This is a genomic window from Streptomyces sp. NBC_01515 (assembly GCF_045040345.1).
In the GTDB taxonomy this organism is placed as follows: domain Bacteria; phylum Actinomycetota; class Actinomycetes; order Streptomycetales; family Streptomycetaceae; genus Streptomyces.
Map to the genome: position 1 here is coordinate 8788551 of NZ_CP109416.1, position 113383 is coordinate 8901933.

Sequence of the window (113383 nt, forward strand, 5' to 3'; positions counted from 1 at the left end):
CGGCGCGGTTCGGGGTCGGGGAGCAGGCGTTGGTGCTGGTGGCGATGGCCACCGGGGCCCGGGCCACGCCGGGGGCGCATCGGGCCGCCGCCGAGGCCTGTGACTGGATCGCGCGGGCCGTGGGGCGGAGTCACGCACGGCTCTCCGAGGACATAAGGGCTGCCCGGCGCGGGGACCTGAAGTCGGGGCTGCACCGGCTCACCGACCGCAGCCTCGGCAAGCTCCGCGCCAGCGCCGCCGAACAGGGCATCGATCCGGAGGAGTACTCGGCCGGCCTGCGGTGCCTTCTCCTCCCCGCGCACCCGGAGTGCCGTACCCGCGTCTTCTTCGGGGTCGGGCCCGGTGGGCTGTTTCGGCTGCGCGACGGCGAGTGGCAGGACATCGAGCCCACCGTCGGAGACCTGAGCGGTGAGGCCGTCGTCGGGTTCGGGTCGCAGCCCGCCGAGACGCCCGAGGGGGACCGGCTCACCATGGATCTTGGGATTCCGACGCCTCCGAGCCCGTACGAACCCGCCCCCGAGCCGCCCCGCGAACCCTTCCGCTTCCGGGCCTCCGTCGCCCGCCCGGGGGACACGCTTCTCATGTGCACCGGCGGGCTGGCGGAGCCCCTGCGTGGCGAGCCCGAGTTGTCCGCCCATCTGGCGGGGCGGTGGTCCGGGTCCACCCCGCCCGGTCTCGCCGCCTTCCTCGCCGACACCCAAGTGCGGGTCAAGGGTTATGCCGACGACCGCACGGCGGCCGCCGTTTGGGAGGCGTGAGCGCCCGGGCTGTGAATTCATGGAACCCAGAGGGATCCGTAGGACACAGGAAACCGAAGGGCACGCGAGAACCATGGCCAAGCAGAACGTTGCCGAACAGTTCGTCGACATCCTCGTCCGCGCCGGAGTCAAGCGCCTCTACGGCGTCGTCGGCGACAGCCTCAACCCGGTCGTCGACGCCATCCGCCGCAACTCCGCGATCGACTGGATCCACGTACGGCACGAGGAGACCGCCGCCTTTGCCGCCGGCGCCGAAGCACAGATAACCGGGAAGCTCGCGGCCTGCGCCGGCTCCTGCGGCCCCGGGAACCTGCACCTCATCAACGGCCTCTACGACGCCCACCGTTCCATGGCCCCGGTCCTCGCCCTCGCCTCGCAGATCCCGTCCAGCGAGATCGGCCTCGGGTACTTCCAGGAGACCCACCCCGACCGGCTCTTCCAGGAGTGCAGTCACTACAGCGAACTCATCTCCAACCCGAAGCAGATGCCCCGGCTCCTCCAGACCGCGATCCAGCACGCGGTCGGGCAGAGTGGCGTGAGTGTCGTCTCGCTTCCCGGCGACATCGCCTCCGAGCCCGCCCCGGACAAGGCCGCCGAGACCGCCCTCGTCACCTCCCGGCCCTCTGTCCGCCCGGGTGACGCCGAGATCGAGAAGCTCGTCGAGATGATCGACGCGGCCGAGAAGGTCACCCTGTTCTGCGGCAGCGGCACCGCCGGCGCGCACGCCGAGGTGATGGAGTTCGCCGGGAAGATCAAGTCCCCGATCGGACACGCCCTGCGGGGCAAGGAATGGATTCAGTACGACAACCCGTACGACGTGGGGATGAGCGGTCTGCTCGGTTACGGCGCCGCCTACGAAGCCACCCACGAGTGCGACCTGCTCATCCTCATCGGCACCGACTTCCCGTACAACGCCTTCCTCCCCGACGACGTGAAGATCGCCCAGATCGACGTACGGCCCGAACACCTCGGCCGGCGCTCGAAGTTGGACCTCGCGGTGTGGGGCGACGCGAAGGAGACGCTGCGCTGTCTCACCCCGCGGGTGAAGCCGAAGGGGGACCGGAAGTTCCTCGACCGGATGCTCAAGAAGCACGCCGACGCGCTGGAAGGTGTCGTCAAGGCGTACACGCGGAAGGTCGAGAAGCACGTTCCGATCCATCCGGAGTATGTGGCGGCCGTGGTCGACGAACTCGCCGACGAGGACGCTGTGTTCACCGTCGACACGGGCATGTGCAATGTGTGGGCCGCGCGCTACATCACGCCCAACGGCCGCCGCCGCATCATCGGTTCGTTCTCCCACGGCTCGATGGCGAACGCGCTGCCGATGGCGATCGGCGCCCAGTTCACCGACACCGAGCGGCAGGTCGTGTCGATGTCCGGTGACGGCGGATTCTCCATGCTGATGGGCGACTTCCTCACCCTCGTCCAGTACGACCTGCCGGTGAAGGTCGTCCTGTTCAACAACTCCTCCCTGGGCATGGTCGAGTTGGAGATGCTGGTCGCCGGTCTCCCGTCGTACGGCACCACCAACAAGAACCCCGACTTCGCCGCCGTGGCCCGCGCGTGCGGTGCCTACGGTGTGCGGGTCGAGAAGCCCAAGGACCTCGAAGGCGCCCTGAAGGCAGCCTTCAAGCACAACGGCCCGGCCCTCGTCGACGTCGTCACCGACCCCAACGCCCTGTCCATCCCGCCGAAGATCAGCGCCGAAATGGTCACCGGGTTCGCGCTGTCGGCCTCAAAGATCGTGCTGGACGGGGGAGTTGGGCGGATGCTCCAGATGGCCCGGTCCAACATCCGCAACATGCCCCGGCCCTAACTGTCGTACGGGGCCCAGCCGTTCGACGAGTACCAGAGGTGCCGCAAGCCCTTGATGCCGCTCGTGCGGAACGGCTTGCCGTGGTCGTCGATGCGGAGGGTGCCGGTGCGGCCCTGGGAGGACCAGTCGAGTTCGAGGTACCAGCGGCAGTCGCAGGTCCCGGTGCGGGCCTTGACCAGCAGGACCTCCGGGTCCGTGGCCGAGACCCGGTACGGCAGGTGCGCCGCCGGGACCGTCCTGCCCATGTCGCCGCCCGGCTCCGGGCGGACCAGGGGGCGGTGGGCGTCCAGGTTCACGCCGAAGTAGCGTGGGGAGATGTCCCCGCCGCAGCCCTGGGCCATCGAGTAGGCGGTCCCCGGGGCGGGTGCCGTACGGCCGACGACCCGGACCCGAAGTGCCTCCAGGACCACGGCCGTTGAGGTCCTGCCCTGCACCGAGATCTCCACGTTGGTCTGCCCGCCGTGCACCGCGTGCTGGGTCGCCGCCCAGACCGCGGCGTCCTGCTGGACCGGGGGCGGCGGCACGTCCTTCGGTGCCTTGTCGATGACGTAGTCGTGGTCGCAGCCGATCTCCCAGACCTGGGAGTCGGCGGTCCAGGTGAGGGGGGCGGGGAGGGCGGAAGGGCCGGCCTTTGCCGTGGCGCCGGTCTTGGACCTGGCCGTGTCGTGGGTGGACACCGCCGACAGGCTGCCCCACACCGCGAGCACCGCGCACACCGCGGCGGCCGTCAGCGTGAGCCGTCGCCGGTACCAGGGCGATCGGGCGGCGGGCTCAGGAGCCGCGTCCGGTGCCGGAACGGGAACGGGAACGGAAACCGGGACCTGAACCGGGTGAACCGGAACCGGACTCGCCACCGGCGGCTGCGCATCCCGCCTCCGCTGTCGTGCCGCCACCGCCAGGATCCAGTACCGGTGCAGCTCCAGCCGTTCCTCCGGTGTCGCCCCGCACAGTGCCGCGAAGCGTTCCACGGGGGCGAAGTCGAGGGGGACCGCCTCGCCCACGCAGTAGCGGTGCAGGGTCGAGGCGTTCATGTTCAGGCGGCGGGCCAGCTGGCTGTAGCTGCGGTCCGTGCGTGCCTTCAGGCGCCGTAGCAGCGCCGCGAACTCCTCGACGTCCTTGTCGTCGGCCTCGCCCGCCACCCTTGCTCCCGTGTGTGTCGCGTCCCAGGACGGCATCCCAGGGACTCCCTATATCAGGAGGTCAGACGGGGTGGGACGGTTCCACCGTTGCGAGGTCGGTGTCGGTCATTGCGGTCGCCGCCGCCGTACGCCGAAGCTCGGTCCGACCACAGCACGGCACCGACCCGAACGGGGAAACACACGTGAACAGCAAGAAGGCCACGCGCCGCACTGCCCTCGCCGCCGGCCTCGCCCTCGCCCTCGGGCTGGGTGTGGCGGCCCAGGCCTCCGCCGGCGGCCCGCGCACCGTGAGCGGCTCGCCGGACGACAACATCACCCGCATCGCCGACTTCTACGGCGCCTACATCGACGCCGAGAGCGACCTGGACAGCGGCGGCGGCAAGCTGGCCACGGAGCTGCGCAGCTACTACCTCACCCCGGCCTACCTGAAGGAGCTGAAGGCCTGGGAGGCGAAGAACCACGCGGACGGTGTCCTCCAGGCGCAGAACACGCCCATGAGCTGGAAGGTCACCGACAACGGCACCGCCGACTACACCGAGGCCACCGTCACCCTCACCTGGGGCGGCGGCGACACCACCAAGCTGGTCGTCGACATGACCCGCACGACCCACAAGATCATCCACATCGGCACCAAGGGAATCGGCGGCAAGTAGGCCCCGTAGAGGAGCCGTTCGCGGTTCCTGAGCGGCTGATTCCGGCCAGTTTCGCGGAGCGTGGGTCTCGGGGGAGGTCCGGGGGGACCAACTGCCCCACGCCTTCGCGGACTACGGCCGGATCGGCAGCCGCGCATCGGCAGTCGGTTCGATCGCCGGTGGTCAGGACGGCACGGGGTGTCTGGTCCCGGCGCCGGGAGCCACGGCAACCCGGAGGGGAACGCCCCGACCGCCCCGCCCGCGCCGCATGCTCCGTACGGTGGCCGTTCGACCGTACGGACAGCATCGCCCCCGAATCCTCCGCCCCGCCGGACCCGGCGCGACTGTGGCCGAACACCCGGTCGTTGACGATGCGACATGACTGCGCTGTTCCCGACGAGGGCATGGATCCCCGTGAACATGTTCGAGCAGGAGGGAACCGGAAACCGGCGTGCAGGCGGGGGTCATGAAAAGGCAAGCACGAGGGGGCGGTCCCATGGCGATCGGGGCCTCCTCGGCGAAAGCGGCGGAGGACAAGGCCGACAGCGCCACGGAACCGGCGCAGCCGCCTCAACTGAGGCGCAGACTCGGACGCGCGGACCTGCGGGCGGTGCCCGAGGCGCGCAGAGCGTTGCGTGAACTGCTACGGCACTGGGGGAGGCCGGGACGATCGGAGATAGCGGAGCTGCTCACGAGTGAACTCGTCACCAACGCGCTGATCCACACCGACCACGACGCCGTGCTCACGGCGACCGTCGGACCCCGTGGACTGCGCGTGGAGGTACGGGACTTCGTGGCCCGCAGGCCCCGACTGCGCGTACCGGACGCCGACGACGGTACGCACGGGCGGGGCCTGGTCCTGGTGCAGTCCCTCGCGGACGCCTGGGGAGTGTCGGCCCACGGGGTGGGCAAGTCCGTCTGGTTCGAGCTGGATTCGGACGCCGCGTGAGCGACGGGACGGGTCCGGCATGAGCAACGGGACGGGGGCGGTGTCCAGTTGGACTCCGCCCCCGTCCCGATGTCGCCCGGTCCCGGATCAGGTACTCAGCCCTCGGCTCAGCCGAACTGCTGCTCCAGGTCCTTGAGCTTGCGCTCCAGGGAGTCGAGGCGCGGCAGGGCCATCGTGTCGTCCTCGGCGGTGAGGTCGACGGTTATCGGGTCAGATGCCCCGCGGACTGGCTGGAGTGAGGGACGCGTGCGAACCGGCAGTTGTTCCGGCGTCGATAGAGCAGGCTCCGCGGATGCTTGTCCGGAGCCGCCACGCTCCAGGGCCTGCGGTTCCGGCGACCGGCCGTTGCCCCGTCCGATGAGGCCGCGCTGGCCCCGGCTTATGGCCTTGAGCTGGGCCCGCTCGATGCGCTGCTGGTCGCGGCGGCGCAGTCGGGTCTCCTCCTTCTTGGCCTTGTCCTCGCGCACCTCGTCGACCGCCTCGTCCAGGCTGCGCACGTTCTCCAGGAGCATCAGCGACCAGGCGCTGTAGGTCTCCCTGGGGGCCCGCAGCCAGCGGACGATACGGATCTGCGGCAGCGGACGCGGCACCAGACCCTGCTCGCGCAGCGCGGCCCGGCGGGTCTGCTTCAGCGCGCGGTCGAAGAGGACCGCGGCCGACAGCGACATGCCGGAGAAGAATTGCGGAGCGCCCGCGTGGTCGACACCCCTGGGCGCGTGCACCCAGTTGAACCAGGCGGCCGCCGCCGCGAACGTCCACACGAGTATGCGGGAGCCGAGGGCCGCGTCACCGTGGCTGGCCTCACGCACGGCGAGGACGGAGCAGAACATGGCCGCGCCGTCGAGGCCGAACGGGACGAGGTACTCCCAGCCGTCGGTGAGGCCGAGGTTCTCCTGGCCGAAGCCGACCAGTCCGTGGAAGGAGAGTGCCGCGGCGACCGCCGCACAGCAGAACAGGAGGACGTAGGAGGCGATGCCGTATATGGCCTCCTTGCGCCTGCGGCGCTCCTCCGTGCGCTCCCACGAGTCGTCTTTCGCGTGCTCCCCGCCGGACCGCTTGCTCCGCGCGAGCACCGCAACCGCCGCCAGCATGCCCAGGAGCAGTACGGCGCCGGGAAGCAGCCAGTTAAGCGATATGTCGGTCAGTCTCATCTGGGGTCCCTTGCATTGGGATAGGGCGTAACGCCCGCCATAGTGGCCCAATCCCAACGGCCCTCAGGCGTTTTCGGGGCAAGAGGCCGCCAAGGAGGTGCAAGGGGATGCCCAGGACGGCTTTCTGCTCGAACTGCCGCTTGAGGGGCGGGAGTTGAGTTCGAATAAGACTACCCGTACGGGTGGTTCCACGGAAAGTTCCTGCGGCAAGTGAGGAAGTTGTGAAGCACCTGTAACCGGATGGACGCCTTGTTCGCGGCTGATCCTAGCGGGCCCCGAGTGGGGCGTGTGACTGAGGGTCCCTCAACTCACCGCCGCGGCCAGCAGCTTGGTGACCCGCTCCCTCTCGCAGGTGCGCGGACAGGTCGCGCACGCGTCCTCGGCGTCCAGCGTGTAGTACATACAGCAACTGGCCCGGTCCCGGGTGGACAGCGGCTCGCCGTTCGGCCCCGTCACCTCACGGAACGCGGCCGAACCGACGTAGGGCTTGGTCGCGCCCGGCAGCAGCCGCTCCAACTCCCGTACGGCCCGCGGCTGTTCGCCGAGGAGGTCGGCGACGTACCAGATGCCCTCCACGAGCTCGTCGGTCGCCATGCCCCACAGGGCGCGGCCCCGCCGGCGCATCCGCGGGCCGAAGCCGGCCAGGACGGGTTCCATGTGCTCGGCGACCGCGGCCCGCACCTCGGCCCGCAGCGCCTCCTCGTCGGCGACCACCCGGGCGCCGGGCAGCGGTGCGGCCGGGTCGCCGGGCAGGCAGGCGAAGGAGTCGGTACGGACGGCCAGTCGGCCCATGTCGAAGCCCTCGGCCGTGCGGTCGTAGGAGACGTGGGTCACGGGGAGGCGGGGGACGCGGCGGTGCAGGAACCACGGGACGGTGAACAGGAGGACGACCGGCCAGGCGTAGCGGTGCAGGCCGAAGGTGGCTATCACGTCCGGGCGGCCCCGGCGGCCGTGGTCGCGCAGGACCTGGGCGTCGTCGCGGGCGAGGAACGCCTCCAGGCCTTCGCCGCCCTCCGCCAGTGCGGCTGCCGAGATCCAGCCGCCGCCGGTCGGGGTCGGCCGGTCCGGGGTGAGTTCGGTGATCGCGAGCCCGGGGATGACCTCGGTGAGGCGGGCGTACGAGTCCGCTACGGCCGAAGAGGGCAGGGGCATGCCGGGACCACCGATTCGCCGTTGGTTTAGAGGTAAGGCTTACCTTACCCAACCCTCCCGATATTTGAACTAGTCCGATCTGCGCCTAAGGTGCTTGACGGACGAGTAACAAGACGCCGTAATGACCCCAAGTACCGACACGTCCGGAGGAGGACCCGTGAAGCAGGGCACGCAGGGCTCCGCCGGGACCGGCATTCCGGACGCGCCCGCCCGGGGGTCCCGGGTGCCGCCGCAGCAGCGCGCCGCCGACGTGGACCGGGATCGGGGCCGGGGCCTCACGGACGGCACCGGTGACGTGCGCGGTGAGCACACGCACAGCGAGACGCCGATCCCGCGTCCCCGTCAGGTCCTTCAGCGGCCTTCCGTGCGCGGTCAGATACTGGACGCGTTGCGCACCGCGCTCGTCGGCGGGGAGCTGACCCCCGGCGAGGTCTACTCCGCGCCCGCGCTCGGCGACCGGTTCGGCGTCTCCGCGACCCCCGTGCGCGAGGCCATGCAGCAGCTCGCCACCGAGGGTGCCGTCGAGGTCGTACCGAACCGGGGCTTCCGGGTGATCGAGCGGGGCGCCCGCGAACTCGCCGAACTGGCCGAGATCCGCGCCCTGATCGAGGTGCCGGTGATGCTCCGGCTCGCCCGTACCGTGCCCGCCGCCCGCTGGGCCGACCTGCGTCCGCTGGCCGAGGGGGCCGTCCGCGCGGCGTCCTCCGGGTGCCGGGCGACGTATGCCGAGTCCGACCGGGCCTTCCACCGCGCGGTGCTCGCCCTCGCCGGCAACGAACAGCTCGTCCAGATCGCCGAGGACCTGCACCGGCGCGCCCAGTGGCCGCTGGTCGGCGGTCCCGTCAAGCGCGGGCGGGCCGACCTGGTCGCGGACGCGGCCGAACATCTCGCACTCCTCGACGCGTTGGCCGCGGGGGAGTGGGACGTGGTGCGGTCCCTGGTGCAGGAGCACTTCGCGGGATCGGCGTGATGTCGAATATGTGACTCCGGTCACGAGCGGGTCCGGGTCCGGCGACCGTGGCCCGCACCGGGAACCCGCCCGGCCGCCGGTGACGTGCCCCACGGAGAGAGCCGACCGATCCGCGGGGGAGAACGCCGATGTTTCCGAATCCGGGCCAGCAGGCCGCACAGCGCGGCGCCGAGCAGTCGGCCCGACAGGCGGCACAGGACGGCATGCGTGCCGCCCAGATGGGCGCCCGCCGCGCCCACTCCGGCCGCGGCGGCAGCCTCCTGTCCTTCCTCCTGCTCGTCGCCGTCGGGGTGTTGGTCGCCCGCGACCCCGAACTCCGGTCATCCGTCCTGCAGTTCGTCCACCACGTCGTGAACGTCGTCCAGAGCCGGACCGACGGCTCCTGACCTACGCGGTGGCCGCCCCCGGTGCCGGCACCGCCAACTGCCGTGCCAGCCAGGTCGGTACGCCTCCGAGTAGCCGGAACAGCCGCCGCGCCTCCTCGCGCAGCCGGGACGCCTCCGGCTCGGCCTCCGCGTCCGCGAGCGACACCAGGGCCGGGGCCGTACCGACGAGGTAGCCCAACTCCTCGCGGATGCGCAGGGATTCGGCGAAGCCGTGGCGGGCCTCCGCCAACTCGCCGTCGCGCAGGGCGAGTCCGGCCAGGTGGCGGTGGGTGAAGGAGAGGAGCAGGGGGTCGGCCTGGTCGGCGGCGGCCGCGTGCGCACGCCGGTACGCGGCCCGCGCGGCCTGCGGCGAACGCGCCAGGTTCTCCGCGACCAGCCCTCGCCGGAAGTCCAGCAGTGCCCGCCCCGCACCGTCCGGCGGGATCAGCGCCGCCGCCCGCCCGAGCGCGGCCCGCGCCTCGTCGGCCCGGTCGCGCACCGAGTGCAGCGTGGCCGCGTAGGCGAGGTACCCGCGCTCGCAGGCCGCCGCGCCCCGCTCGTCGTCGCTGTGGGCCAGCGCCTCCGCCGTACGCAGCGCGTCGTCGGCGTCCTCCCAGCCCTGCTCGGTGTAGAGACACCGCTCCACGAGCAGCGCGGTCCGCTGGAGAGCCGGTGCCGCGGTGTCGGGCCGCAACAGCGCCGCCGCGTCGACCCAGCAGGCCCGCGAGCGCAGCCGCCACACCGCGGTCTGGAGGGGATCGTCACCTTCGGTCGTTCCGTGTCCAGACATGGCGGAATGCGCCACGTTGCCCTCCCCGAGCACACCATTGAGCTGTTGAGTGGTGGCCGCATCTCAGCACGGATCGGGCGGCCCGGCCAAGAGGGTGGGTGAAAGAATTCACAAAGTCGTGGGATCTTCGGGTCAGCTCATCCGCAGTGCAAGGAAGAAATCCAGCTTGTCCTCAAGGCGCGAGAGGTCACGACTCGTCAACTGCTCGATCCTGCCGACCCGGTAGCGCAACGTGTTGACGTGCAGGTGCAGCCGGGTCGCGCAGCGCGTCCAGGAACCGTCGCACTCCAGGAACGCCTCCAGCGTCGGGATCAGCTCCGCGCGGTGCCGGCGGTCGTAGTCCCGCAACGGGTCGAGGAGACGTGCGGTGAAGGCCCGCCGTACGTCGTCCGGCACGAAGGGGAGGAGGAGGACGTGCGAGGCCAGCTCCTGGTGGCCCGCCGCGCACACCCGGCCCGGCCTGGCGGCGGCGACCCGCCGCGCGTGCCGCGCCTCCTCCAGCGCCCCGCGCAGCCCCTCCGCGGAGTGCACCGCCGCGCTCACCCCGAGCGTGACCCGCCCGTCGCCGTCGAGCCCGGCCGACAGCGGATCCCGTACGGCCTCCAGGAGCACGTCCGCGTGGATGCCGGACTCGGAGCCGTCGTGCTCCGCCGACACCGCGGGCAGCGGTACGAGCGCGATCGCCTCGTCGCCCGTATGGGCCACGGCGATGCGGTCGGAGGGCTCGGGGCCCGTCGTCAGCGGGTCGACCAGGATCTCCTCCAGGAGCGATTGCGCGACCGGGCCCGCCTCGATGTCCGAGCCCTCCCACTCGACCCGGGCCACGACCACCTGCCAGTGCGGGGCCGCCCCGAGCCCGGGCAGCAGCACGGGAGCGGCGACCCGCAGGCGCGCGGCGATCTCGGCCGGCGCGGCACCCGTCTGCACCAGCTCCAGGACCTCCTGCGCGAGCCGTCTGCGGACCGTGCGCGCCGCGTCCCGCCGGTCCCGCTCGACCGCGATCAACTGCGTCACGCCCTGCAACAGGTCCAGGCGCTCGTCCGGCCAGTCCCCGGCGTCCGCCTCGACCGCGAGCAGCCAGTCCGACAGCACCGTCTCGCGCACGTCCCGCGAACCCTGCGCGGACCGCCCGCCGCCACGGATCGGGAAGAGGGAGTACGTCGAGCCGCCCAGCGCCAGCCGGTGCGGCCCCCGGCGGCCCGTGCGGGCGGCGGTCAGCTGCTCGGCGGCCAGCTTCGCGCACACGTCGACGGGCAGCGCCGGCCCCGACACCTTCGAACCCGCGATGAGCCGCCCGGTCGGCGACAGCACCCACGCCCGCAGATCCAGGTCGGAGCCGAGCAGGTCCAGGACCACGTCCGGGCCGCCCCCTGCGGGACCCGAGGTCATCATCCGGCGATGCCGGTCCACCACGGCCGCGAGATCACCGGCCCGCTCACCCGACACCTGCCGTACGACGTGCTCGGTGATCGTCGCGAACGCCACCGACTCGTTGACCGCGAACAGCGGCAGCCGGTGCCGTGCGCAGGCGGCTATCAGGTCGTCCGGGACGGCGCCCAGCTCGGCCTCGCCGGCGGCCAGCGCGGCCACCCCGGCGGACACCAGGAGCCGTACGAACGGCTCGGTGTCGGAGGCGTTCCGGCGCCAGGCCAGGCCGGTCAGGACCAGCTCGCCGCCCGAGAGGTAGCGGCTGGGGTCGCGCAGGTCGGTGGTCATCACCCCGCGGACCGTGCGGTCCAGCTCGTCCTCGCCGCCGAGCAGCCGCAGCCCCAGCGCATCGGTGTCCAGAAGTGCGCGCAGCCGCATCGCCGTCGCCGCCGTTCTTTGTCTAGAAAACTACGATGAACCAAGAGGTGCTGTGGGTGCGGGGCTGTTTCCCACGTTTCCACAGGGAATCGGAGGGGTTACTGATGACCTCTGTTCATATGAATCTACAAGATGCCCGCGCTGGCCAGCCAACTCCTTCATGGTTTCCGTGACTGACCCGCTCCGCGCACGGCGCTGTGTACTGACCTCACGCTGCATTAACAGCGCATGAACGAGCCGGACCCGCCGCACACGAACTGGCTTGATCCGTACGACCCACGAGACGAAGAAGAGAGCCGGTCATGGACTTCCTTCGCCCCGCCAGCTGGGAGGAGGCGCTCGCCGCCAAGGCTGAGCACCCCACCGCAGTACCGATCGCGGGCGGCACCGATGTGATGGTCGAGATCAACTTCGACCACCGCAGGCCCGAGTACCTGCTCGACCTGAACCGCATCGGCGACCTCTACGACTGGGAGGTCGGCGCCGACAGCGTGCGGCTCGGGGCCTCGGTCCCGTACACCCGGATCATGGAGAACCTGCGCGGCGAACTGCCGGGCCTCTCCCTCGCCTCGCACACGGTCGCCTCCCCGCAGATCCGCAACCGCGGCGGCGTCGGCGGCAACCTCGGCACCGCCTCCCCGGCCGGCGACGCCCACCCCGCGCTCCTCGCGGCCGGCGCCGAGGTCGAGGCCGAGTCGGTGCGCGGCACGCGGCTCATCCCGATCGACGAGTTCTACACCGGCGTGAAGCGCAACGCGCTCGCCCCCGACGAGCTGATCAGGGCCGTCCACATCAAGAAGGCGGACGGCCCGCAGCAGTACTCCAAGGTGGGCACCCGCAACGCCATGGTGATTGCCGTGTGCGCCTTCGGCCTCGCCCTGCACCCGGCCACCCGCACGGTCCGCACCGGCATCGGATCGGCCGCGCCGACCCCCGTACGGGCGAAGGCCGCCGAGGAGTTCCTGAACGCGGCGCTCGACGAGGGCGGCTTCTGGGAGAACGGGAAGATCATCACGCCGTCGGTCGCCAAGCAGTTCGCGGACCTGTGCTCCGCCGCCTGCAACCCGATCGACGACGTCCGGGGCACGGCCAGCTACCGCCGGCACGCGGTCGGCATCATGGCCCGCCGCACCCTGACCTGGACCTGGGAGTCGTACCGCGGCACTGACGGCCGCTCCATCGAGAAGGGGAGTGCCGCCTGATGCGCGTCAATTTCACGGTCAACGGCCGCCCGCAGGAAGCGGACGACGTGTGGGAGGGCGAGTCCCTGCTGTACGTGCTGCGCGAGCGGATGGGCCTCCCCGGTTCGAAGAACGCCTGCGAGCAGGGCGAGTGCGGCTCCTGCACCGTCCGGCTCGACGGCATCCCGGTGTGTTCCTGTCTCGTCGCCGCCGGCCAGGTCGAGGGCCGCGAGGTCGTCACGGTCGAGGGGCTCGCGGAGTACGCCCGGCAGCGGGCATGTGGTCCTGAGAAATGTGACACTTCGGCGCCGAGTGTCACATTGCTTCCGGATGGGTCTCCCACCTGGCAGGCCAAGCCGACCGACTCCCAGACCGGCGAGGGCACCCGACTCGCCCCGATCCAGCAGGCGTTCATCGACGCCGGCGCCGTCCAGTGCGGCTTCTGCACCCCCGGGCTCCTCGTCGCCGCCGACGAGATGCTGGAGCACAACCCGACCCCGACCGACGCGGACATCCGCGAGGCGCTCTCGGGCAACCTGTGCCGCTGCACCGGCTACGAGAAGATCATGGACGCGGTCCGCCTGGCGGCCGCCCGGCAGGGAGAGGCGGTCTGACGATGGGCACCACCGGCACCCCCACGAACCTCACCCAGCGCTCCAAGACCAGGGGCGGCATCGGCGAGTCCACACTCCGCCCGGACGGCACCCTCAAGGTCACCGGCGAGTTCGCGTACTCCTCCGACATGTGGCACGAGGACATGCTCTGGGGCCAGATCCTGCGCTCCACGACCGCGCACGCCGAGATCGTCTCCATCGACACCGTCGAGGCGCTCAAGACCCCCGGCGTCTACGCCGTCATGACCTACGACGACCTGCCGACCGACGTGAAGAACTACGGCCTGGAGATCCAGGACACCCCGGTCCTCGCGCACGGCAAGGTCCGCCATCACGGCGAGCCGGTCGCGATCGTCGCCGCCGACCACCCGGAGACCGCCCGCCGCGCCGCCGCGAAGATCAAGGTCGAGTACCGCGAACTCCCGGTCATCACCGACGAGTTGTCCGCGACCGCGCCAGACGCGATCCTCATCCACGAGGGCCGCGACGACCACCACATCGGCCACGTCCCGCACCCGAACATCGTCCACCGCCAGCCGATCGTGCGCGGCGACGTCGCGGCAGCCCGGGAGCGCGCCGACTTCATCGTCGAGGGCGAGTACACCTTCGGCATGCAGGACCAGGCGTTCCTCGGCCCGGAGTCCGGACTCGCGGTCCCCTCCGAGGACGGCGGCGTCGACCTCTACATCGCCACCCAGTGGCTGCACTCGGACCTCAAGCAGATCGCGCCCGTGCTCGGCCTGCCCGAGGACAAGGTCCGCATGACGCTGTCCGGTGTCGGCGGCGCGTTCGGCGGGCGCGAGGACCTGTCGATGCAGATCCACGCCTGCCTGCTCGCCCTGCGCACCGGCAAACCCGTGAAGATCGTCTACAACCGCTTCGAGTCCTTTTTCGGTCACGTCCACCGCCACCCCGCCAAGCTCTACTACGAGCACGGCGCGACGAAGGACGGCAAGCTCACCCACCTCAAGGCCCGGATCGTCCTGGACGGCGGCGCCTACGCGTCGGCCTCCCCGGCGGTCGTAGGAAACGCTTCCTCGCTCGGCGCCGGACCGTACGTCATCGACGACGTCGACATCGAGGCCATCGCCCTCTACACCAACAACCCGCCCTGCGGCGCGATGCGCGGCTTCGGCGCGGTCCAGGCGTGCTTCGCCTACGAGGCCCAGATGGACAGGCTGGCCGACAAGGTGGGCATGGACCGGGTCGCGTTCCGTCAGCTCAACGCGATGGAGCAGGGCACGATCATGCCGACCGGGCAGCCGGTCGACTCCCCGGCGCCGGTCGCCGAACTCCTGCGCCGCGTCAAGGCGATGCCCATGCCGCCCGAGCAGCAGTGGCTCGCGGCCGGAGAGGCCGCCGACGTACGGCAGTTGCCCGGCGGCCTGTCCAACACCACGCACGGCGAAGGTGTCGTACGGGGCGTCGGCTACGCGGTGGGCATCAAGAACGTCGGCTTCTCCGAGGGGTTCGACGACTACTCAACGGCCAAGGTCCGCCTGGAAGTTGTGGGTGGTGAGCCCGTCGCCGTCGTGCACACCGCGATGGCGGAGGTCGGCCAGGGCGGAGTCACCGTCCACGCGCAGATCGCCCGCACCGAGCTGGGCGTCACGCAGGTGACGATCCACCCGGCGGACACGCAGGTGGGCAGCGCCGGTTCGACCTCCGCGTCCCGGCAGACGTACGTCACCGGCGGCGCCGTGAAGAACTCCTGCGAGCTGGTCCGCGAGAAGGTCCTGGAGATGGGCCGCCGCAAGCTCGGCACCTACCACCCGGCCTGGGCCACCGCCGAACTCCTCCTGGAGGGCGGCAAGGTGGTCACCGACGCCGGTGAGGTCCTCGCCGATCTGGCCGACGTCCTCGAAGGCGAGACCGTCGAGATCGAGGCCGAGTGGCGGCACCGGGCGACCGAGCCCTTCGACCTCCGCACCGGACAGGGCTTCGGGCACGTCCAGTACACCTTCGCCGCGCACCGCGCCGTCGTCGAGGTCGACACCGAACTCGGCCTGGTCAAGGTCATCGAACTGGCCTGCGCGCAGGACGTCGGCAAGGCGCTCAACCCGCTGTCCGTCATCGGCCAGATCCAGGGCGGTACGACCCAGGGTCTCGGCGTAGCGGTCATGGAGGAGATCATCGTCGACCCCAAGACCGCGAAGGTCAGGAACCCCTCCTTCACGGACTACCTCATCCCCACGATCCTCGACACCCCGACCATTCCGGTCGATGTGCTCGAACTCGCCGACGAGCACGCCCCGTACGGGCTGCGCGGCATCGGCGAGGCCCCCACCCTGTCGTCGACTCCGGCCGTCCTGGCGGCCATTCGGAACGCGACCGGGCTGGAACTGAACAGGACACCGGTACGCCCGGAGCACCTGACAGGAACCGCGTAACAACGGCACCCCGACGCCGGGCACCTGCGAATCGAGGTGCCCGGGCTCAGTAAATCTTGTTCGTCTCGGGCCGTCCCCCGGGTCGTGTACATCCCAAATCCCGCTGATCGTAAAGGCGTTCGCGGGTGCACCTTTGAACCTTGGGAGACGGCACCATGACCCAGCAGTCCCTTGAGCCCAGGGCCACAGCCGAAGACGCGGGCGAAGGAACCCGCGTCCCGGCCGGCCGGTCCTGGCTCGACCGGTACTTCCACATATCCCGGCGGGGATCGACCGTCGCGCGTGAGGTGCGCGGCGGAGTCACCACCTTCATGGCGATGGCGTACATCCTGCTGCTCAACCCCCTGATCCTGTCCGGCAAGGACGTCGCGGGAGACACGCTCGGCCAGAAAGGGCTGATCACCGCGACCGCGTTCGCGGCGGCCTTCACCACCCTCCTGATGGGCTTCGTCGGCAAGGTGCCCCTCGCGCTCGCCGCCGGCCTCTCCGTCTCCGGTGTGCTCTCCTCGCAGGTCGCCCCGCAGATGACCTGGCCGCAGGCGATGGGCATGTGCGTGATGTACGGCGTGGTGATCATGCTGCTCGTCGTCACCGGCCTGCGCGAGATGATCATGAACGCGATCCCGCTCGCGCTGAAACACGGCATCACGATGGGCATCGGCCTGTTCATCGCGCTCATCGGCTTCTACAAATCCGGCTTCGTGCACCAGGGCAAGGCGACCCCGCTCACCCTCGGCCCGGCGGGTGAACTCGTGGGCTGGCCCGTCCTGTTGTTCGCCGGCACCCTGCTCCTCATCTTCATGCTCCAGGCCCGCAACATGCCCGGCGCCATCCTCATCGGCATCATCACCGGCACGGTCGTCGCCTCGATCCTGAACGCCGCCGGGGTCATCGCCCCCAAGCAGTGGGCCAGTGGCGCGGCCCCCGAACTGCACGGCAGCGCGGTCTCGATGCCGGACTTCTCGCTCTTCGGCCATGTGGAGTTCGGGGGGTGGGGCAAGGTCGGCGCGATGACGGTCGGCATGATCGTGTTCACGCTCGTGCTGGCCGGCTTCTTCGACGCGATGGCCACCATCATCGGTGTCGGCACGGAGGCCGAACTCGCCGACGCCAAGGGCCGGATGCCGGGTCTGTCGAAGGCGCTGTTCATCGACGGCGCCGGCGGCGCGATCGGCGGCGTGGCGGGCGGCTCCGGCCAGACCGTCTTCATCGAGTCGGCGACGGGGGTCGGCGAGGGTGCCCGAACGGGCCTCGCCTCCGTCGTCACCGGCCTGTTCTTCGCAGCCTGTCTCTTCTTCACCCCGGTCACCGCGATCGTCCCGCAGGAGGTCGCGTCCGCCGCCCTGGTCGTCATCGGCTCGATGATGCTGATGAACGCCCGCCACGTGGACTGGGCCGACCGGGCCACCGCAATCCCCGTGTTCCTGACGGTGGTTGTGATGCCGTTCACGTACAGCATCACCGCGGGTGTCTCGGCGGGAGTCATCTCCTACGTCGCCATCAAGGCCGCCCAGGGCAAGGCGCGGGAGATCGGCGCCTTCATGTGGGGGCTGACGGTCATCTTCCTCGTGTACTTCGCCCTCAACCCGGTCGAGAGCTGGCTGGGCGTGCACTGACAGATCTTGGAAAGCCTTTCCCCACCACCCCGTTAGGAGACCGAGAGATGCTGGACATCGCCGAAGAGCTGCACCGGTGGGTCGAGCAGGGCCGCGACTTCGCCGTCGCCACCGTGGTGGCCGTCGGCGGCAGCGCACCCCGCCAGCCCGGCGCCGCCCTCGCGGTGGACACCGACGGCACGGCGATCGGCTCGGTCTCCGGGGGCTGTGTGGAAGGCGCGGTCTACGACCTGTGCCAACAGGCGCTGGCGGACGGCGAAACCGTCCTGGAGCGCTTCGGCTACAGCGACGAGGACGCCTTCGCCGTCGGCCTGACCTGCGGCGGAGTCATCGACATCCTCGTCACACCGGTACGGGTCGGCGACCCCGCCCGCCCGGTGATCACCGCCGCCCTCTCGACCGCGACGCGCGGCGGGGCGGCGGCCCTGGCCCGGATCGTCTCGGGCCCAACTCACCTGCGGGGCCGCGCGCTTGTCGTCCACCCCGACGGTTCCTACGACGGCGGGTTCGGCGCCCACCCCGAACTGGACCGTACGGTCGCCGCCGAGGCCGGCGCCTACCTGGACGCGGGACGCACCGGCACGGTCGAGATCGGCGAGCAGGGCTCCCGCTGCGGGGCCCCGCTCACCGTCCTGGTCGAGTCCTCGGTCCCGCCGCCCCGGATGATCGTGTTCGGCGCGATCGACTTCGCCTCCGCACTCGTCCGCATCGGCAAGTTCCTCGGCTACCGGGTGACGGTGTGCGACGCCCGCCCCGTCTTCGCCACCCGGACCCGCTTCCCCGACGCCGACGAGATCGTCGTCGAGTGGCCCCACAAGTACCTCGACCGCACGGACGTCGACGCGCGTACCGTCCTGTGCGTCCTCACCCACGACGCCAAGTTCGACGTACCCCTGCTCCAGCTCGCCCTGCGCCTCCCGGTGGCGTACGTCGGCGCGATGGGGTCCCGGCGCACCCACCTCGACCGCAACGAGCGGCTGCGCGAAGTCGGCGTCACCGAAATGGAGTTGGCGCGGCTGAGGTCCCCGATCGGGCTCGACCTCGGCGCGCGTACGCCCGAGGAGACGGCCCTGTCGATCGCCGCGGAGATCGTCGCCAACCGGCTTGGCGGCAGCGGCATTTCACTCACCGGCGCGCACACCCCGATCCACCACGACGCGACCTCGCTGCCCGCCCGACGGATCGGGTCGGTGGCCTGAACGGAGCGGCTCAGCGCGTCGCGGGCGGTCGTACGGAGAAGGCCGTGTCGCCCGCCACGGCCACGAGCGCGTCCTTGACGAGCAGGACGTACGGCGTGGTGTCGTCCGTCGAGTCACCGGCGTTCGCCAGTGCGGACGTACTCCACTCGACGGCGCCGGTGCTCCGGTCCAGGGCCAGCAGACGGCCGAACTGGTTCGAGAAGTAGAGCCTGTTGAACTTCGCCGAGTACACCGGCGTCGACAGGTTCTCGGTGTCCGTCTCCCGCTGCCAGAGCCGCCTGCCGTCGGCCGCGCGGACGGCGGTGACCGTGCCGTTCGGCCGGACGAGGTAGATCACGTCCTTGACCAGAGTGGCCGTGCCGCGGGTACCCGCCGGCAGGGCGATCCGCTGGATCGCGCCGGTGCTCGGGTTCACCCGGTCCAGGGCGGTGTACAGCTGGTCCGGGCCGCTGCCGAAGACCTCCGGCGCCAGCTTCGGCGCCAGGAACAGCACCCGGCCGTTGTCGACGCCCAACGGCCAAGCCCCCGTGGGGAGTTCGGCGAGCTTCCGCTGCGCGCCGGTGGCGGGATCGAGGTGTACCAGGACGAAATCGCCCTGGGAGGGATCGTCCTCGACCGTGCAGAGGGCGTACGGGGCGCCGCCCAGCGCCGTCGGAGTGCAGGAGTTCCCGAGGTTCGACCAGATGGGTGCGCTCCACAGCCGACGGCCCGACGCGTCGTAGGCCACGAACTTCGTCGCGTCCACGTCCATCGCCAGGATCCCGCCGTCGAACAGGACGGGGTCCGTGTCGTCCCTGATCGGATGGATCCACAGCCGGGTGCCGGTCTTCGCGTCCAGGGCGACCAGGCGCCGGGTGATGAAGGTGTCGTCCGAGTCGGGCTTGACGTAGGTGTAGACGCGCCCGTCCCGGACGCCGATGGGGAGCGCGGTCTCGGGGCTGGTGCCCGACCGCCAGCGGACCCGGCCCGAGGCGGTGTCCAGCGCGGTGACCGTGGCGCCCGTACCGGCGCAGTACACGGTGGTGCTGCCGCTCGTCCGGCAGCCGGACTGGGTGTAGTCGAGGGGATCCCCGGTCTGGGAGGTGAGCAGGCTTGTCCGCCAGGACTTCCAGCCGACGGGCAGAGCCACGGTGGCCGGGGGCACGGAGGGTGTGGACGCGGTGGGTGTGCCCGAGCCCGTGTCGTGCTCCGACACCTGGTGCAGGGTCGTCAGGCCGAGTCCGGTGACGGCGAGCGCGGTGGCGAGGGCGATGGCGAGTCGCCGTCCCCGGCGTGGGCGGTGTCCGTCGTCCGGGACGGTCGTGGTGGTGCCCGGGCGGGGCCGTGCCGTTCCGGGAAGGTCCATGACCGTGGTGGACTCGGACAGGGTCAGGAACATCCCGTGCAGCTCGGCCAGTTGGGGACGGTTCGCCGCGTCCTTGTCGAGGCAGCGTTCGGCAATGGTCCGCAGCGGCTCCGGCACTCCGTCCAACCTGGGCTGCTCGTGCAGGACTTGATAGCCCGTCAGGTACGGGCTGGCGCCGTCGAAGGGCCGGTTGCCGGTGGCCGCGTACACCAGCAGCGAGCCGAGCGAGAAGACGTCGGAGGCGGCGGTGACGTCCCGGGGCGCGGCGAACTGTTCCGGGGACATGAAGGGCGGAGTTCCGATCAACCGGCCGGTCACGGTGAGGACTTGGTTGTCGGCGGCGCGGGAGATGCCGAAGTCGATGACGCGCGGGCCGTCCTCGGCGAGCAGGACGTTGCTGGGTTTCAGGTCCCGGTGCACCACACCGGCCTGGTGGATGTCCCGCAGCGCCTCGACCAGCCCCAACGCCAGGGCGCGCAGGGCCTGCCCGTCCAACGGGCCGTCTTTCTCGATGACTTCGGCCAGGGTTCGGCCGGGTACGTAGAGCGTGGCCATCCAGGGGACCTCGGCGTCCGGATCGGCGTCCACGACGGGAGCGGTGAACGCTCCGCTCACCCGGCGGACGGCCGCGATCTCCTGCCGGAACCGGGCCCGGAACTCCTCGTCCTGCGCGTACTGCGCGTGGACGACCTTGACGGCGACCTGTCGTCCCGAGGCGGACCGTGCGAGATACACGACGCCCATCCCGCCGCTGCCCAGCCGGTCGACCAGCGCGTAGCCGCCAATGGACTCCGTATCCCCGGGGCGAAGCGACATTCGCCGGTCACCTTTCCTGATTCCCGTGCCCGCAAAGGGCGTTCAGGTCCATCACCCTAGAGCGTGCGCGGCGGCCTGCGGGCATCGACGTCGCCTCGACGCCGGGCGAGCGGGAAATGGGTTGCGAGCCCGGGCGGTCCCGCCTTCCATGGCCCCATGGTGTCCACCGACCGACTGCTCGCCTTCGCGGCCCTGTCCTTCCTGCTGATCATCGTCCCCGGCCCCAGCGTGCTGTTCGTGATCGGGCGGGCGCTGGCCCACGGCCGCCGGGCCGCGCTGACCACCGTCGTCGGCAACACGCTCGGCGCCTATCTGCTCGTCGTGGCGGTCGCGCTCGGCGTCGGTTCGCTGGTGGAACGCTCGGTGCTCGTCTTCACGGCACTGAAGCTCGCCGGCGCCGCCTACCTGGTGTACCTCGGGGTGAAGGCGTGGCGCCAACGCGGTTCGCTGCGAGCCGCGTTCGCCGGTGAGGAGACGGCTCCGCACAGCGGCCTGCGCACGCTGTGGGAGGGGTTCGCCGTCGGGGTGGCCAACCCCAAGACGATCGTGTTCTTCGCCGCCGTACTGCCCCAGTTCGTGGACCGCGAACAGGGCCATGTGACAGGGCAGATGCTGCTCCTCGGCCTCGTCTTCAACCTCATCGCCGTGGCCTCGGACAGCGTGTGGGGGCTGGTCGCGTCCACGGCCAGGGACTGGTTCGCCCGCTCGCCCCGCCGACTGTCCGCGGTGGGCGGGGTCGGCGGGCTCACGATGATCGGCCTGGGCGTGACGGTCGCGGTGACCGGCCGCAAGGACTGACTCCGCAAGGACTCAAGGACTTGAAGGACTTGAAGGACTGACTTCGTAAGGACCGACCGCGCTACGCCCGTCTCAACAGCCCGTTCACCGCCCGCCCGAACATCGACCGCGCGGCCCACCGCAGCGGCCGGTCGAAGAGCCGCGGCAGGAAGCGCACCGCCAGCTCCTCCTCCCACACCACGCGGCTACGGCCGCCCGGCCCGGGCCGGACCTCGATCTCCGCCCAGCCGGTGACGAACCGCCCCCGCTTCTCCAGGCGGACCAGACCCGGCTCGTCCTCCGTCGGCGGGCGCCACACGGTGACCTCCATGCGGTCGTCGAAGCCGAGCGGGCCGAGCCCGGAGCGGGCCACGAAGACCGTGCCCTCACCGGTCGGCGGAGGGGTGACCACGGTGACCCTGGTCAGCGGGACGACGTCGGCGTGGCGTGGCCACTCCGTCAACCGGCGCCACGCCTCCTCAAGGGGAAGCGGGGCCGTGCGTTCGAGACGGAAGTTGACCATGTATGGATCGTAGAGAACGCTTCTTGATCGGCGGTACTTTCATCGGCGGCTCACACCCATGGCCTAGCGGTTCACAGGTACGCAGACGTACACCGGACGGCCGCCCCGAGTTTTCCCGCGTCCCGGCCGGAGCGGGCGCCTCCCCCCTAGGCTCTGTCCCATGGGTGGGCATCCCGCCTGCCCGCAGGGGGAGTTGGTCGTCATGCCACTGAAGGCCTACGGCGTACTGATCACGCGCGCGGTGGACACGAGGCGCGAGGGCGCCGCCGGTACACCGCACTACCAGATCCATCTCACGGACGACTCGGGCACACATTTCCGGGCCGCCGTGAACGTCCTGTCCGCGGAACAGCCCTCCGAGCTGCTCTACCTCGTCAGCGAGGACTTCCAACACCCGGTCACCGCCCGCCTGGAGGGCCTCCCGAGCGGCTGGAACACCCTGCTGCCCGGACCCGGCGGCCCGAACCTCGACTTCGTGCGCGGCAACCTCTTCGACCCGGCGCAGCTGCGCACACTCCCGCCGGACGCGAGCGGTCCCGACAACGACCTCGCCGACCTCCTCGACCACTACGTACGGCGCGCGGTGGACGACCCGGACGCCCGGCTGTACGTCTTCGGCGAGCGCTTCGGCCCCGAACCGACCGTCAAGGACAAGGTGTTCGGCTTCCTGCCGGGCAACGGCGTCCACGACATCCACATGAACCAGGGCAACAGCCGCCGTTTCAGCGGCGACGACGGGGTCTGGCAGGACGGCGGCCTCCTCATCCACTTCCCGGCACAGTCCCGCTGGGTCGGCATCTTCCTCGCCTTCCAGAGCCAGTCCTGGCACACCGACGACACCACCGGCCACACCCTGGAGGGCACCGACGGCTCGCGCCCCGACCCCGGCAGCCGGCCCGTCCGCGTCGTGGCGGCCCTGGTCAACCCGCGCGGCCCGGCGCCCGAGTTGGAGAGCGTCACGCTCCTCAACGCCTCGCCCGATCCCCTCGATCCGACGGGCTGGCGCGTCCGGGACCGGCTCGGCCACTCCTGCGCGGTACCGCCCGGCCCCCTCGCCCCGGGCGCCACCCTGCTCGTCCCGCTCACCGACGGCGTCCAACTCGGCAACCAGGGCGGCGAGATCACCCTCCTCGACGCGAACGGCCTCAAGGTCCACGGCGTCTCGTACACCGCCGACCAGGCCGCACGGGAGGGCTGGACGGTCGTGTTCTGACCAACTGGGCCGCTCTGCCCGGAAGTTCCGGTCGCAAAACGGCCCACGGCAATCCACCGTTCCCCCTACGCCCCGCACCCGGCTCGGTGACTCACTCGTCTCCGAGTTCCCGCCCGAGCCGCAGATTCCACCGCCCGGACCGTCCACTGAGGTCCGTCGCGGTGAGCGGTGGTACGTCGAGCCGCCAGAACGCCGGCCCGGGCGCGTCGAGAACCGTGACCGCAACGGCCCGCACGAACTCCTGCTCGACCACCGCGAGGGTCCTGCCCTCGAACCCGGCCGCCGCCTCCAGCCACCGCCCCGCCCGCTCGCAGAGCACCCGCACCGACTCCCCGCCGTGAGGCACCGCATCCGGATCCGTCAGCCAGGCCATCACCGCGTCCGGCTCCCGCGCCATCACCTCGTCGAGGGTCAGCCCCCGCCAACGCCCCATGTCCAACCCCGCCAACTCCGCCTCCGCCACGCCCGAGAGGCCCAGCGCGGACGCCGTCTCCCGGCACCGCACGCTGGGCGAGACCAGCACCCGGTCGGCCGAGCGGAGCGAACCCGCGGCGGACTCGGCGCGGGCCGTACCGCTCGGGTCGAGCGGGCTGCCGTCGTCGAACCGGGTCTCCCGCAGGGACCGGTTCATCGCTGGCGAGATCAGGGTGATGCGGCTGGTCACGTGGTCGCTCCAGTTCTCCGGGCAGGGGTGGACATCGTCTCGCGTGCACCTCGGGGTGGGGGCGGCCGGGAGGGTGCCCTCCCGGCCGCCCCCACCGCCATCGGGTCAGGACCCGGCCAGCTCCTCACGGACCGTGCGGGCCGCGGCCACCAGGTTCTCCAGCGACGCGCGGGTCTCGGGCCAGCCGCGGGTCTTCAGGCCGCAGTCCGGGTTGACCCACAACCGCTCCGCCGGGATGGCCTCAAGTCCCTTGCGCAGCAAGGCCGCTGCCTCGGCCGTACTCGGCACGCGCGGAGAGTGGATGTCGTAGACACCCGGTCCCGCCTCGCGCGGGTAACCGTGCTCGGCCAGCTCCCGGGCGACCTGCATGTGCGAACGGGCCGCCTCCAGGCTGATGACGTCCGCGTCGAGGTCGTCGATGGCCTGCACGATGTCGCCGAACTCGGCGTAGCACATGTGCGTGTGGACCTGCGTCTCCGGCCGGACCCCGGCGGTGGTCAGCCGGAACGCCTCCGTGGCCCAGGCGAGATACGCCTCCCGGTCCGCCGCGCGCAGCGGGAGGGTCTCGCGCAGAGCGGGTTCGTCGACCTGGATGACCGACGTCCCGGCCGCCTCAAGGTCGTTGACCTCGTCGCGCAGGGCTAGGGCGACCTGCCGGGCGGTGTCGCCGAGCGGCTGGTCGTCGCGGACGAAGGACCAGGCGAGCATGGTGACCGGTCCGGTGAGCATGCCCTTGACCGGGCGTGCGGTGAGGGACTGGGCGTACGTCGTCCAGCGCACCGTCATCGGTTCGGGGCGGGAGATGTCGCCGGCCAGGATCGGCGGGCGGACATAACGGGTGCCGTAGGACTGGACCCAGCCGTGCTGCGTGGCGAGGTACCCCGTCAGCTGCTCGGCGAAGTACTGGACCATGTCGTTGCGTTCGGGCTCGCCGTGCACGAGGACGTCCAGGCCGGTCTTCTCCTGGAAGGAGATGACCTCGCCGATCTCCGCCCTGATCCGCTCCTCGTAACCGGCCGTGTCGATCCGCCGCGCCCTCAAGTCGGCCCGCGCGGTGCGCAGTTCGGCGGTCTGCGGGAACGAGCCGATCGTGGTCGTCGGCAGCGGCGGCAGCCCGAGATGCGCACGCTGCGCCGAAGTCCGCTCGTCGTACGGCTGGGAGCGGCGGCCGTCGGCATCCGTGACCGCGGCGGCCCGCGCCCGTACGGCCGGGTCGCTGGTGAGCGCCGAACCGGCTCGGGAGGCCAAGTCGGCGCGGTTGGCGGCGAGTTCGGCGGTGATCGTGTCGGTGCCCTGGGTCAATCCCTTGGCGAGCGTGACGATCTCGGCCGTCTTCTGCCGTGCGAACGCGAGCCAGCGCAGGATCTGCGGCTCGATGTCCCGCTCGGCGGTCGCGTCGAGCGGCACATGGAGCAGCGAGCAGGAGGCGGCCACGTCGACCCGGTCGGCCAGACCGAGCAACGTGCCCAGTGTGGCAAGGGACTTGGTGAGGTCGTTGACCCAGACGTTACGGCCGTTGACCACGCCCGCGATCAGCCGCTTGCCGGGCAGTCCGCCTACGGAGGCGAGGTCGTCCAGGTTGGCGGCGGCGGCCTCGGTGAAGTCGAGCGCGAGGCCCTCCACGGGCGCCTTCGCGAGGACCGGCAGCGCGTCGCCGAGCCGGTCGAAGTACGAGGCGATCAGCAGCTTCGGCCGGTCCGTGAGGGCGCCGAGGTCGCGGTACGCGCGGGTGGTGGCGCTGAGTTCGGCCGGGGTGCGGTCCTGGACCAGGGCGGGTTCGTCGAGCTGCACCCATTCCGCGCCCGCCGCGCGCAGGTCGGCGAGGACCTCGGCGTACACGGGCAGCAGCCGGTCCAGGAGGGTCAGCGGATCGAAGTCCGTGGCCACCCCGGGCGCGGGCTTGGCGAGCAGGAGGTAGGTGACCGGGCCGACGAGCACCGGGCGGGCGGTCAGGCCCAGGGCGAGAGCCTCCTTCAACTCCGCCACCTGCTTGGTGGAGTCGGTGGTGAAGACGGTGTCCGGGCCCAACTCGGGCACGAGGTAGTGGTAGTTGGTGTCGAACCACTTCGTCATCTCCAGCGGCGCCACGTCCTGCGTGCCGCGCGCCATCGCGAAGTAGCCGTCCAGCGCGTCGAGTTCGACGGCGGCGCGGTGGCGTTCGGGGATGGCGCCGACCATGACGGTGGTGTCGAGGACGTGGTCGTAGTACGAGAAGTCGCCGGTCGGGACCTCGTGGATGCCGGCCTCGGCCAGTTGCTGCCAGTTCGTGCGGCGCAGTTCGGCTGCGGTGGCCCGGAGGGCGTCGGCGTCGACGCGGCCCTTCCAGTAGCCCTCGATGGCCTTCTTGAGTTCTCGGCCCTTGCCCTGGCGGGGGTAGCCGTAGACGGTGGCCCGTGCTGCCGCGGCTGCGGACTTCGGTGTCACGGAAATCTCCTTCGCGAGATATCTCCCTGGATCCCGGTGTCGGGACGTGAGCGCGAAGGTTCGTAGACCGGGGGATGGTGACCGCCCGTGTGTACGCCGACCCGCCCACGAGGTCACCGGGATTCCGCGCGCGAATGCTTCGCGTGCGGGCAGGTGGCAGGTCTTCGGACTTGCGGGCACGGCCTCCGTTTGGACCGGAGGTCACCTACTGGCCGTCGCTTCCCAGGTCCTGTTGTGGGGCCCAGTGCGTATGACGGCGGTCGTTCCCGCTTACCGCTGCGGGGCAGTCCCGGAATCTCACCGGGTTCCCTCTTGCGACGCGTCCGTCTGGCTGACGGGGCGAACCAGCTGCGCGGCCAGCCTAAAGGGTTTGGGGTGGGTGCGTCGATTTTTGGCTGACGGCCGGTGGGGGCTGGTCGCGCCCACGCGGCGGAGCCGCAAATCGATACAGCCCCGCGCCCCTAAAAAACAGGGTGGGGTCAGTTGGGCGGGGTTCCGAAGGCTCGGAGGATTTGCTCGGCCGCCAGGGTTGCTGTCAACTCGCCCTCGCGTACCTGGCGTTCGAGGTCCGGAGCCAGCGCGCGGACCGTCGGATCTGAGTGCAGGCGGCCCAGGAGTTCTTCTCGGACCATCGTCCATGTCCAGTCCACCTGCTGCTCGCTGCGTTTGGCAGCCAGGCGGCCCGTGGAGTCCAGCAGTGAGCGGTGTTGTTCCAGGCGTTCCCAGACCGTGTCCAGGCCGGTGCCCTCGCGTGCGCTGCAGCTCAGTACCGGCGGGGTCCAGGCCGCGTCGGCGGGATGCATCAGCCGTAGTGCGCCTGCCAGTTCACGTGCCGCGCTCTTCGCGTCGCGCTCGTGCGGGCCGTCCGCCTTGTTGACGGCGATGACGTCCGCCAGTTCCAGGACGCCCTTCTTGATGCCCTGTAATTGGTCGCCGGTGCGGGCCAGGGTCAACAACAGGAAGGAGTCGACCATGTTGGCGACCGCCGTTTCCGACTGGCCCACGCCTACCGTCTCGACGAGGACGACGTCGTAGCCCGCCGCCTCCATCACCACGATGGACTCGCGGGTCGCCTTCGCCACGCCGCCCAGCGTGCCGGCGGTGGGGGAGGGGCGGACGAAGGCGGCCGGGTCCACGGCCAGGCGTTCCATGCGGGTCTTGTCGCCGAGGATCGAGCCGCCCGTGCGGGTCGACGACGGGTCCACGGCCAGCACCGCGACCCGGAAGCCCTGTGAGGTCAGCAGTGTGCCGAACGCGTCGATGAAGGTCGACTTGCCGACGCCCGGTACGCCGCTGATGCCGATCCGGCGGGCCTGGCCGCTGTGCGGGAGGAGTTCGGTCAGCAACTCCTGGGCCATGACCCGGTGTTGGGGTTTGGTCGACTCGACGAGGGTGATGGCGCGGGCCACCAGGGCCCGCTTGCCGTCGAGTACGCCCTTCACATAGGTGTCGACCTCGATCACGGGGTGTGCCCGAGGTCGGCGGCCAGGCGCTGTACGAGGTCGTAGGCCGCGTCCGGGATCACTGTCCCGGGCGGGAACACGGCCGCCGCGCCCATCTCCAGGAGGGTGGGGACGTCCTGGGGTGGGATGACTCCGCCGACCACGATCATGATGTCCTCGCGGCCCTCCTCGGCGAGGGATTCCTTCAACGCCGGTACGAGGGTGAGGTGTCCGGCGGCGAGGGACGACACCCCGACGATGTGTACGTCCGCCTCGACCGCCTGGCGGGCCACCTCGCCGGGGGTCTGGAACAGCGGGCCGACGTCGACGTCGAAACCGAGGTCGGCGAAGGCGGTGGCGATCACCTTCTGGCCGCGGTCGTGGCCGTCCTGGCCCATCTTGGCGACCAGGATGCGGGGGCGACGGCCCTCGGCCTCCTCGAAGGAGCTGACCAGGGTGCGGGTGCGCTCGACGGACGGGGAGTCGCCGGCTTCGGTGCGGTACACACCGGCGATCGTACGGATCTGGCTCGCGTGCCGCCCGTACACCTTCTCCAGCGCGTCGGAGATCTCGCCGACCGTCGCCTTCGCGCGGGCCGCGTTCACCGCCAGCTCCAGGAGGTTGCCCGTGCCCTCGTCGGCCGCGCGGGTCAGCGCGTGTAGCGAGTCCTGGGTGGCCTGTTCGTCGCGCTCGGCGCGCAACCGCCGTAGTTTCTCGATCTGTTGGGTGCGGACGGAGGAGTTGTCGACCTTGAGGACGTCGATCTCCTCGTCGGTCTCCACGCGGTACTTGTTGACGCCGATGACCGGCTGGCGGCCGGAGTCGATGCGGGCCTGGGTGCGGGCCGCGGCCTCCTCGATGCGGAGCTTCGGGATGCCCGCGTCGATGGCCTTGGCCATGCCGCCCGCCGCCTCGACCTCCTCGATGTGCTGCCAGGCGCGGCGCGCGAGGTCGTAGGTCAGCTTCTCGACGTACGCGCTGCCGCCCCACGGGTCGATCACCCGGGTCGTGCCGGACTCCTGCTGGATGAGGAGTTGGGTGTTGCGGGCGATGCGTGCCGAGAAGTCGGTCGGGAGGGCGAGGGCCTCGTCCAGGGCGTTGGTGTGCAGCGACTGGGTGTGGCCCTGTGTCGCCGCCATGGCTTCTACGCAGGTGCGCGTGACGTTGTTGAAGACGTCCTGCGCGGTCAGCGACCAGCCCGAGGTCTGTGAATGGGTGCGCAGGGAGAGGGACTTGGCGTTCTGCGGGTCGAACTGCTTGACCAGCTTGGCCCAGAGGAGGCGGGCCGCGCGCAACTTGGCGATCTCCATGAAGAAGTTCATGCCGATCGCCCAGAAGAAGGAGAGCCGGGGAGCGAACGCGTCCACGTCCATCCCCGCCTCCCGGCCTGCCCGGATGTACTCCACGCCGTCCGCGAGGGTGTACGCCAGCTCCAAGTCCGCCGTCGCGCCCGCCTCTTGGATGTGGTAGCCGGAGATGGAGATGGAGTTGTAGCGGGGCATCCGCTGCGAGGTGTAGGCGAAGATGTCGGAGATGATCCGCATCGACGGCTTCGGCGGATAGATGTAGGTGTTGCGGACCATGAACTCTTTGAGGATGTCGTTCTGGATGGTCCCGGCCAACTTCTCGGGCGGTACGCCCTGTTCCTCCGCCGCCACGATGTAGAGGGCGAGCACGGGCAGCACCGCGCCGTTCATCGTCATCGACACGGTCATCTTGTCGAGCGGGATGCCGTCGAAGAGCTGGCGCATGTCGTAGATCGAGTCGATCGCCACGCCCGCCATGCCGACGTCACCGGTCACGCGCGGGTGGTCGCTGTCGTAACCCCGGTGCGTGGGCAGGTCGAAGGCGACCGACAGGCCCTTCTGACCGGCCGCGAGGTTGCGGCGGTAGAAGGCGTTGGACTCCTCGGCCGTGGAGAAACCCGCGTACTGGCGGATCGTCCAGGGTTGGTTGACGTACATCGTCGGGTACGGGCCGCGCAGATACGGCGCGATGCCCGGGTAGGTGGCCAGGAAGTCCAGGCCTTCCAAGTCCTGTCCGGTGTACAGGGGTTTGACGGCGATGCCCTCAGGGGTCTCCCAGAGGAGGTCGTCGCCGCCCGCCGCCTTCTTCACGGCGTCGCGCCACTCGTCGGTACCGGTCTCGACGGCCGGGGCCCCCAGCTCGATCCCGGAGAAGTCGGGGATGTGCCCCATCGCTGCCATCAGGACACTCCCATGCGGTCGAGGGTGGCGGAGAGTACGGCTACGGCGTCACAGCCCGCGAAGACGTAGGCGTCGACACCGGAGTACTGCCCGGGACGGCCCGCGAGGAACACGTGCCCGGCACCGGCCGACCTCAACTCCCCGGCGACCTGGGCCGCTTGCTCCTCGTACAGCGCGTCGCTGGAGCACAGGCAGGCCTCGGTGGCGCCGCTGTCCGCGAACTCGCCCGCGGTGACGGGCTCGATGCCGCCCGCCTGGAACAGGTTCGACGCGAAGGAGAGCCGGGCGGTGTGCGCTGCGGCCGGGCCGAGCGCGGCCAGGAAGATCCGGGGCCGGGAGCCGGTCGCCGCGAGGTGGGCGTCGGAGCGGGCGCGCAGTGCTTCGTAGGCCTCGTCGCGGCGCACGCGCGGCAGGCCGCCGGACGGGGTCGTGGGGGCGGGGGCGCGCTCCGGGAGACGTTCGGCGAGGTTCGGGAACTCGCTTACACCCGTGATCGGTTCGCGGCGCTTGGCGAGCTTCGCGCTGCGGGCCGCCCAGGTCGTGGCGAGGTCCTCGCGGAGGCTGCCCGAGCGCAACGCGGCTGCCTGGCCGCCCTGTTGCTCGATGTGCTGGAAGAACTCCCAGCCCGCGTGGGCGAGTTCGTCAGTGAGGCGCTCCACGTACCAGGAGCCGCCCGCCGGGTCGATCACCCGGGAGAGATGCGACTCCTCGACCAGGATCGTCGAGGTGTTGCGGGCGATCCGGCGCGCGAACGCGTCCGGCAGGCCCAGCGCGTGGTCGAAGGGCAGCACGGTGACGGACTCGGCGCCGCCCACTCCGGCGGCCAGCGTCGCGACCGTCGTGCGCAGCATGTTCACCCACGGGTCGCGGCGGGACATCATCACCGGCGAGGTCACCGCGTGCTGCACCTGCCCGCCCGGCGCCCCGCACACCTCGGTCACGCGCGCCCAGAGCCTGCGCGCCGCGCGCAACTTGGCGATCGTCAGGAACTGGTCGGCCGTAGCCGCGTACCTGAACTCCAGCTGTCCTACGGCCTGTTCGACGCTCAGGCCCGCCTCGGTCAGCTCACGCAGATAGGCGACACCGGTCGCCAGCGAGGCGCCCAGCTCCTGTGCCGCCGAACCGCCGGCCCCGTGGTACGGCAGCGCGTCCACGGTCAGCGCGCGCAGCCCGGGGTACTCCTCGGCGCAGCGCCGGGCGAGCGCGGCGACGGGTGCGAAGGGGAAGGCCTCGTACCCGGTGCGGGCCGCGAAGTTCAGCGGGTCGGCGCCGAGGGTGCCGCGGGCGGCTTCGGGCGCGACGCCCCGCTCCTCGTACAGCCGTAGCAACTCGGCTGCCGCGGGCTCGACTTCGCTGCCCGCGTCGAGGGCGACGGGCGCCAGGTCGAGAAAGACACCGTCGAGGGTGTCGCCGAGGGACGCGACCGGGATGCCGTGCTCGCCCGTGACCAGCCACAGCGAGGTGACGCCGTTCTCCAGGTCGCCGAGGACCGCGGTGTTGTCGCCGGCCGTGTGCTGCTGGCGTACGTCCCAGCCGCCGAGGGTGTTGCCCTCGGCGCGGCAGCCCCGGACGAAGGGGGCGAATCCGGGGAGGCCGGGTTCGGGTGCGGAGTCGTCGGCGGTGTACAGGGGACGGGCACGGAGTCCGTCCTCCAGCGAGGTGGACAGGGCGTTTTCCGCTGCGGCGCCCGAGACTTCCTTGCCCGACTTGCGCAGTACGCCTTCCACCAGGCGTTGCCACTGCTCATGCGTCGCGTCAGGGAACTCGGCGGCCAGCGAGAGCCCGTCGTCGGGCAGGACCGTCATGCTCGGATGCTAGGGCAAATGTGCAGGTGGGCAGCAGAGGACATGGCTGTGACCTTAACCTCTCCGTGCGGTCTAGACCAGTCCCCCGGCTCCGTCCCGCCCTCCCTGCCAGGGGCTACAGCCCGATGTCCCTGCGGTTCATGTCGTCCAGCGACTCACGCCGGACGAGCACGCGCGCGATCCCGTCGGCCACCGCGACGACCGGCGGGCGGCCGACGAGGTTGTAGCCGGACGCCATGGACAGGTGGTACGCGCCGGCCGCCGGTACGGCGAGGAGGTCGCCGGGGCGTACGTCGCCGGGGAGCGCCACCTCGTCCGCGAGGATGTCGCCCGCCTCGCAGTGCCGGCCCACGACGGTGACCAGGCGGGGCGGCGCGGTGGCCGGGCGGCCGATGAGCCGGGGTGCGTAGCGCACGCCGTAGAGCGCGGGCCGGGGGTTGTCGCTCATGCCGCCGTCGACGGCGACGAACGTGCGGTCGCCGGTGCGCTTCACGGCCAGCACGCGGTACACGGCGACCCCGGCGGGGCCGACGATCGCCCGGCCCGGTTCGAGAGTGAGCCGGGGTACGGGCAGCCCCGCGCGGGCGCAGCCGTCCGCCAGCTCGGCGCGGACCCGGCCCGCGAGGACCGGGATGTCGAGGCGCTCCTCGCCGGGGCGGTAGGCGATGGCGTGCCCGCCGCCGATGTCCAACTGCGGGAGGGTGACGCCGTGTTGGTCGCGGATGCGGGCCAACAGGCCGACCATGCGCCGAACCGCGGCGACGTACGGCTTCGTGGTCGCGATCTGCGAGCCGATGTGGCAGTGCAGGCCCACGAGTTGGAGGTGCGGCTGGTCGAGGATGCGGGTCACCGCGTGCTGCGCGGAGCCGTCGGTGATGGAGAGGCCGAACTTCTGGTCGTCGGTGCCGGTGCGCACCTTGACGTGGGCGCCGGCCGCCACGCCGGGCACCACCCGCACCATCACCTTCTGGCGGCTGTCGGCGGGCGTGATCGCGGCCAGCCGGGCGATCTCCGAGGTGCTGTCGACGACGATCCGGCCGACCCCGAGGCGCAGCGCGGTGCGCAGGTCCTCCGGGCTCTTGGCGTTGCCGTGCAGCACGATCCGCTCCGGCGGGAAGCCGGTGGTGACGGCGAGTTCGAGTTCGCCGGCCGAGCAGACGTCGAGGCCGAGTCCTTCCTCCCGCACCCAGTGGGCCATCGCCCGGCACAGGAACGCCTTGGCCGCGTAGACGACATCGGCCTCCGGGAACGCCGTGCGGTACGTACGGCAGCGCTCGCGGACCTCCTGCTCGTCGAGGACGTAGACAGGCGTGCCGAAGCGGTCGGCGGCCTCGGCGAGCGACACACCGCCGACGGTGACATCGCCGGTGGGGGAGGGACGGGCGGAGCGCGGCCAGACCAACAGGCCGTCGGTGTCGGCGACTTGGACAACGGGGGCGTCCAGGGTGGACATGGGAGGGTCTCCTCAGCCGATCAGCAGGTTCAGGCAGGCGACGACGGCGGCGGCGCCGGTCATGCGCAGGGCGCCGACGTGCTGGGGATGCCAGCGGCGCCAGGAGTTCGCGCGCTCCCGCTCGGCGGCGGCCGTACGGTCGGCGGCGGGGGCGGAGAACTGCGGGTCGACGGTGAGCGCCGTGACGCCGAGCGGTGCGGCGAGGGCGCGCAGCGCGGGTTCGGAGAGCCTGATGCAGGCCTGCCCGGCGCCGAGGGTCGCGGTGAGCCGCGCCGCCGAGGTGAAACCGACCGCCGTACGGCCGCCGAGCGGGGTGCGGAAGAACCGGGCCGTGCAGCCCGCGGGTCCCGACCGGACGGGGACGAACAGCAGCCCGGCCGGGACGGGTTCGGCGGGCTCGGGGTCCTCGGCGGCGGCGGGCTCCGCGGGGGTCTTCTCGGCGGGTTCGACTGGAGACATCGTGCGGCTCCTCGTACAAGGCGATGTGCGTGGCCGGATCGGTCTGACCTGGCGCTTCCTCGAAGCTATGCCCGCCGGGCGGGGGTACGGGTGCCTCGCTGACGGATGCTTGACGGGGAGCGGCACAGCCATGACGCCGTGCTGACGGGGGCGGGTGGTGGGTGGTGGGTGGCGGGTCGGGTTCGGGGGTGCGGGTGGCGGGTCGTCGGTCGGGCCGGGGGTGCGGGTGGCGGGTCGTCGGTCCGGCCGGGGGTGCGGGTGGCTGGTTGGGCCTGGGGGTGCGGGTGGCGGGTCGGGTTCGGGGGTGCGGGTGGCCGGTCGGTCCGGGGTGCGGGTCGTCGGTCGGGCCCGGGGTGCGGGTGGCGGGTCGGGCCTGGGGGCGGGTCGTCGGTCGGGTTCAGGGGTGCGGGCGGGCGGCCGGTCAGCCCCCGCCCTCCGTCAGCTCCCGCGCGTCCACCGTCCGCCCCAGTGAGATACGGCGGTGCAGGGAGGCCAGCTCGCTCTCCAGGGGCGACGGCGGCACCGTCAGGACCGGGCACGCGGCGTGGGTGACGCAGTAGCGGGCGACGGACGGGAACAGGGCGCGCAGCGGTCCGCGCGGTCCGGCGCCGATGACCAGGAGGTCGTCGGGGCGGTCGGCGGTCTCCACCAGGGCGCGGCCCGCCGTACCCCGGACGACCAGACCTTGGAAGGGGACCCCGGGCCCCGTCTCGCCGAAGGCCGCGTCGAGCACGGCGAGGAGCCGGTCGGCGGCGTCCCGGCGGAGGTGGGACACCGGGGGCGTCAACATCGAGCGCCCGTGGGCGAGTTCACCGCCGGGCGGCTCCCAGGCGAGGACGGCCAGCAGTTCGGCACCGGTGCGGCGGGCCTCCCGAACCGCCCGGTGCAGCGCCGCCAGGCTGCCCGGCGAACCGCTCACTCCGACCACGGCACGTGTCCGCGCGTCCGGCCCGTCACTGCTCATCGTCGCTCACTCCTCGGCGTACCCAGACGTCTGCGTGTCCCATCGAAGGGCCGAAGAGAGCGGACGTACCGCCGTGTTGGCGCCCGTCTGACGCCGGAGGGCCGATTCCTGACGCGCCCGTGACGCGGTCGTGACGCGGTGCCGGCGGTGGCCGGAAATGGCTCCCCGAGTCCCGCCCGGCCGACCGTCCGTGTCAACGAAGTGGCGGTCCCTGGCAAAGCGCCGGGCAAGAATCGGCCCCGGCGCCCGCCCCCCGGGCCGCAATGACCGTCTGGCAACGCACTGTTCACTTCGGAGCCGCCGGGAAGCGCCAATGTGCGGACGTTGTCAGCTCAACTGCTCGCCAGGGAGGGCACCATGACCACACAGACCGAGACACCGGACGAGTCGACGCAGTCGTCCGAGGGGGTCAGCCGGCGTCACGCGCTGGGTCTCCTCGGTACGGCCGGCGCCGGCGCGGCCGTCACCCCCTTGCTGGGAGCAGGCACGGCGCAGGCCGCCCCGCTCGCCGCCCCGGCCCTTCACCTCACCGCGGACTCCTCCGGCGCGACCCCGGTCCAGGGCCTGCACCTCACCTTCGGCGCCGACCCGCGCACCCAGATGAACGTCTCCTGGATCACCGACAAACCGGTGAACAGACCCGTCGTCCGCTACGGCACGCTGGAGCACGGCTTCGGCTCCAGCGCCAAGGCCCGCACGGTCACCTACGTCGACGGCACCTCCAGCCGCACCGTCTACGTCCACCACGCCGCGCTGAACCGGCTCGCCCCGGACACCGACTACCTCTACCTCGCCACGCACGAGGGGGCGACGCCCGACAGCGGCACGTTCCGCACCGCGCCGCACGGACGCAAGCCGCTCACCTTCACCAGCTTCGGCGACCAGTCCGCCCCGCAGGTCACCTGGGCGGCCAACGGCACGGTGGGGCTCGACGCGAACTCCACCCCCGCGACGAAGGACATCGTCACCGGCATCGAGCAGGTCGCCCCGCTCTTCCACCTCCTCAACGGCGACCTCTGCTACGCCAACCTCGACGTCGACCGGGTGCGCACCTGGAACAACTTCTTCACCAACAACACCCGTTCGGCCCGCTTCCGCCCCTGGATGCCGGCGGCCGGCAACCACGAGATCGAGAAGGCCAACGGCCCGATCGGACTCGGCGCCTACCAGACCTACTTCGCCCTCCCGTCCACCGAGACCGACGCCGAACTCGCGGGCCTCTACTACGCGTTCACGGCCGGGTCGGTGCGGGTGATCGTGCTGCAGAACGACGACAACTGCCTCCAGGACGGCGGCGACGTCTACATCAGCGGTTACTCAGGCGGACGCCAACTCGCCTTCCTGGAGAAGGAGTTGAAGGCGGCCCGGGCCTCGCGCGACACCGACTGGATCGTCGTCGCCATGCACCAGGTCATGGTCAGCTCCACCGACGCGAACGGCGCCGACCTCGGCCTGCGCCAGAAGTACGGCCCCCTCTTCGACCGCTACGGCGTCGACCTGGTGCTGTGCGGCCACGAGCACAACTACGAGCGCTCGCTGGCGGTTCGCGGAGTCGTCAGCGGCACCGAGACGCTGACCCCCAACCCGGTCTCCACGGCCACCGACAACATCGACACCGGTCTCGGCACCGTGCACATGATCCTCGGCGGCGGCGGGGTCTCGGGCACCACGAACCAGAGCTTCTTCAAGGACGGCACCGGCAAGGTGATCACGTCCGTCTCGGCGACACCCGGCTCCAACGGCAAGCGCACCTCCACGTACACGCAGGAGGAGGCGGTCTGGATCGGCGTCCGGGACACCGAACACCCCTACGGCTTCGCCGCGTTCACCGTCGACCCGGGCCGGCACGCCGGCGACACCACCCGCATGCACGTGACCTACTACAACGTGAACAAGCCGAACGGCGACCTGTCGGTGTTCGAGAACTTCACCCTCCACCGGAAGCGTTCCGACGGCCACCGCTAGGCACTGAGAAGGACTGAGGGGCAGGCGCAGGGACCGGGGCAGGGACCGGGGTCAGCCCGTCGTCGCGGCCTTCTGTCCGGACGGGGCGACGGCGTACCACTCGCCGTCCTTGCCCTGGCCGTTCGCCTCTCCGGCCGCCGTGTCGCCGACATACCGGTACAACGGCCAGCCGGCGAGGGTGAGTTGCGGCTGGCCGTGGCGGTGGACCGTGCCGAGAAGGCTCTTCTCGACTCCCGACGTCTGCACGGAGTCCTGCACGATGACGGGAATCCACGTCATCGTGCAGGCGTTCTTGCACGTCCACTTGGAGGGGGACGGCTCGTCCTTGTCGAAGCGGTAGAGGGTCTTCCCGTTGTTGTCGGTGACCACGTTGCCCAGGCCGTTCATCGCCTTGGCCGTCAGGGTGGTGGTCGTCGTTCCACCACCGGAACCGCTGCTCGCGCTCGGCGGTGAGGCGACCGGTGTCGAGGCGACCGGTGTCGAGATCGAGGGATCCGACGCGGCCGGGGCCACCGAGGCGGCGTTGTCGGTTCCGGCGTCGTTCGAGGAACCGCACGCCCCCAGCAGCAGCGTGGAGGCGAGCCCTGCGACGAGGCTCAGGAGGATGCGTCGCGGGATCAAGGAAGTGCCCTTCGTCGGGAGTCGCGTCTGCTTGCTCCTTTAGTACGTCGGCGAACCCTCCCCCTCTCACCCGCGGGTTTTCACATGACGGACTCTTGACCAGCCGGTGCGTGGACCCGCGAGGCGGGCGTGCCGGTCGACATACCTCCGTCGACCGGCAGGACGACACCGGTCGATCCGAGCGGCCCGGTCCCCGGCGAGGTAGAGAACACCGCCTCGGCCACGTCGGCGGGACGCCCCTGGCGCGCCAGGGGTTGCAGCCGGGCCACGGCCGCCCTGCCGAACGCGGCGTTGATCTCGGTCACGATGTCGGCGGGCGCGACGCAGTTCGCCCGCACCCGTTGCTCGCCGAGTTCCACCGCGAGGCACCTCGTGAAGCGCGCGACCCCGGCCTTGGCGGCCCGGTACGGGAGCATCCCGGTGCCGGGGTCTATACCGGCCGCCGACGCCACGGTGACGATCACGCCACCGCCGTGTCCGATGGAGCCCGCCGAAGTGGTCCAGCGTGAACTCCACGAGCTCGTGGGCCTGTTGGGCGTCGGTGTCGTGGGTGACGTGGGTGACGTGGGTGACGTGGGTGACGTGGGTGACGTGGGTGCGCCGGAACGCGGTGCGGTCGTCGAGGGATTGGGCGACGGAGGCGCCGACCTCCGCGTTCGCCCTCGTACACCTGCAACCGCTGCTCGGCCGGATCGGTCACCGGCGGCAGCTCCGTGCGGGCCTGCGCCGTCTCGGCCCGCAGCCGGGTGACCTCCCGCTCGACGGCCGCCTCCAGCAGGGCCTCAGCAGGGCCTCCAGCAGGGCCTCCTTCGAGGGGAAATGTCGGTACAGGCTGCCCTTCCCCACGGCCAGGCCGACCCGCCGCTCCACCTCGTTGATGGTGGCGCCGCCGAAGCCCTGCTCGGCGTACGGGGGCCGCCGTCGCCGACCGGAGCGCGATGTAACCCGGATCACAGCACTGAAGTGCAGCGCGGCAGGGGGTCCACGGCCTTTCTCTCTGTGTAAGGGGCTTGCCCGAAACGGGGACGGTGGACGGTACGGATGGAACAGAGTCGGGCCGACGGGTTCGACGGGTTCGTGGCGGCGCGCTGGTCGGCGTTGTTCCATCTGGCCTGTCTGCTCGTGGGAGGCGATCGGCACCGCGCCGAGGACCTGCTCCAGGAGGCCATGGTCAAGCTCTGGTTCGCCTGGCCGAAAATCGCGGAGGAGGCACCGGAGCCGTACGTCCGCACGATCCTGGCGCGGGTGGCGGCCCGCTCGGCGCGGCGGCGCTGGTGGGGTGAGCGCCCGGTCGAGCAACTGCCCGACCGGGCGGAGGCCGGGGACGTGTCCGCCGTGGTGGCGGAGCGCTCGCGGCTGGAGGCGGCGCTGGCCCAACTGCCGCCTGCGCAACGGGCCGCCGTGGTCCTGCGCTACTACCAGGACCTGCCCGACAGGCAGGTCGCCGAAGTGCTGGGGTGTCCGGTCGGCACCGCCCGGTCCCATGCGTCACGGGGCGTGGCGCGGCTGCGCCGGATCCTCGGCGATGTCATCGAACCGGTGGGATGAGGGGGAGTTGATGGACCACTTCGAGCGGGAGCTCGCGCGGATGATGCGCGACGCCGAGGAGGCGACCCCCTTCGAGCCGAGGCACCAGACCCGTCTCCGCTCCGGGGTACGGGCCAAGCGCCGGGTTCGCCTGGCACAGAGGGCAGTTGGCTCCGCCCTGGCCGTCGCCGGGATCGGCCTCGGCTTCTTCCTGCTGCCCCACGACCGGGTGGACGACAGACCGCAGGCCCCCCTGCCCGGCCCCGCCATGACCCCGACGCTCCCGACCGCCACCCCGAGCCGCACACCGGACACGCCCCCGAGCGCCACCACGAGCCCGACCCCCACACGGACCACTCTGCCGCCCACCACACCGACCTCGACCCCCAGTGGAGGTTCGGCCACCTCGTCCTCCGACCCGACCATGACCGACACGGCCCCGCCGCCCTCCAGCACGGGGACGGCCAACACGCCCACGGGGCACGGCACTTCGGCGAGTTCGACCACGACTTCGCCGGCAACGGAGTCCGCGACCGTGGGCCCGACCGACACCGGCTGACCCGTCCCCCCCTGGGACCACCCCACCCCGTAAGCCCCAGCTGCGGCATGGCGCCCGCAGGCGATCCCGCACGCCCTGCGGCAGCCCACAGACCAGGACAGAATATGACGATACTGACGAGCCAGGCAGGTTCGACGAGCCAGGCAGGTTCGACGAGCCGGACGGGTTCGGTGAGCCAGGCAGGTTCGACGAGTCAACTACCGCTCCGCACACCGGTGTCGGCACATCACCGCGAGCCGGTCCTCGACGTGGTCGTCCCCGTGTTCAACGAGGAGAAGGACCTCGAACCGAGCGTACGGCGGCTGCACGCGCACCTGTCGGAGACGTTCCCGTACCCGTTCCGCATCACGATCGCGGACAACGCCAGCACGGACGAGACTCCGGGCATAGCGGCCCAACTGGCTGCCGAACTACCGGAGTTGGAGTGGCTACGGCTCGCTGAGAAGGGCCGGGGCCGGGCCCTGCACACGGCCTGGTCCGGATCACGCGCACCCGTGCTCGCCTACGTCGACGTGGACCTGTCGACCGACCTCGCGGCCCTCCTCCCGCTGGTCGCCCCGCTGATCTCCGGCCACTCCGACATCGCGATCGGCACCCGTCTGGCCCGCGGCTCCCGGGTGGTGCGCGGCCCCAAGCGCGAGGCCATCTCCCGTTGCTACAACGCCCTGTTGAGGTCCACCCTCGCCGTCGGCTTCTCCGACGCGCAGTGCGGTTTCAAGGCGGTACGACGTGATGTCGCCGAGCGGCTGCTGCCCCTGGTGAAGGACTCGGGGTGGTTCTTCGACACCGAGTTGCTGGTGATCGCCGAACGGGCCGGACTCCGCATCCACGAGATACCGGTCGACTGGGTGGACGACCCCGACAGCCGGGTCGACATCCTCGCCACAGCACTGGCCGACCTGCGCGGAATCGCCCGCATAGGACGGGAGTTGGCCCGCGGCACGCTCCCGACGGCGGGCCTGCGCCGGGCCGCCGCCGACGGCTCGCACTCGACCGGCCTGGCCGCCCAGCTCCTCCGCTTCGCCGCCGTAGGAGCGGTGAGTTCGGTCGGATACGTCCTGCTGTACGTCGCGTTGCGCCCGGCGACGGGCGGACAGGCCGCCAACGCCCTGGCGCTGCTGCTCTGCGCCCTCGCCAACACGGCCGCGAACCGCCGCCTGACCTTCGGACTGCGCGGCCGAGCCGACGCCCTCCGCCACCAGGCCCAGGGCCTCCTCGTCTTCACGGTCGGCCTCGCCCTCACCAGCGGCGCCCTGGCCGTCCTGCACCGCACGTCCCCAACTCCCGCGCGCACCACGGAGGTTGGCGTCCTGGTCGCGGCCAACCTGGCGGCAACTCTCGTACGGTTCCTGCTCTTCCGGGCCTGGGTGTTCCCGGCCAGGCGCCGTGGCGAGAGGGAGGAGACAGCGAAGGAGACAGCGGAGGAGACAGCGAGGGAGACGACGGAGGAGGCGACGACATGAGCGATACGACGACGCTGACCCCGCCCGTCTCCCAGACTTCCCCGGAGACCTCAACGGCCTTCCAGCCCAGGGATGTTGGCGAGTACCTGCGCCGCACGGTCCGCCACCACGGCCCGGTGCTCGCGCTGTACGGCGTGCTGAAGCTCATCGGCTTCTCCGTGTTCATGTACCTGCTGGACTCCGACGGCGGCTTCCGGACGAGGAACCCGCGCTTCGGCGGTGGCGCCCACGCCTGGGACGTACTCGCGACCTGGGACGGCTGGTGGTACCAGCAGATCGCCGCACACGGCTACCACCCCGCGCTCGTCCAAGTCCCCGGCGCCACCGGCCTGATCACCCTCGAAGGCAACTCGGCGGCCTTCTTCCCCCTCTACCCGGCGACGATGCGACTGGTCTCCGACGCCACGGGCCTGGGTCTGTACGGCTCCGGGATGCTGGTGTCGGTCGTGGCGTCGTTCGCGGCGGCGCTCGGCATCTACGCCGTGACGGCCCGCTTCGGGGGCAGGCGAGCCGGGTTGGCGGCGGCCGGGCTATGGGCGGTCTGGCCCGGCTCCGGCATGGAGTGGTCGGCGTACTCGGAGTCCCTCTACATCGCCCTCGCGGTCTGGGCCTGCCACGCCGTCATGACCGACCGCTGGCTCACCGCGGGCGTCCTCACCTTCGCCGCCGGCCTCAACCGCCCCACCGCCGTGGCGCTCATCGCCGCCCTCACCGTCGCCGCCCTGCAGACGCTCCACCGCCGCCGGGAGAACCTCGCGGGCCCATGGGTCGCGATGGCGATCGCACCGCTCGGTCTGATCGGCTACCTCCTCTGGGTCGGCAATGAAATGGGCAATCTGGCGGGCTACTTCAAGCTTCAGAGCGGCGCGTGGGCGCACAGCTTCGACTACGGCAAGCACACCGTCGACGTCTTCAGCTCCGTGGCGGTCGGCCATTTCGACTACCTGTCCGCGTTCCCCTTCGAGGACACCATCGGCGTGGCCGTCGTCCTGCTGGCCGCGCTCCTGATCCCCCTCCTGATCCGCCTGCGCCCACCAGCCGTCCTGACCGTTTACACCCTGCTCACCCTCGCCCTGGTCCTGGGCAGCCAGCAGATCTTCGGCAACGTCTCCCGCTACCTCCTCCCGTGCTTCCCCCTCTTCATCCCGTTGGCCGTCAAGCTCCGCACCCTCCAACTGCCCCTGCTGTGCCTGCTGTTGGGGATCACGGCGGTCGCGTCGGGGTCGTATGCCGGGTATGTGTTGTTCGAGGCGGGGGTGCCGTAGGTGTGCGCCCGGTTCCTTGCTGTTCCGACGCCGGCGGCGGTTGCCACCGGGGCGGTCCAGTTGATGGGGGGCGGCGCTGCGTGGAGGTGTACTTCGATGCCGGGTCAGTTGCCGGGGAGGTCCGGGGCCGGGAGAACCTCGTCATCGAGGAACAGGTACACGGCCTCGCGCTTTCCGGCAGGAAGCTCGCGTCCATCAAGAACATGGCCGTCTACCGGTTGCGGGACGGCCGGATCGTCGAGTGGCGGGACTACTCCAACTCGGCCTACGCCCGCACGCTCCTGTAACGGCCCGTGCGGCCTTCTCCGTCTCGGCGTCATGGAAGATCTCCGTCGCCTGATGGCCCGTTACGTCTACTCCGCAGACCACCACCGCTGGTCGAGTACTGGGCCGACGGTTTCGACTGGCGTGCGGCGGAGGCGCGGCTGAACGGCTACGAGCAGTACAAGGTGGAGATCGACGGCACCCCGTCCACTTCGTCCGCAAGCCCGGCAAGGGCCCGAACCCGACCCGCTGCTGATCCTGCACGGCCGGCCGTGGCCGGGCGAGTTCAGCTACCCGCTCATCGACCCGCTGGCGGACCCCGCCGCGCACGGGGGCGACCCGGCCGACGCATTCGACATCATCGCGCCGACCCCGCCCGGCTTCGCGTGGTCCACCCCCGTCACCCGCGGCGACCTCAACTACTGGAAGGTCGCCGACATCCTCCACCAGCTCAGGACCGACGTCCTGGACTACGACAGGTACGGGTCACTGGGCTCCGACTACGGCGCCCTGGTCAACAGCGCGCTCGGCCACAAGTTCGGTGACAGCGTCATCGCCCTGCACTACGGCCACGACCTGCTCCCGGACATCCTCAAGTTGCATGCCACGTACGCCTCCCACGTACGCCTCCCACGTACGCCTCCCACGTCGCCGTCCACATGCTCGACGCGCCGACGCTCACCCACGGCCTGAACGACTCCCCGACCGAGCGTGTCACCGGCCGCCACCGCCTCATCGGCCGCGCGGGCGGCGGCGACCGCCTGATCGGCCAGGACCGTGACGATGGAGTTGAGCCGGGGATCGATCCCGTCGATGCGCTCCAGACACTCCCGCAGCACTTTCCCCGCGGAGACCTGGCGCGCACGGATCAGCTCCGCCAACGCGGTCGCGTCCAGCCGGCCGCCGGGGCGCGGATGGATCTCTCCGACGAGGGGTTTGCGTCAGGCCTGCATCCTGACCTCGCGCATCTGACCTGGGACGACGGAACTTGTCCAGGGCCATGAGTCATGGGTCGGGGTCCGGGGTCCGGGGTCCAGACCGTCGTCAGGAAAGCCGCGCTCCTCAGACGGTGAGGACGAGCTTGCCCTGGAGGTGACCGGCGTCGAGCAGCCGGTGCGCGTCGGCGACGCGCTCGAACGGGAACGTCTCCTGCACGTGGACCCTGAGCCCGCCCTGTTCGACGAGTCCGACGAGACCCCGCAGGGCGACCGGATCGGGGTCGACCGCGATACCGCTGAAACGCATGCCGGCCGCCTCGTACGTGGCGATGAGCTTCGGATCGTCCTCGGCGACCGCCGTCACCAAGTGACCACCAGGGCGGAGCACTTCGAGCGACCGCTCGACGGTGTCGCCGCCGATCGTGTCGAGTACGACGTCGATGTCACGGACGGCGTCGGTGAAGTCGACCGCCGTGTAGTCGATCACCTCATCGGCACCGAGCCCCTCGACGAACTCCCGCTTGTTCCCGCCGGCGGTCGCGACCACGTACGCGCCGAGCGCCTTCGCGATCTGGATCGCGACATGGCCGACCCCGCCACCACCGCCGTGGACCAGCACACGGTCGCCCTCGCTCACACCACCGAGATCGACGAGCCCCTGCCACGCCGTCAGCCCGATCACCGGCAGCGCCGCCGCCTCAACGTGTGAGAGCGACGCCGGCTTGCGGGCCAGGTGCAGCGCCGGTGCCGCCACGACCTCGGCGTACGCGTTCGCCGCCCGCGGGAACAGCGGCATCCCGAACACCTCGTCGCCGGGCCTGAACCGCCATGTCCCCGGCGCCTGTTCGACCACGCCGCTGATGTCCCAGCCGAGGACGAACGGCGGCCGGCCGAGCAGCGGGAACTCCCCGGCACGCAGCCGCGCCTCCAACGGGTTCAGCCCGATCGCCCTGACGCGGACGAGAACCTCGGTCGGAAGGGCCCGGGGCTCGGGCGCCTCCACGATGGTGAGCACTTCGGGACCGCCGAGCGACTGCTGGGTGATGACGCGCATGACTCGCGCGACTGGCGTTACTGACGTTACTGGCATGACTCTCCTGGCTTTGGATCGGAAAGGAGGGAGAGCACCCAGGCTAGGTTTCCGATAGGAACCGGCAGGTACCTCAGCAGGTACCTTGGCGCCATGAGCGGTTTCGGTCCCGGCGATCCCTTTCTCGCCGACTGCCCGGCGCGTCTGACGGTCGAACTCATCGCCGACAAGTGGACGGCGGTCGTGCTCTACGCCCTCAGCAAGGGCCCGGTGCGCCATGGCGAGTTGATCGACCTGATCGGCGGCATCTCCCGCAAGATGCTCACCCAGACCCTCCGCCGACTGGAGTCCCACGGACTCGTCCACCGCCACGCCTACGCCGAGGCGCCACCCCGCGTCGAGTACGAACTCACCCCGCTCGGCGCGACACTGATCGACCCGATCCACATGCTGACGGAGTGGGCGAGGGCGAACGGCGACGCGGTACTCGACGCACTCGACGCCGCCGATCCCGAGCCGGTCACCCCCAGCGACTGAGGTCCCCGCTACTCGGTATCGACCCGGCGGCGCTCGGCGCGTTGGTCGATCTGCCACAGGAGGGATGGTGGTCCCGACCCCGACCCCGACCCCGACCCCGAGCGTCTCACCGGTCGCACCCCGGGGGCGGTGCACGAGGTCAAGCGTGTGCTCCACGGCGGACGCGCCACCTCCGTCGGCGCCTGTGAGCGCGAGGCCGCACCGTTCCTTCCTGGGCTGGTGGCAGCCGTTCCGGACCACCGGACGCTGCCCCCATCTCGTCCCGCTCGTGGGCCAACTCGGCGACACGGGCGTTGACTTCCGCCTGTGACCCGTTTGATCGTGTCCGCGCCCGCGTCCGCGTCGTGCGGTCGATTCACTTTCCCGGGCGGGTCGGGCCGGTCGAGCGGGCCGACTGATCAGCGCAGTCCGGCGAAGAGGTCCTTCTCGGGTACGGCCGCGCCGGTGGTGTCCTGGACACGGACGAAGGTCTCGACGCCCATCAGGTCGCTGAACCTCTCCTTGCCCAGCTTGAGGAAGAAGATGTTGTCGCCCTGGCTGGCGTGTGCGGCCAGCGAGTCGAACTTCTGGTCGCTGAACGCGGTGATGTCCACCCAGGTGGTGATCTCGTCGTCGGGGAGGCCCATCTTGGCCATCTCGGCGGCCTCGGCGGGGTCAGGCTCCGGCATCTCCGGGTGGAACTCGCGCATGATCTCGCCGAACCGCCGCATCCCCGAGCGGGGCATCGTCGTCCAGTACACCTTCGGTGTCGGCTCGATCATCTCCAGCGCCGCCATCGTGATGCGGTGGGCCTGGATGTGGTCGGGGTGGCCGTAGAAACCGTTCTCGTCATAGGTGACGACCACATCAGGTCGGTACTGCCGCATGAGGTCCGCGAGCCGGGCCGCGCCTTCCTGTACGGGGGTCTGCCAGAAGGATCCGGGGGCGTCGTTGCTCGGCCAGCCCATCATTCCGGAGTCGGCGTAGTCCAGCATCTCCAGGTCGCTGATCTTCAGGACGTCACAGCTCGCCTCAAGTTCCTGACGCCGCATCAGGGCGACCGCCGCCGGATCGTGGCCGGGATCGCCCGGCTTGACACCCCCCGGTCCGTCACCGCAACTGCCGTCGGTACAGGTCACGAGCACCGTGCGGATGCCTTCCGCCGCATACCGCGCGAGCACCCCTCCGGTGCTGGTGGCCTCGTCGTCGGGGTGGGCGTGCACTGCCATGAGCGTCAAGGGCCGGTCAGTCATGAAACATTCCTCCTGCGGAGAGCACAGATACGTCTTGGTCAAAGGAGCGCGGCGGGCGTACCGCCATCCTGAGGCCCGGTTCCTGGCGGGACGGACGACCTTGTGGTCTCCGTGCTCCCCGCCCGTACGACACCGGCCCTCACTCGATGCAACCGTCCCGACCGGACCGGCTGTTCCCGGCGCGGGCCGCCCGGACCGCAGCGCCGCCCATTCTCCCGCTTCTCCCCAACGGCCTCGCACACGACCTCGGCGTCCGCGTTCCGGGCTGCACTCCCTCGCGGCAGCGCCTCCCAGGACGATCACTCAGAGCCAGTCCCGTCGCTTGAAAATCAGGTACAGGCTGACGCAGACAATCGCCATCAGGCCGATCGCGAACGGGTATCCGAAGCCCCAGCGCAACTCCGGCATGTGTGTGAAGTTCATGCCGTAGATCGTGCCGACGAGCGTGGGAGCGAAGAGGATGGCCGCCCAGCTGGAGATTTTTTTGATCTCCTCGTTCTGCTCGAACCCCGCCTCCGCCAACGCCCGCATCTCCGCGTTCTGTTGCTGGGTGACCAGGGTCGCGTTCACCGTGAGGATGTCCGTGAGGGCCTGGCGGAAGCCGTCGACTCGTTCGCTGGTGTGGGTGACGTGGTCGGCGACATCGCGGAGGTAGCGCTGGAGTTCCTCGTCGGTGCCGTACTTCGCGAAGCCTGCCATCAGGCTGTGCAGCATGCCGACCAGGGGGCGGGTGGCGCGTTGGAACTCGACCATTTCGCGGGAGAGTTCGTAGATGCGACGGGAGACCTGCGGTTCGCTGCGAAAGACCTCTGTCTCGATCTCGTCGATGTCGATCTGGACGCCGGCGACCACCGGCGCGTAGCCGTCGACGACCGCGTCGAGGATGGCGTACAGCACCGCCTCGGGGCCGAGCTTCAGCAACTCCGGGGATTCCTCCATGCGTTGGCGGACCGCCGACAGATCGGGGGCCGCGCCGTGCCGGACCGTGATCACGAAGTCCGGGCCCACGAAGACGTGCAGCTCGCCGAAGTCGACCTCCTCCGTGGTGTCCAAGTAGCGGGCCGCGCTCAGGACCACGAACAGCGTCTCGCCGTAGCGCTCCAGTTTGGGGCGCTGGTGGGCCTCCATCGCGTCCTCGACCGCCAGCGGGTGGAGGTCGAACTCCTCGGCCAGGGAAAGGAGTTCGCGTTCGGTGGGGCGGGCGAGGCCGATCCAGGCCATGCCGGACGGCTGTTCGCGCAGTTCGCGGAAGGTGTCGGCGAGGGTGTCCGGAGCCGAGACGCGCACGCCGTCCCGGTACAGGGCGGCCTGGACGACGCTGCCCGCGTCGGAGGGGTCCGAGGGGGTCGCGTCGGCGGTGGACACCGGGGGCTCGGGAGCGGGCGCCGGGGGTGGAGGCGGCGTGCGGCGCCAGCCGGGCGTCCTGCCGTTCCTGCTGTTTCTGCTGTTTCTGCCGTTGTCCGAGGTGGGGCGGGCGCGTCGCTGGGGCATCGCGGTGCCTCTCGATCGGGCCTACGGCTGCGTGATCACGGAGCACGAGCAGGATATACGGGGCAAAGGGTAAACGGCCTGGGTCCGGGATCCGGGGTTCGGGGTTCGGGGTTCGGTGAGAGTTGCGGACAGAAGGTGTCCGCATTCACCGTTAGCGTGCGGAGCGTGACGACCAAGACAACCAAGGCGACGAAGGCGGCGACGATGACGAAGGCCCCCGTACTCGACACCCGTTCCCTCAACCGCGCCACCCTCCACCGGCAACTCCTCCTCCGCCGCTCCCCGCTCTCCGCCCGCGCCGCCGTCGAGCATCTCCTCGGCCTCCAGGCCCAGAACGTCAAGCCGCCGTACTACGCCCTCGCCGCCCGCCTCGACGGATTCGGGCCCGAGGAACTGTCCGGGCCGATGGCCGAGCGCGAGGTCGTCCGGATCGTCACCATGCGCTCCACCATCCACACCCACACCGCCGCCGACTGCCTCACCCTCCGCCCGCTCGTGCAGGCCGCCCGGGATCGCGAGCTGGGCAATTTCCGCAAGGGGCTCGTCGGTGTCGACCTGGACCGGCTCGCCGTATTCGCCCGTGAACTCGTCGAAGCCGAGCCGCGCACCATGAAGGAGTTGCGCGAGGCCCTCCTCGTCGAGTGGCCCGACGCCGACCCGCAGGCCCTCGGGATCGCCGCCCGCTGCAAGCTCCCGCTCGTGCAAGTCACCCCGCGCGGGCTCTGGGGCCGTAGCGGACAGGTCGTGCTCACCACCGCTGAGCACTGGCTCGGGCGGCCCGCCGAACCCGCGCCCGCCCCCGACGCGACCGTCCTGCGCTATCTCGCCGCCTTCGGCCCGGCCTCCGTCAAGGACATGCAGACCTGGGCCGGGCTGACCCGGCTCCGCGAGGCCTTCGAGCGGCTGCGCCCGCAGCTCGTCACCTTCTACGATCCGAACGGCGTCGAACTCTTCGACCTCCCGGACGCGCCCCGCCCCGACGCGGACACCCCGGCCCCGCCGCGCTTCCTGCCGGAGTTCGACAACCTGCTCCTCTCCCACGCCGACCGCACGCGCGTCGTACCGCCCGAGTACTGGGGCCGCGCCTGGTGGGGCAACGTCGCTCATCGCACGTTCCTCGTCGACGGGTTCCTCGCCGGGGTCTGGAAAATCGACGACGGGAACGGCCACCTCGTCGTCGAGCCCTTCGGCAAGCTGACCAGGGCCCAGCAGGGCGAAGTGGTCGCCGAGGGCGCGCGGATGCTCGACACGCTGCACAAGGGGACGCCGTACGACATCCGGTTCGGGACGGTCGTACAGCCGTAGAGCCCGAGAGCCCGAGAACCCGAGAACCCGCGGACGGTGTCAGTCCGCGCGGCCCGTCACCGCGACCGTCACGCCCAGGCCGATCATCGTGAAGCCGCCCGCGCCGCCGATCAGGGACAGGCGGCGGTCGGAGCCGGCGAACCAGGTGCGGGCCGCCGAGGCGGTCAGGCCCCAGAGGGTGTCCGTGACCAGGCCGATCGAGATCGGGATGAGGCCCAGCAGGAGCATCTGGAGCGGGACGTGGCCCGCGGAGTGGTTGACGAACTGGGGGAGTACGGCGGCGAAGAACACCACGCCCTTGGGGTTGGTGACACCGACCAGGGCTCCGTCGAGGACCGTGCGGAGGTCGCCCCGGGGCTCCTGACCAGGAGCTGCTTGCATCGCGGACGCCTTCAGGTCCTTGCGGTGGCGGAACGCCTGGACGCCCAGGTAGATCAGGTAGGCCGCGCCCGCCAGCTTCACCGTCAGGTAGATCGTGACCGAGCGTTCGACCAGCGCGCCGATGCCGAACGCCACCGCCGTCACCAGCAGGTACGAGCCGACGACGTTGCCGATCGCCGTCGCCACCGCCGTGCGGCGGCCGTGGGCGAGGGCGCGGCCGATGACGAACAGGACACTCGGGCCCGGGATCACGATCACCAGCAACGACATCGCGGCGAAGGCGAGGAAACGGTCGGTGGACACCATGCGATCACTCCCATCCGGCGCTCATTGAAACAGGCGGGAAGGGGTCCGCTCTAGGGGCCGGTCAGTGGCCCGCACATGGATAGGGTGCGTTGCGGGCTGCTCGTGGAAGCCCGCAACGCACCCTGGTATTTCCCTGAGGGGTGCTCAGGAGTTCTTCCGGGTTACGAGTTGACCTGCGTGGTCACCAGGCTGGAGAACGTGGTCAGCCGGGAGTAGACACCCGGGTAACCCGCCTCGGCACAGCCCTCGCCCCAAGAAGTGATCCCTGCCAGGACGCCCCCGATGAGCAGGGGACCGCCGCTATCGCCCTGGCAGGTGTCTACGCCGCCGGATGTGTATCCGGCGCAAACCATGTCGGACGCGATGAAGTCCGAACCGTAGGAGCTCTTGCAGCTGGAGTCGGACACGATCGGGACGGTCGCGGTCCGCAGCTGGTTGGAGGAGCTGCCGCTCTCCGAGGTGGTGCCCCAGCCGAGGATGCGGGCGGTGGTGCCGGCCGCGTACACGCTGGTCTGGGAGGAGGAGACGTACGAGGCCGTCGTGTACGGCATCGACGTCGACAGCGTCAGGACGGCCACGTCGTCGCCGTTGGTGGCGTCCGTGTAGCTGGGGTTGATCCAGATCTTGCTGACCTTGCTGACGGTGCCGTTCGTGCCGTTGAGGTACGTACGGCCGCCTACCACGCGCACGCTGCTGGTGGTCTCGCCGACCATGCAGTGGGCGGCGGTGACCACCTTGGTGGCGGAGACGAGCGTGCCGCCGCAGAACTGGTTCTGCGAGGCGTCCGTGATCTGCATGACGAACGGGTACGACGTCGTCGTGGTCGTGGAACCGCCGACGATGGGCTGGGGGGCTGCCACAGCGGTGGGGGCGCTGAGCAGTGCGGTCGCTGCGGCAGCGGCGGCTGCTGCGACGACTGCGGTCGTTCTCCTGGCGCGGTTGAGCCCGAACATGAGTCTCCTCATTGGGTTGCCGGTGGGGGTCGCGCGGGTGTGGGGGGTGCAACGGGGGTCGCGGGACCGACCCCCGTATGCCCGGGCGAGCGGCACACCCATAAGCTAGAACCCGGAACACCCTGCTCCCAATGAGGGAACCCCCTAGGGGAGTTGGGCAGGGAAAACCCTCGGTCGCCGCACAGTAAACCCGTAGGGTCCTCAGTTCGGACGGCGCCCCGCCGCCAGTCGGACGATATCCACCCGCGAGCGGATCCCCAGCTTGCGGTAGACCCGGGTCAGGGTCGCCTCGACCGTCTTGACGCTGATGAACAGCCGGGCGGCGATCTCCCGGTTGGTGGCGCCCTCCATGACGAGCGCGGCGACCTGACGCTCCATCGAGGCCAGCCCGTCGAGTCCTTCGAGGGTGGGCACGGGCGTGGGCACGGGTGCCGGTTCCGGCGCCCTGGTGACGGCCGCCTCGTCCACCTGGCGCAGCCAGGGCAGCGCCCGGCAGCGGCGGAACAGCCGGGTCGCCTCGTCGTACGACGTGGGTCCGGGCTGTCCGGTGCGCAGCGACGCCAGCGCGAAGGCGGCGCGGGCCTCCTCCAGGCCGTAGCCCAGTTTGGCGAGGCGGTCCTGAACGGACGTCAGTTGGGCTACGGCCTCGTCGTGTTCGCCGCGGGCCGCCCGGACGAGTGCCTCGGCGCGGTCGAGTACGGCGAGGACGCTCTCGCGGCCGAGGCGCAGCGCGCGTTCACGTGTCACGTCGATGACGTCCTGGGCCTCGGTGGTCTCGCCGATCCGGACGAGCGCCTCGGCGAGGTCGCCGTGCCAGCGACCGCGGGCCGGGTCGGTCACCCCGAGGGCCTGCTCCAGTTCGCGGACCCGGCGCAGCGAGCGGACCGTCCCGTGCGCGTCCCCGGCGACCAACTGGGCGTATCCCAGGGCCCCGAGGGCACGGGAGAGATACATCTGGTCGCCGTCCTCCTCGGCGTGCTCGACCGCCTCCCGGGCCAGCGCCAGCCCCTCCTCGACGTCACCGCCGGAGGCCTCGGCGAGCGCGGTGAGCATCGCGGACGCCGTCTGGCCGATCCCGGAGTCGCGGGCCAGCCGCAGGCCCTCGCGGGCCAGGTCGAGGGCGCGGCCGCAGTGCCCGGAGCGCAGTTCGGTCTCGGCGAAGCCGCGCAGGAAGTGCACCTCGCTCTCCACCGACCCGCGCCGCCGCACCTCGCGCAGCAGCGCGGTGATGGTGGCGCGGGCCTCGGGCAGCTGATCGCTCATCACCAGCCAGCGGAACCGGGCCGAGCCGGCGCCGTTGTGATGGCACGCCACCCTCGGGTCCTGGGGCTCCTTCAGCGCGCGCTTGATGGTGAGCGGGGCGTCCGGATGGCCCATCAGGGTCTCGGTCTGCGCCTGGAAGGAGAGCGCGAGGAGTTCGGTGCGCCGGTCACCGGCACGCGCCGCCAGCTCGGCGGAACGCGCGGTCTCCGCGCGGGCCTCGGCGAAGTCGCCCTCGACCAGCAGGGCCCGCCAGGCGAGTTGGTAGCGGACCAGGGCGAGCAGCCGGGGGTCGTCGCCCGCGTCGGCGAGGGCCTGCGGGAAGACGGCGTCCACGTCCGCCATCGAGTGGCCGGCCGTGTCGATCACGATGATCCAGGCCCGCACCCGCTCGGCGGGCACCGACGTCCGGGTCAGCACCTCGCGCGCGATGTCCCGGGCGAGGTCCAGCTCGCCGGCGGTGATCGCGTCCTCCGAGGCCTGCAACCGGCGCTCGTCCGGCCCCGGCACGCTGTCGCCCGGGGTGTGCCGGGCGGCCAGCAGCCCGAGCGACGCGGCGACCGAGGGCGCCCCGCGGTCCCGGGCCAGGGTCGCGGCCTCGGCGAGCCGGGCGGCGACCTCCGGGTCGGTGCCGGTGGTCGCGAGGGCGAGGTGCCGGGCGCGCTCGATCGGGTCGGAGGCCGCGGTCGACAGCGCCGCGTGTGCGGCCCGCCGCTCCTGCGCGGGCGCCTCCGCGTACAGCGCGGCCGAGATCAGCGGATGCGCGAACCGGACGGCGGGAGCCTCGGACTCCGTTGCCAGCAGGCCGAGTTCGGCGGCCTGGGCGGTCTCCGCCTCGGCGTTCTCCCGGCCCGCGGTCTGCAGCAGGGCCACCGTGGGCCGGGCGCCCGCGCTCGCGACCAGCAGCGTGCGGCGCGCCTCGGCGGGCAGCATGTCGAGCCGGCTCAGCACCAACGCGCGTAGTGAAGTGGGCACGGGCAACGGCTCGCCCGGTCTCGGCGGGGTCGGGTTCTCGGCCAGCGCGCGCCCCAACTCCAGTGCGAACAACGGGTTTCCGCCACTCGTACGGTGGATCTCACGGACCGTGGAACGCGGCAGCCCGGTGTACCCGCGATGGTCGAGCAGCGCCGACACCTGCGCCCGGGACAGCGGACTGAGCCGGAACGCCAGCGTGTCCGGCGGCGACGCGCTCAGATACCGGTCGTACTCCTGGCCCTCGGTCCGCACCGCGAACACCATCTGCACCTGCGTGTCCCCGAGCCGCCGCGCGGCGAACCCGAGCAGCTCCGCGCTGGCCGGGTCCAGCCACTGCAGATCGTCCGCTACGACGAGCACGGGACCGTCGGCCGCGAGCGCGCGCAGCGCGGACAGGACGGCGAGGCGCAGGGCGAGTCCGTCGCGCTGGAGGGAGGACTCGCCGCGGCCGGTGAGCGCGGATTCGAGCGCGGTGCGCTGGGCGGCGGGCAGTCGCTCGGACACCTCGTCCAGGACCAGACCAAGGAGGTCGGCGAGGGCCAGGAAGGGGAGATGGGATTCGGACTCCGTGGCCGAGCAGCGCAACACGGTCCGCGCCGTCTCGCCGTATTCCGCGGCCAACGCCCGCAGGACGGTCGACTTTCCTATTCCGGCGGGGCCGTGGAGCAGCACACTGCCACCCTCGGCGAGCTGGTCACGGGCGGCGGAGAACATCTCCTCCCGGCCGATGACCAGGTCGGGGCGGATTCTGGCAGGCTCCTTGAAGTCCCGTCGCACGGTCACCGCTCCCCTCGTGTGGCGTGTCCGGGCCAATATTAGGCAATCAGTCCTTGAAATTCGGATGGATGGGGTCGTGAGGGAAATAACAACTGTGCAGCATCAGGAAATTCAAAGCTCCGATGAATGAATAGAAGGTCGTCGCGGGAGCCCTCTCAGGGGCCGCCGACGGGGCTGCCACCACCCCTCTCACGGCAGCACCCCCGCCCGTCGCGCCGCTACCACGGCCTCCCCGCGGGTGTGTGCCCCGAGCCTCCGCATCGCCGAGCGCAGATACCCCTTCACCGTCTCCGGCCGCAGCCCGAGCCGCTCCGCCGCCACCGCGTTCGTCGCCCCGGCCGCCACACAGGCCAGGACGTCCAGCTCCCGGGGCGCGAGTTCTACGTCCCCGGTGGCCGCCTCCGCCGTCAACAGGCCGCAGGCGTCGAGCAGTTCGGCCCGCAGTGCCGGGTCCGGGATGCGCGGGGCCAGCGCCCGCAGCGCCGCGTGCGCCTCCCGCACCTGCTCCCAGGCCGGGCTCGCCGCCGGGTCGGGGGCCGGTGCCGGGTGCGCCGCGCTCAGCAACTCCAGCACCTCCTCCTGTACGACCAGCGCCTGTTCCACGTCCCGGGCGGCCTCCATCGCCGCGCTCAGCATCCGGTCGCCCAACGGCTGGGCGGTGCGCAGCGCGCCGTAGAGGACACCGCGCACCCGGCGGCGTACGACGACCGGGACCGCGAGGATCGCGCGGAGGCCCTCGATGGCGACTGGCGCGTCGTACTCGTGGCTGATCTGGCGGGAGGCGGAGTAGTCGAGGACGGCGCACGGGCGGGCGAGGGCGACCGCCTTGCCGCCGAGGCCGTTGCCCGAGGTGACCGCGAGGGCGCGCAGGGCGGAGGTCGCCGTGCCGCTGAGTTCGCTGATGCGTATCTGCCTACGGCCGGTCTCCACCAGGCCGCCGAAGGCGACGGGCAGCCCTGTGCCCCGCCGGAGCCGTACCAGCGCCGACTGAATCTCCACCATTCCCGCCGCGTCCGTCGCCACCCGCTTGCCCCTTCATTGCGGCCGCCGTGCTGCACACACCCCCGTACGGGGGTAGTGAGACCCACATCACGGATTACACGATGTCAGAGAGCCGCCCGGCAATGGTCCGGTACTTAGGAGGACAGATGACGACGGCGAGTGAGTCGTTCCGTAGCGCGAGGGATTTTCTGCTGGCGCACCGTACGGACTATGCCACGGCCTACGAGGGTTTCTCCTGGCCCAGGCCCGAGCACTTCAACTGGGCGCTCGACTGGTTCGACGTCATCGCGGCCGGCAACGACCGCACCGCGCTGCACATCGTCGAGGAGGACGGCACCGAGGCCGCCCTGTCCTTCGCGGAGATGTCCGAGCGCTCCAACCGGGTCGCCAACTGGCTGCGCGCCCAGGGCGTCCGCGCCGAGGACCGGATCCTCGTCATGCTCGGCAACCAGACCGAGCTGTGGGAGACGGCCCTGGCCGCGATGAAGCTGGGCGCCGTCGTCATCCCGGCCACCCCGCTGCTCGGCCCCGCCGACCTGCGCGACCGCGTCGAACGCGGCCGGGTCCGGCAGGTGATCGTGCGCTCCGGGGACGTCGACAAGTTCGACGAGGTGCCCGGGACCTACACCAGGATCGCGGTCGGCGGGGCGGTCGAGGGCTGGCGGACGTACGAGGACGCGTACGCCGCTTCCGCGGAGTTCACGGCGGACGGCCCGACCCTGGCCGACGACCCGCTGATGCTGTACTTCACCTCGGGCACGACCGCCCACCCCAAGCTGGTCGAGCACACCCACACGTCGTACCCGATCGGGCACTTGGCGACGATGTACTGGATCGGTCTGCGCCCCGGCGACGTGCACCTCAACATCTCCTCGCCCGGCTGGGCGAAGCACGCCTGGTCGAACCTCTTCGCGCCGTGGAACGCGGAGGCGACCGTCTTCATCCACAACTACACGCGCTTCGACGCGACCCGGCTGATGGCCGAGATGGACCGGGCGGGTGTGACGACGTTCTGCGCCCCGCCGACCGTCTGGCGCATGCTCATCCAGGCCGACCTGACCCAGCTGCGCACCCCGCCCCGCGAGGCGCTGGCGGCGGGGGAGCCCTTGAACCCCGAGGTGATCGAGCAGGTCAGGCGCGCCTGGGGCGTCACGATCCGGGACGGCTTCGGCCAGACGGAGACGGCCGTGCAGGTGTCCAACAGCCCCGGTCAGCCGCTGAAGACGGGCTCCATGGGGCGGCCGAGCCCCGGCTACCGCGTCGAACTCCTCGACCCGGTGTCGGGTGCGCCGGGCGCGGCCGAGGGCGAGATCGCGCTCGACCTGTCCGACCCGCCGGTCGGCCTGATGACCGGCTACCACGGCGACCCGGACCGTACGGCGGAGGCGATGGCCGGCGGCTACTACCGCACCGGCGACATCGGCTCCCGCGACGCGGACGGCTACATCACCTACGTCGGCCGGTCCGACGACGTCTTCAAGGCCTCCGACTACAAGATCTCCCCGTTCGAGCTGGAGAGCGCCCTGCTGGAGCACGAGGCGGTGGCCGAGGCCGCCGTGGTCCCCGCGCCGGACGAGCTGCGGCTCGCCGTACCGAAGGCGTACGTCGTCCTCGCGGCGGGCTGGGAGCCGGGACCCGACACGGCCAAGGTGCTGTTCGAGCACTCGCGCGACGTCCTCGCCCCGTACAAGCGCATCCGGCGGCTGGAGTTCGCGGACCTGCCCAAGACCGTCTCCGGCAAGATCCGCCGGATCGAGCTGCGGGAGGCGACCGCCGCGGGGTCGGACGCCGAGTACCGCGAGGAGGACTTCCGATGACCTTGCCGACGAACTCGCCTGTGAACACGCCCATGCACTCGCCGATGAACTCGTACAGCCATGGAACCAGCGGGACTTCACTCCTCGGCGACACCATCGGGGCCAACCTCGACCGGGCGGTCGCCGCGTGGCCCGACCGCGAGGCGCTCGTCGACGTACCCTCCGGGCGGCGCTGGACCTACGGCCAATTCGCCTCCGATGTCGACCAGTTGGCGTACGCGCTGCTCGCGAGCGGGGTCGCCAAGGGTGACCGGGTGGGGATCTGGGCGGTCAACTGCCCCGAGTGGGTGCTCGTCCAGTACGCCACCGCCCGCATCGGCGCGATCATGGTGAACATCAACCCGGCGTACCGGACCCACGAGGTCGAGTTCGTCCTCAACCAGGCGGGGATCTCGGTCCTGTTCGCCTCGGCGGCCCACAAGGGCAGTGACTACCGGGCGATGGTCGAGCAAGTCCGGCCCAAGTGCCCGCAGTTGCGGGAGGCGGTGTACATCGGCGATCCGAGCTGGGACGCGATGGCAGCCCGGGGCGCGGCCGACCGTGCGGAGGAACTGCGGTCCCGCGAGGCCGAGTTGTCCTGCGACGACCCCATCAACATCCAGTACACCTCGGGTACGACCGGCTTCCCCAAGGGTGCGACCCTCTCCCACCACAACATCCTCAACAACGGTTATTTCGTCGGTGAGTTGATCGCGTACACCGAGCAGGACCGGATCTGCATCCCGGTGCCCTTCTACCACTGCTTCGGCATGGTCATGGGCAACCTCGCGGCCACCTCGCACGGCGCGTGCATCGTGATCCCGGCCCCGTCCTTCGACCCGGCGGCGACCCTGAAGGCGGTCCAGCAGGAACGCTGCACGTCCCTCTACGGCGTACCGACCATGTTCATCGCGGAGTTGAACCTCCCCGACTTCGCGTCCTACGACCTCTCCTCACTCCGCACCGGCATCATGGCGGGCTCGCCCTGCCCGGTCGAGGTGATGAAGCGGGTGGTCGCCGAGATGCACATGGCGGAGGTCTCCATCTGCTACGGCATGACGGAGACGTCCCCGGTGTCGCTCCAGACCCGGCGGGACGACGACCTCGAACACCGCACCGGCACGGTCGGGCGTGTGCTCCCGCACCTGGAGGTCAAGGTCGTCGACCCGGCGACGGGTGTCACCCAACCCCGGGGCGCGGCGGGGGAGTTGTGCACGCGCGGTTACAGCGTGATGCTCGGCTACTGGAACGAGCCCGAGAAGACCGCCGAGTCGATCGACGCGGGGCGCTGGATGCACACGGGTGACCTCGCGATGATGCGCGAGGACGGCTACGTCGAGATCGTCGGCCGCATCAAGGACATGATCATCCGGGGCGGCGAGAACATCTACCCGCGCGAGATCGAGGAGTTCCTCTACACCCACCCGAGGATCGCGGACGTCCAGGTGGTGGGGGTGCCGCATGAGCGCTACGGGGAGGAGGTGCTGGCGTGTGTGATCCCACGGGATCCGGCGGACCCGCTGACCCTGGAGGAGCTGCGGGGGTTCTGCGAGGGGAGGTTGGCGCACTACAAGATTCCGAGTCTGCTCCAGATCATGGACGCCTTTCCGATGACGGTGTCGGGGAAGGTACGGAAGATCGAACTGCGGGAGCGGGCTGTTCGGGGGCGGTGAGGTGGGGAGTCCCCAGGTGCGGGTGGGCGTCTGAGGGCGTCGTGGTGGGTCGCGTTGCTGGGTTGCCGGGTTGCCTGAGTGTGGGGTGACTCGGGTGCGCGGTCTGCCGGTGGCGTGTGCGGGGCGTTGGGTTGTGGGGGTGCTGGTGCTCGGCCGAGCTGGTGTGAGTCGGTGGGTGGCCGCGTACGACGGCCTGGGAGGCGTCTGGCGGGATGGTTGGCGGTGAGTCCGGCGAGTAGTCCGGCGACTTGGGGTGCGGCCTCGTGGCAATGTCCGGCAGTCCGGCGGTCGCTCGCCGGCCGTCGCCCGGCGTCTGTCGTCGCGAACCGCCGTGGCCGCTCAACTAGACCTTCGCTGAGCCGAGTTGGTTGGCCCGGCCGCTCACCCGCTGGGTTGCGCCCGTGGGGTCGAATGGGACGGCCTGCGGCGAGGCCCGCGACTTGCGGCCCGGCCTTTGGACAGCGTCCCGCAGCTGCGGCCGCAGCCGGACGTTGCCGTCGGCGGCGGCCTCTGTGGGCCTGCACCTTTGTCCAGCGGTCCGGCAGTCGCCCGCTGCCCGTCGCCTGGCGTCTGTCGTCGCGAACCGGCTGCCACCGCTCAACTAACTCCCGGTCGCGTCGAGTTGGTCGGCCAGGTCGCTCACCGGCTGGGGTGTGCCCGTGAGGTCGAGTGGGACGGGTCGCGGTGAGGCAGGCGACTTGCCCCGGCCTTGGGGCAACGTCCCGCAGTCGCGGCCGTCGTAGCCGCACGTCGCCGTCGGCGGACGGCCTCCCTGGGCCCGCGTCTTCGTCCCGCGGTCCGGCAGTCGCCCGCTGCCCGCCGCTCGGTGTCTGCCGTCACAAACCAACCGCGACCACTCAACCAACCCCCCGCCGCGTCGAGTTGGCCGGTCAGGTCGCCCGCCGCCCGCCCCGGCCGGAGTCGCCGCGAACCAACCCCGCCCGCCCAACTAACTCCCCGCCGCGTCCAGTTGATCAGCCAGGTCGTTCACCGGCTGCGGCGTGCCCGTGAGGTCGAGGACGAACAGGGGGACGCGGAGGGCGTCCGCGCGGGCGCGGGCGTCGTCGGCGTAGCCGGCCAGGGAGAAGTAGACGCACTCCGTGGACTCCGTCATGGCCGTCAGCCAGAGGCATTCCACGTCGCGCAGTGAGGCGGGCCGTACGGTCGGGTCGACCTGGGCCAGGATGCCGCGGGCGGCGAGGCCGATGCCCGACGGGGGCCGTTGGTCGGCGCGGCGGATGTCCCGGTAGCCGAGCCAGCGGAGGTAGAGCGCGGCGGCGGTGACCGCGTCGCGCGCGGTACGGATCGTGACGGGTTGGAAGGCCGGGCGGCCCTCTACCTCGGCGCCGACCTTGGGGGGCCTCGCGGCGGGTTCCGACGTCGGTTCCGCACCCGCGACCGGTATCCGCAGCAGGGTCCCGCACGGGCAGCCCAGTTCCGGGTACGGCCACTCGTCGAGCCGGCCGCAGGCCGCGCAGCGGACCGCGATCCAGTCCTCGTCCCACACGCGGTGGTTCACGACCGTCGCCACGCCGCGTTGATCCAGCGGCGGGGCGACAGGGGCCCCGCACACACAGGGATACGACGGCGCGGCGTAGACGTGTTCTCGTCGGCACGCCGGACAGCGCACCGGCACGCTCTCGGACATGAGCCCCATAGTCCTCCTGAAAACCCCTGCTTGTCCGTCTCTTGACGGCCTTGGTCACCCCACTTACATTACTTCCAGATAGTAGAAGTTAGATTCCGCAATACGGAAATCCGTGCGGAAGTCAGAAGCTCGCAAGGAGTTTTCACCGCGGGGCGCGCCGGTGATGTGATTCCGACAGCCGAAGCAGGAGTACTCCATGGCTCGTATGACCGCTGCCCGCGCGGCAGTCGAGATCCTCAAGCGCGAGGGCGTCAGCGACGCGTTCGGCGTCCCGGGCGCGGCGATCAACCCGTTCTACGCCGCGCTCAAGGCATCCGGCGGCATCAACCACACCCTCGCCCGCCACGTCGAGGGCGCCTCGCACATGGCCGAGGGCTACACCCGTACCGGCCCGGGCAACATCGGTGTCTGCATCGGCACCTCGGGCCCGGCCGGCACCGACATGATCACCGGCCTCTACTCCGCGATCGGCGACTCGATCCCGATCCTGTGCATCACGGGCCAGGCTCCGACCGCCGTGATCCACAAAGAGGACTTCCAGGCCGTGGACATCGCGTCGATCGCGGCCCCGGTGACGAAGATGGCGATCACGGTCCTGGAGGCGGCCCAGGTCCCCGGCGTCTTCCAGCAGGCCTTCCACCTCATGCGCTCAGGCCGCCCCGGCCCGGTCCTGATCGACCTCCCGATCGACGTGCAGCTCACCGAGATCGAGTTCGACCCGGACACGTACGAACCGCTGTCGGTCTACAAGCCGACCGCGACCCGCGCCCAGATCGAGAAGGCGATCGGGATGCTGAACGCCTCCGAACGCCCCCTGATCGTCGCGGGCGGCGGCGTCATCAACGCGGACGCGGCCGAACTCCTCGTCGAATTCGCGGAGTTGACCGGTACCCCGGTCGTCCCGACCCTGATGGGCTGGGGCGTCCTGCCCGACGACCACGAGCTGAACGCCGGCATGGTCGGCCTCCAGACCTCGCACCGCTACGGCAACGCGACCTTCCTGGAGTCCGACTTCGTCCTCGGCATCGGCAACCGCTGGGCCAACCGCCACACCGGCAAGCTGGACGTCTACACGGCGGGCCGGAAGTTCGTCCACGTCGACATCGAGCCGACCCAGATCGGCAAGATCTTCGCCCCCGACTACGGCATCGCGTCCGACGCGAAGGCGGCGCTGGAGCTGTTCGTGGACGTGGCAAGGGAGTTGAAGACGGCGGGCACCCTCCCCGACCGCTCGGCCTGGGCGGCGTCGGCCCAGGAGCGGAAGTCAACTCTCCAACGCCGCACGCACTTCGACGACATCCCGATCAAACCCCAGCGCGTCTACGAGGAGATGAACAAGGCCTTCGGCCCGGAGACCCGGTACGTCTCCACGATCGGCCTCTCCCAGATCGCCGGCGCCCAGATGCTCCACGTCTACCGCCCCCGCCACTGGATCAACTGCGGCCAGGCGGGCCCCCTCGGCTGGACGATCCCGGCCGCACTCGGCGTCGCGAAGGCCGACCCCGAGGCATCGGTGGTGGCCCTCTCCGGGGACTACGACTTCCAGTTCATGCTCGAAGAACTGGCGGTCGGCGCACAACACCGCATCCCCTACGTCCATGTCCTCGTGAACAACGCCTACTTGGGCCTGATCCGGCAGGCGCAGATCGGCCTGGACATCAACTTCCAGGTCAACCTGGAATTCGAGAACATCAACTCTCCTGAGCTGGGCGTCTACGGCGTCGACCACATCAAGGTCGTCGAGGGCCTGGGCTGCAAGGCCATCCGCGTCACCGACCCCAACGAACTGGGCACGGCCTTCGAGCAGGCCAAGAAGCTCGCGGCGGAGTTCAGGGTCCCGGTCGTGGTCGAGGCGATCCTCGAACGAGTCACCAACATCGCCATGAGCAAGACGAACGACATCAGCGAGGTGGTGGAGTTCGAGGAGATCGCGACGGAACCGGGTCATGCACCGACGTCGATCAGGGCGCTGAAGGTCTGAGAGACGGGGAGAGACAGAGGGGGCGGCCCATCCGGGAGGATGAGCCGCCCCTGCTTTTTTGGGAGGCGCGAAGCGCCGACCAAAGGGGGCGCGGGGCTGTGTCAGTTTGCGGCTCCGCCGCGTGGGCGCGACCAGCCACATTCGACCCGCACCCCGCAACGGACATCCCCAGGCAGGACCTACACGGCCCCGCAAGTGAACCCGCCCCCAGACCCTCCACCCCAGGCCTGCGACACTCCCTGCTCAGCGCTCCCACCCCGCCCGGTCAACCCCGCCGCCTCCGCGAAACGCGGCACAAGAGAGACCAACGCCGTGTCCCCGTACAGGGCAACCGCCAGCAGAACATCGCCTGACGACACCCCCTCCCGCCCGACAGGCAAGGGGAGTTGAACCCGCAGGGACTTCAACAGCACGCGCGCGGCGCGAGTACGCCGAGGCGGAATCCTGCGCAGCAACCCCGCCGCCACAAGATCCCCACGCAACTCACCGAGCGCCTCACCCACACCCCGCCGATCAAGCAACTCCCGCATACCCGCCGGCCGGTACAGCGCAGAGTGCACAGCCTTCGTAAGACGAGGAAGCGGCCCCGCCCCCGCGGCCACCCCCGACGTCCGCATCGTCCCGGTCCGCCCGGCCCGCACCTCACCCCGCAGATGCAAGGCGACCACCGCCACGGTCACGGCCGCCCGAGAACCACCCCGCAGCAAAGCGACCTCGTGAGGCTGGAGCCGGATTGTCGGAGCACCGCTCATGACACCCCCTGATACGGGGCCCGCCGCCCCCGTGCCGGCGGGCCTCGTGCGACGAATGTGCCCGTGTGCAGGGGTGGTTGAAGCCTCGCGAGGGGGATTCAGAGGTTTATTTGAGGTTCACTGATCGTGCTGCTCCGACAGGCCGGGCCAGTCCTCGGGCCCGCCGCCCTGCCAGTCGATCAGGTCGCTCTCCTCGACCTCGATCCGGTCCAGATCGGCGAGGCGCAGGATCTCGACGACGTCGTCCAGGTGGGACGCGATACCGAGGGTCTCGTCACCGGTGGTGACCCTGCGGGAGCCGTCGAGAGCCGGGGGATGGACCACGATGTGCGGGTGTTCCGATGGGTGTGCCATGCCTTCAGGCTGCTGTGCCCACGGCGGATCCGCACCCGGAAACGCCGAAGAGCGCCGGATACGGAACCGTCCGTATCCGGCGCTCGTCGTGGTGGCCATCCGACGGCGCGAGGCTGGGCGCGACAGGACATTCGCGCCGCCGGACGGAGTCTGTGGACTGGAGAGGGAGCCTCTCCGCTCTGCCGAAAGGGGAGCCCTCGGGGAGCCCTGCGTAAAAGCCTTCGGCTGGGACCGCGGCGGTCGCGACGGGACCGGGGTGCTTCTTCCCTCAGGTCGAGAAGTAGCCCCTGGAACCTTCACCACCGCACTGGCTCGCATTCCGCCGCGGTCCTGGCCCTGCCCGTGCGGTGCCGCCGACCACCCCTCATCCGGGTCGTCCGGCACACACGGGCCGTCTGTGGAGTTTTTCGGTTCTTCGGTCTCCGGTTCAGTCCTCGCGCAGGGCGTGGACCGCCTCCTCCACGCGTCGGCCGTACTCCGGGCCGGCGGCGTGGAAGTGGGCGAGGTTCTTCTCGATCACGTCGTCGCGGGAGACCTGGGCGAGGCCGCCGGCGATGTTCGCGACGAGGCGGGACCGCTCCTCGGGCGACATCAGGCGGTACAACTCGCCCGCCTGGTAGAAGTCGTCGTCCTTGGTGTGCTGCGGAGCCTCGTGCGTGCCCGTGTAGCCGGTGACCGGCAGCGGGGCCGACAGGGCGCGGCCGGTCTCGGCGGGACCGTCGTAGGAGTTCGGCTCGTAGTTCTTCGCCGCGCGGCCCTGGGAGGTGGAGTTGGACGCCATGAAGCCGTCCCGGCCGTAGTTCCGCGCCGTCGTCGCCTTCGGGGCGTTCACCGCCAGCAGGGTGTGGTTGACGCCCAGGCGGTAGCGGTGCGCGTCCGCGTAGGCGAACAGGCGGCCCTGGAGCATCTTGTCGGGCGAAGGGCCGATACCCGGCACGAAGTTGTTCGGGGAGAACGCGGCCTGCTCGACCTCGGCGAACACGTTGTCCGGGTTGCGGTCCAACACCAGCCGGCCCACCCGCTGGAGCGGGTAGTCGCGGTGCGGCCACACCTTGGTGACGTCGAACGGGTTGAAGCGGTACTCCGCCGCGTCCGCCGCCGGCATGAGCTGGACGTGCAGCGTCCAGGACGGGTTCACGCCCCGCTCGATGGCCTGAAGCAGGTCCGTCTGGTGGGAGTTGGGGTTCTTGCCCGCGATCTCCGCCGCCTGGCCGGAAGACAGGCTGCGCACGCCCTGGTTCGTCTTGAAGTGGTACTTGACGAAGAACGCCTCGCCCTCCGCGTTCGTCCACTGATAGGTGTGCGAGCCGTAGCCGTTCATGTGGCGGTACGACGCCGGGATGCCGCGGTCGCCCATCAGCCAGGTCACCTGGTGCGTGGCCTCGGGGCTGTGCGCCCAGAAGTCCCATACGTTGTCCGGCTCTTGACGCCCCGTGAAAGGGTCGCGCTTCTGCGAGTGGATGAAGTCCGGGAACTTTATGGGGTCCTTGATGAAGAACACCGGGGTGTTGTTCCCGACCAGGTCGTAATTCCCCTGCTCCGTATAGAACTTGACCGCGAAGCCGCGCGGGTCGCGCACCGCGTCCGCGCCGCCGAGTGAGTCGGCGACCGTGGAGAAGCGCAGGAACACCTCGGTGCGCTTGCCGACCGTGTTCAGGAAGTCGGCGTGGGTGAAGCCGGTGACGTCGTCGGTGACTTCGAAGTAGCCGTACGCGCCGGAGCCCCTGGCGTGCACCACCCGCTCCGGGATGCGCTCGCGGTTGAAGCGGGCCAACTTCTCCAGGAGGTGCTGGTCCTGGAGGAGGAGCGGGCCGCCGATGCCGGCGGAGGCGGAGTTCTGGTTGTCGGCGACCGGGGCGCCGGACTCGGTCGTGAGCACGCGCTTCGACATGGGGAGCAATCCTCGATGATTCGTTGAACTCGTCGAATTCGTTGAACTGGTGGGCATGGTTCCGGGCGGCGCCAACGCCTGGGCGCGACAGGACAGTTGTCAGCGACGGCGCCGCCCGGGGTCTGGGGGGTGCTAGAGCCGCGCGCCCGACAGGCGTTCCACGGCGCGCAGCAGCGCCGAGTGGTCGAGCCCGCCGTCGCCCTGCGCACGCAGGCTCGCGACCAGCTGCGCCACCACCGCACCCACGGGCAGCGCCGCGCCGACGTTGCGGGCCGCGTCCGTGACGATGCCCATGTCCTTGTGGTGCAGGTCGATCCGGAAGCCCGGTTTGAAGTCGCGGTTGAGGAAGTTGTCCTTCTTCCGCGTCAGCACGGTGGAGCCCGCGAGCCCGCCGTTGAGGACGTCGAGGGCCGCCGCCAAGTCCACGCCCGACTTCTCCAGGAAGACCACGGCCTCGGCGCACGCCTGGATGTTCACGGCGACGATCAGCTGGTTGGCGGCCTTCACGGTCTGGCCCGAGCCGTGCGGACCGCACAGCACGATGGTCCGGCCGAGCGCGTCGAAGATCGGCTCGGCCTCCTCGAAGTCGGACTGTCCGCCGCCGACCATGATGGACAGCACTGCCTCGATCGCACCGGCCTCACCGCCGGACACGGGAGCGTCCAGGACCCGAACTCCCTTCTCCGCGGCGGCTTTTGCCAGGTCCACGGAGGTCTGTGGGGTGATCGACGACATGTCGATCAGGAGGGTGCCGGCGCGGGCGTTCTCCAGGATGCCGTCAGGGCCGTAGGCGATGGCCTCGACCTGCGGGGACGCGGGCACCATGGTGATCACCACGTCGGCGTCCCGCACGGCCTCGGCGATGGAACCGGCCGCGGTGCCGCCGGCGGCGGTCAGGCGCTCCAACTTGTCCTGTTCCAGGGTGAATCCGGTGACGTCGTAACCCGCCTTGATCAGGTTCTCGGACATGGGGGAGCCCATGATGCCGAGGCCTATCCAAGTGACCTTGGGGAGCTTGCTCATACGGGTGCCTCTCTAACTGCTCTGCTGCGTCGGGGAGTTCAGCGCGCGGCGCGCGGGAGCCAGTCGAAGGCCTCGGCGCTCGGGCGGTCGCCGGGCTTGTACTCCAGGCCCACCCAGCCGTCGTAACCGGCCTTCCTCAACTGGTCGAGGAGGTCTTCCAGTTGGAGCGTGCCGGTGCCGGGGGCGCCGCGGCCCGGGTTGTCCGCGATCTGCACATGGCCGGTCTTCGCGGCGAACCGCTCGATCACGGACGGGAGTTCCTCGCCGTTCATGGACAGGTGGTAGAGGTCCATGAGGAAGCGCGTGTTGCCGAGGCCGGACGCGGCGTTGACCTTGTCGACGACGTCCACGGCGGCGGGCGCGCTGACGAGCGGGTACAGCGGCGACTCGGGCTTGTTCAGGGCCTCGATCAGCAGGACCGCGCCGATCCGGTCGGCGGCGCGGGCCGCGAGGACCAGGTTCTCCAGCGCGAGCGCGTCCTGCTCGGCGGGGTCCACGCCGGCGACGCGGTTGCCGTAGAGCGCGTTGAGAGCCGTAGCGCCGAGCGAGTGGGCGAAGTCGGCGGCCACGTCGATGTTCGCGCGGAACCTCGCCGACTCCTCGCCGGGGATCGACAGGGCGCCGCGGTCGGGGCCGGGGAGCTGTCCGGCGTAGAAGTTCAGGCCGGTGAGCTGGACGCCCGCGTCCTCCAACGCCCGCTTGAGCGCGTCGAGTTGGGACTGCTCGGGGGTGGGGGAGTCGACCCAGGGCCACCACAGCTCGACCGCGGTGAAGCCGGCCGCGGCGGCGGCCGCGGGGCGCTCCAGGAGCGGGAGTTCGGTGAAGAGGATCGACAGGTTGACGTTGAAGCGCTGGTCTGCGAATCCCATCGGGGTCGCGCTCCCTTCCGTGTCGGGTGGCGTCTTGATATTCCGTATTACGGAATATCGTTTCTGTCTAATGGAAGATTGCCGTCGGGTGTCGGAGCTTGTCAAGGGGGCTCGGCGGAAAACGGCACCGCGCGTTAGGTTGTGCGCGTGCGATTGCGAGTGGAGTTCACGACAGAGCCCTTCGATCTCGACGAGGCGCCCGCGCATGCGCTGGTGGCCCGGGAGGTCATCGAGGCTGCGGAGCTGGACGCCGTGGACGTCGGGCCGTTCGGCAACACGGCCGAGGGTGGTGCCGACGCGGTGCTCACCGCCGTCGACGCGCTGCTGCGCAGGACCCTGGAGGCCGGCGCGACCCGGGTCTCGCTCCAGCTCAACGTGATCGGCGAGGGCGACCGGTGACCGGTATCGCGGACGAGCCGTTCATCACGGCCGTGAAGCCGCTGGTCGACGCGATGGGCGGCGAGATGCTCCCGCCCGACGAGGCCGGCCCCGACGACGTCGTGCTCGCCTGGGAGGGCGCGGACGTGGTCGCCGTACGCCTGCCGCAGCTCGCGGACTCGCTCGACCACATCCTGGCCGCCATGGAACGCAAGAAGGGCAAGCCCCTCGCGGACCTCGACCGCAAGGCCAAGCAGGAGGTCGTACGGATCCTGGAGGCGCGCGGCGCCTTCTCGGTCCGGCACGGAGTGGAGACCGTGGCGAGCGCCCTCGGGGTCAGCCGGTTCACCGTGTACAACTACCTCAACCGGGAGAAAGAGGCCTGAGCGGGCCCTTCGGGAGACTCCGGGGGCTTTGTTACCCGGAATTTTCAACAAAGTGTTGACGTGGTGTTCCGTGGGGCGTTAGCTACTGGGCAGCCCGTTCAGCACAAGGCCACGGAGGCCCCCGTGACTTCGACTTCCATGCCGCCGGGGCTCGTCCGGTTCAACGTTCTGGAGGAGCACGCGGCGTTCGCCGCGCTCCTTGACGCGTGTGCCTCCACGGCGTGGGCGCGGCGGCTGCTCGCCGCCCGTCCGTACGCCGGATCCGAGGACCTCTACGCCGCGAGCGACTCCGCGATGGCGGAGTTGACCGCCGACGACCTGGCCGAGGCGATGGCCGGTCACCCGCCGATCGGCCGGCCCAAGCCCGGTGACCCCACCTCCGCCCGCGAGCAGCGCGGCATGGCGGGTGCCTCCGAGGACCTCAGGGCGGAGATGCTCGACCTGAACCTGGCGTACCAGGAGAAGTTCGGCCATGTCTTCCTGATCTGCGCCACCGGCCGCACCGGCGAGCAGATGCGCGACGCGGTCAGGGAACGGATCGGCAACGCGCCGGAGCGGGAACGCGAGATCGTCCGCACCGAGTTGGGCAAGATCAACCGCATCCGGCTCGCCCGCATCGTCGAAGAGGAAGCCCGCGCATGAGCACCAGCACCACCGCCTCGGTGTCCACGCACATCCTGGACACCAGCGTCGGCCGCCCCGCCGAGGGTGTCGCCGTCCAACTCGCCGCCCGGAGCGGCCCGTTGGAGGAGTGGCAGCCGCTCGGAGGTTCGGCCACCGACGCGGACGGCCGGTGCAAGGACCTCCCCGCGCCGCCGGCGGACACCACACACGTACGGCTCGACTTCGCCGTGGAGCCGTATTTCGAAAAGAAGCAAGCCGATGCGCAGCAGGACGCCCCCGCGAATCGGGACAGCGGTGCGACGACCGGAGTGTTCTTCCCGGAAGTGGCGATCACCTTCGCCGTGAAGCCCGGCGAGCACTACCACGTACCGCTGCTGCTCAACCCGTTCGGCTACTCCGTATACCGAGGGAGCTAGCAGACACATGCCTACGATCCTGGGCCAGAACCAGTACGGCAAGGCCGAGAACCGAGTCGTCAAGATCACGCGGGACGGCGCCACCCACCACATCAAGGACCTCAACGTGTCCGTGTCGCTGAGCGGCGACATGGACGAGGTCCACTACTCCGGCTCGAACGCCAACGTGCTGCCGACCGACACCACCAAGAACACGGTGTACGCGTTCGCCAAGGAGCACGGCATCGAGTCCGCCGAGCAGTTCGGCATCCACCTCGCCCGGCACTTCGTGACCAGCCAGGAGCCGATCAGGACCGCGCGCATCCGCATCGAGGAGTACTCCTGGGAGCGGATCGACACCTCCGACGCCAACTCCCAGTTCATCGGCGCCGACGAGGTCAAGCACTCCTTCGTCCGCAAGGGCCAGGAGACCCGGGTCACCCAGATCACCTACGACGGTGAGAACTGGGAGGTCATATCCGGCCTCAAGGACCTCGTCGTGATGAACTCGACCAACTCCGAGTTCTGGGGCTACGTCAAGGACAAGTACACGACCCTCCCCGAGGCCTACGACCGCATCCTGGCCACCCAGGTCTCCGCCCGCTGGCGCTTCAACTGGTCCGACGACGAGCAGAAGATGCCGAGTTGGGAGAAGTCGTACGAGCAGGTGAGGAAGCACATGCTCCAGGCCTTCGCCGAGACGTACTCGCTGTCGCTCCAGCAGACCCTGTACCAAATGGGTTCGCGGATCATCAACAACCGCAGCGAGATAGACGAGGTCCGCTTCTCCCTCCCCAACAAGCACCATTTCCTTGTGGACTTGGAGCCGTTCGGGCTGAAGAACGCGACCGAAGACGGTGCTGTGTACTTCGCCGCCGACCGGCCCTACGGCCTGATCGAGGCGACGATCCTGCGGGACGGCTGCGAGCCGAAGATCCCGGTGGATCTCACCAACCTCTGAGCAACTCCCTCTGGACCGGCGCCCTTTCGGTCGGTTCACCTGCGGCACCCGTGGCCCGCCCGTCCCGTGCGGGCCGCGGTACTCAAATCCCCGGGTCCTGCCGTGCCCGTTCCACACAGTGAATAGGACGAACCATGGCGGCAGTTCAGCGCATCGTCATCGAGAACTGTTCGATCGCGACCGTCGACGCCGACGACACGGAGTACGCCACCGGTCACCTCGTCGTCGTCGGCAACCGCATCGAGTCCCTCGGCGCGGGCCCGGCGCCCGAGGGCCTGGAGAACGTCGTACGCCGTATCGACGCGTCGGGCCACCTGGTGACCCCCGGCCTGGTCAACACCCACCACCACTTCTACCAGTGGATCACCCGGGGCCTGGCCACCGACCACAACCTCTTCGACTGGCTCGTCGCGCTGTACCCGACCTGGGCGCGCATCGACGAGCCGATGGTCCGAGCCGCCGCGCAGGGCTCCCTCGCGATGATGGCCCGCGGCGGTGTCACCACCGCGATGGACCACCACTACGTCTTCCCGAAGGGCTCCGGCGACCTCTCCGGCGCGATCATCGGCGCCGCCCGCGAGATGGGCGTCCGCTTCACGCTGGCCCGGGGCTCCATGGACCGCAGCGAGAAGGACGGCGGCCTGCCCCCGGACTTCGCCGTCGAGACCCTGGAGGGCGCCCTCGCCGCGACCGAGGCGACGGTACGGGAGCACCACGACGCCTCCTTCGACGCGATGACCCAGGTGGCCGTGGCCCCCTGCTCACCGTTCTCCGTGTCGACCGAACTCCTCAAGCAGGGCGCCGAGTTGGCCCGCCGGCTCGGAGTACGGCTGCACACGCACGGCTCGGAGACCGTCGAGGAGGAGCAGTTCTGCAAGGAGCTGTTCGGCATGGGCCCGACCGACTACTTCGAGTCCACCGGCTGGCTCGGCGAGGACGTGTGGATGGCGCACTGCGTCCACATGAACGACTCCGACATCGCCGCCTTCGCCCGCACGAAGACCGGTGTCGCCCACTGTCCTTCCTCCAACGCCCGCCTCGCCGCCGGTATCGCCCGTGTCCCCGACATGCTCGCCGCCGGCGTCCCGGTCGGCCTCGGCGTCGACGGCACCGCCTCGAACGAGTCCGGCGAACTCCACACCGAGCTGCGCAACGCCCTCCTCATCAACCGCCTCGGCGCCCACCGCGAAGCGGCCCTCAACGCCCGCCAGGCGCTGCGCCTCGGAACGTACGGCGGCGCCCAAGTCCTGGGCCGCGCAAGCGAGATCGGCTCCCTGGAGCCGGGCAAGCTCGCCGACCTGGTGCTGTGGAACCTGGACACGCTCGCCCATGCCTCGATCGCCGACCCGGTGACCGCGCTGGTCTTCGGCGCGGCGGCCCCGGTCACCGCGTCGTTCGTGAACGGCCGTCAGATCGTCGAGAACAACCGCCTGTTGCACGTCGACGAGGACACGATCGCCCGCTCCACGCGGGAAGAGGCCCGGCGACTGGCGCGGATCGCCGCGCAGGGCTGAGCCGGCAGGGGCGACCGCGGTCGGCGTGAATCGCCGTACCGGGTCGACCAGTTGAAGATCTCCGGGTGAGGGGGACGGCCCTCGTCCGGTGGCCGTGGCCGGGGCGCGCACGCCTGTGTGCGCCCCGGAACGGCCTTACCCACGCCCCTTGTTGGGTTCCGTCCCGGTCCCGCACGACCGCGCACCACCTCCTGAAACCCACGTCAGAGCCGACGTGTTACCCGCCCGGAGGAGCCGCCGTGACCATCCACCCCGTTGACGAGAAACTCCCCGCACTCAAGATGGCCACCACGGGCCTCCAACACGTGGCCGCCATGTACGCGGGAGTCGTCGCCCCGCCGCTGATCGTCGGCGCGGCCGTCGGCCTCTCCGGCACCGAACTCACCTTCCTCACCGGCGCCTGCCTCTTCACCGCGGGCCTCGCGACCTTCCTGCAGACCATCGGCATCTGGAAGATCGGTGCCCGGCTGCCCTTCGTCAACGGCGTCACCTTCGCCGGGGTCGCCCCCATGACCGCGATCGTGGCCTCCACCAAGGACAAGTCCGACGCGCTGCCCGTCATCTTCGGCGCGGTGATCGTCGCCGGCCTCCTCGGCTTCCTCGCCGCCCCCTTCTTCAGCAAGGCGGTGCGCTTCTTCCCGCCGGTCGTCACCGGCACCGTGATAACGCTGATAGGCGTGTCCCTGCTGCCCGTTGCCTTCGGCTGGGCGCAGGGACCGAACCCCTCGGCACACGACTACGGTTCGCGGACGTACCTGGGTCTCGCCGCCGCCACGCTCGTCATCGTCCTGGTCCTCCGCCGCTTCACCCGCGGGTTCGTGAAGCAAATAGCCGTGCTCCTCGGCCTGTTGATCGGCACGCTCCTCGCGATCCCCTTCGGGGCAACGGACTTCAGCCCCGTCGCGGATGCGGACGTGGTCGGTTTCCCGAGCCCCTTCCACTTCGGCGCACCGCAGTTCCAGGTCGCCGCGATCGTCTCGATGTGCGTGGTGATGGTGGTCTCGATGACCGAATCCACCGCGGACATGCTGGCGTTGGGCGAGATCGTCGACCGCCCCGCCGACGAACGGACCATCGCCGCCGGCCTGCGCGCCGACACCCTCGGCTCCGCCCTCAGCCCGCTCTTCAACGGCTTCATGTGCAGCGCCTTCGCCCAGAACATCGGCCTGGTCGCCATGACCCGCATCCGCAGCCGGTACGTCGTCGCCACCGGCGGCGGCTTCCTGGTGCTCATGGGCCTGTGCCCGATGGCCGCCTCGCTCATCGCCGTCGTACCGCGCCCGGTGCTGGGCGGAGCGGGCGTCGTCCTGTTCGGCTCGGTCGCCGCGAGCGGCATCCAGACCCTCGTCAAGGCGGGCCTGGAGCGGGACGACAACATCCTGATCGTGGCGGTGTCGTTGGCCGTCGGCATCATCCCGATCACGGCGCCGGACTTCTACCACGCCTTCCCGCAGACCGTGCGGATCGTCCTCGACTCGGGCATCTCCACGGGCTGTGTGGCCGCGGTGGCGCTGAACCTGGTCTTCCACCACCTCGGCCGGGCCCGCGACGAGGCCAGGGGTACGACCGGAGCCGTACCCCTCGCCCGTCAGCCGATCTCGTAACTGTCCCCGTACACCTGCCACTTGAGCGGCGTGTCCAGGTCGAGGTTGCCCTGTTTCAGGAACACCCGTTGGGCCGTCTCGACCCGGGTCACGTCGCTGTGCGCCGCCTCCTGCTTCATCGCCCAGACACGGGCGTCGAGGAAGGCGTTGAGGTACGTCGTCTCGTCGCCGCCGTCGGTGGGAGTGGCCGCGTGCTTGCGGGCCCGGGCGCGGATGCCGCCGAAGGCGAGGGTGTCCGTGCCCGGGCCGTGCATGACCATCGCGTCGTAGTAGACGAACTGCCCGAGCGTGCCCACCCCGTCCTTCTTGGCGCGCACCACGGCCGGGTCGAAGTAGCCGCGGTCCCGTTCGTCGCGCTGCGCCTCGCGGAACGCGGCGGAGGTCTTCGCGGCCTTCCGCCAGGCGGAGGGGAAGCCGGGGGCCAACCCCTTATGTGAGGCAGTGCCGTTGACGGCGCGCAGTGCGGGCAGATAGCCGGCGAGGACATTGCCCGGGGCCCGCTTCGTGTACAACTCGACGAGGGCCAGCATGTCGCTGGTGCCGGAGCAGAAGCCGATGATCCCGCCGGTGTAGCCACGGCCGTCGCCGATGTCCTCGATGTACTTGTACTGCGCCTCCCAGTCCAGGGAGGAGTTCTCCGCGCTCGACACCAGCCGCATCGCGATCTCCTTCTTCGCCGGGGCGTCGAGCCCCGCCGAACCCGTCGTCGAGGCGTCGGCGGACGGCCACTGACTCGCGATCGCCGCGGTGCCGAGGGCGGCGAGCAGGGTGCGGCGGGTGGCTTTTCTTCGGAAGAACGGCACGTCGACTCCAAGGCGGGCGCGATACACAACAATTCTGAAAGGCAGCTGAGACTCGCGCGTCAACTTGGGAGCGCCGTGGGGCGGTGTTAGCAGGGCACTGTGAATTCCCCTGTCACGCAAGCAGGTTGGCGTGCGGGGTCTTCATGTCGAGACACCCGGAGTGGCGAACCGCATCCGCGTTCAGGCGCGTCGGACCGACTGGCAGGGCATGGCGTCCGGCAGCCGTCCCGTGAAGTACGACCGGGGCGGGACACCCATCAGGGCGCGGAAGTCGGAGGTCATGTGGGACTGGTCGTAGTAGCCGGTGACGGCGGCGAGTTGGGCCCAGGAGAGTTCGGCCGCGTGGGCCAGTACCGCGCGGACGCGGTTGATGCGGGCGAAGTGCTTGGGGGAGAGGCCGACCCCCTCGGCGAACAGGTTCCGCAACTGCCGCTCGCTGACGGAGAGTTCGCGGGCCACGTCGGGTACCGGGCCGGGCAGGTGTCCGGTGCGGATCGACATCGCGTCGACGCCGGCCCGGACGAGTCCGGTGCGCGAGGAGTCCGTGACGGCGGTGAGCCGCGCGGGGAGGACCTCCGCGAGCCGCTCCACCGTGCGCTCGGGGTCGGGATCCAACCAGCGCAGATCATCGGCGAGTTGGCGGGCCTTCCGGTCGGGCAGGTCCCCCAGGTTCATCGCCCGGCCGACGAGGTCGACCGCCGGAACACCCAGCAGCGGCAGCGTCGTGCCCGGAGCCAGCCGTACCTCCACGCACGACACGAGGGGCTTGCCCGCGTGGTAAGTGGCCCGGACCCGCGGCCCGACGACAAGGACGCTCCGCCGACCGTTCCCCTCGACCCGCACGACCACCTTCGTGTCCGCGTCCGGGAGATGCACGAACGGCTCCTTCGGCACGGCGTCGAGCCGCAGCGCGCCGACGCGCGTGATCCAGGGGCGCAGTTCGTCGGGCACGGGCACGGCCCACTGCGACAGGGCGTTCGTCACCCCTCCACGGTAAGCGCGCCACCGGTCCGAACACGGCCCTCGAACGTGCCGGAATCTCCTAGAACCCAGGCAGCCTTCCCGCCCACTGTGGTGGCCATGATTCTCGTTACGGGTGCCACGGGCACCATCGGCAGTGAAGTCGTACGACAGCTCGTGGCGCGCGGTGAGAAGGTGCGCGCCCTGACCCGGGACCCCGCGAAGGCCCAGTTCCCGGAGGGAGTTGAGGCAGCGCGGGGCCACCACGCCGACCGGGCCTCGGTGGAGGCGGCGATGACCGGCGCCGAAGTCGCCTTCCTGGTGGGGGTGTTCGGCCCGGACGACTCCGCGCACGACCGGGGTCTGGTGGAGGCGGCACGGGCGGCGGGCGTACGCCGCATCGTGAAGCTCTCCGGAATCGGCGCCGGTGACCCCGCCGTCGGACCGGTCGGCACCTGGCACGTGTCCGGTGAACAGGCCGTGCGGGACAGCGAGTTGGAGTGGACGATCCTGCGCCCCTCGGCCTTCGCCACGAACACGCTCGGCTGGGCGGCGTCCGTGCGCTCGGGCAGCCCGGTCCCGAACACGAGCGGCACCGGTGGCCAAGGGGTGGTCGACCCGCGCGATGTGTCCGAGGTGGCGGTCGCCGCGCTGCTCGACCCGGCCCACTCGGGCCGGACGTACACACTGACCGGCCCCGAGGTGCTCAGCGTCCCGGACCAGGCCGCCGTCCTCGCCGGGATCCTCGGCCGCCCGGTCGAGGTACGGGACCTGACCTCGGCCGAGGCACGCGAGTACCTGCGGGGGCTGGGCTTCAGCGACACGTTCATCGACGCCTCCGAGATCAGCAGGGAGTTCGTCCGCGACGGCGGCAACGAGGTCGTGACCGGTGACGTACGGGAGGTGCTGGGGCGGTCGGCGCGGACCTACCGGGAGTGGGCCCAGGACCACCGGGCGGCGTTCGGGGAGGGGTGATCCGGACGGGGGTGTAGGGCGGGCGTGGGTCGGCCCGAGCGGAGGTGAGGGCCGGTGGCGTGTGGCGTGCCGGGTGATCGGAGGCGCGGGCGCGGGGCGGAGGCACGGACGCAGGGCGGAGACGCGGGGCGGGCGCGTGGGGCGGTCGGAGGCGTCGGCGGAGATGGGAGCCCGGGTGCGCGGCCGTGGGGATGTCAGCCCCGCACCCGCACCCACCCCCGTCCCGATCGCAGCACCGCCGCCGCCAGCGCCAGGGCGGCCACCGCGAGCAACGCGCCCGTGCGGAAGGCGAGTTGGTACCCCTCCGCAGTCGCCGGTATCAACTCCGCACCCCGGGCGAGTAGTCCATCGGTCCGGCCCGCCGCCAGCGTCGACAGCACCGCCAGCCCCAGCGAACCGCCCACCACCTGCGTGGTGTTGAAGAGTCCGGAGGCCAATCCCGCGTCCTCCTCCCGTGCCCCCGACATGGCGAGCCCGGTCAGCGCGGGCATCGCGGCGGCGAACCCGGTGGCCAGCAGGAGCAGGGGCGGCAGTACGTCCGTGACGTAGGAGCCGTCGGCGGGGGCGCGGCCCAGCAGGGCCATCCCGGCGACGATGAGGACCAGCCCGGCCAGTAGTACCCGGTACGCGCCGAAGCGGCCGATGGTCCGTGCCGACAGGCCGAGCATGAGCACGCCGATCGCGACCGGCGCCGGCAGGAAGGCCGTACCGGTGAGCAACTCGCTGAAGCCGAGCACCCGTTGGACGTACAGGGCGCCGATGAACTGGAAGCCGAACATCGTGCCGATCATCAGGATCTGCACGGCGTTCGCCCCGGCCAGGAGGCGGGAGCGGAAAAGACGGAGGCGCAGCAGCGGGCGGGCGGCCCGGGCCTGGCGGACGGTGAACGCGACGAAGAGGGCCAGGGCGAGGGCGGCCAGGAGGAGGGTGGCGGAGAGGGAGCGGTCGCCGGTGCCGATGATGACGTACACGGTGAGCATCAGCGCGCCGGTGACCAGTGCGGCTCCCGGGTAGTCGGCGCCTTTGCCGAGTCCGGCGCCCTGTTCCGGGGCGAGGACGCGGACGGCCGCGAGCCACGCCACGATGCCGATCGGCAGGTTGATGAGGAAGATCCAGTGCCAGTTCAGGGCCTGGGTCAGCGCCCCGCCGAGGAACGTGCCGAGCGCTCCGCCCCCGGCACCGACCGCGCTGAACACCGCGATGGCGCGCGCCTGTTCGCGCGGTTCGGGGAAGAGCGCGACCAGCATCCCGAGGACCACGGCCGAGGCCATCGCCCCGCCGACGCCCTGCACGGCCCGGGCCGCGATCAGCATGCCCTGGCTGGTCGCGACCCCGCACAGCACGGAGGCCGCGGTGAACACGGCGAGCCCCGCCGCGAACATCCGCTTGCGGCCCACCAGATCGCCCAACCGGCCGACGAGCAGCAGCAGTCCACCGAACGGGATCAGATACGCGTTGACGACCCAGGCGAGCCCCGGCCCCGAGAAGCCGAGGTCGTTCTGGATCGCGGGCATGGCGACCGTGACGATGTTGCCGTCCAGGATCGTCATCAACGTCCCGGCACACAGGACGACGAGGGACGCCCAGCGGGAGTACGTTCGGGGCGACGGGCGCGTCCGTGATGTCTTCGACTCGGACCCGGTGAGTGCCGTCATGACGGTCTGACCTCCGTGGCTATCCATAGGAACCATAGGTGCACGACTTGTAACGGAATACATCGTGAGGAACCATGGAGGTCGTCGTAAGGAGGCACGTGGATGTCCCAGGGGAACACCGGTGTTACCGCCCAGGTCGTGAACGCGCACGCCTGCCCGGTCCGTGAGGTTCTTGACAGGGTCGCCGGCAAATGGAGCGTGCAGATCCTGGTCGCCGCGGCCCACGGACCCATCCGCTTCACCGAGTTGGAGCGCAGCATCGAGGGCATCAGTCGCCGCATGCTGACCCTCACCCTGCGCAACCTGGAGCGCGACGGACTCGTCACCCGCACCGTGCACCCGACGGTGCCACCGAAGGTCGAGTACGAACTCACCCCGGTTGCCCGGGAGTTGCACGAGACCCTGCTGCGGCTGACGGACTGGGCGGAGCGCAACCGCGTCTACATCGCGGAGTCCCGTGCGGCCTACGACACCGAGCGGCTGCCGGAGTAGTACCGGCTCAGAGCCCGAACAGGCCCGGATTCGTGGTCAACTTCCGGAAGAACTCCTGCGGTTGGGTGACCAGCCTGCGCTTCTGGAGGTCCAGCAGTCCGCCGGTCGACACGATCTCCGCGGAGACCGTGCCGTCCGCCTTGGTGATCGTCTGCAGCACGCGGAACGTCTTGCCCTCGCCCCACTCGAAGCCGCAGCTCACCGTCACCTCCTCGTCCACGCGCAGCTCGCGCAGATAGCGGATGGTGGTCTCCAGGACGACCGGCCCGATCCCCTGGGCGATCAACTCGGGCTGGCCCGCCCCCGCGGCGGTCAGCGCCGACCAGCGGGCGTGCTCCGCGTACTGCAGATACACGCTCTGATTGAGGTGCCCCAGGCTGTCGGTCTCGTATCCGCGGACGGTCACCGGGACGGAAAACGGCTCGCTCACTGCGTTCCCTTCTCGCACTGACGGACGATCTGACCGACCGATCTTGGCATGCCGGTCAGGTCCGGTCAGGTCCGTTCACGTCCGGCGCGGCGAGGCAAGCAGATAACTCGCCCCCGTTCGCGGCTCCTTGTGCTCGCTCACCTGCCAGCCCGCCCGCTCCAGCGTCCCCGCACACGCGCGCAGCGCCTCCCCGTCCGGATCGCGCACGGCGACCGCCTCGGGCTGCGGAGTCACACGCACCCGGTAGCCCTCCGTCTCCCGCCCGGCGGGCCGGTGCCCGGCCGCCTCCAGGGCGAGCGCGGCGGCCTGCACCAGATGACTCCGCTCCCAGCCGCACGGCCGCTCCACGGAACCGTCCGGATTCGTCATCCGGCGCAGCTCCAGCAACCCCTGCCAGGCGCTGTGCACTTCACGGGTGCGGGCGGCGGGGGCGACGCCCGTCTCCTCCTCGCCGCCGATGCGCGCGGCGAACACCCCGGCGGTCGTGGTGGAGTTGGAGGTCGCGGTGGCTTCGGCAGCGGTGGCGGGCTCGGCGATCTCCGGTTCCGACTCCCGTATTCGATGCCCCGCCGGCGTCAGAAAGTGATCGTGCGGCGGGCGCGGGTGCCGGAACGCCAGCTCCCGCTTCACCAGCGCGGTGAGCTGAGCCTCCGTACCCCGCAGCCGCCCGGTGACGGGATCGGCGGCGTCGATGACACGCCGCTGCGCGGCGGTCGGCGGTCGTGTCACGGAGTGCTCCCTCCCGTCTGTCGGTCCACCCGGACGTCGTATGCGCGTCCCATCCGAAGGTTACGACGGGGGTCTGACATTCCAGGCGGCGATGACCGGCCGTCCGTGCTCCGTGCTCAGCCGGCACAGCGTCCCGGTCGCGAGCTGGAACAACGCGCCCTTCGACGGCGGCAGCCGGAGCCACCGCGCGGTGAGCACCCGTAGGAAATGGCCGTGTGCCACCAGGACGACCACGCCCTCGGTGTTGGCGAGGGCCGCGTCCACCTCGGCCAGGGCGCGGTCGGCGCGCTCGCCCACCTGCTCCGGGCTCTCCCCGGGATGGTCCGGCGGTCCGGGCGTGACCCCGTCGGTGAACAGGAACCAGTCCGGCCGGGTGCGCTGGATCTCGACGGTCGTGATGCCCTCGTAGCCGCCGTAGTCCCACTCCCGTAGATCCACGTCGATGCGGACGTCCGTGAGCCCGATCAGCTCGGCGGTCTCCCGCGCGCGCTGCATGGGGCTGACGAACGCGGCGCCGACCCGGTGCGAGCGGATCAGCGGCACCAGTCCGCGTGCCTCCTCCCGCCCCTTCGCGGTGAGCGGGACATCGGTCGAGCTGGTGTGCCGCCCCGACCGGGACCATTCGGTCTCTCCGTGCCGTACGAGGAAAAGATCGCCCATGGCTCACAGGCTATGGGCCCACCGCTCCAACGTCGCGAAATCGCCCTCCCGTAGACCCCTGCGCGGGTCCACCTTGAGGAGGAGAGCAGGCCCGTCGTGGTGTGCCTCTACATGCCGTACGTCCAGGTCGGTGACCAGGTCGTCGACCCAGACGAAGGGGCGGCCGGCGGCCCAGGCCACGATCTGGCGGGTCTTCCAGTAGAGGCCGTCCGGGTCCTCGGCGAACAGGTCGGTGAACTCGATCACCGGGAGGTCACCGGGGAGCCCGACGACCGGCGCGATCATCTCGTTGGCCTGATGCATCCAGGTGGTGGCCCAGGCGGGCTCGTACGGCAGGGCCAGTATTCGCTCGCCGTGCCCGGGGTGCAGGCGCACCCGCAGCCCGCGCCGCAGCCGCCGGGAACCCGGCTCCTGGCGGGCCGACCAGTTCGCCGGCCACAGCCGACGGGTGACATACCCGCGGTGGCGCAGGAACCGGGCGCCGTACGGGTTGAGGGGGCCGTCGACGTCGAGGAGCAGCAGGGGGCGGTCGGTCATGGGGAGGAGTTACCCAGGGCGGTGCGGAGGTATCTGCTACTGGCGATACCCGCCCAGGAAGCGCCCGATCCGGCCGATCGCCGCCTCCAGGTCGTCCGCGTACGGCAGCGTGAGGATGCGGAAGTGGTCGGGGGTCGGCCAGTTGAAGCCCGTGCCCTGGACGACCTGGATCTTCTCCCGGAGCAGCAGGTCCAGGACGAACTTCTCGTCGTCGTGGATCTTGTGCACCTTGGGGTCGAGGCGGGGGAACGCGTACAGGGCGCCCTTCGGCTTCACGCACGAGACCCCCGGGATCTCGTTCAGCTTTTCCCACACCACGTTGCGCTGTTCGTGCAGTCGCCCGCCGGGGACCGTCAGGTCGCGGATGGACTGGCGGCCGCCGAGCGCGGCCTGGATGGCGTACTGCGCGGGCGCGTTCGGGCACAGCCGCATGGAGGCCAGCATCGTCAGGCCCTCCAGGTAGTTCTTGGCGTGCTGCTTCGGGCCCGTCACCACCAGCCAGCCCGAGCGGAAGCCGGCGACGCGGTACGTCTTCGACAGGCCGCAGAAGGTGAGGACGACCAGGTCGGGGGCGAGCGCGGCGGCCGAGTGGTGCACGGCGTCGTCGTAGAGGATCTGGTCGTAGATCTCGTCGGCGAAGACCATCAGGCCGTGCCGGCGGGCGAGGTCGAGGATGCCCTCGACGATCTCCTTGGGGTAGACGGCGCCGGTGGGGTTGTTCGGGTTGATGATGACGACGGCCTTGGTACGGTCGGTGATCTTCGCCGCCATGTCGTCCAGGTCCGGGTACCAGTCGGCCTGTTCGTCGCAGAGGTAGTGGACCGCCTTGCCGCCGGAGAGGGTCGTCACCGCCGTCCAGAGCGGGAAGTCCGGGGCGGGGATGAGGATTTCGTCGCCGTCCTCCAGCAGTGCCTGTACGGCCATGGAGACCAGCTCGGAGACGCCGTTGCCCAGGAACACGTCGTCCACGTCGACTTCGAGACCCAGGGTCTGGTAGCGCTGGGCGACCGCGCGGCGGGCGGAGAGGATGCCGCGCGAGTCCGTGTAGCCGTGGGCCTGGGGGAGCATCCGGATCATGTCCTGGATGATCTCCTCGGGCGCCTCGAAGCCGAAGAGCGCGGGGTTGCCGGTGTTCAGGCGCAGGACGCTGTGGCCTGCCTCCTCCAGTGCGTTGGCATGCTCGATCACCGGACCGCGGATCTCGTAACAGACCTCGCTGAGCTTGCTCGACTGCCGGAACTCCATTGCGCCCTCGCCCCATCGGCTTCGTGTGTTGCTTGGTTTTACCAAGTGTGAGCTTGGAAAGTCCAACAACATGTCTAGACTGCGTCGCATGTCACCTCGCCGAAGCTACGACCAGTACTGTTCCGCGGCCCGGGCCCTCGACCTCGTCGGCGACCGCTGGACCCTGCTGATCGTCCGCGAACTCCTCGCCGGCCCGCGCCGCTACACGGACCTGCACGCCGATCTGCCGGGTGTCAGCACGGACGTACTCGCCTCACGGCTGAAGGACATGGAGCGGGACGGGTTGACGACCCGTAGGCGGCTGCCGCCTCCCGGTGCCGCTTTCGTCTACGAACTCACCGGTCGCGGGCGGGAGTTGCTGCCCGTGCTGCAAGCCCTCGGTGCGTGGGGTGCGCCCGAGTTGGGGGAGCGGCGCCCTACGGACGCGGTGCGTGCGCACTGGTTCGCGCTGCCGTTGCTGCGGGCGCTGGAGGGGGAGGGGCTGGTCGAAGTCCGGCTGGAGGAGGGGGAGTTCCACGTGTGGGTGGGAACGGAGGAGGGCGGGGCGGTCTACGGCGAAGGGCCTGCGCCCCGGGAGCCCGACGCCCGGCTCGTGCTCGGTGTCGACACGTGTACGGCCGTCGCGCAGGGGGAGTTGAGCCTTCCCGACGCGGTGCGTGCCGGGCGCGTCGAGGTGACCGGCGACGGCACGCTCGCGAAGGCGCTGCGGGAGGCGTGAGTCGGGCCTGACATGGCAGAAGGCCCGCTGTGGGCGGGCCTTCTGACGAGACGTCACGGAGTTACATACCGGGCGGCGGAACCCGCCTCGGTCGTCCCGAACCCCGGGTCAGCGCGTATCCGCCGATCCCCGCGAGCGCGGCCAGTACGCCGCCCACGCCGGTCCACACCCAGCGGTCGGACCACCAGCCGGAGGACCAGCCGCCGTCGGGCTCGATGCTGGACAGTGCCGCCGAGGTCGACGACGAACTGTCGTCGTCCGAAGCCGACTTGGCCGCGATCCCCGGCGTCAGCGGCTGCGCCAGCGAACCGTCCACCGCCGCCGAACCGCCGATGTCCTTGGAGTCCACCCGCACCTCGGTGCTCACCGGGAGACCCAGGTCCGAGGACTGGAGATCCACGACCGTGAGCCGGACGTAGTACGTGCCCGGCAGCGGGTCGTTGGCCCAAGTCTCCGACCAGGCACGGACGGTACGCAGCGTGCACGCCAGGTCCAGGGAGGTCGCGTCCTGCGCTGCGGTGCGCGTCGAGGCCCCGTACTGGCAGGCCTGACGGCGCCGCAGCCCGTCGTAGACGTCGAGCTGCCAGGTCTCGCCCGCGTGGGTGTCGGGCAGCTTCACCGTCGCCTTGACGGTGGGGCGTTGGCCGGCGTCCGCGGCGAACGACCAGTACAGGTAGTCGCCGGTGGAGCCGCTCGCGGTGGCCTGCTGGCCCTGGTCCAGTTCCGTCGCCGTACGGAAGGAGGTGCCCGCCTGGGTGGGCGCCGAGTTGTCGTCGGAGGGGCTCGCGGAGGGGGAGGAGTCCGCCATCGCGGGCGTCGCCGCCAGCCCCGCCAGCAGCAGGGCCGTGCTCAACACACGTGTGATCCGCATCAGTTGGTCCTCCAGACCGCGAGACGCCAGCGGGACAGCCAGCCCCAGAGCAGACCCGCGACGAAGCCGGCCAGCACGAGGGCGCCGAGGAGCCACCAGCCGCGGCCGAGGCCGAAGGAGGCCACGTCGCTCGCCTTGCTCGGCCCGTCCACGACGTCCACGGTGAGTTCGAGGGGCAGACCGGGAGTGGTCTTCACCCCGGAGGCCGCCGAGAAGGAGTTGGTGACCTGCAGACAGACGGTCTCCGCCGGGGCGTTGTCGTCGTCGCTCTCCGCCTTCGGGTAGCGCAGGCCGGTGGAGATGACATCCGTACGGCCGTTGCCCGTGCCCTCGCCGCGTACGATCTCGCGGCCGTGCATGGTGACCGCGCGCAGCAACACCCCGTAGTCCGGGTTGACTTCACGGTCGGCGCCGACGCTCACCGAAGCGCGCAGCTCCTGGCCGGGGTTGACGTCCACGCGGTAGAAGCGCTGCTTGCCGAACTCCTCGCGGTCCGTGTACAGACCGGACTTGAGGGTCGGGGCACTGGTGCACTGGGCGGTGCCCTCGGTGGCGACCGGGGTCACCACCGGGTCGGCGGCGCGGTCCACCAACTGGCCGACACGGTCGGAGAGTTCCTCCTTGTGCTGCACGGAGGTGTACGTGCCGCCGGTCGCGTCCGCGATGCAGCTGAGCTGGTCACGGGTCTTGGCGTCCGGCACCAGACCCAGCGTGTCGATGGTCAGGCCGATGCCCTTGGCCGCGATCTCGCGGGCCACCTCGCACGGGTCCAGCGGCTGGCAGGTGTCCTCGCCGTCGCTGATCAGGACGATACGACGGGTGGCGTCACCGCCGTTGAGGTCGTCCGCCGCCTTCAACAGTGCCGGGCCGATCGGCGTCCAGCCGGTGGGCTGGAGCGTCGCGACCGCGGCCTTGGCCTCGGTGCGGTTCAAAGTGCCCACCGGGTAGAGCTGCGCGGTGTCCTTGCAGCCCGTCTTCCGGTCGTTGCCGTGGTAGTTGGCGCCCAAGGTGCGGATGCCGAGCTGCACTTCCTCGGGCGTGGCGTCGAGCACCTCGTTGAACGCCTGCTTCGCCGCTGCCATCCGTGAGCCGCCGTCTATGTCCTTGGCGCTCATGGATCCGCTGACGTCCAGCACGAGTTCGACCTTGGGGGAGGCCGCGGAGTCCGTCTCGTCGGCGACCGCTCCGGCGGGGAAGGCGACCCCGGCCGTGAGGGTGGCGAGCAGGGCACAGATCCCCGCCGCCAGCCGTTGTCTTGTGATCATCGCCGGATCCTATTGATCAGATGGACCGGGCTCCAAAACGAGCGGGTTCGGCAGCCCGGTCCACTGGTCCCCGGACAGCTCCGGCGACAGCCGCATCAGCGTCAACGCCTTGCTCGGCAACGGCTGTTCGAGCAGCATGCGCAGATCCGGCGTGCGGGGCAGATCCGGTACGACGGCTGCCAGCGCCGCCCGGAGCGCCGTACCGGAACCGGCCGTGCCCGCGAGCGCTCCCGCCACCAGGGAGCCGAACAGCTTGCGGCGCAGGGTGAGTTCGTCGTCGGTGACGATGCGTCCGCTCAGTTCGGGGATCGGAATGCCTTGCCCGGCAAGGCGCTTGGGGCTGACCCGGATGTCGGCGAGATCGCGGTAGACCAGGCGCAGCGGGGCACCCGTGCGGGACAGCACCACCAGCAGGTTCTGACCGTGCGCTTCAAGGGCCACACCGGACTCCAGCAGCCGCAGACAGACGACGAGGGCGAGACGGGTGAACTCGGCCAGCCAGGCGGGCGATCGGGGCAGGTCGGTGACCGCGAGGGCGGCCACCGGCAGAACCCGCTCACCCGCTTCCGTGTCCGCGTACGTCTGCGGCGACTCGCGCAACACGGCCGCGAGGTCGGGGGAGTTGGCCGTCGCCGCGCCCAGTGTGCGGGTGACGTGCAACAGGCCGTCCGAGCGCGCCGCCAGTGTCTCCCCGAACGCGGACAACGTCGCCGACAGGCCGATCGAGTAGACCGAGATGTCCCGCACCGAGGACGTCAGCCGGGCGCTCAGCGCGGTCTTGACGTGCGGTCCGTCCGACAGGGCGAGGGTCCGCAGGGACATCAGCGGATGCGCGCCGACCGGAGCGTCCCCCGCCCGCTTCAGCACATGCGCCGCCTGCCACGGGTGCACCGGGATCAACAGCCGCCCCGCAGACCGCAGTTCGTCCGGCCACACCCCCGTCACCAGACACTCCCCCGCCCTCACCGGCACCGACCCCAGAGCCACCACGGGCCGGTGCTCGGGGCCGTACGCGAGCTGCTCGGCCACCGAGAAGCCGGGCCGGGAGCGGCAGTTGGGGTGGAAGGGGTGCCCGTCGACGATCCGCTGCTCCCACTCCCAGTCGTGCACCGGCCAATCCTCCGACTGGGTCGGCTGGTTGGCCCGGGACAGCGCCAACGAGGCGACGCTGTGCCCGAGTTCGACGGCGAAGGCGGTCCCGTGCGGCACGGCGAGGTCGGTCATCAGGCGCGCCGGATCGTCGTAGGCGATGTCGTCGAGGTGGACGACGGTGACGTAGGCGTCGGTCGCGTACGGGTCCGCGCGCGGACCGCGCAGCCGACGGCCGTCGGAGAGCCGTAGGACGGGGCCCGGCGCCCTGTCGACGATCCACGGCAGCGGTTCGAAGGCCAGCGCCCGCCACAGCCGGGTGAGCACCGCCGCACGGGCGCCGGGGAGTTCGGCCGCGTACCGTTGTACGAGGTCGGGCCGTACGGCGGCGAGTTCCTCGGCGACCTCGGCCTCGGGAAGCGGGGGACGGTCCACGGTCGACTCCTCGGGTGCGGACGGGGCGTCATGATCGGTGACGACGAGAGACGGGGCGGGGAGAGGCGGAGCGGGCGGAGACGGGACGGGCGGGGACAGGGCGTCGGGACACTGTGCGACGAGAGACATACTGATCGCGATCGCAGGACACGGACTGAGGGAACGTATGGATCGCGTCGACTTCACACCCCCGGGCGACGACGTGGCGGAGCGCGCCGACGCGTACGCGGCCGCGCCCCTGCTCAACTGTCTGCTCCGGGAGGTGGCCCAGCCGCTCCCGGACCAGGGGGAGCGGCATGTGTACCGACTGCCGGGGAGTGACCGGCTGCTGCGGGTGCGCGGTGAGCGGCGGCCCGCCGAGCCCGAGGTGTACGCGGACGGCGACTGGCGGCGCGTCGACCACACCGAACTCGTGAAACTCGTCGCCGAGGAACTGACCCGCCACACCGGCGTGTCCAACCACGAACTGCCCGCCGAGATGACCGACAGCCGTGACGCCGTCGCCGCGCTGCTCACCGCGCGCGACCGGGCGACGGCGCCGGACGACCCGTATCTCCGCTCCGAACAGTCCTTGATCACCGGCCATCCCTACCATCCCGCGCCCAAGGCACGCGGCGGCGGCCCCGTCGCGGGCTGGCTGCCCTACGCCCCGGAGGCGTACGCCCGTTTCCCGCCGGTGCTGCTCGGGCTGCGCGAGGACGTGGTGGTCGAGGAGGGCGACGTCTCGGCACTGGACGCCCTTGGGGAGGCCCCGCCCGGTTACCGGCTGCTGCCCGCGCACCCTTGGCAGCTGGACCTCGTCGGCACCGGCCTCGCGGACGCGTTCGCGGACGGGCGGCTGATCCGGCTCGGCACGACGGCGACCGAGGTGTGGCCGACGGCGGCGATCCGGACGGTGTACAGCCCCGGGTCCGCGGAACGCGCGGAGGATCTGTTCCTGAAGTTCAGCCTCGACGTGCGCATCACCAATGACGTACGCCGGCTGTGGCGCCACGACCTGCTGAAACTGCGGCGCACGGACACGGCCGTCCGGGACGCCTTCGCGGCGATGGGCGGCCCGGCGGCCTGGCTCAGCGACCGCGGCTACCGCACCGCCGACTTCGCCTTCGAGGAACTCGCCGTCCTGGTCCGCGACGGCCTGCGCGAGCACCTTCTGCCCGGCACGACTCCGTTGCTCGCCGCGGGGTTGGTGGAGGGGTTCGCGGGCAACCCGCTCGACGGTACGGGCGACCCGGGGGCCTGGTGGGAGGCGTATCTGCGGCAGGTCGTACCGCCCGCGCTGACCGCCTTCGCCGACCACGGCGTCGTACTCGAAGCGCATCTGCAGAACACGCTGGTCGCCGTCGACGCGGACGGTACGCCCGTGCAGGCGCTGTACCGGGACGCGGAGGGCGTGAAGCTGCCGGCGGACGTGGACCGGGCGGCCGGGTGGGAGCGGCTGGTGTACTGCCTGGTCGTCAACAACCTCGTCGAGATCGCCGGGGTGCTCGCCGAGCGGCACCCGGAGCTGGACCCGTGGCCTGCGGTGCGCGCGGAACTGGCCCGGCACGACGTCCCCGAGGTCGCCGAACTCCTCGCCTCGCCCACCCTGCCCGGGAAGACGAACCTGCTGTTGCGGTGGACCGGGGCGGACGGCGCCGACGCTCGCTATCTGCCGTTGCGGAATCCGCTGGCGGGGTGAGGGGGCGGCGGAGGGGAGCCGTTCCGAACCCGGTGACGTCATGAGCGGAGCACCCCGACTGATGGCCGGTGTGGGGGAGCCTCGCGGCTGAATACCGCCGCTCGACGGGGACGGGGGCCGGGCGATGAGTTCCAACAGCCTTGCCGGACAGGCGAGATGGCGGAGTCATGAAACCGCTCCGAGCGGATGATCCCGCCTCTGTCGGAGAGGACGGATACCGGCTGGTCGGACGGCTCGGCCAGGACGGGATGGGCGTCGTCTGCTTCGGCCGGTCGCGGTCGGGCCGGGCGGTGGCCGTCAAGGTCGTACGGCCCGAACTGAGCACGGAACCGGGTTTCCGGCGCCGGTTCGCCGACGAGGTGGCCGCGGCCCGCCGCGTCGGCGGCTTCCACACCGCGCCGGTCGTGGACGCCGACCCGCAGGGCGACCCGGCCTGGCTGGTGACGGCGTATGTCCCCGGACCGCTCAGGAGATGGACCCGGTCTGGTCGTCCGACGGCACGTGGGTGGCGTTCGTCCGGGGCCCTTCGACCAGCCGGCGATCTGGGCCGTTCGCGCGGACGGCACGGGCGCACGCAGGCTCACCACCGGCAGCACACCGGAGGGCCACCCCTCCTGGCGCTGACCTGTCTCTATGCTCGTTTCATGCCGGACATGCTGAGAGAGGTCACCGCGACCCGCTACATCGAGCCCCTGCGCTCCGGCGGTTCCGTCCCCGGAGTCGTCGAGGCCGACGACCTCGGCACGTACGTCGTGAAGTTCACCGGCTCCGCGCAGGGCCGCAAGGCGCTGGTCGCCGAGGTGATCGTCGGGGAGCTGGCCCGCGCCCTCGGGCTGCGCTTCCCCGAGCTGGTGCTCGTGCACTTCGACCCGGTGATCGCCGACGAGGAGCCCCACCAGGAGGTGCGGGACCTGCACAGCGCGAGCGCGGGTCTGAACCTCGGCATGGACTTCCTGCCGGGTGCCCAGGACTTCACCCCGGAGGTCGCCGCCCAGTGCACGGTCGACCCGCTGGAGGCCGGGAAGATCGTCTGGCTCGACGCGTTGACCGTCAACGTCGACCGTACGGTGCACAGTTCGAACCTGATGATCTGGCCGACGCTCGGCATCGCACCTCCGCGCCTGTGGCTCATCGACCACGGCGCCGCCCTCGTCTTCCACCACCGCTGGGACGGAGCCGACCCCGCGAAGGCCTACGACTTCCGCCATCACGCCCTCGGGCACTACGGCCCCAACACCCTGGCCGCCGATGCCGAGTTGGCCCCCAAGGTGACCGAGGAACTGCTGCGCCGCATCGCGGCCGAGGTGCCGGACGCCTGGCTGGCCGGCGAACCGGGCTTCGCGACACCCGACGCCGCACGGGAGGCGTACGTCGCCTACCTCCACGCGCGCGTGCGGGCCTCCGCGGCCTGGCTCCCCACCGACTTCCCCAGCAGGGAGGAACGCGCCGCCGAGGAGGCCCTCCGCGCGGCGAAGACACAGCAGGGCCGCCCGAGTTGGCTCAAGCGGGTCCCCGACCTGCACGGCAAACCGGCGGCTGAACAGGATTGGTCGGTACACCTCGGATGACAGACACCCCGATCGACAACCCCGTACAGCCCGAGCACCCCGTACAGCCCGAGCACCCCGTACAGCCCGAGCATCGCGTGCAGATCGAGTACTGCACCCAGTGCCGTTGGCTGCCCCGCGCCGCCTGGCTGGCGCAGGAGCTGTTGACCACCTTCGAGACCGAGTTGACGGAACTCTCCCTGAAGCCCGGCACCGGCGGTGTCTTCATAGTCCGCGTCAACGATGAAGTGGTGTGGGACCGCCGTGAGCAGGGCTTCCCCGAACCCACGGCCGTGAAGAAGCTCGTACGCGACCGAGCGGCCCCGGGAAAGTCCCTGGGCCACTCGGACAAGTGAGCTGATCCTTCAAGTGAGCTGTTCCTGACGCCTGTTGAGGTTCAGCCCTTGAGCTGCTCGTACGCCGGCAACGTCAGGAAGTCCGCGTAGTCGTCGTCGAGCGCGACCTCCAGGAGGAGGTCGTGGGCCTGCTGCCAGTGGCCCGCGGCGAAGGCGTCCGCGCCGATCTCCGCGCGGATGTTCTCCAGCTCCTCGGCGGCAACCTTGCGCGCCAGCTCGGGAGTTGCCTTCTCGCCGTTCTCGAACTCGACGCCCGCGTTGATCCACTGCCAGATCTGCGAGCGCGAGATCTCGGCGGTGGCCGCGTCCTCCATCAGGTTGAAGATGGCGACCGCGCCGAGCCCGCGCAGCCACGCCTCGATGTAACGGATGCCCACCTGAACGGCGTTGACGAGTCCGGGGTACGTCGGCTTCGCGTGCAGCGAGTCGACGGCGATCAGGTCGGCGGCCTTGACGTCGACGTCCTCGCGCAGCCGGTCCTTCTGGTTCGGCTTGTCGCCGAGCACCGCGTCGAAGGAGGCCATGGCGATCGGCACCAGGTCCGGGTGGGCGACCCAGGAGCCGTCGAAACCGTCGCCCGCCTCACGGTCCTTGTCCGCCTTGACCTTCTCGAACGCGACCTTGTTGACCGCCTCGTCACGGCGCGAGGGGATGAACGCCGCCATGCCGCCGATCGCGTGCGCGCCGCGCTTGTGGCAGGTACGGACGAGGAGTTCGGTGTACGCCCGCATGAACGGGGCCGTCATCGTCACCGCGTTGCGGTCCGGGAGGACGAACCTGGGCCCGCCGTCACGGAAGTTCTTCACGATGGAGAACAGGTAGTCCCAGCGGCCCGCGTTCAACCCCGAGGCGTGGTCGCGGAGTTCGTAGAGGATCTCCTCCATCTCGTACGCGGCGGTGATCGTCTCGATCAGCACGGTCGCGCGGACGGTGCCCTGCGGGACGCCGACGTAGTCCTGCGCGAAGACGAACACGTCGTTCCACAGCCGGGCTTCGAGGTGCGACTCGGTCTTCGGCAGGTAGAAGTACGGGCCCTTGCCGAGGTCCAGCAGCCGCTGCGCGTTGTGGAAGAAGTACAGCCCGAAGTCCACGAAGGCGCCCGGCACTTGCTCGCCGTCGACCAGGAGGTGACGCTCGTTCAGATGCCAGCCGCGCGGGCGCATCACGACGGTCGCCAGCTCGTCCTCGGCCTTCAGGGCGTACGACTTACCGGAGTTGGGGTCGGTGAAGTCGATGGCGCGGGTGTAGGCGTCGATCAGGTTGAGCTGGCCCGTGACGACGTTCTCCCAGGTCGGCGCGGAGGCGTCCTCGAAGTCCGCGAGCCAGATCTTCGCGCCCGAGTTGAGGGCGTTGATCGTCATCTTGCGGTCGGTGGGGCCGGTGATCTCGACCCGCCGGTCGTTCAGGGTGGCGGGGGAGGGGGCCACCTTCCAGGAGTCGTCGGCGCGGATCGCGGCGGTCTCCGGGAGGAAGTCGAGGGTGGAGGTCCGGGCGATCTCCGCGCGGCGCTCGGCCCGGCGGGCGAGGAGTCCGGCCCGGCGGGGCGTGAACCGGCGGTGCAGCTCGGCCACGAAGGCGAGGGCCTCGGCGGTGAGGACCTCCTCCTGCCGGGGGAGGGGTTCGGCGTCGACGACGACCGGCGAGGACGGCGCTGGTGCGGACATGAACTGTCACTTCCTTCAGCGTGGCACCGGGTGTCAGGTGACCCGGGTAGGGCTGGGAGCACCCGAGAGGCCGTCGGGCGCTTCTGAACAGTGGATACTAGTTTCCTCATCGTGGAAGTTCAATGGTTTGTTGACGTCGAGATTCTCCGGATCGAGCAAAAGTGGCGCTCAGTGCCACTCCGCTCACTCAAGGTGGACGAGATCCGCCTCAGTGTCGATGTCGTACGGCTCCGCCGCATCCCCGCACTCGACGAGCGTGACCGCGTCCGCGTGCGCCTTGAGATACGCCCGCGCCCCCCGGTCCCCGGTCGCGCTCTCGGCGATCCCGGCCCAGTGCGCGGCACCGAACAGCACCGGATGACCGCGTACCCCGTCGTAGGCGGCCGAGACGAGCGAGTCCTCGTCCGTGAACCCGGCCAGCACCCGCGCCACCGCCTCCGCGCCGATCCCGGGCTGGTCGACGAGCGACACGAGCGCCGCCCGCGCCCCCGTACCCGCGAGCGAGTCGAGCCCCGCGCGCAGCGAGGACCCCATCCCCTGCTCCCACTCCGGGTTCTCCACGACCACACACCCGGCCAGGTCCGCCTGTTCCCGTACGGCGTCGGCGCGCGCCCCCAGGACCACGTGGACGAGGGTGAGGCCGGCCGTGCGCAGCACCCCGACCGCGTGCTCCACGAGGGGCCGCCCCCGGTGTCGTAGCAGCGCCTTGGGCCGCCCGCCGAGCCGTCGGCCGCCGCCCGCGGCGAGCAGCAGCCCGGCGACCTGGTCTTCGTTTCGCGTCATGCGTCCTGCATACCTGACGCGGCGGCGACCGGACGGAATCCTCCTACTTAATTTCGGTCCATGGAGTGGCGCGCCCGGCACCGGGTGGCGTTTACTTGCCCGCGTCCCTCGGCGCCCGACCAGTGTTGCGGGGCGGGTGGCGGGACCGCGGAGTTCTTGCGCACGAAGACGTGCGAGGGGGGAGAGCTGTGTTGCGGAGCTTGGGGCAGAGGTCAGTGACCGGCAGCGACGAGGATCCGAGGGTGGCGGAACTGCGGACCGCGGTGTCCCGGTTGCGCCGCGAACTGGCCGCGCATCCGGCCGAGTTCCCCGACCGTGTCATCGCCGAGGACGAACTCGCGGCGCTGGCCGCGATGACCATCGACGGCACCCCCGAAATCCCGCGCCTGCGCCGTTCGTTGCTCCTGATCGCGGGCGCGATCGGCTCGGTGAGCGCACTCACGAGGGGTCTGACGGACGTACGCAACGCCGTGGACCTGTTCGGTCAACCTCGACGCGGGCAGGGCTAGTTCACCACCAGCGGCGTGACGGGAATGGTCCCCGGTACCCGGTGTGTGTGGTGGTCCGGTGCTCGAACTCGCCGCAGAGCCAGGTTTCTTGGACGAACTCGGTGTGCTCGTCCCAGATCGCGAAGATCCCCGTCGGGCCGTGCTTGCCGTCGACCTGGCGGTAGCGGTCCTTGACGTCACGGAAGCAGGCCAGCCCTGCCATCAGCCCGTTGCCGGCCGGGTTGTAGTCGGACCAGGCGCACGCGATGCATGCCTGGAGCCGTACTCCTGCCGGGAGTTGGCGCTGGATGTCGTGCAGGGCCGATTCGAAGTCTCCCTGGCCGTCCGTGTTTTGGTACGTGCGCCCGTCGAAGCGCAGGGTCGTGGTCAGCGTCTCCGCGTCAAGACCGCGCCGGGGACCGGCCGGGTCCCCGAGCCGCAACGCGCAGTCCAGCACCGCCGTACGCACGCCCTGCCCCTCGACCGCGACGGGCATCGGCACCTCCCACTCCAACAGGCAGGAGCACAACGCCCCGTCGAAGAAGGTGAACGGGGCCTCCGGTGGCTCGCCGCCGAGTGCGCCGAGGTCGTCCATGGTGTCGCCCTCGAAGCGGACGCCCCGGATCGTCGTGCGGATCGACTCCCGGCCGTCCGACTCGAAGACGACCGCCTCGGGGCCGTGCCGGTCGGTGTACCGGCCCGGCCAGAACTGCCCGCCGCTCACGCGGGGTTCTGGCTGGCCAGTGCCTCCGACAGTTCGCCGGCCACCTGTTGGAGTACCGGCACGATCTTCTCCGTCGCCGACTCGGTGACCCGGCCCGCCGGGCCCGAGATCGAAATCGCCGCCGCCGTGGGGGAGTTGGGCACGGATACGGCGAGGCAGCGGACGCCGATCTCCTGCTCGTTGTCGTCGATCGCGTAGCCGAGGCGGCGCACGTCCTCCAGCGCCGCGAGAAAGCCGTCGGGCGTGGTGATCGTCTTGTCGGTCGCGGCGGGCATGCCGGTACGGGCGAGCAGTGCGCGCACCTCGTGGTCCGGGGTGTTGGCGAGCAGGGCCTTGCCGACGCCGGTGGAGTGCGGCAGGACGCGCCGGCCCACCTCGGTGAACATGCGCATCGAGTGCTTGGACGGCACCTGCGCGACGTACACGATCTCGTCGCCGTCGAGCAGTGCCATGTTCGCCGTCTCGCCGGTCTCCTCGACCAGCCGGGCGAGGTAGGGGCGGGCCCAGGTGCCGAGCAGCCGGGACGCGGACTCGCCGAGGCGGATCAGGCGCGGGCCGAGCGCGTACCGGCGGTTCGCCTGCTGGCGGACGTAACCGCAGACCACGAGCGTGCGCATCAGGCGGTGGATGGTGGGGAGCGGCAGGCCGCTGCTCGCGGAGAGCTCGCTCAGGCCGACCTCGCCACCCGCGTCGGCCATCCGCTCCAGCAGGTCGAAGGCGCGCTCCAGGGACTGGACACCGCCCGTGGTGGACTTGGTGGAGTCGGTGCTGCTGACGCTGGACGGCGGCACGGCGCGTTCCTTTCGGCACGGGCGGGAAGGGCTGAAGCCTACCCGGGGGTCGGTTGACTCCCCGCCTGTGCGTAGCTACGTTCTGCTTGCCGGAAGTTTAATTCCGCTTTGTGGAAACGTCCAGAGTGTGCGCGTGAGGCGCATCGTGGAGAAGTGTGCCCTTGACGGTACGGGAGCGGGAGTGAAGACTCCTTCAACAGAACGTTGAATTCCGTTACGTGGACGTAAATCCCGTTTCCCGGAAGTAACAGGAGTAGCGGAAGTGACGACGGCGGCAGAGAGAGGGGTCCGGGTGTCCGACGCTGAACTGGTGGTGCGCTCCACACGTGTCATCACTCCCGAGGGGACACGCGCGGCGGCGGTCGCGGTCGCCGGGGGGAAGATCACGGCCGTCCTCCCGTACGACGCCCAAGTCCCGTCCGGGGCACGGTTCGAGGACTTCGGCGACGACGTCCTGCTGCCCGGCCTGGTCGACACCCATGTGCATGTGAACGACCCCGGCCGCACCCACTGGGAGGGCTTCTGGACCGCCACGCGCGCGGCGGCGGCCGGCGGCATCACCACGCTCGTCGACATGCCGCTCAACTCCCTCCCGCCGACGACGACGGTCGACAACCTCCGTACGAAGCAGCAGGTCGCCGCGGAGAAGGCCCACATGGACGTCGGTTTCTGGGGCGGCGCCCTGCCCGACAACGTCAAGGACCTGCGCCCGCTGCACGACGCCGGCGTCTTCGGCTTCAAGGCGTTCCTGTCCCCATCCGGCGTGGACGAGTTCCCGCACCTGGACCAGGACCAACTCGCCCTGTCCCTGGCCGAGATCGCCGGTTTCGACGGCCTGCTCATCGTCCACGCGGAGGACCCGCACCACCTCGAAGCCGCCCCGCAGCGGGGCGGTCCCAAGTACGCCGACTTCCTCGCCAGCCGCCCGCGCGACGCCGAGGACACGGCCATCGCGGGGCTGATCGCGCAGGCGAAGCGCCTCAACGCACGCGTGCACGTACTGCACTTGTCCTCGTCGGACGCGCTCCCGCTCATCGCCGCCGCCAAGGCCGAGGGCGTTCGCATCACGGTGGAGACGTGCCCCCACTACCTCACCCTCACGGCGGAGGAAGTCCCGGACGGCGCAAGCGAGTTCAAGTGCTGCCCGCCCATCCGCGAGTCCGCCAACCAGGACCTCCTTTGGCAGGCGCTGGCCGACGGCACGATCGACTGCGTCGTCACGGACCACTCACCATCGACGGCCGACCTGAAGACCGACGACTTCGCCACGGCCTGGGGCGGCATCTCCGGCCTCCAGTTGAGCCTCGCGGCGGTGTGGACGGAGGCGCGCGAGCGGGGCCACGACCTGGCGGACGTGGTCCGCTGGATGTCCTCAAGTACGGCCGAGCTGGCGGGACTTGACCAGAAGGGCGCCATCGAGGCGGGCCGCGACGCCGACTTCGCGGTCCTCGCCCCCGACGAGACGTTCACCGTCGACCCGGCGGCCCTCCAGCACCGCAACCGCGTCACGGCCTACGCCGGAAAGACCCTCAGCGGTGTCGTGAAGTCGACCTGGCTGCGCGGCGAACGCATCGTGCTGGACGGCGAGTTCACCGACCCGAAGGGGCAACTCCTGACCCGTACACCCTGATTCACCCCCCGGCACCCGCAGCGGCCTACGTCTGAAAGGCAGACCTTGTGACGGCGATACCCAGTTTCACCGGCGACGCGAACCCCTACGGAGGCGGTGACCCGTACGCGGACTACCGCACGGGCGACTTCCCCTTCACCCAGTACGCCAACCTCGCCGACCGGCAGTTGGGCGCCGGTGTCATCGCCGCCAACGACGAGTTCTTCGCCGAGCGGGAGAACCTCCTCGTGCCCGGGCCCGCCGAGTTCGACCCCGAGCACTTCGGTCACAAGGGCAAGATCATGGACGGCTGGGAGACCCGCCGCCGCCGCGGCGCCTCGGCGGACCATCCGTGGCCGACGGCGGAGGACCACGACTGGGCGCTGGTCCGCCTGGGCGCCCCCGGGGTCATCAGGGGCATCGTGGTCGACACGGCCCACTTCCGCGGCAACTACCCGCAGGCGGTGTCGGTGGAGGGCACGTCGGTACCGGGCTCCCCGTCCCCCGAAGACCTCCTCTCGGACGACGTGAAGTGGACGCCCCTGGTCCCGCGCACGCCGGTGGGCGGTCACGCGGCGAACGGCTTCGCCATATCCACCGAACAACGCTTCACGCACCTCCGCGTCAACCAGCACCCCGACGGCGGCATCGCCCGCCTCCGTGTCTACGGCGAGGTCGTCCCCGACCCCAACTGGCTCGCGGCGCTGGGCACGTTCGACGTGGTCGCCCTGGAGAACGGCGGGAGCGCCGAGGACGCCTCCAACCTCTTCTACTCACCCGCGAGCAACACCATCCAGCCCGGCCGCTCCCGCAAGATGGACGACGGCTGGGAAACCCGCCGCCGCCGCGACCAGGGCAACGACTGGATCCGCTACCGCCTGGCCGCCCAGTCCCAGATCCGCGCCGTAGAGATCGACACGGCGTACCTGAAGGGCAACAGCGCGGGCTGGGCATCGGTATCGGTCCAGGACGGCGAGACCGGCACCTGGACGGAAATCCTCCCGCGCACCCGCCTCCAGCCCGACACGAACCACCGCTTCGTGCTCCCGACCCCGGCGATCGGCACGCACGCGCGCGTGGACATCTATCCGGACGGCGGGATCTCGCGGTTGCGGCTGTTCGGCTCGCTGACGGAGCAGGGGGCGGCGACGCTGGCGGCGAGGCACCAGGAGCTGGGCGGCTGACGCCGGCTGCCATTTGCCGGAGGGGCTGATTTCCAGCCCGTCCGGCGTTTCTCCCATGCAGGCCGCCACAACCCACCCGCACCCGGAACCGAGACGGCCACCCGCTACGTTCTTCTCTCGTGACCCTTCAGCAAGAGATCGTCGGCAACGCCATGCAGATGGCGGTCGTCAACCTGAACCCCGGCCAGACCGTGTACTGCGAGGCCGGGAAGTTCCTCTTCAAGACGACGAACGTGACCATGGAGACCCGCCTCGGTGGATCGTCGGGCGGCGGCCAGCAGCAGGGCGGCGGTGGCTCGGGCGGTGGCGGTATGGGCGGCATGCTCCGGCAGGCCGTGGGGACGGCCATGCAGGTCGGGCAGCGCGCGCTCGCCGGTGAGTCGCTGGCGTTCCAGTACTTCACCTCCCAGAGCGGCGAGGGCACCGTCGGCTTCGCGGGCGTGCTCCCCGGGGAGATGCGCGCCCTGGAACTGGACGGCACGCGCGCGTGGTTCGCGGAGAAGGACGCGTTCGTGGCCGCCGAGTCCACCGTCCAGTTCGGCATCGCCTTCCAGGGCGGCCGTGCCGGCGTGAGCGGTGGCGAGGGCTTCGTCCTGGAGAAGTTCACCGGGCACGGCACGGTGATCATCGCCGGCGCGGGCAACTTCATCGACCTGAACCCCGCCGACTTCGGGGGGCGCATCGAGGTCGACACCGGCTGCCTCGTCGCCTTCGAGGAGGGCGTCCAGTACGGCGTCCAGCGCATCGGCGGCCTCAACCGCCAGGGCCTGATGAACGCCGTGTTCGGCGGCGAGGGCCTGTCCCTGGCCACCCTGGAGGGCAACGGCCGCGTCATCCTCCAGTCCCTCACCATCGAGAGCCTCGCCAACGCCCTGAAGAAGGCCCAGGGCGGCGACAAGCAGGGTCCGACCGGCGGCATGTTCTCGACCCACGCGGGCTGAGACGCCGTAGCGAAGACCGAGAGATGCCGTAGCGAGGACCGATGAGTTGCGGGGGTCCGCGGGGTCTGAGCTGATGACATCATCCGCTCCCGCACCAGGAAGCAGGCACCCGACATGGGCAAGCTCGTCTCCACCCTCTTCGTCACCCTCGACGGCGTCTACCAGGGCCCCGGCGGGCCCGAGGAGGACACCCGCGGCGGCTTCGAGCACGGCGGCTGGAGTTTCGTCTACGGCGACGAAGACTTCGGCCGCTTCGTGGTCGAGGTCTTCGACCGCTCCGGCGCGTACCTGCTCGGCCGCCGTACGTACGACATCTTCGCCGGGTACTGGCCGGACAAGACCGACCCCGCCGACCCGATCGCCTCCAAGCTGAACGCGCTGCCGAAGTACGTCGCCTCGTCGACCCTCACCGAGGCATCCTGGGACGGCACCACGGTCCTCGGCGGTGACCTCGCCAAGGAGGTCACCGACCTCAAGGAGCGCACCGAGGGCGAACTGCAGGTGCACGGCAGCGGTGCCCTCGTCCGCTCCCTCCTCGCGCTCGGCCTCGTCGACACGCTCCACCTGGTGACCTTCCCGGTCGTGCTCGGCAGCGGTCTGCGCCTGTTCCCCGAGGGCACCGAGCCCATGGCCTTCAGGCACACGGGCGGGCGCGTCACCAGCACCGGCGTCTCCATCCAGTCGTACGACCTGGCGGGCCGCCCGACCTACGGCTCGTACGCGGACGCCGATGCGGAAAACGCCTAGTCAGCCGGGGGTCGCGCCGGTACGGTGATCGTTCCGTGTGGCAGCCACCGATGTCTCCACCCCTTCGTCGGAGACCGGGAGAGCCGCCCTCATGTCCTCGATCGCCGTACCGCGCACCGCCCTGCCCCGCCGGGCCTGGCTCACCGACCTGCCCGTCCTGCTGGTCGCGGTGGTCTGGGGCGCCAGTTATCTGGCCGCCAAGGACATCACCACGGCCCGCACGGTCCTCACCGTCCTGGTCCTGCGCTTCGCCCTCGTCCTGCCCGTCCTCGCGGTCGTGGGCCACCGCTCGCTGCGCGCCCTGACGGCCGCCCAGTGGCGCGGCGCCGCCCTGCTCGGGCTGATCCTCGCCGGGATCTTCCTCCTGGAGACCTACGGCGTCGTCCACACCTCGGCGACCAACGCGGGCCTCATCATCAGCCTCACCATGATCTTCACCCCGCTCGCCGAGGCCGCCGTCACCCGTACCCGGCCCTCCCGCGCCTTCCTCGGCGCGGCGGCCCTCTCCGTGCTCGGCGTGCTGCTGCTCACCCAGGGCGCGGGCTTCTCCCGCCCCTCCCTCGGCGACCTCCTCATGCTGCTCGCGGCGCTGGCCCGCACCCTGCACGTCCTCGCCATGTCCCGCACCAGGTCGGTCCAGGGCGCGGACGCGCTGCCCCTGACCACCGTCCAACTCGCCACCGCCGTCGCGGTGTTCGCGATCCTGTCGACCGGCGCCGACACCACACCGTGGGAGACGGCCGCCGACTTCGGGCCACGGGAGTGGGCCGGGCTGCTGTTCCTGTCCGCGTTCTGCACCCTGTTCGCCTTCTTCGTGCAGATGTGGGCCGTACGCCGGACCTCGCCCTCCCGGGTCAGCCTGCTGCTCGGCACCGAGCCCCTGTGGGCCGCCGCGGCCGGTATCGCGCTCGGCGGCGAACGGCTCGGCGTGTTCGGGCTGGCAGGCGGCGTTCTCGTACTGGTGGGGACCGCGTGGGGGCGCGGGGCCGCACGGTGACTCCCGGAAGACTCAACGGCATCGACCATCAGTCATCCGATAAATAGCCCGGATTATTCTTGAATCACCCCTTAAGTAGCCATGGTTCGACCTAGAGGTCCGATCTTTTGACTGCACGCCCATTGCTTGTTCCTCGGCATCTCATTAATTTACGAATTAATCCCGACCCTCTCGCCCGAGGAGTTCCGCCGTGCCTCCTTCCTCCCGCCGTGACTTCCTCCGCCTGACCGGTGTCGCCGGTGGCGGCCTCGCCGCCTTCGGTGGTCTGCCCCCGTTCGTGGCGCATGCCGACCCCGAGCGTCCCGCTCACGCGAACGTCGTTCCGGAGAGCGAGGCCACCACCCTCTGGTACCGGAAGCCGGCCGACGAGTCGCGCGTCATCCAGGAGGCGCTGCCCGTGGGCAACGGCAGGATGGGCGCGCTGGTCGGCTGCGACCCCGCGGACGACTTCCTGTACATCACGGACGGTTCGTTCTGGACGGGCGGACGCAACGACACCCCCACCAGTGACGGACAACTTCCCTACGGAGCCGATGACTTCGGCAGTTTCGGGCTGCTGGCCAAGCTCCGGGTCACGTTGCCGGGCCACACCGCAGAGGAGATCAGCGACTACCGACGCAGCCTCGACCTGAGCAACGGTGTGGTGTCGGCGACCTATCGGCACGGCGGAGCCCGTTTCCGCCGGGAGATCTACGCCAGCCACCCGGACGACGTGATCGTGGTCCGGCTCACCGGAGGCGGCAGCCATACCGGTGTGATCTCCCTGGAGGGCACGCACGGTGAGACCACGTCGGCGGACGGGAAACGGCTCTCGTTCGCCGCGACTCTGAAGAACGGCTTGCGGTACGCGGCTTCGGTGACCGCCGTGAGCAGTTCCGGAACCATCAAGGCGGAGGACGGGAAACTGTCCTTCTCGGGGTGCCGCGAGGTGCTGATAGCCGTCTGTGCGGGCACCGACTACTCACCCGATGCCGACCGGGACTTCCGGGACCCGTCCATGGTCCCCCTCACGGTGACCCGTGCGAAGACCGCCGCCGCGGCGAAGGTCTCCGGCGCCGCTCTGCTCGCCACCCATGTGGTCGACTACCAGCGCCTCTACGACCGCTTCTCGATCGACCTCGGCAGATCCTCGGCGGTGCAGCGGTCCTTGGACTCGTGGTCGCGCATCGCCGTCAGATACACCGACGCGTCCACCCCGGACCCGGAGCTGGAGGCCGCCTACGTGCAGTACGGCCGCTACCTGACCATCACCGGGTCCAGGGACTGGCTGCCCATGAACCTCCAGGGGTTGTGGATCCACAACAACACCCCTGACTGGTACGCCGATTACCACACCGACATCAACGTGCAGATGAACTACTGGCTGGCCGACCCCGCCGGACTGGGCGACAACGCGGAGGCGCTCGCCCGCTACTGCCGGTCCCAGCTGCCGGTGTGGACCGATGTGACCAAGCGGCTCTTCAACAGCCCCGACAACCGTTTCCGCAACAGCACGGGTGAAGTGGCCGGCTGGGCCGTCGCGTTCTCCACCAACATCTACGGCGGCAGCGGCTGGGCCTGGCACCCCTCGGGCAACGCCTGGCTCTGCGCCACGCTGTGGCGCCACTACGAGTACACCCAGGACCGCGAGTATCTGGAGACGATCTATCCCGTGGTGAAGGGGGCGGCCGAGTTCTGGAAGGCGCGGCTGATCACCACCGAGGTGACCGATGCGGACGGTTCGTCCCGCGAAGTCCTGGTGGACGACACCTCCTGGTCGCCGGAGCACGGACCGGACGGCAAGGGAAACACCTACGGGCAGGAGCTCGCGTGGGAACTCTTCCGGGAGTTCGCCGCCGCGGCCCGCGTTCTGGACCGCGACGCGGACCTCGCCGCCGAGCTGGATTCGATGCGGGCCAGGCTCTACCTCCCGCGGGTCAGTCCGAAGAGCGGCTGGCTGGAGGAGTGGATGAGCCCGGACAATCTCGGTGAGACGACACACCGTCATCTGTCACCGCTCATCGGATTCTTTCCCGGCGACCGGATCTCCGTCGACACCAGCCCGCGCGAACTGGTGGACGGCGTACGCGCACTCCTCACCGCCAGGGGAATGGACAGCTTCGGCTGGGCCTGCGCCTGGCGATCGCTGTGCTGGTCGCGGCTCAAGGACGCCGAAAAGGCCTACCAGCTCTATCTCACCGTGCTGCGCCCTTCGATGAACAACGGCAACGGGACCTCCGCGAACTGGTTCGACATGTACAGCCAGGGCAGTTACACGATCTTCCAGATCGACGCCAACCTCGGCGGCCCCACCGCCGCGCTGGAGATGATCCTCTACTCGAAGCCGGGAGTCGTCGAACTGCTTCCGGCGCTGCCGAAGGCCTGGTCGGCGAAGGGTTCCGTCACCGGGATCGGCGCCCGCGGCGGATTCACGGTCGACTTCTCCTGGCGAGACGGCAGGGCGACCACGGTGACGGTCCGGAGCGTCGGAGGAACGGAGACGGAGCTCCGGGCCGGGCAGTTCCGCAAGAAGATCTCCCTCAAGCCCGGGGCCTCCGTGAAGATCGACGTCTCCTGAGCGGCCGGGTTGTCCGACCGCGGGGTGACAGGGGTCCGGTGGCGCTACTTGGTGGCGAGGAACAGGTAGTCGGCCGTGTAGGGGACGCGGGCGGTGGGCCGCGTGGCCGGGTCGCAGGTGCCGGCCGGGGCGACGCCGCCGGCGGTGTCGAGCCGCAGGACCGATGTGGTCCTGGACAGAAGTCCCTCACTCTTGCCGGTCTGCCGCGCGCGGAGCAGGAGTTGAGGGATGTTGCCCTTGCCGTTGTCGAACTTGTTGAGGACGGTGCCGGTCACCGAGGAACCGTCGGGTGCGATCCACTGCGGGGGACCGGCGGGGCCGTGTTTGGCGAAGCTGTGCTGGATGCCGCCCTGGAGGGTGGCGTCGACGTTGTCCTGGGTGAAGGCGTAGGAGCCGTCGTCCTGCTGGGTGCAGGCGTAGATCTGGGCCCCCTTGACGACGCCGGCCAGGGACGAGTGCCGGATGGCGTCGGGCAGTGAGACGGCGCCCGGCAGCGCGACGGCCTGTCCGCGGACCGCGCCGCCGGGGAACTCGCCGGTGTGCAGGTTGAAGTAGAACTGGTCGGGATGCGCCTTGATGCTCCGCAGCAGGTCCGCGTCCTTGACCTTCACGGTGCCGAACACGAACGGCGTGCCGCCCTTGAGCTTCTCCATGAAGAACGGGATCTTCACGTCACCGTTGGTGCCCCGCGCACCCTGGTGGAGGTGGGCCATGGTCGGGGTACCGATACCGGTCCACGCGAACGCGAAGGACACCTCGTCGCCCTGGACCCGCATGAGGGCCACCGCGCTGCCGTCCTTGTCACCCACCGCCGGCTTGCCCTTGACGGGCACCTCGTTGTCACCGGTCAGGATGGACGTGAAGTACCGCGCCCCCGGCGCGTTCTCGGAGTAGCGGCCGATGGCACCCGCCGCCTGAGTCGCCCCGGCCGCCGGATGCGACACGGTGGCGTCGGCCGCACCGTCGGCGCCGTTGCAGGCGGTCAGGAGCAGGGTGCCGGTGAGCGCCGTCGCGGCGATGGTCCCGAATCGCTTGAGCTTCATGTGTCTCGTTCTCCCCGTGATGGCCGATCCGCGGTTGGCCCGCGGTCGTTCTCCCTCCATCACGGGGCCCCTGTGACGATCCCTCAGCCGATGACACTCCTGAGACACGCCTGAGAAGGGATGGCATCACTGAGGACACGATCTCGACATTACGACGCTCACGACCGCGCCGTGAGCGGCAGGGCGCGTGGGGTGCCCGGCCCGGGGAGGGCGGACGGCACCCGCTCCAGGACACCGCCCGCGAAGACGTCGTACAAGGGCAGGGACTCCAGGTGGACATAGCCGATGTGGCAGTCGCAGACGGCCAGCGGACACGCGCGCGGTCGCAACGCCGCCCGGTACGAGCCGTCGTACAGGTTCCCCAGCTCGTCGCGGACGAAGTGGCAGCGGCGGACCGTGCCCGCGCCGTCGACCGAGATCACGGACTTGCCGGTACGGCACGGGAGTCCGGCGCTGCGGTGCGGATGCCGGCTGTACGGGAACAGGGGGTCGAGCGCGGTCCAGTCGTCGGCCTCCGCGTCGTCGTAGGTGTGTCCCTCGGCGGCGTTGATCCAGAGGTAGACGTGCGGGGGCAGGTCGTCGCGGAGCCGGCGGGCCGCCGTCAGATGGGCGGGCAGGCCCACCACGCCGACGCTGAAGCGCACCCCGCGGTCGGCCAGTTCACGGCACTTGCCGAGGAAACGGTCGTAGGGGGTCTGGCCCGGATGGTAGGTGCACCACAGGGCGAGCGTGTCGAGGTCGGCCTCGGCGAGCCAGCCGGTGCGGCAGCTCAGGTTGGTCTGGATGGCGACCCTGCGCACGTGCGGCAGCCGGGACAGCTCGGTCAGGGTGCGGCGGTACCAGGAGCGGACCAGTCCCTCGCCCCAGGGTGTGAAAAGGAGTGACAGGTCGTCCTCGCTGTCCGTCGCCCATCGCGCGAAGCGCTCCAACGCCTCCCGGTCCGCGCGGAGTTGGGCGGTCGAGTCGCGGCGCTTGGCGAACGGGCAGTAGGGGCAGTCGTAGTCGCAGGACGCGAGCGGCCCCCGGTACAGGACGGTGAGATCCATGACGGTCCGTCACTTCCGTTCGTAGGCGGCCATCGCGGACCGCACCTCGGGGGAGAACAACTCCGGCCCCACGGCGTCGGAATGGGCCAGGCCCTCCGGGGTCAGCACGAGCGACTCGCCCGCCGCTTCGGTCAGCCAGCCGTGCCCGGCCAGCCGGTCGAGCTCCGTCCCGAAGTCGTCGTCGGGTGAACTCCCGAAGCGGGCGCGGTAGTCGGCGACCGAGAGCCCCTCGGCCTGGAGGAGCGACTGCAGGAGATGACGGCGGCGCGCCTCGTGTCCGTCCACGCGGTAGCCGACCTCCGCGTGCGTGAAGTCGGTCGTCGTGACGTAGTCGTCGATGATGCCGCGGATCTCGTGCATGCCGACCGCGTAGTCGAAGGAGTAGTGCAGCGTCGACGTGTACGAGCGGGCCCCGCAGCCGAGCCCGATCATGCCGTCCGTCTGGCAGGCGTAGTCGTCGGTGCCCTGGGGCGGGGCGTCGGCCCGGCGGAACATCCGCATCGACTGCTGGACATAGCCCCGCGCGAGGAGGTGGTCACGCCCCGCCCGGTACAGCCGCAGCCGCTGCGTGTCCCACTCCGGGTCGGTTCCGGTGTCCCCGTGGTGCCGGCCGAGGCCGGTCAACGGGCGGACGTAGAGCGGGTACAGGTACAGCTCCTCGGGCCGCCAGGCCAGGGCCGCGTCCAGCGAGGCGCGCCAGGTCCGCTCGGTCTGGCCGTCGATGCCGTAGATGAGGTCGATGTTGAGGACGGGGATGGCGGCGTCCCGGATCCGGCCGAGCGCGGCCTCCACGTCGGCACGGCGCTGCGGGCGTACGGCGGCCCTGGCCTCGGAGTCGACGAAGCTCTGGATGCCCAGGCTGAGGCGGGTCGCGCCGCGCTCCGCGAGGACGGCGAGCCGGTCCGCGGTGGCGGTGGCGGGCGAGGCCTCCACGGAGAGCGGGACCGCGCGCAGGTCGGCGCCCATGCGCCGTTCGGCGATGTCGCACAGGCGCTCCAGCTCGGACGCGGTGAGGAAGGTCGGGGTGCCGCCGCCGAACGCCGCGGTGGCGAAACGCACCGGCTCCGCGTCGCCGAGTGCCGCCCGGACGGCGTCCGCCTGCCGCTCCAGGGCGTCCAGATAGGCGCCGGTCAGGCCGTCCGGGGCACCGATGCGGGTGAAGAGGTTGCAGAAGCCGCAGCGGACCTCGCAGAACGGTATGTGCACATAGAGCGAGAGGGCGCCGCGGTCCTCCGTCGCCCACAACTCCCGCAGCGCGGGCCGGTCTTGGAGGCGGCGGTACGCCGTCTTGTGCGGATACGCGTACACGTAGTGCTGGTAGGGGCTGGTCTGTTGGGCGGTGGTCATCGGGCGGCCTCGGCGGGGTCGAGGAGGAAATGGGCGTAGGGCACGGTCCACACGGACTCGTGGCCCAGACGGTGGCCGGTGTAGCCGTCGTCGCCGTAGGCGGTGCCGTGGTCGGAACACACGATGACGAAGCAGGGGCGCCGGGAACTCGCCGCGGCGAACAGCCGCCCGATGTGCCGGTCGACGTACTCCAGCGCGGCGGCGTGCGTCTCCCGGGTGTCACCCGCCTCGCGGGTCGCGCCCGGCAGGTGGAACCAGTTGGGCTGGTGCAGCGCCGAGACGTTCACGAAGAGGAACAGGCGCTGTTCGGCGGGCAGTTCGGCCACCACCTGTTCCACGCGGTCGACCTGGTTCTCGAAGGAGTGCGGCGAGGTGACGCCGAACTCCTCCTCCCAGTGCGCCTCTTGGAACAGGCCGGGCAGTACGGAGCCCAGCGGGCCCCGCCGGTTGAAGAAGCCCACGCCCCCGACGCAGACCGTGCGGTAGCCGGCCGCGGCGAGCCCGGACACGAGATCCGGGGTGTCGTAGACGAAGGTGCCCCCGGCGGTCGTCTCGCTGCCGGCGAAGCTCGCCGCGAACAGCCGTGGATGCGGGCCGGGTTCGGCCGGAGTGGGCAGGAACCCGGCGAAGATCGCCTGGTGCGAGGCGTAGGTGAAACTGCCCGGGGCGTGCCTCCTCTCCCAGCGTCCGCCGGGCAGTTGGCGGGCCAGTTGCGGGATGCGCCCCTCGGCCGCCAACTCGACGGCCACGTCGTGGCGCAGCGTGTCGAGGGTGACCAGCAGGATGTCGTGGTCGCCGACGATCGCGTTCATGTCGGGCTCAGGCATGGGCTGTTCCTGTTCTGTACGGGTGACGCGGGCCGCTTCCGGCCGGTGCGCGCAGGACGGCCGCCACCTGCGCGCCGTAGGTGTCCAGCCCCTCGGCGCCACTGCCGGGCAGTCCGGTGAGCCGGGGCAGCAGGTCGCCGAAGGCGTTGACCTCGCCGACGAAGCTGCGCCGCCAGTCCACGGCCGGCAGCAGGTCGACCCCCACGCACAGCGTGCGCGGGAAGCAGGACGCGGCACGCTCGCACACGTCCAGGACGTCGGACCACCGGGCGCCCGCGGCGGTGACGGCCCGCCGGACGCCGTCGAGGTCGCCGCGGCTGCCGCCCAGATGCAGGTTGGTCAGCGGCCAGCGACTGGTGCGCACCACCGCGTGGGTGGCCCGGCCGGCCACGACGAGCACGCGGAGATCCGCGGCCCGGCCCGCCTGGGAGGCCTTCGGCACCCAGCGTTCGAGATGCAGCCCGTCCGGGGCCAGCGCGTCCACGATGCGGGCGACGTCCCGCTCGTCGTGATACCGGCGCACCCGGAGGGAGTTGTGGAGCGCGCCGTCCGGACCGGTCTCGACGGACGTGGTGGCCCTGATCCGGCCGCCGCCCGCAGTCTCGACCGCTAGGACACCCGACGCCGACGAACCGTGCGCGGGCTTGACGAACAGCCGGGGCATCCGGTGCTCGCGCATCAACGCCCGTACGTCGTCCCAGCCGTGCACCCGCGCGCCGTGCGGACCCGATGTGGGGGAGTCCGGGACGGGCACACCGGCCGCGTCCAGCACGGCGTGACACGCCCGCTTGTCGAACAGCGCCGCCAGGTCGTCCGGGTCGGCGAGGCGGATGCCGCCGCGCAGCGTGCGCAGCGCGGCGGTGAACCGCGTGTACCAGCGGGCCGAACCCTCCACCCGGGTCGGGTCCGAGGCGTCCCGCAGCAGCCGGTCGACCTCGGGGTTCTCGCCGGGGGAGTCGACCCGGACGAACTCGTCGGCGGCGAAGTCCGCTCCCCGCGCGCGCAGGACGTCAGCCCAGGCGACGACACGGGGTGTGGGCAGCCCGGCCGCGCGCACGGCGTCCGCGAAGAGGGACACCCTGCGGTTCTCGGGGTTGCCGACCACCGCGAACCGGGGCCCGGTGCGGGCGGACGACGCGGCGGCGATCGGCCCGGCCGCGGTGGACGCGGTCACTCCCCGACGGCGACGTAGCGCCAGACCGTGCCGTCGTCCTCCGTCTCCTCCTCGGCGTCGTCACGGTCCAGGTCGACCTCCACGCCCACCGGCACCAGCGTCTGCCGTACGCGCTCCGCGACGGCCTCGCTGAGGTAGTTGTGGTGCAGATCCAGCTTCTTGAGATGCGTCAGCGGCTGCCCGCTCAGCAGCGCTACGGCGCCGTCGTCGGTCAGCACGCCCATCGACAGGTCCAGCACCTCCAGGCGCTCCACCACCGGGGCGGCGGCGACCGCGGCGGCCACCGCGTCCTGCATCTCGCTGTTGTGCAGGGCCAGATGACGCAGGCGCGGCAGCCGCGCACCGGACAGGATCGGCTCCAGGTCGGCGGCCTCGCTGTCACCGCCGTAGTCCGGCGTGCCCAGCCACAGGTCGAGGTGCTCCAGGGCGGGCAGGTCACTGGCGCCGATGCCGCGCACCACCCCGACGGGCAGTCCGCCCGTCTCCGCCACCAGCCGGCGCAGCGCACCGTGCCGCAGCGCCGTGAACTCCAGCCCGGTGCCGCCGCGCACACCGAACTCCTCCAGCGCCGGGTAGGCGTTGAGCAGCGGTGCGACATCGGTCTGGTTGATCCAGGAGATCTCGCACTCCTCCATCACCAGGTCGCCGACGAACAGCGCGCGCAGTGCCGGGAAGACGTCCCGGGCCGCCACCAGCGCCTCGAACATCTCGGTGGGCGCGCTGTCGTAGGCATCCGCCCAGGCGCCGATGATCAGCGCCCGGACCCGGTTCGTGTCGACGGCGGCACGGAAGCGCGTGAACATGTCGGTCCACGCCTCGTCGGAGTCGTACACATCGCTGTCCAGGCGCCAGGCGACCGAGTCCGGCTCGGGCAGCCGGTCGGCCGGGGCACCCGGCCCGGGAAAGGTGAACGAGGGCAGCCCGTGCAGCGCGTCGAGGTGCTCACCGATGGTCATGCGGCCGCTCCTGAGAAGGAAGTGTGCGTGGTCTGTGGTGCCGCATTTCTACCAACCGCCACTGACAGTCCCGTTCGGCGGGGGCGGGCCCGGGGCCGTTGTCAGTGGTGACGCCTAACGTCGTGGTCATGAAGCCGGTGCGCGGCGCACCCGGCGGTGAGGGGACAGCCATGTACCGACAGGGAGACGTGCTGATCGTGCCGGTCGCGCGGGACGCGGTGCCCGCTCACGCGGCACACGCCCCGAGGGAGCGGCGCGACGGACGCGGGCGGCTCGTGCTGGCGCTGGGAGAGGTGACGGGGCATGCCCACGCGGTCGTCGGGCCGGGGGAGTTGGTGCGCGAGCCGGGCCCCTACGGGCCGTTGCTGCTCCATCTGCCCCAGGGCGGGCGGGTGGTGCACGAGGAGCACGCGGCGATCGCGCTGCCCAAGGGGTGGTTCCGGGTCGTCAGACAGCGGGAGTACGTGCCCGGGTCCGTACGGATCGTGGCCGACTGAGCGACCGGGACGCACCGGCATCACGACAGAACTGGGCGGGGCGCGGAGGAAGCGCACGTGAGCGGGACGGACACAGGGGTGGACAGGATGACGGACCTGAAGGCGGGCGGCACACCGGACCTGGCGGCGGGGAGCGTGGTGACCGGGCCTTCCGGTGACCTCGCGGAGTGGCGGGCGTGGGCCTCGGCGACGGGTCCCGCGGACCGGGCGCGCGCCGAGGAGGGCGTCCGGCGGGCCTACCGGCTGGCGGGACTCGCGGAACCGGAGCGTGTGGTGTGGGCGGGTTCGCCCCGCGCGGCGGTCGCTCTCCTCCGGGAGCATACGGACCGGGGCCCGAGCGTCCGGGACGCGGTGCGCAGTGCGCCGTGGGCGGCGGCGAGACGGCGGCTGCACACCGAGTTGGGGCCCGCGGGGTGGTCGGCGCACTGGGCGGCGACCGGCGGACGGCTGTGGCCGTCGACGCAGGCCCTGGCGGACCGCATCCGTACCGGCGTGATCGAGGAGTTGGCCGGACGCGACACCGGAAAGGAGGCCGCGGAGATCCGGCTGATCCTCCTGGACGCCGTGCTCGGACAGCACGACGCGCCGTGGCTCGCGGCGTTCCCCGCCGACGACGGCCCGATCGACGCGCTGGCCGCGGTGTGCCGCAGCGCCGGCTGGTGGTGGCCGTTCGCGCGGGTCGCCGTGCTGTCGGAGCGTCCCTCGGCCCTCCACCGCGACGAGGCGGGACGACTGGACCACGGGGACGGCCCGGCGCTCGCCTACCCGGACGGCTTCGCCCTGCACGCCTGGCGCGGCATGCCGGTTCCGGCCGCCTTCCTGGCCGAACTGCCCACGCTGACCCCGGAACGCATCCGCGCCGAGGAGAACGCCGAGCTGCGCCGCGTGATGCTGGAGTACTACGGCTACGACCGGTACCTCACCGATTCGGGCGCCCGCCCCCTGCACCGGGACGAGACGGGCACGCTGTGGCGGATCGACCTGGCCGACGACGAGCCCGTGGTCATGGTGGAGGTCCTCAACTCCACCCCGGAACCCGACGGCACCCACCGCACGTACTGGCTACGGGTCCCCCCGTCGACGCGCACGGCCCGAGCGGGGGTGGCCTGGACCTTCGGCCTGGACGCCGAGGCGTACGCACCCGAGCGGCAGACCTGAGAGTTCCCCGGCGGCGGGACGTGCCTCGCCCCGCGACCCATGAACGTGGGGGGAGCCGCGGGGCGAGGGGTGAGCGATGGTGCAGCCGGTGGGGGCCGGACGCCCGGGTGGCCACGGGCCGGACCTACAGCCGGGCACGTCGTTCCTTCAGGTGCCGTACCTGACCGATCGGCTCAGCAGCCGAAGTTGATCAGGTTGAAGGTGACGTAGTGGTCCGAGGTGTAGTAGTCCTCCTGGGTCTTCTTTCCGGTGACGATGCGGCGCGCTCCTCGCGTGGACGAGCCGGGAGTCTTGACCGTGTACTCGTGGTAGTAGCCGGAGGTCTGGCTGGGGAGGACGCCTTCCTGGTTGCGGAAGACGACGCCGTCCTGCGAGTAGGGGAAGGGGCCGTTCGTCGCGATCAGGTCGAGCGTGTCGTACGCCTGGGAGGGCAGGGCGCTGTAACAGATGCTGCCGACCGCGGCGGCGGCCGGGGTCGCGGTGGCGACGGTGCCGCCGACGAGGAGAGCGGACAGGACGGCGGCCGCCGCGCCGATGCCGGTGATCCGTGGGGGGAATCTCATGCGTTCATGATGACGCGCGTAGATAGTGGCATGTCAATGACAACAGCGGAGATTTTCCCGCCAAGTCCGATGAGTTTTCAGGGAGTTAACCTGGCGCGCGCCGTCTCCACACGGTCTGCGCACGGGCCGGGAACCCTGTCCCTGAACCGCCCGTCCGAAGGGTGCGGGGCGAGGTGTGTCCGCCGAAAGTCTCTGGTCGCGCGACTTTGGTCGCCGTTCCCCCGCACAGGGTGGGTGACCCGGCCCGGACCCGCATAGATTTGTCGACCGTGACAGGTGACAGGACCGCGAAGGTACCGCAGGCGTTCGCGGGGCGCCGATGGCTGCTGCCGTCGGCCGTGGCCGACGAACTCGACCCCGACGTCGAACGGCGCGGACGGTCCCGCCGCACCGCACGCGACTGGGTCGTCGACACCTGCTGCTTCCTGCTGGCCGTGGGCATCGGACTCGCCGCCGCGCAGACCCTCGACAGCGACAGCGCGACCCCGCACTCCCTCGCCGTCGTGGACCAGTTCTTCGGGGTCCTCGCCTGCGGCGCGGTGTGGCTGCGCCGCCGCTGGCCGGTCGGTCTCGCGGTCACGATGATCCCCGTCGGCTTCGTGTCGAACACGGCGGGCGGCGCCGCCATGGTCGCCGTGTTCACCTTCGCCGTGCACCGCCCCTTCCGCTACGTCGCCTGGGTCGGCGGCATCCAACTCGCCCTGGCCCCGCTGTTCTTCTGGCTGCGGCCGGACCCCGATCTGCCGTACGCCGGCGCGGTCGTGTTCACCGAGCTGCTCACCCTCACCGTCATCGGCTGGGGCATGTTCGTCCGTTCCAAGCGGCAGCTCATGCTGAGCCTGCGCGACCGCGCCCGGCGCGCCGAGACGGAGGCGGAACTGCGCGCCGAGCAGGCCCAGCGGCTCGCCCGCGAGGCCATCGCGCGCGAGATGCACGACGTGCTCGCGCACCGGCTGACCCTGCTGAGCGTGCACGCGGGCGCGCTGGAGTTCCGCCCTGACGCGCCCCGCGAGGAGGTCGCGCGGGCTGCCGGTGTCATCCGCGAGAGCGCCCACGAGGCCCTCCAGGACCTGCGGGAGATCATCGGCGTCCTGCGCGCGGGCGAGCCCGACGACACGGGCCGCCCCCAGCCCACGCTCGGCGCCCTGGACGCGCTGGTCACCGAGTCCCGCGAGGCCGGCATGAAGGTCACCCTCGCCAACCGGGTCACCGACCCCGCCGCGGTCCCCGCCTCGGTCGGCCGCACCGCCTACCGCATCGCCCAGGAGGCCCTCACCAACGCCCGCAAACACGCCCCGGGCACAGAGGTCACGGTGACGGTCACCGGCACCCCGGGCGACGGCCTGGTGATCGCCGTACGCAACCCGCCCCCGGAGGGTGAGGTGCCCCATGTCCCCGGTTCCGGCCAGGGGTTGATCGGGCTGACCGAGCGGGCGACGCTGGCGGGGGGACGGTTGGAGCACGGGCCGGAGGAGGGCGGGGGGTTCCGGGTGCGGGCGTGGCTGCCGTGGGGGTGAGGCTCGTTCGGCACCACGGGTAACTCCCGTTCTGGGCAAGGAGGATGGAGGTCGCTCAGGGGGCGCGGGGTGAGGGAGCGCGGTGAGGGAGTGCGCGCCGTGCAGCCCGGTCCGCTCCTGCGCCGCCCACGCGGACTCCGACCGACTGGCCGACTCCGCCGACGTGTTGGCGTAGAACAGCGGCTGGGTCAGGGTGTCCGGGACGCTGTCGTGGAGCACCGGTCGTACTGCCGTCCCGCCGCCCCGGAGCCGCTCCCCGAGGATCAACCCGCTCGCGCCGCCGCGGTAGCCGCTGCGCGCACGCCTCCCTGGGCACCCCGCCCGGCACCGCGGACCCCGCCACCACCCGCCGCGTCGCCATGGTTACGTAGCCCCATGACTGCGATCAGACTGCTCCTTGTCGACGACGACCCGCTGGTGCGGGCCGGGTTGTCCTTCATGATGGGCGGCGCCGCCGACATCGAGATCGTCGGGGAGGCCGCGGACGGCAGCGAGGTCGAGGAACTCGTCGACCGCGTCCACCCGGACGTCGTCCTGATGGACATCCGTATGCCGTCGGTCGACGGGCTGACGGCGACGGAGCGGTTGCGCGCCCGCGGCGACGCGCCCCAGATCGTCGTCCTCACCACCTTCCACGCCGACGAACAGGTGCTACGGGCCCTCCGCGCGGGCGCCGCCGGCTTCGTCCTCAAGGACACCCCGCCCGCCGAGATCCTCGACGCGGTACGCCGGGTCGCGGCCGGCGATCCCGTCCTGTCGCCCGCGGTCACCCGCCAGTTGATGGAGCACGCGGCGGGCACCGCCACGGACACCCGTCGGGCACGCGCGCGTGAACGCGTCGCCGCCCTGGGGGACCGCGAACGCGAGGTCGCCGTGGCCGTCGGCCAGGGCCTCGCCAACGCCGAGATCGCCACCGGCCTCTTCATGAGCGTCGCCACCGTGAAGACCCACGTCTCGCGCATCCTGGCCAAGCTGGACCTCAACAACCGTGTGCAGATCGCCCTGTTGGCTTACGACGCGGGTCTGCTCGAAGAGGACGGGGAGAGCGGGCACTAGTCGCTGCCGCCGTCCGTTCCCACTGCACTGGGAGACCTCGGGGGATCGACCAGGAGGGGGCAGGCATGACCGAAGTGATCGATCTGGGGGAGTTCGGCGAGGCGTTCCGGCGGGACCCGCACCCGGTGTACGCCATGCTGCGGACGTCGGGCCCGGTACACCGCGTACGGCTGCCGGCGCCGGACGCGCACCACGTGACCTGGCTGATCGTGGGGTACGAGGAGGCGCGTGCCGCGCTGGCCGACCCGCGACTGGCCAAGGACGGCGGCAAGATCGGGGTGACGTTCCTCGACGAGGAGCTGATCGGCAGATACCTGCTGACCACCGACCCGCCGGACCACACCCGCCTGCGCGGGCTGATCAGCCGCACGTTCACGATGCGCCGGGTCGAGGAGCTGCGCCCGCGCGTCCAGCGGATCACCGACGACCTGCTCGACGCCATGCTGCCGTCCGGCCGCGCCGACCTCGTCGAGGCGCTCTCCTATCCGCTGCCGATCACCGTGATCAGCGAGCTTCTGGGTGTGCCCGAGATGGACCGCGCGGAGTTCCGCAAACTCTCCACGGAGGCGGTCGCGCCCAGCAGTTCGGGCACCGAGTACGACGCGTTCGTACGGCTCGCCGAATACCTCGGCGACCTGATCGAGGACAAGCGCCGCGCCGGGCCCAGCGGCGACCTGCTCAGCGACCTGATCCGCACCACCGCCGAGGGCGGCGACCGGCTCTCCCCGCAGGAACTGCGGGGCATGGCCTTCATCCTGCTCATCGCCGGCCACGAAACGACCGTCAACCTCCTCACCAGCGGCATCCACGCCCTGCTCACCCACCCCGACCAACTCGCCGCCCTGCGCGCCGACATGACCCTCCTCGACGGCGCGGTCGAGGAGATGCTGCGCTACGAGGGCCCGGTGGAGAACGGCACGTTCCGGTTCGCCGCGGAGCCCCTGGA

General features: G+C 70.8%; 102 protein-coding genes, 3 pseudogenes and 1 riboswitch (2 of these 106 only partly in view). Of the genes and pseudogenes, 51 read left to right on the top strand and 54 right to left on the bottom strand.

The genetic code is table 11. The features are described 5' to 3' along the window. Positions 1–758 (top strand): annotated as a pseudogene (locus tag OG407_RS39300) (protein phosphatase 2C domain-containing protein); its annotated part reaches 652 nt to the left of the window's first position; the annotation flags it as partial. A gap of 73 nt (positions 759–831) precedes the next feature. Next, entirely contained in the window at positions 832–2574 is a 1743-nt protein-coding gene (locus tag OG407_RS39305) for a pyruvate dehydrogenase (RefSeq protein ID WP_327400389.1), read from the top strand. On the opposite strand, the gene OG407_RS39310 is transcribed toward OG407_RS39305, so the two are convergent. Then, positions 2571–3749, bottom strand: a complete 1179-nt coding sequence (locus OG407_RS39310) for a helix-turn-helix domain-containing protein (protein WP_405864735.1) — start codon at positions 3747–3749, stop codon at positions 2571–2573. The genes OG407_RS39305 and OG407_RS39310 overlap by 4 nt on opposite strands. Before the next feature lie 146 nt (positions 3750–3895). On the opposite strand from OG407_RS39310, the gene OG407_RS39315 reads away from it, so the two are divergent. Further along, complete coding sequence (locus OG407_RS39315) at positions 3896–4366, top strand: hypothetical protein (protein WP_405864737.1); 471 nt, start codon at positions 3896–3898, stop codon at positions 4364–4366. Positions 4367–4841: 475 nt separating this feature from the next. Next, a complete protein-coding gene (locus tag OG407_RS39320; RefSeq protein WP_327400386.1) occupies positions 4842–5294 on the top strand; it encodes an ATP-binding protein in 453 nt (150 codons plus the stop codon). Between the two features lie 107 nt (positions 5295–5401). Here the strand turns inward: OG407_RS39320 and OG407_RS39325 are convergent, their stop codons facing one another. Both OG407_RS39325 and OG407_RS39330 read right to left on the bottom strand, forming a co-directional pair. Beyond that, positions 5402–6445: a DUF2637 domain-containing protein gene (locus OG407_RS39325; RefSeq protein ID WP_403585174.1), complete on the bottom strand. Its 1044-nt coding sequence runs from the start codon at positions 6443–6445 to the stop codon at positions 5402–5404. A 303-nt stretch (positions 6446–6748) separates the two neighbouring features. After that, a complete protein-coding gene (locus tag OG407_RS39330) occupies positions 6749–7597 on the bottom strand; it encodes a (2Fe-2S)-binding protein (protein ID WP_405864740.1) in 849 nt (282 codons plus the stop codon). Positions 7598–7754: 157 nt separating this feature from the next. On the opposite strand from OG407_RS39330, the gene OG407_RS39335 reads away from it, so the two are divergent. Then, on the top strand, positions 7755–8567 hold the full coding sequence (locus tag OG407_RS39335) for a GntR family transcriptional regulator (protein ID WP_405864742.1): 813 nt from the start codon (positions 7755–7757) through the stop codon (positions 8565–8567). 128 nt (positions 8568–8695) lie between these two features. Further along, positions 8696–8953 (top strand): hypothetical protein, encoded by a 258-nt coding sequence (locus tag OG407_RS39340; protein WP_405864744.1) that lies wholly within the window; start codon positions 8696–8698, stop codon positions 8951–8953. Position 8954: 1 nt separating this feature from the next. Here OG407_RS39340 and OG407_RS39345 read toward each other — a convergent pair whose 3' ends face one another. Further along, positions 8955–9737: a hypothetical protein gene (locus OG407_RS39345; RefSeq protein WP_405864746.1), complete on the bottom strand. Its 783-nt coding sequence runs from the start codon at positions 9735–9737 to the stop codon at positions 8955–8957. A 117-nt stretch (positions 9738–9854) separates the two neighbouring features. After that, on the bottom strand, positions 9855–11528 hold the full coding sequence (locus tag OG407_RS39350) for a PucR family transcriptional regulator (RefSeq protein WP_405864748.1): 1674 nt from the start codon (positions 11526–11528) through the stop codon (positions 9855–9857). A gap of 302 nt (positions 11529–11830) precedes the next feature. Between OG407_RS39350 and OG407_RS39355 the strand changes: the two genes are divergently transcribed. The 5 genes from OG407_RS39355 (at position 11831) to OG407_RS39375 (ending at position 18528) form a co-directional block, all read left to right on the top strand. Further along, positions 11831–12730, top strand: coding sequence for a xanthine dehydrogenase family protein subunit M (locus OG407_RS39355; protein WP_328677131.1), 900 nt, complete (start codon positions 11831–11833; stop codon positions 12728–12730). Continuing rightward, the gene (locus OG407_RS39360) at positions 12730–13323 is read left to right on the top strand and encodes a (2Fe-2S)-binding protein (protein WP_328677128.1); all 594 of its coding nucleotides are present in this window, start codon (positions 12730–12732) and stop codon (positions 13321–13323) included. Before OG407_RS39355 ends, OG407_RS39360 begins: the two co-directional genes overlap by 1 nt. A gap of 2 nt (positions 13324–13325) precedes the next feature. After that, positions 13326–15713, top strand: a complete 2388-nt coding sequence (locus OG407_RS39365; RefSeq protein WP_405864751.1) for a xanthine dehydrogenase family protein molybdopterin-binding subunit — start codon at positions 13326–13328, stop codon at positions 15711–15713. Positions 15714–15868: 155 nt separating this feature from the next. Next, positions 15869–17329, top strand: a complete 1461-nt coding sequence (locus OG407_RS39370; protein WP_405864753.1) for an NCS2 family permease — start codon at positions 15869–15871, stop codon at positions 17327–17329. Positions 17330–17376: 47 nt separating this feature from the next. Continuing rightward, positions 17377–18528, top strand: a complete 1152-nt coding sequence (locus OG407_RS39375; protein ID WP_405864755.1) for an XdhC family protein — start codon at positions 17377–17379, stop codon at positions 18526–18528. Between the two features lie 10 nt (positions 18529–18538). On the opposite strand, the gene OG407_RS39380 is transcribed toward OG407_RS39375, so the two are convergent. Beyond that, positions 18539–20689, bottom strand: a complete 2151-nt coding sequence (locus OG407_RS39380; protein ID WP_405864757.1) for a protein kinase domain-containing protein — start codon at positions 20687–20689, stop codon at positions 18539–18541. A gap of 156 nt (positions 20690–20845) precedes the next feature. Between OG407_RS39380 and OG407_RS39385 the strand changes: the two genes are divergently transcribed. Further along, complete coding sequence (locus tag OG407_RS39385; protein ID WP_405864759.1) at positions 20846–21487, top strand: LysE family translocator; 642 nt, start codon at positions 20846–20848, stop codon at positions 21485–21487. A gap of 61 nt (positions 21488–21548) precedes the next feature. Here the strand turns inward: OG407_RS39385 and OG407_RS39390 are convergent, their stop codons facing one another. Then, on the bottom strand, positions 21549–21989 hold the full coding sequence (locus OG407_RS39390) for an SRPBCC family protein (RefSeq protein ID WP_405864761.1): 441 nt from the start codon (positions 21987–21989) through the stop codon (positions 21549–21551). Positions 21990–22191: 202 nt separating this feature from the next. Here OG407_RS39390 and OG407_RS39395 point away from each other — a divergent pair, with 202 nt between their 5' ends. Next, entirely contained in the window at positions 22192–23202 is a 1011-nt protein-coding gene (locus OG407_RS39395) for a DUF2278 family protein (RefSeq protein ID WP_405868834.1), read from the top strand. A 91-nt stretch (positions 23203–23293) separates the two neighbouring features. Here OG407_RS39395 and OG407_RS39400 read toward each other — a convergent pair whose 3' ends face one another. The 8 genes from OG407_RS39400 to OG407_RS39435 all read right to left on the bottom strand — a co-directional run bounded on the left by OG407_RS39400 (position 23294) and on the right by OG407_RS39435 (position 34620). Beyond that, entirely contained in the window at positions 23294–23866 is a 573-nt protein-coding gene (locus OG407_RS39400) for a histidine phosphatase family protein (protein ID WP_405864763.1), read from the bottom strand. A 105-nt stretch (positions 23867–23971) separates the two neighbouring features. Next, positions 23972–26290, bottom strand: coding sequence for a 5-methyltetrahydropteroyltriglutamate--homocysteine S-methyltransferase (gene metE, locus OG407_RS39405; protein WP_405864765.1), 2319 nt, complete (start codon positions 26288–26290; stop codon positions 23972–23974). A gap of 137 nt (positions 26291–26427) precedes the next feature. Then, positions 26428–26654, bottom strand: a riboswitch (cobalamin riboswitch). A 115-nt stretch (positions 26655–26769) separates the two neighbouring features. After that, positions 26770–27753: a methylmalonyl Co-A mutase-associated GTPase MeaB gene (gene meaB / locus OG407_RS39410; protein ID WP_405864767.1), complete on the bottom strand. Its 984-nt coding sequence runs from the start codon at positions 27751–27753 to the stop codon at positions 26770–26772. Next, the gene (gene scpA / locus OG407_RS39415; protein WP_405864769.1) at positions 27750–29939 is read right to left on the bottom strand and encodes a methylmalonyl-CoA mutase; all 2190 of its coding nucleotides are present in this window, start codon (positions 29937–29939) and stop codon (positions 27750–27752) included. Before scpA ends, meaB begins: the two co-directional genes overlap by 4 nt. Then, positions 29939–31744, bottom strand: a complete 1806-nt coding sequence (locus OG407_RS39420; RefSeq protein ID WP_405864771.1) for a methylmalonyl-CoA mutase family protein — start codon at positions 31742–31744, stop codon at positions 29939–29941. The genes scpA and OG407_RS39420 overlap by 1 nt, the downstream gene beginning before the upstream one ends. 115 nt (positions 31745–31859) lie before the next feature. After that, positions 31860–33197, bottom strand: a complete 1338-nt coding sequence (gene lysA / locus OG407_RS39425; protein ID WP_405864773.1) for a diaminopimelate decarboxylase — start codon at positions 33195–33197, stop codon at positions 31860–31862. Positions 33198–33209: 12 nt separating this feature from the next. Next, positions 33210–33656 (bottom strand): SAV_915 family protein, encoded by a 447-nt coding sequence (locus OG407_RS39430; RefSeq protein WP_405864775.1) that lies wholly within the window; start codon positions 33654–33656, stop codon positions 33210–33212. Between the two features lie 421 nt (positions 33657–34077). Continuing rightward, positions 34078–34620, bottom strand: a complete 543-nt coding sequence (locus tag OG407_RS39435; protein WP_405864777.1) for a universal stress protein — start codon at positions 34618–34620, stop codon at positions 34078–34080. Between the two features lie 357 nt (positions 34621–34977). On the opposite strand from OG407_RS39435, the gene OG407_RS39440 reads away from it, so the two are divergent. Further along, a complete protein-coding gene (locus OG407_RS39440) occupies positions 34978–36585 on the top strand; it encodes a purple acid phosphatase family protein (RefSeq protein ID WP_405864779.1) in 1608 nt (535 codons plus the stop codon). A 51-nt stretch (positions 36586–36636) separates the two neighbouring features. On the opposite strand, the gene OG407_RS39445 is transcribed toward OG407_RS39440, so the two are convergent. The 3 genes from OG407_RS39445 to OG407_RS39455 form a co-directional block, all read right to left on the bottom strand. Beyond that, positions 36637–37206 (bottom strand): hypothetical protein, encoded by a 570-nt coding sequence (locus tag OG407_RS39445; RefSeq protein ID WP_405864781.1) that lies wholly within the window; start codon positions 37204–37206, stop codon positions 36637–36639. 80 nt (positions 37207–37286) lie between these two features. Beyond that, entirely contained in the window at positions 37287–37688 is a 402-nt protein-coding gene (locus OG407_RS39450) for an SDR family NAD(P)-dependent oxidoreductase (RefSeq protein ID WP_405868836.1), read from the bottom strand. A gap of 214 nt (positions 37689–37902) precedes the next feature. Then, a complete protein-coding gene (locus tag OG407_RS39455; RefSeq protein ID WP_405864783.1) occupies positions 37903–38313 on the bottom strand; it encodes a helix-turn-helix domain-containing protein in 411 nt (136 codons plus the stop codon). On the opposite strand from OG407_RS39455, the gene OG407_RS39460 reads away from it, so the two are divergent. From OG407_RS39460 to OG407_RS39490, 7 genes and pseudogenes are all read left to right on the top strand, one after another. Continuing rightward, the gene (locus OG407_RS39460; RefSeq protein ID WP_405864785.1) at positions 38248–38754 is read left to right on the top strand and encodes a SigE family RNA polymerase sigma factor; all 507 of its coding nucleotides are present in this window, start codon (positions 38248–38250) and stop codon (positions 38752–38754) included. The two genes, OG407_RS39455 and OG407_RS39460, sit on opposite strands and share 66 nt — an antisense overlap. Positions 38755–38764: 10 nt before the next feature. Then, complete coding sequence (locus tag OG407_RS39465; protein WP_405864787.1) at positions 38765–39292, top strand: hypothetical protein; 528 nt, start codon at positions 38765–38767, stop codon at positions 39290–39292. 104 nt (positions 39293–39396) lie between these two features. Further along, positions 39397–40755, top strand: coding sequence for a glycosyltransferase (locus OG407_RS39470; protein WP_405864789.1), 1359 nt, complete (start codon positions 39397–39399; stop codon positions 40753–40755). After that, the gene (locus OG407_RS39475; protein ID WP_405864791.1) at positions 40752–42020 is read left to right on the top strand and encodes a hypothetical protein; all 1269 of its coding nucleotides are present in this window, start codon (positions 40752–40754) and stop codon (positions 42018–42020) included. Before OG407_RS39470 ends, OG407_RS39475 begins: the two co-directional genes overlap by 4 nt. Before the next feature lie 80 nt (positions 42021–42100). After that, positions 42101–42307, top strand: a complete 207-nt coding sequence (locus OG407_RS39480; protein WP_405864793.1) for a hypothetical protein — start codon at positions 42101–42103, stop codon at positions 42305–42307. Positions 42308–42313: 6 nt separating this feature from the next. Then, positions 42314–42442: pseudogene (locus tag OG407_RS39485) on the top strand (hypothetical protein); the annotation flags it as partial. 142 nt (positions 42443–42584) lie between these two features. Further along, positions 42585–42776: pseudogene (locus tag OG407_RS39490) on the top strand (epoxide hydrolase); the annotation flags it as partial. Positions 42777–42847: 71 nt separating this feature from the next. On the opposite strand, the gene OG407_RS39495 reads toward OG407_RS39490, so the two are convergent. Together OG407_RS39495 and OG407_RS39500 are read right to left on the bottom strand one after the other, a co-directional pair. Next, positions 42848–43165: a hypothetical protein gene (locus tag OG407_RS39495; protein WP_405864795.1), complete on the bottom strand. Its 318-nt coding sequence runs from the start codon at positions 43163–43165 to the stop codon at positions 42848–42850. A gap of 181 nt (positions 43166–43346) precedes the next feature. After that, on the bottom strand, positions 43347–44276 hold the full coding sequence (locus OG407_RS39500; protein WP_405864797.1) for an NADP-dependent oxidoreductase: 930 nt from the start codon (positions 44274–44276) through the stop codon (positions 43347–43349). 129 nt (positions 44277–44405) lie between these two features. Between OG407_RS39500 and OG407_RS39505 the strand changes: the two genes are divergently transcribed. Further along, a complete protein-coding gene (locus OG407_RS39505) occupies positions 44406–44789 on the top strand; it encodes a winged helix-turn-helix transcriptional regulator (protein ID WP_403603809.1) in 384 nt (127 codons plus the stop codon). 398 nt (positions 44790–45187) lie between these two features. Here the strand turns inward: OG407_RS39505 and OG407_RS39510 are convergent, their stop codons facing one another. Beyond that, complete coding sequence (locus tag OG407_RS39510; protein ID WP_405864799.1) at positions 45188–46021, bottom strand: PIG-L family deacetylase; 834 nt, start codon at positions 46019–46021, stop codon at positions 45188–45190. Positions 46022–46324: 303 nt separating this feature from the next. After that, on the bottom strand, positions 46325–47512 hold the full coding sequence (locus OG407_RS39515; RefSeq protein ID WP_405864801.1) for a magnesium and cobalt transport protein CorA: 1188 nt from the start codon (positions 47510–47512) through the stop codon (positions 46325–46327). A gap of 204 nt (positions 47513–47716) precedes the next feature. Between OG407_RS39515 and OG407_RS39520 the strand changes: the two genes are divergently transcribed. Beyond that, positions 47717–48817, top strand: a complete 1101-nt coding sequence (locus tag OG407_RS39520; RefSeq protein WP_405868838.1) for a winged helix DNA-binding domain-containing protein — start codon at positions 47717–47719, stop codon at positions 48815–48817. Positions 48818–48856: 39 nt separating this feature from the next. On the opposite strand, the gene OG407_RS39525 is transcribed toward OG407_RS39520, so the two are convergent. From OG407_RS39525 to OG407_RS39540, 4 genes are all read right to left on the bottom strand, one after another. Beyond that, entirely contained in the window at positions 48857–49504 is a 648-nt protein-coding gene (locus OG407_RS39525) for a LysE family translocator (RefSeq protein ID WP_405864803.1), read from the bottom strand. Positions 49505–49665: 161 nt separating this feature from the next. Next, positions 49666–50457, bottom strand: a complete 792-nt coding sequence (locus OG407_RS39530) for a serine protease (protein ID WP_365307212.1) — start codon at positions 50455–50457, stop codon at positions 49666–49668. Between the two features lie 201 nt (positions 50458–50658). Next, positions 50659–53475, bottom strand: coding sequence for an ATP-binding protein (locus tag OG407_RS39535; protein WP_405864806.1), 2817 nt, complete (start codon positions 53473–53475; stop codon positions 50659–50661). Positions 53476–53658: 183 nt separating this feature from the next. Beyond that, on the bottom strand, positions 53659–54492 hold the full coding sequence (locus tag OG407_RS39540) for a response regulator transcription factor (RefSeq protein WP_405864808.1): 834 nt from the start codon (positions 54490–54492) through the stop codon (positions 53659–53661). A 125-nt stretch (positions 54493–54617) separates the two neighbouring features. On the opposite strand from OG407_RS39540, the gene OG407_RS39545 reads away from it, so the two are divergent. Together OG407_RS39545 and OG407_RS39550 are read left to right on the top strand one after the other, a co-directional pair. Further along, complete coding sequence (locus OG407_RS39545; protein ID WP_405864810.1) at positions 54618–56288, top strand: AMP-binding protein; 1671 nt, start codon at positions 54618–54620, stop codon at positions 56286–56288. Positions 56289–56332: 44 nt separating this feature from the next. Then, positions 56333–57940, top strand: a complete 1608-nt coding sequence (locus OG407_RS39550; protein ID WP_405868840.1) for an AMP-binding protein — start codon at positions 56333–56335, stop codon at positions 57938–57940. A gap of 949 nt (positions 57941–58889) precedes the next feature. Here the strand turns inward: OG407_RS39550 and OG407_RS39555 are convergent. Then, positions 58890–59597 carry a hypothetical protein gene (locus tag OG407_RS39555; protein WP_329348817.1) on the bottom strand — a complete coding sequence of 236 codons (708 nt, stop codon included), beginning with the start codon at positions 59595–59597 and terminating at the stop codon, positions 58890–58892. 187 nt (positions 59598–59784) lie between these two features. Between OG407_RS39555 and gcl the strand changes: the two genes are divergently transcribed. After that, the gene (gene gcl, locus OG407_RS39560; protein WP_405864812.1) at positions 59785–61569 is read left to right on the top strand and encodes a glyoxylate carboligase; all 1785 of its coding nucleotides are present in this window, start codon (positions 59785–59787) and stop codon (positions 61567–61569) included. 179 nt (positions 61570–61748) lie between these two features. Here the strand turns inward: gcl and OG407_RS39565 are convergent, their stop codons facing one another. From OG407_RS39565 to OG407_RS39585, 5 genes are all read right to left on the bottom strand, one after another. After that, positions 61749–62321: a TIGR04222 domain-containing membrane protein gene (locus tag OG407_RS39565; RefSeq protein WP_405864814.1), complete on the bottom strand. Its 573-nt coding sequence runs from the start codon at positions 62319–62321 to the stop codon at positions 61749–61751. A 117-nt stretch (positions 62322–62438) separates the two neighbouring features. Then, complete coding sequence (locus OG407_RS39570) at positions 62439–62675, bottom strand: hypothetical protein (protein ID WP_405864816.1); 237 nt, start codon at positions 62673–62675, stop codon at positions 62439–62441. Positions 62676–63102: 427 nt separating this feature from the next. After that, positions 63103–64566, bottom strand: coding sequence for a catalase (locus tag OG407_RS39575; protein ID WP_405864818.1), 1464 nt, complete (start codon positions 64564–64566; stop codon positions 63103–63105). Positions 64567–64698: 132 nt separating this feature from the next. Continuing rightward, positions 64699–65589 (bottom strand): 2-hydroxy-3-oxopropionate reductase, encoded by an 891-nt coding sequence (locus OG407_RS39580; RefSeq protein WP_405864820.1) that lies wholly within the window; start codon positions 65587–65589, stop codon positions 64699–64701. Positions 65590–65627: 38 nt separating this feature from the next. Then, positions 65628–66458 (bottom strand): TIM barrel protein, encoded by an 831-nt coding sequence (locus tag OG407_RS39585; RefSeq protein ID WP_405864822.1) that lies wholly within the window; start codon positions 66456–66458, stop codon positions 65628–65630. A gap of 147 nt (positions 66459–66605) precedes the next feature. On the opposite strand from OG407_RS39585, the gene OG407_RS39590 reads away from it, so the two are divergent. From OG407_RS39590 to OG407_RS39620, 7 genes are all read left to right on the top strand, one after another. Beyond that, complete coding sequence (locus tag OG407_RS39590) at positions 66606–66857, top strand: hypothetical protein (RefSeq protein ID WP_328677005.1); 252 nt, start codon at positions 66606–66608, stop codon at positions 66855–66857. Beyond that, on the top strand, positions 66854–67222 hold the full coding sequence (locus OG407_RS39595; protein WP_405864824.1) for a helix-turn-helix domain-containing protein: 369 nt from the start codon (positions 66854–66856) through the stop codon (positions 67220–67222). Before OG407_RS39590 ends, OG407_RS39595 begins: the two co-directional genes overlap by 4 nt. Before the next feature lie 123 nt (positions 67223–67345). After that, the gene (uraD, locus tag OG407_RS39600; RefSeq protein ID WP_405864826.1) at positions 67346–67864 is read left to right on the top strand and encodes a 2-oxo-4-hydroxy-4-carboxy-5-ureidoimidazoline decarboxylase; all 519 of its coding nucleotides are present in this window, start codon (positions 67346–67348) and stop codon (positions 67862–67864) included. After that, entirely contained in the window at positions 67861–68262 is a 402-nt protein-coding gene (gene uraH / locus OG407_RS39605) for a hydroxyisourate hydrolase (RefSeq protein ID WP_405864828.1), read from the top strand. The genes uraD and uraH overlap by 4 nt, the downstream gene beginning before the upstream one ends. 7 nt (positions 68263–68269) lie before the next feature. Beyond that, positions 68270–69202, top strand: a complete 933-nt coding sequence (gene pucL, locus OG407_RS39610; protein ID WP_405864830.1) for a factor-independent urate hydroxylase — start codon at positions 68270–68272, stop codon at positions 69200–69202. A gap of 134 nt (positions 69203–69336) precedes the next feature. Beyond that, complete coding sequence (locus tag OG407_RS39615) at positions 69337–70716, top strand: 8-oxoguanine deaminase (protein WP_405864832.1); 1380 nt, start codon at positions 69337–69339, stop codon at positions 70714–70716. Positions 70717–70955: 239 nt separating this feature from the next. Next, on the top strand, positions 70956–72320 hold the full coding sequence (locus tag OG407_RS39620) for a nucleobase:cation symporter-2 family protein (RefSeq protein ID WP_405864834.1): 1365 nt from the start codon (positions 70956–70958) through the stop codon (positions 72318–72320). Here OG407_RS39620 and OG407_RS39625 read toward each other — a convergent pair. Both OG407_RS39625 and OG407_RS39630 read right to left on the bottom strand, forming a co-directional pair. Next, entirely contained in the window at positions 72305–73123 is an 819-nt protein-coding gene (locus tag OG407_RS39625; protein ID WP_405864836.1) for a chitosanase, read from the bottom strand. The genes OG407_RS39620 and OG407_RS39625 overlap by 16 nt on opposite strands. A 180-nt stretch (positions 73124–73303) precedes the next feature. Continuing rightward, complete coding sequence (locus OG407_RS39630; protein WP_405864838.1) at positions 73304–74107, bottom strand: helix-turn-helix domain-containing protein; 804 nt, start codon at positions 74105–74107, stop codon at positions 73304–73306. 96 nt (positions 74108–74203) lie between these two features. Here OG407_RS39630 and OG407_RS39635 point away from each other — a divergent pair, with 96 nt between their 5' ends. Then, positions 74204–75058, top strand: coding sequence for an NAD(P)H-binding protein (locus OG407_RS39635; protein WP_405864840.1), 855 nt, complete (start codon positions 74204–74206; stop codon positions 75056–75058). Positions 75059–75252: 194 nt separating this feature from the next. Here the strand turns inward: OG407_RS39635 and OG407_RS39640 are convergent, their stop codons facing one another. Next, positions 75253–76713 (bottom strand): MFS transporter, encoded by a 1461-nt coding sequence (locus tag OG407_RS39640; RefSeq protein WP_405864842.1) that lies wholly within the window; start codon positions 76711–76713, stop codon positions 75253–75255. A gap of 102 nt (positions 76714–76815) precedes the next feature. On the opposite strand from OG407_RS39640, the gene OG407_RS39645 reads away from it, so the two are divergent. Continuing rightward, positions 76816–77205 (top strand): winged helix-turn-helix transcriptional regulator, encoded by a 390-nt coding sequence (locus OG407_RS39645; protein ID WP_405864844.1) that lies wholly within the window; start codon positions 76816–76818, stop codon positions 77203–77205. A gap of 7 nt (positions 77206–77212) precedes the next feature. Here the strand turns inward: OG407_RS39645 and OG407_RS39650 are convergent, their stop codons facing one another. The 5 genes from OG407_RS39650 to OG407_RS39670 all read right to left on the bottom strand — a co-directional run bounded on the left by OG407_RS39650 (position 77213) and on the right by OG407_RS39670 (position 80806). Continuing rightward, positions 77213–77635, bottom strand: coding sequence for an acyl-CoA thioesterase (locus OG407_RS39650; protein WP_405864846.1), 423 nt, complete (start codon positions 77633–77635; stop codon positions 77213–77215). A 75-nt stretch (positions 77636–77710) separates the two neighbouring features. Beyond that, the gene (locus OG407_RS39655; RefSeq protein WP_405864848.1) at positions 77711–78364 is read right to left on the bottom strand and encodes a hypothetical protein; all 654 of its coding nucleotides are present in this window, start codon (positions 78362–78364) and stop codon (positions 77711–77713) included. A 60-nt stretch (positions 78365–78424) separates the two neighbouring features. Beyond that, positions 78425–79024, bottom strand: coding sequence for a histidine phosphatase family protein (locus OG407_RS39660; protein WP_405864850.1), 600 nt, complete (start codon positions 79022–79024; stop codon positions 78425–78427). 3 nt (positions 79025–79027) lie between these two features. Further along, positions 79028–79561 carry an HAD domain-containing protein gene (locus OG407_RS39665; RefSeq protein WP_405864852.1) on the bottom strand — a complete coding sequence of 178 codons (534 nt, stop codon included), beginning with the start codon at positions 79559–79561 and terminating at the stop codon, positions 79028–79030. 36 nt (positions 79562–79597) lie between these two features. Beyond that, positions 79598–80806 carry a pyridoxal phosphate-dependent aminotransferase gene (locus tag OG407_RS39670; RefSeq protein ID WP_317887857.1) on the bottom strand — a complete coding sequence of 403 codons (1209 nt, stop codon included), beginning with the start codon at positions 80804–80806 and terminating at the stop codon, positions 79598–79600. An 88-nt stretch (positions 80807–80894) separates the two neighbouring features. On the opposite strand from OG407_RS39670, the gene OG407_RS39675 reads away from it, so the two are divergent. Further along, positions 80895–81524, top strand: coding sequence for a winged helix-turn-helix transcriptional regulator (locus OG407_RS39675; RefSeq protein ID WP_405864854.1), 630 nt, complete (start codon positions 80895–80897; stop codon positions 81522–81524). Between the two features lie 61 nt (positions 81525–81585). Here OG407_RS39675 and OG407_RS39680 read toward each other — a convergent pair whose 3' ends face one another. The 3 genes from OG407_RS39680 to OG407_RS39690 are packed head-to-tail and all read right to left on the bottom strand — an operon-like array spanning position 81586 to position 85184. Further along, a complete protein-coding gene (locus tag OG407_RS39680; protein WP_405864856.1) occupies positions 81586–82395 on the bottom strand; it encodes a hypothetical protein in 810 nt (269 codons plus the stop codon). Beyond that, the gene (locus tag OG407_RS39685; RefSeq protein ID WP_405864858.1) at positions 82395–83660 is read right to left on the bottom strand and encodes a VWA domain-containing protein; all 1266 of its coding nucleotides are present in this window, start codon (positions 83658–83660) and stop codon (positions 82395–82397) included. Before OG407_RS39685 ends, OG407_RS39680 begins: the two co-directional genes overlap by 1 nt. A 9-nt stretch (positions 83661–83669) precedes the next feature. After that, positions 83670–85184 carry an IucA/IucC family protein gene (locus tag OG407_RS39690; protein ID WP_405864860.1) on the bottom strand — a complete coding sequence of 505 codons (1515 nt, stop codon included), beginning with the start codon at positions 85182–85184 and terminating at the stop codon, positions 83670–83672. A 166-nt stretch (positions 85185–85350) separates the two neighbouring features. Here OG407_RS39690 and OG407_RS39695 point away from each other — a divergent pair, with 166 nt between their 5' ends. The 3 genes from OG407_RS39695 (at position 85351) to OG407_RS39705 (ending at position 88768) form a co-directional block, all read left to right on the top strand. After that, positions 85351–86865, top strand: a complete 1515-nt coding sequence (locus OG407_RS39695) for an IucA/IucC family protein (protein WP_405864862.1) — start codon at positions 85351–85353, stop codon at positions 86863–86865. Between the two features lie 653 nt (positions 86866–87518). After that, positions 87519–88433 carry a HipA family kinase gene (locus OG407_RS39700; protein ID WP_405868842.1) on the top strand — a complete coding sequence of 305 codons (915 nt, stop codon included), beginning with the start codon at positions 87519–87521 and terminating at the stop codon, positions 88431–88433. Next, positions 88430–88768, top strand: coding sequence for a SelT/SelW/SelH family protein (locus OG407_RS39705; protein WP_405864864.1), 339 nt, complete (start codon positions 88430–88432; stop codon positions 88766–88768). The genes OG407_RS39700 and OG407_RS39705 overlap by 4 nt, the downstream gene beginning before the upstream one ends. A 41-nt stretch (positions 88769–88809) precedes the next feature. On the opposite strand, the gene aceB is transcribed toward OG407_RS39705, so the two are convergent. Next, on the bottom strand, positions 88810–90432 hold the full coding sequence (gene aceB / locus OG407_RS39710; RefSeq protein ID WP_405864866.1) for a malate synthase A: 1623 nt from the start codon (positions 90430–90432) through the stop codon (positions 88810–88812). Positions 90433–90615: 183 nt separating this feature from the next. Then, complete coding sequence (locus tag OG407_RS39715) at positions 90616–91215, bottom strand: NTP transferase domain-containing protein (RefSeq protein WP_405864868.1); 600 nt, start codon at positions 91213–91215, stop codon at positions 90616–90618. 188 nt (positions 91216–91403) lie between these two features. Between OG407_RS39715 and OG407_RS39720 the strand changes: the two genes are divergently transcribed. Beyond that, the gene (locus OG407_RS39720) at positions 91404–91724 is read left to right on the top strand and encodes a DUF5955 family protein (RefSeq protein WP_405864870.1); all 321 of its coding nucleotides are present in this window, start codon (positions 91404–91406) and stop codon (positions 91722–91724) included. Position 91725: 1 nt separating this feature from the next. Here the strand turns inward: OG407_RS39720 and OG407_RS39725 are convergent, their stop codons facing one another. Both OG407_RS39725 and OG407_RS39730 read right to left on the bottom strand, forming a co-directional pair. Beyond that, a complete protein-coding gene (locus OG407_RS39725; protein ID WP_405864872.1) occupies positions 91726–92427 on the bottom strand; it encodes a DUF6304 family protein in 702 nt (233 codons plus the stop codon). Beyond that, on the bottom strand, positions 92424–93218 hold the full coding sequence (locus tag OG407_RS39730) for an IclR family transcriptional regulator (RefSeq protein WP_405864874.1): 795 nt from the start codon (positions 93216–93218) through the stop codon (positions 92424–92426). Before OG407_RS39730 ends, OG407_RS39725 begins: the two co-directional genes overlap by 4 nt. A gap of 292 nt (positions 93219–93510) precedes the next feature. Between OG407_RS39730 and allB the strand changes: the two genes are divergently transcribed. From allB to OG407_RS39760, 6 genes are all read left to right on the top strand, one after another. Beyond that, a complete protein-coding gene (gene allB, locus OG407_RS39735) occupies positions 93511–94848 on the top strand; it encodes an allantoinase AllB (protein WP_405864876.1) in 1338 nt (445 codons plus the stop codon). A gap of 47 nt (positions 94849–94895) precedes the next feature. Then, the gene (gene alc / locus OG407_RS39740) at positions 94896–96011 is read left to right on the top strand and encodes an allantoicase (protein ID WP_405864878.1); all 1116 of its coding nucleotides are present in this window, start codon (positions 94896–94898) and stop codon (positions 96009–96011) included. A gap of 119 nt (positions 96012–96130) precedes the next feature. Further along, a complete protein-coding gene (locus tag OG407_RS39745) occupies positions 96131–96952 on the top strand; it encodes an AIM24 family protein (protein WP_405864880.1) in 822 nt (273 codons plus the stop codon). Between the two features lie 114 nt (positions 96953–97066). Next, positions 97067–97699 (top strand): dihydrofolate reductase family protein, encoded by a 633-nt coding sequence (locus OG407_RS39750; protein ID WP_403603712.1) that lies wholly within the window; start codon positions 97067–97069, stop codon positions 97697–97699. 91 nt (positions 97700–97790) lie between these two features. Continuing rightward, positions 97791–98696 (top strand): DMT family transporter, encoded by a 906-nt coding sequence (locus OG407_RS39755; RefSeq protein ID WP_403603817.1) that lies wholly within the window; start codon positions 97791–97793, stop codon positions 98694–98696. 190 nt (positions 98697–98886) lie between these two features. Next, complete coding sequence (locus OG407_RS39760; RefSeq protein WP_405864882.1) at positions 98887–101253, top strand: glycosyl hydrolase family 95 catalytic domain-containing protein; 2367 nt, start codon at positions 98887–98889, stop codon at positions 101251–101253. Between the two features lie 44 nt (positions 101254–101297). Here OG407_RS39760 and OG407_RS39765 read toward each other — a convergent pair whose 3' ends face one another. The 6 genes from OG407_RS39765 to OG407_RS39790 form a co-directional block, all read right to left on the bottom strand. Next, a complete protein-coding gene (locus tag OG407_RS39765; protein WP_405864884.1) occupies positions 101298–102296 on the bottom strand; it encodes a CHRD domain-containing protein in 999 nt (332 codons plus the stop codon). A gap of 158 nt (positions 102297–102454) precedes the next feature. Further along, entirely contained in the window at positions 102455–103342 is an 888-nt protein-coding gene (locus OG407_RS39770; RefSeq protein ID WP_405864886.1) for an STM4011 family radical SAM protein, read from the bottom strand. A 9-nt stretch (positions 103343–103351) separates the two neighbouring features. After that, positions 103352–104689 carry an STM4012 family radical SAM protein gene (locus OG407_RS39775; protein WP_405864888.1) on the bottom strand — a complete coding sequence of 446 codons (1338 nt, stop codon included), beginning with the start codon at positions 104687–104689 and terminating at the stop codon, positions 103352–103354. Then, positions 104686–105501: an STM4013/SEN3800 family hydrolase gene (locus OG407_RS39780; protein ID WP_405868845.1), complete on the bottom strand. Its 816-nt coding sequence runs from the start codon at positions 105499–105501 to the stop codon at positions 104686–104688. Before OG407_RS39780 ends, OG407_RS39775 begins: the two co-directional genes overlap by 4 nt. A 7-nt stretch (positions 105502–105508) precedes the next feature. Beyond that, positions 105509–106690, bottom strand: a complete 1182-nt coding sequence (locus OG407_RS39785) for an STM4014 family protein (RefSeq protein WP_405864890.1) — start codon at positions 106688–106690, stop codon at positions 105509–105511. After that, positions 106687–107646, bottom strand: a complete 960-nt coding sequence (locus OG407_RS39790; RefSeq protein ID WP_405864892.1) for an STM4015 family protein — start codon at positions 107644–107646, stop codon at positions 106687–106689. Before OG407_RS39790 ends, OG407_RS39785 begins: the two co-directional genes overlap by 4 nt. A gap of 170 nt (positions 107647–107816) precedes the next feature. Between OG407_RS39790 and OG407_RS39795 the strand changes: the two genes are divergently transcribed. Together OG407_RS39795 and OG407_RS39800 are read left to right on the top strand one after the other, a co-directional pair. Next, complete coding sequence (locus tag OG407_RS39795) at positions 107817–108143, top strand: hypothetical protein (RefSeq protein WP_327407012.1); 327 nt, start codon at positions 107817–107819, stop codon at positions 108141–108143. A gap of 87 nt (positions 108144–108230) precedes the next feature. Continuing rightward, the gene (locus OG407_RS39800; RefSeq protein ID WP_405864894.1) at positions 108231–109301 is read left to right on the top strand and encodes a DUF6745 domain-containing protein; all 1071 of its coding nucleotides are present in this window, start codon (positions 108231–108233) and stop codon (positions 109299–109301) included. Between the two features lie 173 nt (positions 109302–109474). On the opposite strand, the gene OG407_RS39805 is transcribed toward OG407_RS39800, so the two are convergent. After that, positions 109475–109864 carry a ribonuclease domain-containing protein gene (locus tag OG407_RS39805; RefSeq protein WP_405864896.1) on the bottom strand — a complete coding sequence of 130 codons (390 nt, stop codon included), beginning with the start codon at positions 109862–109864 and terminating at the stop codon, positions 109475–109477. Between the two features lie 260 nt (positions 109865–110124). Between OG407_RS39805 and OG407_RS39810 the strand changes: the two genes are divergently transcribed. From OG407_RS39810 to OG407_RS39820, 3 genes are all read left to right on the top strand, one after another. Continuing rightward, a complete protein-coding gene (locus OG407_RS39810; protein WP_405864898.1) occupies positions 110125–111381 on the top strand; it encodes a sensor histidine kinase in 1257 nt (418 codons plus the stop codon). Positions 111382–111756: 375 nt separating this feature from the next. After that, the gene (locus OG407_RS39815; RefSeq protein WP_200688765.1) at positions 111757–112437 is read left to right on the top strand and encodes a response regulator transcription factor; all 681 of its coding nucleotides are present in this window, start codon (positions 111757–111759) and stop codon (positions 112435–112437) included. 65 nt (positions 112438–112502) lie between these two features. Continuing rightward, a protein-coding gene (locus tag OG407_RS39820; RefSeq protein ID WP_405864900.1) for a cytochrome P450 crosses the window boundary here: on the top strand, positions 112503–113383 show its 5' portion. Its footprint extends 304 nt past the window's final position; only the first 881 of its 1185 coding nucleotides appear in the window; its start codon is at positions 112503–112505; its stop codon lies beyond the right edge, outside the window.

What these genes read in the sequence shown, in the direction of transcription:
- OG407_RS39385 (WP_405864759.1), top strand. Translation starts at nt 20,846, where the DNA reads ATGGTGTCCACCGACCGACTGCTCGCCTTCGCGGCCCTGTCCTTCCTG.
- OG407_RS39545 (WP_405864810.1), top strand. Translation starts at nt 54,618, where the DNA reads ATGACGACGGCGAGTGAGTCGTTCCGTAGCGCGAGGGATTTTCTGCTG.
- OG407_RS39320 (WP_327400386.1), top strand. Translation starts at nt 4,842, where the DNA reads ATGGCGATCGGGGCCTCCTCGGCGAAAGCGGCGGAGGACAAGGCCGAC.
- OG407_RS39670 (WP_317887857.1), bottom strand. Translation starts at nt 80,806, where the DNA reads ATGGAGTTCCGGCAGTCGAGCAAGCTCAGCGAGGTCTGTTACGAGATC.
- OG407_RS39325 (WP_403585174.1), bottom strand. Translation starts at nt 6,445, where the DNA reads ATGAGACTGACCGACATATCGCTTAACTGGCTGCTTCCCGGCGCCGTA.
- OG407_RS39355 (WP_328677131.1), top strand. Translation starts at nt 11,831, where the DNA reads ATGGACTTCCTTCGCCCCGCCAGCTGGGAGGAGGCGCTCGCCGCCAAG.
- OG407_RS39580 (WP_405864820.1), bottom strand. Translation starts at nt 65,589, where the DNA reads ATGAGCAAGCTCCCCAAGGTCACTTGGATAGGCCTCGGCATCATGGGC.
- OG407_RS39660 (WP_405864850.1), bottom strand. Translation starts at nt 79,024, where the DNA reads ATGGGCGATCTTTTCCTCGTACGGCACGGAGAGACCGAATGGTCCCGG.
- OG407_RS39665 (WP_405864852.1), bottom strand. Translation starts at nt 79,561, where the DNA reads ATGACCGACCGCCCCCTGCTGCTCCTCGACGTCGACGGCCCCCTCAAC.
- OG407_RS39805 (WP_405864896.1), bottom strand. Translation starts at nt 109,864, where the DNA reads ATGAGATTCCCCCCACGGATCACCGGCATCGGCGCGGCGGCCGCCGTC.
- OG407_RS39685 (WP_405864858.1), bottom strand. Translation starts at nt 83,660, where the DNA reads ATGATCACAAGACAACGGCTGGCGGCGGGGATCTGTGCCCTGCTCGCC.
- OG407_RS39790 (WP_405864892.1), bottom strand. Translation starts at nt 107,646, where the DNA reads ATGACCATCGGTGAGCACCTCGACGCGCTGCACGGGCTGCCCTCGTTC.
- OG407_RS39780 (WP_405868845.1), bottom strand. Translation starts at nt 105,501, where the DNA reads ATGAACGCGATCGTCGGCGACCACGACATCCTGCTGGTCACCCTCGAC.
- OG407_RS39305 (WP_327400389.1), top strand. Translation starts at nt 832, where the DNA reads ATGGCCAAGCAGAACGTTGCCGAACAGTTCGTCGACATCCTCGTCCGC.
- OG407_RS39430 (WP_405864775.1), bottom strand. Translation starts at nt 33,656, where the DNA reads ATGTCTCCAGTCGAACCCGCCGAGAAGACCCCCGCGGAGCCCGCCGCC.
- aceB (WP_405864866.1), bottom strand. Translation starts at nt 90,432, where the DNA reads ATGTCCGCACCAGCGCCGTCCTCGCCGGTCGTCGTCGACGCCGAACCC.
- OG407_RS39750 (WP_403603712.1), top strand. Translation starts at nt 97,067, where the DNA reads ATGGGCAAGCTCGTCTCCACCCTCTTCGTCACCCTCGACGGCGTCTAC.
- OG407_RS39585 (WP_405864822.1), bottom strand. Translation starts at nt 66,458, where the DNA reads ATGGGATTCGCAGACCAGCGCTTCAACGTCAACCTGTCGATCCTCTTC.
- OG407_RS39755 (WP_403603817.1), top strand. Translation starts at nt 97,791, where the DNA reads ATGTCCTCGATCGCCGTACCGCGCACCGCCCTGCCCCGCCGGGCCTGG.
- OG407_RS39615 (WP_405864832.1), top strand. Translation starts at nt 69,337, where the DNA reads ATGGCGGCAGTTCAGCGCATCGTCATCGAGAACTGTTCGATCGCGACC.
- OG407_RS39340 (WP_405864744.1), top strand. Translation starts at nt 8,696, where the DNA reads ATGTTTCCGAATCCGGGCCAGCAGGCCGCACAGCGCGGCGCCGAGCAG.
- OG407_RS39460 (WP_405864785.1), top strand. Translation starts at nt 38,248, where the DNA reads ATGGAACAGAGTCGGGCCGACGGGTTCGACGGGTTCGTGGCGGCGCGC.
- OG407_RS39395 (WP_405868834.1), top strand. Translation starts at nt 22,192, where the DNA reads ATGCCACTGAAGGCCTACGGCGTACTGATCACGCGCGCGGTGGACACG.
- OG407_RS39680 (WP_405864856.1), bottom strand. Translation starts at nt 82,395, where the DNA reads ATGCGGATCACACGTGTGTTGAGCACGGCCCTGCTGCTGGCGGGGCTG.
- OG407_RS39645 (WP_405864844.1), top strand. Translation starts at nt 76,816, where the DNA reads ATGTCCCAGGGGAACACCGGTGTTACCGCCCAGGTCGTGAACGCGCAC.
- OG407_RS39555 (WP_329348817.1), bottom strand. Translation starts at nt 59,597, where the DNA reads ATGGGGCTCATGTCCGAGAGCGTGCCGGTGCGCTGTCCGGCGTGCCGA.
- OG407_RS39455 (WP_405864783.1), bottom strand. Translation starts at nt 38,313, where the DNA reads ATGGAACAACGCCGACCAGCGCGCCGCCACGAACCCGTCGAACCCGTC.
- OG407_RS39775 (WP_405864888.1), bottom strand. Translation starts at nt 104,689, where the DNA reads ATGACCACCGCCCAACAGACCAGCCCCTACCAGCACTACGTGTACGCG.
- OG407_RS39365 (WP_405864751.1), top strand. Translation starts at nt 13,326, where the DNA reads ATGGGCACCACCGGCACCCCCACGAACCTCACCCAGCGCTCCAAGACC.
- OG407_RS39800 (WP_405864894.1), top strand. Translation starts at nt 108,231, where the DNA reads ATGACGGACCTGAAGGCGGGCGGCACACCGGACCTGGCGGCGGGGAGC.
- OG407_RS39675 (WP_405864854.1), top strand. Translation starts at nt 80,895, where the DNA reads ATGTCACCTCGCCGAAGCTACGACCAGTACTGTTCCGCGGCCCGGGCC.
- OG407_RS39380 (WP_405864757.1), bottom strand. Translation starts at nt 20,689, where the DNA reads ATGTCGCTTCGCCCCGGGGATACGGAGTCCATTGGCGGCTACGCGCTG.
- OG407_RS39640 (WP_405864842.1), bottom strand. Translation starts at nt 76,713, where the DNA reads ATGACGGCACTCACCGGGTCCGAGTCGAAGACATCACGGACGCGCCCG.
- OG407_RS39500 (WP_405864797.1), bottom strand. Translation starts at nt 44,276, where the DNA reads ATGCGCGTCATCACCCAGCAGTCGCTCGGCGGTCCCGAAGTGCTCACC.
- OG407_RS39370 (WP_405864753.1), top strand. Translation starts at nt 15,869, where the DNA reads ATGACCCAGCAGTCCCTTGAGCCCAGGGCCACAGCCGAAGACGCGGGC.
- OG407_RS39550 (WP_405868840.1), top strand. Translation starts at nt 56,333, where the DNA reads ATGAACTCGTACAGCCATGGAACCAGCGGGACTTCACTCCTCGGCGAC.
- OG407_RS39350 (WP_405864748.1), bottom strand. Translation starts at nt 11,528, where the DNA reads ATGCGGCTGCGCGCACTTCTGGACACCGATGCGCTGGGGCTGCGGCTG.
- uraH (WP_405864828.1), top strand. Translation starts at nt 67,861, where the DNA reads ATGAGCACCAGCACCACCGCCTCGGTGTCCACGCACATCCTGGACACC.
- OG407_RS39375 (WP_405864755.1), top strand. Translation starts at nt 17,377, where the DNA reads ATGCTGGACATCGCCGAAGAGCTGCACCGGTGGGTCGAGCAGGGCCGC.
- OG407_RS39795 (WP_327407012.1), top strand. Translation starts at nt 107,817, where the DNA reads ATGTACCGACAGGGAGACGTGCTGATCGTGCCGGTCGCGCGGGACGCG.
- OG407_RS39700 (WP_405868842.1), top strand. Translation starts at nt 87,519, where the DNA reads ATGCTGAGAGAGGTCACCGCGACCCGCTACATCGAGCCCCTGCGCTCC.
- OG407_RS39715 (WP_405864868.1), bottom strand. Translation starts at nt 91,215, where the DNA reads ATGACGCGAAACGAAGACCAGGTCGCCGGGCTGCTGCTCGCCGCGGGC.
- pucL (WP_405864830.1), top strand. Translation starts at nt 68,270, where the DNA reads ATGCCTACGATCCTGGGCCAGAACCAGTACGGCAAGGCCGAGAACCGA.
- OG407_RS39575 (WP_405864818.1), bottom strand. Translation starts at nt 64,566, where the DNA reads ATGTCGAAGCGCGTGCTCACGACCGAGTCCGGCGCCCCGGTCGCCGAC.
- OG407_RS39530 (WP_365307212.1), bottom strand. Translation starts at nt 50,457, where the DNA reads ATGTTCGGGCTCAACCGCGCCAGGAGAACGACCGCAGTCGTCGCAGCA.
- scpA (WP_405864769.1), bottom strand. Translation starts at nt 29,939, where the DNA reads ATGGCAGCGATGGGGCACATCCCCGACTTCTCCGGGATCGAGCTGGGG.
- OG407_RS39765 (WP_405864884.1), bottom strand. Translation starts at nt 102,296, where the DNA reads ATGAAGCTCAAGCGATTCGGGACCATCGCCGCGACGGCGCTCACCGGC.
- OG407_RS39570 (WP_405864816.1), bottom strand. Translation starts at nt 62,675, where the DNA reads ATGGCACACCCATCGGAACACCCGCACATCGTGGTCCATCCCCCGGCT.
- OG407_RS39525 (WP_405864803.1), bottom strand. Translation starts at nt 49,504, where the DNA reads ATGGTGTCCACCGACCGTTTCCTCGCCTTCGCCGCGATGTCGTTGCTG.
- OG407_RS39330 (WP_405864740.1), bottom strand. Translation starts at nt 7,597, where the DNA reads ATGCCCCTGCCCTCTTCGGCCGTAGCGGACTCGTACGCCCGCCTCACC.
- OG407_RS39310 (WP_405864735.1), bottom strand. Translation starts at nt 3,749, where the DNA reads ATGCCGTCCTGGGACGCGACACACACGGGAGCAAGGGTGGCGGGCGAG.
- OG407_RS39505 (WP_403603809.1), top strand. Translation starts at nt 44,406, where the DNA reads ATGAGCGGTTTCGGTCCCGGCGATCCCTTTCTCGCCGACTGCCCGGCG.
- OG407_RS39435 (WP_405864777.1), bottom strand. Translation starts at nt 34,620, where the DNA reads ATGAGCAGTGACGGGCCGGACGCGCGGACACGTGCCGTGGTCGGAGTG.
- lysA (WP_405864773.1), bottom strand. Translation starts at nt 33,197, where the DNA reads ATGTCCACCCTGGACGCCCCCGTTGTCCAAGTCGCCGACACCGACGGC.
- OG407_RS39770 (WP_405864886.1), bottom strand. Translation starts at nt 103,342, where the DNA reads ATGGATCTCACCGTCCTGTACCGGGGGCCGCTCGCGTCCTGCGACTAC.
- OG407_RS39515 (WP_405864801.1), bottom strand. Translation starts at nt 47,512, where the DNA reads ATGCCCCAGCGACGCGCCCGCCCCACCTCGGACAACGGCAGAAACAGC.
- OG407_RS39360 (WP_328677128.1), top strand. Translation starts at nt 12,730, where the DNA reads ATGCGCGTCAATTTCACGGTCAACGGCCGCCCGCAGGAAGCGGACGAC.
- OG407_RS39520 (WP_405868838.1), top strand. Translation starts at nt 47,717, where the DNA reads ATGACGAAGGCCCCCGTACTCGACACCCGTTCCCTCAACCGCGCCACC.
- OG407_RS39390 (WP_405864761.1), bottom strand. Translation starts at nt 21,989, where the DNA reads ATGGTCAACTTCCGTCTCGAACGCACGGCCCCGCTTCCCCTTGAGGAG.
- OG407_RS39510 (WP_405864799.1), bottom strand. Translation starts at nt 46,021, where the DNA reads ATGACTGACCGGCCCTTGACGCTCATGGCAGTGCACGCCCACCCCGAC.
- OG407_RS39475 (WP_405864791.1), top strand. Translation starts at nt 40,752, where the DNA reads ATGAGCGATACGACGACGCTGACCCCGCCCGTCTCCCAGACTTCCCCG.
- OG407_RS39420 (WP_405864771.1), bottom strand. Translation starts at nt 31,744, where the DNA reads ATGACGGTCCTGCCCGACGACGGGCTCTCGCTGGCCGCCGAGTTCCCT.
- OG407_RS39470 (WP_405864789.1), top strand. Translation starts at nt 39,397, where the DNA reads ATGACGATACTGACGAGCCAGGCAGGTTCGACGAGCCAGGCAGGTTCG.
- OG407_RS39635 (WP_405864840.1), top strand. Translation starts at nt 74,204, where the DNA reads ATGATTCTCGTTACGGGTGCCACGGGCACCATCGGCAGTGAAGTCGTA.
- OG407_RS39465 (WP_405864787.1), top strand. Translation starts at nt 38,765, where the DNA reads ATGGACCACTTCGAGCGGGAGCTCGCGCGGATGATGCGCGACGCCGAG.
- OG407_RS39705 (WP_405864864.1), top strand. Translation starts at nt 88,430, where the DNA reads ATGACAGACACCCCGATCGACAACCCCGTACAGCCCGAGCACCCCGTA.
- OG407_RS39815 (WP_200688765.1), top strand. Translation starts at nt 111,757, where the DNA reads ATGACTGCGATCAGACTGCTCCTTGTCGACGACGACCCGCTGGTGCGG.
- OG407_RS39695 (WP_405864862.1), top strand. Translation starts at nt 85,351, where the DNA reads ATGGATCGCGTCGACTTCACACCCCCGGGCGACGACGTGGCGGAGCGC.
- OG407_RS39565 (WP_405864814.1), bottom strand. Translation starts at nt 62,321, where the DNA reads ATGAGCGGTGCTCCGACAATCCGGCTCCAGCCTCACGAGGTCGCTTTG.
- OG407_RS39440 (WP_405864779.1), top strand. Translation starts at nt 34,978, where the DNA reads ATGACCACACAGACCGAGACACCGGACGAGTCGACGCAGTCGTCCGAG.
- gcl (WP_405864812.1), top strand. Translation starts at nt 59,785, where the DNA reads ATGGCTCGTATGACCGCTGCCCGCGCGGCAGTCGAGATCCTCAAGCGC.